At 59.8% G+C, this 90,831-nt stretch carries 72 protein-coding genes, 1 tRNA gene and 9 pseudogenes; 50 read left to right on the forward strand and 32 right to left on the reverse strand.

Going from position 1 to position 90,831, the window contains the following annotated elements:
* Window positions 1–456: 456 nt before the first annotated feature.
* On the reverse strand, window positions 457–1,083 hold the full coding sequence (locus tag IVA96_RS18370; RefSeq protein ID WP_247418517.1) for an FMN-binding negative transcriptional regulator: 627 nt from the start codon (window positions 1,081–1,083) through the stop codon (window positions 457–459).
* A gap of 1,399 nt (window positions 1,084–2,482) precedes the next feature.
* On the opposite strand from IVA96_RS18370, the gene IVA96_RS18375 reads away from it, so the two are divergent.
* The gene (locus IVA96_RS18375) at window positions 2,483–3,037 is read left to right on the forward strand and encodes a hypothetical protein (RefSeq protein WP_247333140.1); all 555 of its coding nucleotides are present in this window, start codon (window positions 2,483–2,485) and stop codon (window positions 3,035–3,037) included.
* Between the two features lie 702 nt (window positions 3,038–3,739).
* Window positions 3,740–4,669 (forward strand): TauD/TfdA family dioxygenase, encoded by a 930-nt coding sequence (locus tag IVA96_RS18380; protein ID WP_247333277.1) that lies wholly within the window; start codon window positions 3,740–3,742, stop codon window positions 4,667–4,669.
* Window positions 4,670–5,449: 780 nt separating this feature from the next.
* On the opposite strand, the gene IVA96_RS18385 is transcribed toward IVA96_RS18380, so the two are convergent.
* Both IVA96_RS18385 and IVA96_RS18390 read right to left on the reverse strand, forming a co-directional pair.
* Complete coding sequence (locus IVA96_RS18385) at window positions 5,450–7,003, reverse strand: carbohydrate porin (protein WP_247418518.1); 1,554 nt, start codon at window positions 7,001–7,003, stop codon at window positions 5,450–5,452.
* A 249-nt stretch (window positions 7,004–7,252) separates the two neighbouring features.
* Window positions 7,253–7,396, reverse strand: coding sequence for a hypothetical protein (locus IVA96_RS18390; RefSeq protein ID WP_247333138.1), 144 nt, complete (start codon window positions 7,394–7,396; stop codon window positions 7,253–7,255).
* Between the two features lie 975 nt (window positions 7,397–8,371).
* Between IVA96_RS18390 and IVA96_RS18395 the strand changes: the two genes are divergently transcribed.
* Window positions 8,372–9,805, forward strand: coding sequence for an IS4 family transposase (locus IVA96_RS18395; RefSeq protein WP_247418519.1), 1,434 nt, complete (start codon window positions 8,372–8,374; stop codon window positions 9,803–9,805).
* A gap of 391 nt (window positions 9,806–10,196) precedes the next feature.
* Here the strand turns inward: IVA96_RS18395 and hemN are convergent, their stop codons facing one another.
* The 3 genes from hemN to IVA96_RS18410 form a co-directional block, all read right to left on the reverse strand.
* On the reverse strand, window positions 10,197–11,531 hold the full coding sequence (hemN, locus tag IVA96_RS18400) for an oxygen-independent coproporphyrinogen III oxidase (protein ID WP_247418520.1): 1,335 nt from the start codon (window positions 11,529–11,531) through the stop codon (window positions 10,197–10,199).
* A gap of 336 nt (window positions 11,532–11,867) precedes the next feature.
* Window positions 11,868–12,164 (reverse strand): hypothetical protein, encoded by a 297-nt coding sequence (locus IVA96_RS18405; RefSeq protein WP_247418521.1) that lies wholly within the window; start codon window positions 12,162–12,164, stop codon window positions 11,868–11,870.
* A gap of 505 nt (window positions 12,165–12,669) precedes the next feature.
* Window positions 12,670–12,996, reverse strand: coding sequence for a GcrA family cell cycle regulator (locus IVA96_RS18410; RefSeq protein WP_247418522.1), 327 nt, complete (start codon window positions 12,994–12,996; stop codon window positions 12,670–12,672).
* Between the two features lie 560 nt (window positions 12,997–13,556).
* Here IVA96_RS18410 and IVA96_RS18415 point away from each other — a divergent pair.
* Window positions 13,557–14,795 carry a cytochrome P450 gene (locus IVA96_RS18415; RefSeq protein WP_247418523.1) on the forward strand — a complete coding sequence of 413 codons (1,239 nt, stop codon included), beginning with the start codon at window positions 13,557–13,559 and terminating at the stop codon, window positions 14,793–14,795.
* Window positions 14,796–15,395: 600 nt separating this feature from the next.
* A complete protein-coding gene (locus IVA96_RS18420) occupies window positions 15,396–15,866 on the forward strand; it encodes an EAL domain-containing protein (protein WP_247418524.1) in 471 nt (156 codons plus the stop codon).
* A 456-nt stretch (window positions 15,867–16,322) separates the two neighbouring features.
* Here the strand turns inward: IVA96_RS18420 and IVA96_RS18425 are convergent, their stop codons facing one another.
* From IVA96_RS18425 to fixL, 4 genes are all read right to left on the reverse strand, one after another.
* Window positions 16,323–17,021 (reverse strand): helix-turn-helix domain-containing protein, encoded by a 699-nt coding sequence (locus tag IVA96_RS18425; protein ID WP_247302468.1) that lies wholly within the window; start codon window positions 17,019–17,021, stop codon window positions 16,323–16,325.
* 103 nt (window positions 17,022–17,124) lie between these two features.
* Window positions 17,125–17,544 (reverse strand): response regulator, encoded by a 420-nt coding sequence (locus tag IVA96_RS18430; protein ID WP_247278990.1) that lies wholly within the window; start codon window positions 17,542–17,544, stop codon window positions 17,125–17,127.
* A 44-nt stretch (window positions 17,545–17,588) separates the two neighbouring features.
* On the reverse strand, window positions 17,589–18,206 hold the full coding sequence (gene fixJ / locus IVA96_RS18435) for a response regulator FixJ (RefSeq protein WP_247342243.1): 618 nt from the start codon (window positions 18,204–18,206) through the stop codon (window positions 17,589–17,591).
* Window positions 18,207–18,209: 3 nt separating this feature from the next.
* A complete protein-coding gene (fixL, locus tag IVA96_RS18440) occupies window positions 18,210–19,727 on the reverse strand; it encodes a sensor protein FixL (RefSeq protein ID WP_247418525.1) in 1,518 nt (505 codons plus the stop codon).
* A 188-nt stretch (window positions 19,728–19,915) separates the two neighbouring features.
* Here fixL and IVA96_RS18445 point away from each other — a divergent pair, with 188 nt between their 5' ends.
* From IVA96_RS18445 to ccoS, 11 genes are all read left to right on the forward strand, one after another.
* Complete coding sequence (locus IVA96_RS18445; RefSeq protein WP_247278987.1) at window positions 19,916–20,260, forward strand: hypothetical protein; 345 nt, start codon at window positions 19,916–19,918, stop codon at window positions 20,258–20,260.
* A 48-nt stretch (window positions 20,261–20,308) separates the two neighbouring features.
* Window positions 20,309–20,821 carry a universal stress protein gene (locus IVA96_RS18450; RefSeq protein WP_247418526.1) on the forward strand — a complete coding sequence of 171 codons (513 nt, stop codon included), beginning with the start codon at window positions 20,309–20,311 and terminating at the stop codon, window positions 20,819–20,821.
* Entirely contained in the window at window positions 20,782–21,207 is a 426-nt protein-coding gene (locus IVA96_RS18455) for a CBS domain-containing protein (protein WP_247418527.1), read from the forward strand. The genes IVA96_RS18450 and IVA96_RS18455 overlap by 40 nt, the downstream gene beginning before the upstream one ends.
* Window positions 21,208–21,402: 195 nt before the next feature.
* Window positions 21,403–23,052: a cytochrome-c oxidase, cbb3-type subunit I gene (ccoN, locus tag IVA96_RS18460; RefSeq protein ID WP_247418528.1), complete on the forward strand. Its 1,650-nt coding sequence runs from the start codon at window positions 21,403–21,405 to the stop codon at window positions 23,050–23,052.
* Window positions 23,053–23,062: 10 nt separating this feature from the next.
* Window positions 23,063–23,797, forward strand: a complete 735-nt coding sequence (ccoO, locus tag IVA96_RS18465; RefSeq protein WP_247418529.1) for a cytochrome-c oxidase, cbb3-type subunit II — start codon at window positions 23,063–23,065, stop codon at window positions 23,795–23,797.
* Window positions 23,798–23,810: 13 nt separating this feature from the next.
* Complete coding sequence (locus IVA96_RS18470; RefSeq protein WP_247278982.1) at window positions 23,811–23,975, forward strand: cbb3-type cytochrome c oxidase subunit 3; 165 nt, start codon at window positions 23,811–23,813, stop codon at window positions 23,973–23,975.
* Between the two features lie 6 nt (window positions 23,976–23,981).
* Complete coding sequence (ccoP, locus tag IVA96_RS18475; RefSeq protein WP_247418530.1) at window positions 23,982–24,857, forward strand: cytochrome-c oxidase, cbb3-type subunit III; 876 nt, start codon at window positions 23,982–23,984, stop codon at window positions 24,855–24,857.
* A 109-nt stretch (window positions 24,858–24,966) separates the two neighbouring features.
* Window positions 24,967–26,433, forward strand: a complete 1,467-nt coding sequence (gene ccoG / locus IVA96_RS18480) for a cytochrome c oxidase accessory protein CcoG (RefSeq protein ID WP_247418531.1) — start codon at window positions 24,967–24,969, stop codon at window positions 26,431–26,433.
* A gap of 15 nt (window positions 26,434–26,448) precedes the next feature.
* Window positions 26,449–26,934 carry a FixH family protein gene (locus IVA96_RS18485; protein WP_247418532.1) on the forward strand — a complete coding sequence of 162 codons (486 nt, stop codon included), beginning with the start codon at window positions 26,449–26,451 and terminating at the stop codon, window positions 26,932–26,934.
* An 11-nt stretch (window positions 26,935–26,945) separates the two neighbouring features.
* The gene (locus IVA96_RS18490) at window positions 26,946–29,153 is read left to right on the forward strand and encodes a cation-translocating P-type ATPase (RefSeq protein ID WP_247418533.1); all 2,208 of its coding nucleotides are present in this window, start codon (window positions 26,946–26,948) and stop codon (window positions 29,151–29,153) included.
* The gene (gene ccoS / locus IVA96_RS18495; RefSeq protein WP_247279006.1) at window positions 29,138–29,305 is read left to right on the forward strand and encodes a cbb3-type cytochrome oxidase assembly protein CcoS; all 168 of its coding nucleotides are present in this window, start codon (window positions 29,138–29,140) and stop codon (window positions 29,303–29,305) included. The genes IVA96_RS18490 and ccoS overlap by 16 nt, the downstream gene beginning before the upstream one ends.
* Window positions 29,306–29,486: 181 nt before the next feature.
* Here the strand turns inward: ccoS and IVA96_RS18500 are convergent.
* Window positions 29,487–29,879 (reverse strand): annotated as a pseudogene (locus IVA96_RS18500) (helix-turn-helix domain-containing protein); the annotation flags it as partial.
* A gap of 1,053 nt (window positions 29,880–30,932) precedes the next feature.
* On the opposite strand from IVA96_RS18500, the pseudogene IVA96_RS18505 reads away from it, so the two are divergent.
* Window positions 30,933–31,136: pseudogene (locus IVA96_RS18505) on the forward strand (plasmid stabilization protein); the annotation flags it as partial.
* Window positions 31,133–31,270, forward strand: a pseudogene (locus IVA96_RS18510) (PIN domain-containing protein); the annotation flags it as partial. The pseudogenes IVA96_RS18505 and IVA96_RS18510, both read left to right, overlap by 4 nt.
* A gap of 364 nt (window positions 31,271–31,634) precedes the next feature.
* On the opposite strand, the gene IVA96_RS18515 reads toward IVA96_RS18510, so the two are convergent.
* Window positions 31,635–33,215 (reverse strand): Fic family protein, encoded by a 1,581-nt coding sequence (locus tag IVA96_RS18515; protein ID WP_247278977.1) that lies wholly within the window; start codon window positions 33,213–33,215, stop codon window positions 31,635–31,637.
* A gap of 1,602 nt (window positions 33,216–34,817) precedes the next feature.
* Here IVA96_RS18515 and IVA96_RS18520 point away from each other — a divergent pair.
* The gene (locus IVA96_RS18520) at window positions 34,818–35,042 is read left to right on the forward strand and encodes a hypothetical protein (protein WP_247355804.1); all 225 of its coding nucleotides are present in this window, start codon (window positions 34,818–34,820) and stop codon (window positions 35,040–35,042) included.
* Between the two features lie 165 nt (window positions 35,043–35,207).
* On the opposite strand, the gene IVA96_RS18525 is transcribed toward IVA96_RS18520, so the two are convergent.
* From IVA96_RS18525 to IVA96_RS18535, 3 genes are all read right to left on the reverse strand, one after another.
* The gene (locus IVA96_RS18525; protein WP_247418534.1) at window positions 35,208–35,786 is read right to left on the reverse strand and encodes an aminodeoxychorismate/anthranilate synthase component II; all 579 of its coding nucleotides are present in this window, start codon (window positions 35,784–35,786) and stop codon (window positions 35,208–35,210) included.
* On the reverse strand, window positions 35,783–37,177 hold the full coding sequence (gene pabB, locus IVA96_RS18530; RefSeq protein WP_247418535.1) for an aminodeoxychorismate synthase component I: 1,395 nt from the start codon (window positions 37,175–37,177) through the stop codon (window positions 35,783–35,785). The genes IVA96_RS18525 and pabB overlap by 4 nt, the downstream gene beginning before the upstream one ends.
* 96 nt (window positions 37,178–37,273) lie before the next feature.
* Complete coding sequence (locus IVA96_RS18535) at window positions 37,274–37,600, reverse strand: Dabb family protein (RefSeq protein ID WP_247302589.1); 327 nt, start codon at window positions 37,598–37,600, stop codon at window positions 37,274–37,276.
* 908 nt (window positions 37,601–38,508) lie between these two features.
* On the opposite strand from IVA96_RS18535, the gene IVA96_RS18540 reads away from it, so the two are divergent.
* The 4 genes from IVA96_RS18540 (at window position 38,509) to IVA96_RS18555 (ending at window position 43,969) form a co-directional block, all read left to right on the forward strand.
* Window positions 38,509–38,703 (forward strand): DUF3551 domain-containing protein, encoded by a 195-nt coding sequence (locus IVA96_RS18540; RefSeq protein ID WP_247418536.1) that lies wholly within the window; start codon window positions 38,509–38,511, stop codon window positions 38,701–38,703.
* A 1,283-nt stretch (window positions 38,704–39,986) separates the two neighbouring features.
* Window positions 39,987–40,859 (forward strand): 3-methyl-2-oxobutanoate hydroxymethyltransferase, encoded by an 873-nt coding sequence (gene panB, locus IVA96_RS18545; RefSeq protein ID WP_247302516.1) that lies wholly within the window; start codon window positions 39,987–39,989, stop codon window positions 40,857–40,859.
* A 14-nt stretch (window positions 40,860–40,873) separates the two neighbouring features.
* Window positions 40,874–41,725, forward strand: coding sequence for a pantoate--beta-alanine ligase (gene panC, locus IVA96_RS18550; RefSeq protein ID WP_247333104.1), 852 nt, complete (start codon window positions 40,874–40,876; stop codon window positions 41,723–41,725).
* Window positions 41,726–42,832: 1,107 nt separating this feature from the next.
* Window positions 42,833–43,969: an MFS transporter gene (locus IVA96_RS18555; protein ID WP_247302590.1), complete on the forward strand. Its 1,137-nt coding sequence runs from the start codon at window positions 42,833–42,835 to the stop codon at window positions 43,967–43,969.
* A gap of 811 nt (window positions 43,970–44,780) precedes the next feature.
* On the opposite strand, the gene IVA96_RS18560 is transcribed toward IVA96_RS18555, so the two are convergent.
* Window positions 44,781–45,614: an effector protein NopP gene (locus tag IVA96_RS18560; protein WP_275974762.1), complete on the reverse strand. Its 834-nt coding sequence runs from the start codon at window positions 45,612–45,614 to the stop codon at window positions 44,781–44,783.
* Window positions 45,615–46,644: 1,030 nt separating this feature from the next.
* Here IVA96_RS18560 and IVA96_RS18565 point away from each other — a divergent pair.
* A pseudogene (locus tag IVA96_RS18565) lies at window positions 46,645–46,891 on the forward strand (hypothetical protein); the annotation flags it as partial.
* A gap of 495 nt (window positions 46,892–47,386) precedes the next feature.
* Window positions 47,387–47,626, forward strand: coding sequence for a hypothetical protein (locus IVA96_RS18570; protein WP_247418538.1), 240 nt, complete (start codon window positions 47,387–47,389; stop codon window positions 47,624–47,626).
* Between the two features lie 267 nt (window positions 47,627–47,893).
* Here IVA96_RS18570 and IVA96_RS18575 read toward each other — a convergent pair.
* A pseudogene (locus IVA96_RS18575) lies at window positions 47,894–48,186 on the reverse strand (transposase); the annotation flags it as partial.
* Window positions 48,187–48,434: 248 nt separating this feature from the next.
* Window positions 48,435–50,345: an HrpF/NolX family T3SS translocon protein gene (locus IVA96_RS18580; protein ID WP_247418540.1), complete on the reverse strand. Its 1,911-nt coding sequence runs from the start codon at window positions 50,343–50,345 to the stop codon at window positions 48,435–48,437.
* Between the two features lie 628 nt (window positions 50,346–50,973).
* Here IVA96_RS18580 and IVA96_RS18585 point away from each other — a divergent pair.
* The 6 genes from IVA96_RS18585 (at window position 50,974) to sctV (ending at window position 55,672) form a co-directional block, all read left to right on the forward strand.
* Window positions 50,974–51,159, forward strand: coding sequence for a hypothetical protein (locus tag IVA96_RS18585; protein WP_247275818.1), 186 nt, complete (start codon window positions 50,974–50,976; stop codon window positions 51,157–51,159).
* A gap of 67 nt (window positions 51,160–51,226) precedes the next feature.
* Window positions 51,227–51,505 (forward strand): hypothetical protein, encoded by a 279-nt coding sequence (locus IVA96_RS18590; RefSeq protein WP_247418545.1) that lies wholly within the window; start codon window positions 51,227–51,229, stop codon window positions 51,503–51,505.
* 126 nt (window positions 51,506–51,631) lie between these two features.
* Window positions 51,632–52,522 carry a hypothetical protein gene (locus tag IVA96_RS18595; protein ID WP_247275816.1) on the forward strand — a complete coding sequence of 297 codons (891 nt, stop codon included), beginning with the start codon at window positions 51,632–51,634 and terminating at the stop codon, window positions 52,520–52,522.
* A 36-nt stretch (window positions 52,523–52,558) separates the two neighbouring features.
* On the forward strand, window positions 52,559–53,095 hold the full coding sequence (locus IVA96_RS18600; protein ID WP_247418546.1) for a hypothetical protein: 537 nt from the start codon (window positions 52,559–52,561) through the stop codon (window positions 53,093–53,095).
* Between the two features lie 2 nt (window positions 53,096–53,097).
* Entirely contained in the window at window positions 53,098–53,541 is a 444-nt protein-coding gene (locus IVA96_RS18605) for a histidine kinase (RefSeq protein ID WP_247333091.1), read from the forward strand.
* Complete coding sequence (gene sctV, locus IVA96_RS18610) at window positions 53,522–55,672, forward strand: type III secretion system export apparatus subunit SctV (RefSeq protein WP_247418548.1); 2,151 nt, start codon at window positions 53,522–53,524, stop codon at window positions 55,670–55,672. The genes IVA96_RS18605 and sctV overlap by 20 nt, the downstream gene beginning before the upstream one ends.
* Window positions 55,673–56,977: 1,305 nt before the next feature.
* Here sctV and IVA96_RS18615 read toward each other — a convergent pair.
* Window positions 56,978–59,419, reverse strand: a complete 2,442-nt coding sequence (locus IVA96_RS18615) for an NEL-type E3 ubiquitin ligase domain-containing protein (RefSeq protein WP_247418550.1) — start codon at window positions 59,417–59,419, stop codon at window positions 56,978–56,980.
* Between the two features lie 160 nt (window positions 59,420–59,579).
* On the opposite strand from IVA96_RS18615, the gene IVA96_RS18620 reads away from it, so the two are divergent.
* On the forward strand, window positions 59,580–59,936 hold the full coding sequence (locus IVA96_RS18620; protein WP_247418552.1) for a transposase: 357 nt from the start codon (window positions 59,580–59,582) through the stop codon (window positions 59,934–59,936).
* 467 nt (window positions 59,937–60,403) lie between these two features.
* Here IVA96_RS18620 and IVA96_RS18625 read toward each other — a convergent pair.
* The 4 genes and pseudogenes from IVA96_RS18625 to IVA96_RS18640 form a co-directional block, all read right to left on the reverse strand.
* Window positions 60,404–61,146 (reverse strand): annotated as a pseudogene (locus tag IVA96_RS18625) (ATP-binding protein).
* 745 nt (window positions 61,147–61,891) lie between these two features.
* Window positions 61,892–62,098: pseudogene (locus IVA96_RS18630) on the reverse strand (transposase); the annotation flags it as partial.
* 44 nt (window positions 62,099–62,142) lie between these two features.
* A pseudogene (locus IVA96_RS18635) lies at window positions 62,143–62,428 on the reverse strand (transposase); the annotation flags it as partial.
* Window positions 62,429–62,684: 256 nt separating this feature from the next.
* Entirely contained in the window at window positions 62,685–63,380 is a 696-nt protein-coding gene (locus IVA96_RS18640) for a nodulation protein NolW (protein ID WP_247418557.1), read from the reverse strand.
* Window positions 63,381–63,565: 185 nt separating this feature from the next.
* Between IVA96_RS18640 and IVA96_RS18645 the strand changes: the two genes are divergently transcribed.
* From IVA96_RS18645 to IVA96_RS18695, 11 genes are all read left to right on the forward strand, one after another.
* Window positions 63,566–64,045 carry a nodulation protein NolB gene (locus tag IVA96_RS18645; RefSeq protein WP_247418558.1) on the forward strand — a complete coding sequence of 160 codons (480 nt, stop codon included), beginning with the start codon at window positions 63,566–63,568 and terminating at the stop codon, window positions 64,043–64,045.
* Between the two features lie 9 nt (window positions 64,046–64,054).
* Window positions 64,055–64,921: a type III secretion inner membrane ring lipoprotein SctJ gene (gene sctJ, locus IVA96_RS18650; protein WP_247418568.1), complete on the forward strand. Its 867-nt coding sequence runs from the start codon at window positions 64,055–64,057 to the stop codon at window positions 64,919–64,921.
* 13 nt (window positions 64,922–64,934) lie between these two features.
* Complete coding sequence (locus IVA96_RS18655; RefSeq protein WP_247418570.1) at window positions 64,935–65,567, forward strand: nodulation protein NolU; 633 nt, start codon at window positions 64,935–64,937, stop codon at window positions 65,565–65,567.
* A complete protein-coding gene (sctL, locus tag IVA96_RS18660) occupies window positions 65,564–66,184 on the forward strand; it encodes a type III secretion system stator protein SctL (protein WP_247275807.1) in 621 nt (206 codons plus the stop codon). Before IVA96_RS18655 ends, sctL begins: the two co-directional genes overlap by 4 nt.
* An 89-nt stretch (window positions 66,185–66,273) precedes the next feature.
* Window positions 66,274–67,542, forward strand: coding sequence for a type III secretion system ATPase SctN (gene sctN / locus IVA96_RS18665; RefSeq protein ID WP_346275314.1), 1,269 nt, complete (start codon window positions 66,274–66,276; stop codon window positions 67,540–67,542).
* The gene (locus IVA96_RS18670) at window positions 67,518–68,051 is read left to right on the forward strand and encodes a hypothetical protein (protein WP_247418572.1); all 534 of its coding nucleotides are present in this window, start codon (window positions 67,518–67,520) and stop codon (window positions 68,049–68,051) included. Before sctN ends, IVA96_RS18670 begins: the two co-directional genes overlap by 25 nt.
* A gap of 233 nt (window positions 68,052–68,284) precedes the next feature.
* A complete protein-coding gene (gene sctQ, locus IVA96_RS18675; protein WP_346015572.1) occupies window positions 68,285–69,163 on the forward strand; it encodes a type III secretion system cytoplasmic ring protein SctQ in 879 nt (292 codons plus the stop codon).
* The gene (gene sctR / locus IVA96_RS18680; RefSeq protein ID WP_247418578.1) at window positions 69,156–69,821 is read left to right on the forward strand and encodes a type III secretion system export apparatus subunit SctR; all 666 of its coding nucleotides are present in this window, start codon (window positions 69,156–69,158) and stop codon (window positions 69,819–69,821) included. The genes sctQ and sctR overlap by 8 nt, the downstream gene beginning before the upstream one ends.
* Before the next feature lie 2 nt (window positions 69,822–69,823).
* Entirely contained in the window at window positions 69,824–70,099 is a 276-nt protein-coding gene (locus IVA96_RS18685) for an EscS/YscS/HrcS family type III secretion system export apparatus protein (RefSeq protein ID WP_247275802.1), read from the forward strand.
* A gap of 12 nt (window positions 70,100–70,111) precedes the next feature.
* Window positions 70,112–70,933 (forward strand): type III secretion system export apparatus subunit SctT, encoded by an 822-nt coding sequence (gene sctT / locus IVA96_RS18690; RefSeq protein ID WP_247418580.1) that lies wholly within the window; start codon window positions 70,112–70,114, stop codon window positions 70,931–70,933.
* Window positions 70,930–71,967, forward strand: coding sequence for an EscU/YscU/HrcU family type III secretion system export apparatus switch protein (locus tag IVA96_RS18695; protein WP_247418587.1), 1,038 nt, complete (start codon window positions 70,930–70,932; stop codon window positions 71,965–71,967). Before sctT ends, IVA96_RS18695 begins: the two co-directional genes overlap by 4 nt.
* A gap of 43 nt (window positions 71,968–72,010) precedes the next feature.
* Here IVA96_RS18695 and IVA96_RS18700 read toward each other — a convergent pair whose 3' ends face one another.
* From IVA96_RS18700 to IVA96_RS18710, 3 genes are read right to left on the reverse strand one after another with little or no spacing between them, the layout of a single operon-like run.
* A complete protein-coding gene (locus tag IVA96_RS18700; protein WP_247418588.1) occupies window positions 72,011–72,673 on the reverse strand; it encodes a CpaD family pilus assembly lipoprotein in 663 nt (220 codons plus the stop codon).
* A gap of 10 nt (window positions 72,674–72,683) precedes the next feature.
* Window positions 72,684–74,105: a type II and III secretion system protein family protein gene (locus tag IVA96_RS18705; protein WP_247275824.1), complete on the reverse strand. Its 1,422-nt coding sequence runs from the start codon at window positions 74,103–74,105 to the stop codon at window positions 72,684–72,686.
* A 28-nt stretch (window positions 74,106–74,133) separates the two neighbouring features.
* A complete protein-coding gene (locus IVA96_RS18710; protein ID WP_247302568.1) occupies window positions 74,134–74,868 on the reverse strand; it encodes a response regulator transcription factor in 735 nt (244 codons plus the stop codon).
* A gap of 407 nt (window positions 74,869–75,275) precedes the next feature.
* Between IVA96_RS18710 and IVA96_RS18715 the strand changes: the two genes are divergently transcribed.
* The 4 genes and pseudogenes from IVA96_RS18715 to IVA96_RS18730 all read left to right on the forward strand — a co-directional run bounded on the left by IVA96_RS18715 (window position 75,276) and on the right by IVA96_RS18730 (window position 82,019).
* Window positions 75,276–75,659 (forward strand): hypothetical protein, encoded by a 384-nt coding sequence (locus IVA96_RS18715; RefSeq protein ID WP_247275797.1) that lies wholly within the window; start codon window positions 75,276–75,278, stop codon window positions 75,657–75,659.
* A 2,299-nt stretch (window positions 75,660–77,958) separates the two neighbouring features.
* Window positions 77,959–80,343, forward strand: coding sequence for a hypothetical protein (locus IVA96_RS18720; RefSeq protein WP_346275313.1), 2,385 nt, complete (start codon window positions 77,959–77,961; stop codon window positions 80,341–80,343).
* A gap of 721 nt (window positions 80,344–81,064) precedes the next feature.
* Window positions 81,065–81,734, forward strand: a pseudogene (locus tag IVA96_RS18725) (DDE-type integrase/transposase/recombinase); the annotation flags it as partial.
* Window positions 81,735–81,854: 120 nt separating this feature from the next.
* Entirely contained in the window at window positions 81,855–82,019 is a 165-nt protein-coding gene (locus IVA96_RS18730) for a hypothetical protein (protein WP_247418597.1), read from the forward strand.
* A 918-nt stretch (window positions 82,020–82,937) separates the two neighbouring features.
* On the opposite strand, the gene IVA96_RS35825 is transcribed toward IVA96_RS18730, so the two are convergent.
* From IVA96_RS35825 to IVA96_RS18755, 5 genes are all read right to left on the reverse strand, one after another.
* Window positions 82,938–83,228, reverse strand: coding sequence for a putative addiction module antidote protein (locus IVA96_RS35825; RefSeq protein WP_247458913.1), 291 nt, complete (start codon window positions 83,226–83,228; stop codon window positions 82,938–82,940).
* Window positions 83,229–83,290: 62 nt separating this feature from the next.
* Window positions 83,291–84,055, reverse strand: coding sequence for an outer membrane beta-barrel protein (locus IVA96_RS18740; protein WP_247275794.1), 765 nt, complete (start codon window positions 84,053–84,055; stop codon window positions 83,291–83,293).
* A gap of 1,407 nt (window positions 84,056–85,462) precedes the next feature.
* A tRNA-Val gene (locus IVA96_RS18745) sits at window positions 85,463–85,537 on the reverse strand.
* Window positions 85,538–85,694: 157 nt separating this feature from the next.
* Window positions 85,695–86,993, reverse strand: a complete 1,299-nt coding sequence (locus IVA96_RS18750; RefSeq protein WP_247418590.1) for a hypothetical protein — start codon at window positions 86,991–86,993, stop codon at window positions 85,695–85,697.
* Window positions 86,994–87,111: 118 nt separating this feature from the next.
* The gene (locus IVA96_RS18755; RefSeq protein WP_247275792.1) at window positions 87,112–87,717 is read right to left on the reverse strand and encodes a DUF1134 domain-containing protein; all 606 of its coding nucleotides are present in this window, start codon (window positions 87,715–87,717) and stop codon (window positions 87,112–87,114) included.
* Between the two features lie 139 nt (window positions 87,718–87,856).
* On the opposite strand from IVA96_RS18755, the gene IVA96_RS18760 reads away from it, so the two are divergent.
* Complete coding sequence (locus IVA96_RS18760; RefSeq protein WP_247418591.1) at window positions 87,857–88,351, forward strand: YHS domain-containing (seleno)protein; 495 nt, start codon at window positions 87,857–87,859, stop codon at window positions 88,349–88,351.
* Between the two features lie 7 nt (window positions 88,352–88,358).
* On the opposite strand, the gene IVA96_RS18765 is transcribed toward IVA96_RS18760, so the two are convergent.
* Window positions 88,359–89,183 carry a 3'(2'),5'-bisphosphate nucleotidase CysQ gene (locus IVA96_RS18765; RefSeq protein WP_247418592.1) on the reverse strand — a complete coding sequence of 275 codons (825 nt, stop codon included), beginning with the start codon at window positions 89,181–89,183 and terminating at the stop codon, window positions 88,359–88,361.
* Window positions 89,184–89,386: 203 nt separating this feature from the next.
* On the opposite strand from IVA96_RS18765, the gene IVA96_RS18770 reads away from it, so the two are divergent.
* A complete protein-coding gene (locus IVA96_RS18770; RefSeq protein WP_247418593.1) occupies window positions 89,387–90,040 on the forward strand; it encodes a histidine phosphotransferase family protein in 654 nt (217 codons plus the stop codon).
* Between the two features lie 199 nt (window positions 90,041–90,239).
* The coding region (locus IVA96_RS18775) for an Hpt domain-containing protein (RefSeq protein WP_247418595.1) at window positions 90,240–90,831 on the forward strand (592 nt) is incomplete at its 3' end.

Here is a 90,831-nt window from a genome sequence, read left to right on the forward strand (position 1 = left end):
TCGATCTTGAACTCGCGACTGAACTTCCGTCTCTTCATCGCCCACCTCCGGCTTCATGAAACACCTAATCCTGGTGTCCATCAAACCGGCAGCAGCTCAATCAGATTCAAGACGCTTTGACTGCTTCCTGCAAGTCTCTTGAGACTTGCAGGGCGTCAATCCGATCTCAATGCAGAGCATTCCTGTCATGCGCCGCCGAAGCAGGCCCCGGATTACAACCGGTGTACCGCTCTTCTTCTCCGGAGTTGGCTTGGGGCCTCGCGCCGCTGCTGCCGCTCGCAATAGCTGACGCGCAAGCGATGGCGTCGTGTATGGTTTTTCTGTGCTCTGTAAAAGCGCCTGAGGCGAGCAGGAACCGACCGCCGCCGGCGCATCGCTGCGCAGAAGGAGAGCAGTCGAGGATATGGAGAAAATCCAGGTGATACCGCGTCGTTCACAATACGTCGTGCGAGTTCGTCATCCTTTCGCAATGAGGTGAGCCACACGACGGTCGTCGTCACGGTCGCTCTTCGATAACCCTTCGATGACGCCGGCGCGATCCGCCGCGTTGCGGTTCTGGCTCATCTTCCGCGTGCCATCGAGCCGTGTAATTTGCAATCGCAGACCGACAATCCCCTTAAGCTCCGTTTTGATGAAATCGGCAGGGGCGTCAGAAACCGCCCAGCGATCTTTGCCCGAGCGCTCATGCACATCGGTCAGCCGCGTGACCACCGTTCGCAGCCGATCGGCATCATCGAAGAATTCGACCGGCCCGTACGCATGCACAGCGACATAGTTCCACGTCGGTACGGCCTCGCCTCTCTCGTGCTTGGTCACGTACCAGGAGGGGCTGACATAGGCCTCCGCTCCAGCGAAAATGGCCATCGCCTCGCCAGTCGGTGTCAGCTTCCACTGCGGATTCGCACGCGCCACGTGGGCGTAAATCGTGCCCATGGAGCCTTCGCGCTCGTCGAGTACTACGGGCAGCATCGTTCCAACAAGCCCTTCGTGAGTAGCGGTGATCAGTGTCGCCGAGCGTGCCTGGCGCATCGTCCGATGAACGTCGGTGATATCGACAACTTGGAAGGAGGGCGGCGTGTACATCGACGAAGCTCCCCGGCAGCCCGAGGGAAAGCCGGGCGACTCATGATTCGGACTGGGGTACACCTCATGCTGGATCATAAAAACGATCAGTTTTGGTGGGTGGTTTCATTCCTCCGCGCGCGCTAGGCCCTGGGGGCAGCAAACCTATGATGCGTCAAAGGTGCAGGTGCACATCGGAGGGTGCGTTTGCACGCTGGTCAGCCGTTGCCTTCTATGCGCCCGCTTGCAGACGAATTCGGCTCTTCGTGCCGATGACTGCAGCACATGAGCAGCTTCACCTTAGGGCTGTGAGTGGGGACGACCAGAATTGCGGCTGAGCCCTGCCGCATCAGCTCGAAGCGCCGCGAGTCGCAGGTTGGCGGTGACTGGCTGTGCTAGATCCGCCCCTGGCACTGGACAGACAATCAAAAACAAGGAAATCGTAGCCATTCCGGCGGCGTGATGATTGCCGGTCATGAAATCGATAGGAGGCGTCCGTCCGTGTGATGTGTCTGGCACGCGACATACGGGGCCAATCTGGCCCATCTATATCGCAGAAGAAGGGGCCTGACATCCGACGTGCAATCCAGGAAGACGAGGATCCCAGCCGCGCCGCCTATCTGTTTCCCGCGGATGCGAATTATCATGCATCACGCGTTCTGGTGCTGGTCGAAAATGCCGAAGAGCTCAAGCGCCTCCCGCCGGTCCAGCAAAACGTCAAGAGCGACGGCCCATCCTCCCAGGCCAGACGTGTTGCGCGCTACAGTATTCCGCTGACGGGGCCTCGAAGCATCGACCGCTGCTTTCATCGGCCGTGATTGGCTCTATGGCTACCCAGATCCATCACAGCTGGCGCGCAGCCTGCGGCTGCACACTTCGGCTGTTGCGTAGCATGGTTCCGATCTTCCGATCCTGCCTTATTGAGGACGATCTGATCGCGTTAACGCCGCATGCTGATGGCCTATTCCAGTTCAGCATTTCAGTTCGAGAGTTCAAGTCCTCGTGCGGATTTTCCGGGTAAGAGAGAGCATATGCCTATGAAGGACACGATGAGCACATCAAGCGGTCGTTGCGCGTGCTCGGTGGACTTGCTGTCGTCGTCGGCGTCTCTTCCGTGCTCGGATCGAACAATGTGCGATCGGAAGCCCTCAAGGGCTTTGGCTCTGCAGCGACGGGCGGCCTTGGAGGCGAGGTAGTTCAGGTCAGATCAACCAAAGCTCTGAAGTATGTGTCGTTCGTACAGCTACGGGCACTGCAATGACAATAGTCCGCGCGAGATCCAGGTAGCCGGAAAGGTACGGAAGGGAAAGGCGAGGGGCAGGGTTGCCAATACGGCCGTGCTTGTTCGGCACCTTACAAGAGTGAGTCCCTTCTCCTTATAGACGGCAACGATGCGCATTGCGATGGCAAGGAGAAGACATTGGTCGGCTTCGACAGGGCCGGCAAGCGCCCGCTGGAGATTGGCTCAAACAAGACGGTGATCGGCGTTGGCCTGAGCGCTACAATCAAAGGGAAGGGGCTACGCCTAAATGGGGTCAGCAACGTCGTTATTCGCAACCTGACCATCAGTGATATCAATCAAGGCGTGATATTTGCCGGCGATGCTATTGCAATTGCACGAGCCGACCTGGTTAGGATCGATCACAACCGATTTCACAATATCGGGCGGCAGATGATTGCCGGCGGTTTTGGCCCTACGACGAATATTACGATTCCTGGAACGACTTCGATGGCAGCGATACCTATTCCTCCTATTGTAACGGGGAGCACCATTGGAATCTCCTGTTTCTTGGTGTCCCGCAGACGATCACCATCGCAAATAACTATTTCCATGAGATCTCAGGGCGGGCGCCGCACATTGACGGAGCGCAGGCTATTATTCATCTCCTTAGCAATTACTTCCGCAACACGAATGCGCAACAGAGCGGCGGATTCTTCCATGCAGTGGATGCTGGACCATCTGTGCAAGTACTGATCGAGGGCAACTACTTTGACAACATTGAAACACCTATCAAGACTGGTAGTGGACATATCTTTGGCTTGTTGAGCAAACCGAGCCGGACCGTGCAGAACATCTGCCTCGCCGTGCTCGGGCGTCTGTGCATCGAGAACATCGCGATCCCAGTGCCGCGGATCAATGGCTTTCGCCTCAGCCGTAGTTCATCGTTTGGAGCTCTTCCAAGGTCATCTATTCCTCTTCCATTTCCAGCCGATGATGTTTCGGCAGTGATCACGGCCAGGGCAGGTCCCGGACACCTTGAGAGCCGGTGACGGCCCGTTCGCAGAGGCGGCTCGAGACTGGCCGACTTCCGCAAACTGTTGAGCGGAGGGCGCATACTGGACGAGAACAGCACGCACAGCTGGCTGCCCGACGTTGCACGAGGACCGTATGGCCTTTCTCTTCGGGTGCCGAGCGGTACATTTCTTGTCGATTATGTGCCCTATGCCTTTCGCCGCCAACCCGGGTGGCGTTGGCAAGAGGGTGGAGGTGGCATCGAGTTCCTGGCAAACTGTTTGACTCGAATCCGATCCTGTACCTGACGGACGTTCACAGCTCCGTTTTCCGACTGGCATGGTGCTTGCTCGAGAGTACCCGTAGCGCGAGGCTCGCCTTCGAAACCGAGTCACACGCGCCCTTGTCCGCTTGAAGAATCTGCAAAGCTTGGAAAAATTCGCAATGAAACAAACGGCTTCGACCGAGAGTGTCATTCCACTGACCGACGTCGTCAAGCGCGCACCGCGCATCGGTGTTGAAATCAGAAATATCACGCTCTCGGGTGATTTACCGAGCCAAACTATCGCTGGGATCAACAGCTTGCTGCTCGAACACAAGGTGATCTTCTTCCGTGATCAGGGGCATCTTGATGACGCGGAGCAGGAGCGCTTTGCTGCTTGTTTGGGAAGGCTGGTGCCGCATCCGACACTCGGTACGATCAATGGAACGACCTCGATCATCGAGCTTGATTCCGCGCGCGGAGGTAGCCGGGCTGATGTATGGCACGCCGATGGAACCTTTCTCGCGGCGTATCCTAGACTTGCGGTGCTGCGAGCCATTGTGGTCCCATCGTCCGGTGGCGATACGATTTGGTCAAACGCTGTGGCCGCCTATCTGGATCTGCCGCGGCCGCTCCAACGGCTTGCCGACGAACTCTGGACCGTTCACAGCAACGCCTTCGACTACGCCGGGACCTGCCGTGTTCGCGAAATCGACCAGAAGCATTTTGATGAGGTCTTTACCAAAACGATCTATGAGACGGAGCACCCGGTGGTCCGTGTACATCCCGAGACCAGCGAGCGCGCGCTGGTGCTCGGCGATCTGGTGCAAAGGTTTATTGATATCCCAAAACGCGACGGTCAGAAGCTGTTTGATCTATTCCAGTCTCATATCACGGCACCCGAAAACACCGTACGTTGGAGCTGGAAAGAAGGCGATGTCGCGATCTGGGATAACCGCGCAACGCAGCATTATGCGGTCAACGATTACGGTGACCAGCATCGCGTCGTTCATCGTGCCACAATCGATGGTGACGCGCCCGTCAGCGTCGACGGTCGATGCAGTGTAACGCGCCTCAAGACGACGAAGCACCCGTCCACGAAGGTTGCCTAGCAAGGCTCGGCAAATTCACCGATAATGCACTGCTCTTATCGCATGTTCGCGCGAATAGATGTTTGAGAAGAGAAGGAACCCAGCAGAACGCCACGCGCAATTGGATGGGAGGGCTAACGCGCCGCAGACTCGGGAGGCGACCTCCTTGCTGGAGTAAGATGCTAAAGCTCGTCTCGACCGGCGAAAATGAGTCAGCATTCGAGTGGCGGCAAGTCATCCGGCCGCGTCCGGTCGATTTGCCGCCGAAGGGGGGCACGTGTCCGCCGACCTCGCGCATCGCCTTTCGGCCAGCGCCACGACCGTCGGACAGATATAGCGATTGCCGTAGTTGGGTAGCTTTGGCACCTGTGTCGCGGTTCCGCTTACCACACCTCTTCGGCGTGAACTAAGCTCCGAGGGCACGATTTCGGCTTGTCATGGCAGAGTACGAGCTCGGACGCGAGTCTGACGAACTGCACCAGCAATCATCCAAAAGCAATGTCGCTGCCGCAAGCTCAGCACTCAATTGAACAAATGAGCATCGAAGATCATTCCGCGGCCGGAGGGTATAGCTCTTGCGCAAGTACGATGTCGGCCTATCGCTCGTAGACCGAAGCAGCAGGCTCTAACCTACCATTCCCAACAGCATGCTACGTTGGATATCACGGCTCAATCTACGGGGTACCCGGCTTCGCGTCAGGAGCACAGCGGATACCAAAATCGCCGTGATGGGTGGCCCACACCGTTGAAAAGGGCGAGTGGGGATATCGACTACATGACGGTCCGCGCAGTCCTGAGAGCCTAGAAGAATACCGACGTAGATACCAATATATTCAGGGCGTGTCCTGTTTGCGGCGTGTAGGTAATGCTTGTCGGGTGATTGATGTACGTCAGTCCTACGGTTGTATATATCCCGGGCGCCAGATGCGCCGTATACAGTCCCGAAATTGCTGTGCTGTCCCGGTGCGCCAGCTGCTCTTTCGCCAATGCAGCGTCCACCGCGAAATGGCTCCAGATGGTGTTGTTGACAACAAGACTCATCTGATCAGTGGGCCGGCTGTCAAACAGGCCCTTCGCATACAGGCGAAGCTCGTAGTACTGACTAGCCCTATTTAGGTCAGGCGGAGCGTACATCGCAGAGAACCCGCCATAGATTCCGCGAGATGCCGAGCCATGGACGGCAGACTGCCAGAATTGCCTATCCGCAGCTACATAGTAGACGCTGTTCGCCTTGGCTGTCGGTTGCGTCGGATGCTGTAGGTCCGTGTAGCTGCTGTTGTTAAAGCCCGCGCCAGCCCGCAGCCAAGTCTCGGGTACCCCGGGAGCAGGCTTGTTCTTATAGCAAACTTCATCAAGTAAAAGAATGCCCGCGTCGCGCGTGCTCCAGTTCAAGCCAGTGGGATTTTCGCTTACATGCGTATATTGACCGGCTGGACTAAGCGAGCGCTGGATTGAGAGCTTGTTATATAAGCGATCGTCAAAATTGTACTTCAGATTAAAAGCCGGCGTTGGCGCCCAATTGTTGCTCATGCCTGCTTGGAACAGCATCTTCGACGAGGGTCCAAAAACTTTTTCTCCGGCACCCGCAAACTCATGTTGGTTCCTGAGGTAACCCACTTTGAGTTCGATCTTCCTTTCGAAGAACGTTTGATAGTAGGAAACTGCATTAATTCCCAGTCGGTCTGGCCCGGCGCTCTTCCATGTCCAATATTGATGCTCGGCTCCCACGACGATCTGACCGTCGGGAATTCCAAACCGAGCGAGGTCATAGGTCACGATCATAGAGTTGACCGTACTAAATGTCGGATTCTGGCCGACATATTGTTGATTGGCGATGGTGCCTCTGGTCGCATTACCGAGTTGATTGTTGACAAACGTGTTTAGGGTCCAGCCGGCGAATCCAATCCCGAGATCCGAAAGCTCGGATCTGACAGAAGCTGTATCCTGATCTATGGTGTCCGCAGGACCAGGCCCAGTGAACGCCGCACCTTTTTCGCGGAGCTTCTCGAATTTTGCGAATGGGTCAATCTGCTTTTGACTTCTGCTCTTGCCGGTGACCTCCGCACTGTCGCGCGTTGTGGTAGACCTAGCTGCTTTTGGCAGCGAGTTCCCAGAAAGGCGCGCTGCTCCTTTGGGCCGGCCGCTTCGGAAGGTTACAGCCGGATTCGAGATTGTTTGGCTTCTTGCTTCGGCGAGCTCATCGGGGCTGTGACTTCTAGGGCCAGAGATATCACCAGGTTCTGCCTCCGCCGAACTGCAGGCGAGACTAGCTATCAGGGAAAGGAGAATACGCCCTCTTGACTTCGCACTTGGTCGAGAGATGAAAGCAACTTCGCCAGCCGAGTATGTCCGCATGGATACTGGCGCTATACCGCAACAATGCATCGTGATTTCCACGTCCGTCGATTTGAATAAGGTGCACGTCCATCTGACGGTCTAGACCGGTTCGGGATCCTAGTGCTCAAGGCGGACTAGGTGACGCTTGAGGCCAGGCGGCATCTCTATGCCAACGAGACCCGCTCAGCCTTCCGCGCTATCACCACTGCTGGCGCAGCTTGGCCAACGTGGTGGTACCCAGCGCGACGCAACCCAGCCGCTCGATCGCTAATCGAGTGCAAGCATCTGCTGCACCGTGTCGAGACGGGGTGTGGCCTGCTCGATGTGACGTTCGCTGGCAAGAGATTGGCGGCCAGCGCCGGAGCCCAGGGATTCTCGCGACAAATCCGCTGCCACGAGGATGTTCTTCAACAGAGAGCCGCGCTAGCTGAGCTCGCATAAGAACACGCCGGACCCTAGAAACGCCCGCAGCTCGGTCCATGGGATGAAGCACAGGCGGGCAGAAGGGGCTAACATCTTTTGACGCCCGTAAGCTCGCTGAGGCCGGCACGAGGCCTTGATTGGCTCTCATGGGAAGATGGAGAGCGCGATTGGAGGCGTTTTGATAGCTGCGGGACCAGACAGAACATCCATCAGCTCGATTGGAGTTACCGGATCTATATCGCATCGCGACTTCGTCCTTGATGTGGCCCGAGCGAGTTTCACCGGCACTGACTGGCATGTGTCCGTCATCTCCATCAATTGCTAGGTTTGGTAGGTTGACCGGGCGCGGGACGTCGGCCTCGCTGTGCGAATCTGTCGTGCCGCTCGGCGCGAGACCGTCCCGGCGTCAGGGACGAACTCCGGTATGGCAGCATCGAGGGGTGCCATTCGGGAAGGTCGCTTCGATTGCGGTTGCGCGAGGCTCTTACGGGAAACTTGTTTCGATCCCGCGGGATCCGGTTCTAACTGTGGTGCTCGATTATCGTTGGCGCCGTGTCGCGCCGGCGCCGGTCCTTTTGTGCTCTTTGGTCTAGCTCATCGCGTCGACCAGCTGCTGCTCTGGATTGCACGCAGCGATCCGTAGCGATTCCGGTCGAGCGGCGACCATGCACATCAATAGGATCCGTCGTGCATCACCACGAAGCGCTCCTCTTTGCTGGGAGTTCGTATCCAGCGTAGACCGCAGGCTGATTGCGGTATCCCGGGCTGCCAGCGCTTGAGGAGGTCGAAACATCCTCGTACATCCGGACGAGCTCGATCAGGTTTTCGATACCGAAGTCGCTGACTTTCAATTACCCACATTTGACGCCGGATTTGAACGCCGCGCCGCAGGCGAAATCTTGAATCGGAAGAATCTGTTGTGATTCGTTGTTGAGCACCTGATTCGGAGGCGTGGGGTGCTCGATGGGCTTGGTGAAGGAACGCGCGGAGGCGCGTGCTCAGCGATTGACGACCGGTATTGAGACGTGGGTTGATCGGGAAGCTGCGGGATGCGAGTTTAAGGATGAGCGGCTTGGCCGCCGGTTCTGCAAACTGCTCGCCCAAATCGGGAGCGACATGGGACAAAGCATCCCGCTGGTTTGTCAGGACTGGGCCAACACGAAGGCCGCCTATCGCTTCTTCTCCAACGCACGGGTCAACGAGGCGGATATTCTTTGCGGTCATTTCGAGGCGACGCGCGGGCGCGTAACGGCGACGAAGGGACCGATCCTCGTTCTCCATGACACGACGGAATTCAGCTTCAAGCGCGAGAAGCCGGATTTGATTGGCTTTACGCGCAAGACGGCAGGGCGCACACAGTGCGGCATCCTGATGCATTCGAGCCTCGCCGTGACGACCGAGGGGCTTCCGCTCGGACTGGCGGCAATTAAGTTTTGGACGCGCAAGAAGTTCAAGGGGACGACGGCGCTGAAGCGGAAGATCAATCCGACGCGTGTTCCGATCGAGCAGAAGGAGAGTATCCGCTGGCTGGAGAATTTACGGCAATCGACCGACCTTCTCGCTACCCCTGGACGATGCGTTCATATTGGTGATCGCGAGAGCGATATCTATGAGCTGTTTTGCCTGGCCGAGGAGGTTGGAACACACTTCTTGGTACGAACCTGTGTTGATCGGCTTGCCGGGGACGGCAATCATACAATTGCCGACGAAATGGACGAGGTTACGGTCAAAGGCCTACATCGGATCAAGGTCAAGGACGACAAAGGCGATCCGGATGAAGCGCTTCTCGAAATTCGTTTCCGCAAGCTTCGAATTCTGCCGCCGATCGGTAAGCAGAAGAAATATCCCGCACTCACTCTGACCGTGATCCATGCTCAAGAGCGGGGAACGCCGAAGCGGCGAAAGAAAATCGAGTGGAAGCTCCTCACCGATCTCTCGGTCCAATCGCGCAAGGACGCCGTCGAGAAGATCGAATGGTACGCGTTGAGGTGGAAGATCGAAGTCTTCCATAAGGTCCTCAAATCAGGCTGCAAGGCCGAGGACTCGAAATTGCGAACCGCTGAGCGTCTGGTCAATCTGATCGCTGTTTTTTGCATTGTAAGTTGGCGCGTCTTCTGGATGACGATGCTCAATCGTTCCTCGCCGAATGCCCTACCGCAGATGGCGCTGACAGATCCCGAACTCAGGCTTCTCGATCATTTGGTGAAAGACAGGGGTGGCGATCGCCCTCGACGAAGCACGCTCTCGCACTATGTCGTCAAGATCGCGCGGCTCGGAGGATATTTGGCCCGAGCCAACGATCCGCCTCCAGGAAATACCGTGATCTGGCGCGGACTATCGCGGCTGACTGACATCGAACTGGGAGCCGCGATCGAGGCAAAGATTATGGGTAATTGAAAGAGTCGCTGAACGCCTACATCTCATCTTCTCCGACGCGGTAGACCCAAATGAAGCGATCGCCATTTTGTTGGCGACGTCCCGCAGCCAGTCGTCGTCCTGGTCGAGGTCCGCGGCCACACGGGCAATGGTGGTGATGTGATGAACTTTGTCGGTCACGCCGCTTGAGCGGACTGCGTTGCAGTCGGGGGCGTCCAATTCCCGGCAGCAACTCGCCTAGCTGACTTCGCGGCTAGGGCCGGGCCGGCTCTCGTCGCACAGCTGCGCACGGCGTCCTTTACGAATTTGGCGCTGTACGTGAGTGCACCAGGTGAGCGAAACTCGTTACCCGGGCTTCTGGGCGCGTAACGGAAGGTAATGCATTCATACGATCAGCGCTCCTTGGCTGGCCTTAACAGAGCGGCGCGCCGAGATAAGCATCGAATGCGGCGGCCACAGCGCGAGTTAGAAAACGATGCTCCTGCCTCACGCGGATGAATCCCTTGTCCACCTCCACGATCCCATCCTCGGCGAGCATTGCCAAGCGTTCGGGTGAACCGAGGAACGGGACCGGGTCAAATCCATGAGCAATGCAAATTGCCGGCACGTCGACCTCGAAATCGCACATCAGCCGCTCGATGATTGCGGCCCGGACGCGGTCTTCGAGGCTGAGACAGTAGCCCTTTGACGTCGCCAGACGGCCGGCTTTGATTTGGCCGCTGTAAGAACCCGCTGCAACTTCATTCTGGACGTAACCATCGCCAACTCGGCCGATGGCCGACGGGCCGAAACCGATGACTTTATGGCAGGTGTCGGCCGAGTAACCCAGTGAGTTCCGCCGCAGGCGACCGGCTTTCTGCGCCAGCGCGAGCTCATCGTCCGGCAAGGCGAAATGGTCAAGTCCGATTTGGCGGTAGCCCGCAGCAATCAGTGTATTGGCCATTGCCGCGGCCTGTTCTGCACGGGCAGGGCTGTCTGGCAGCGCTGCCTCGTCGATCAGGCGCTGATTCTTCTTAAAGGAAGGAACGTGCGCGTAGCCGAATACCGCAAGCCGGTCTGGTCGCATGGCCACCGCCGTAGTCGCGGTCTGAACGCAGGACTGCACCGTCTGATTTGGCAGACCGTAGATGAGGTCGAAGTTGATGCGCATTACTCCATGCTGCCGCAGCATTTCGACAGCGCGCTCTGTTTGTGCCTCACTCTGAACGCGGTTAATGGCCTTTTGAACAATTGGATCGAAGCTCTGGACGCCCAGGCTCGCGCGGTTCACGCCGGCAGCCGCTAACGCTTCGGATGTGGCGAGCGTGAACGTGCGCGGGTCGATCTCAACAGCGATGGCGGCCGTTTTCGAAACCGCAAAGCGGCGGCGCAGAAGTTCCATCAGTGCCCCGAACTGCGCGGGCTCGATGAGGGTCGGCGTTCCACCGCCGAAGTGCACGTCGCTCACAGGCAGCCGTTGCGGCACCTGCGCCGCGACCAACTCGATCTCCTTACGAAGAACCGCCAAATATTCTCGGATGGGTGAATCCCGGCGAGTGATGCTTCGAGCGAAGCCGCAATACCAGCAAATCGATCGACAGAACGGAACGTGGAAATAGAGCGACACGGACTCATTAACCGGCAGGCGCTGCAGCCATTTCTCAGAGGCTTCGGCGCCGACCACCGTGGAGAACTGGGCTACAGTTGGATAGATGGTGTACCAAGGAAGGCGAGCATCGCAATACTTTTCCAGGACCGAGGTCTGCAACGATTGTTATCCTATGTTTACGAAGTTTGTGGTCGCAAGCGGAGTCTTTTGCATTCCTTTTTGCCGACAGTAGTCCGGAATATCGCTAGACAATTGGAAGCTTGCGTGACGGCCGATCCGCTGACGAAACGCGGTGTGGGATAGCAAGCCGTTCCTCTCGAAGACAGAGAACAACTGCTGCAGGCGAGATACTCGAATCAACACGGCCACGGCGAGGCCCCAGATTCAACTCCGCTTCGCTAATCTCCGACCTTCGCCAACGAGACATCCACCGGGGCCGTTGACGCTGCTAGAGCTCGAACTGCTCCACGAACTGACTCGTGCGAGGTCCATCGATCAAAATTGATACGTCGCCTCGCAATGTTCATCAACTGACAAGGTTTGGTAGTTGACTTCTGCCTGGCGTATTCCCCATTTACCCAGGGATCCTGCGCCGGCTCGGGACATCCCGGTACGTAGTCGAACTTCACCAATGCGAGGATCGTCGGTGTCGCGCGGCGCCACGGCTGTTGGCGTGAGTGTGTTCTCGCAGTTGGTATGGAAAAAGTAATGAGCCGGGTAGGCGAGCGAGAAGTGATCGATGCAATTGAACAGCCGTTTCAGACTTGCCACCGGTTTTGCACAGATCGTCAAGGCACCTATGGTGGGTGGTGGTCGTCTTCGTGTGTCTGGGCACTGCAGGAGTCTATTTTGACCGACGTCAGACAATATCTCGAGAGCTCGGCGGTCCGTGAAGTTGCTCCAAGGCTGAGCTTGTCACCGATGCCGGGGCGGTACCTGTCGGAGGTTCCATCGGGACAGGCTCACGGTCAAGCGGCTTCACCCGAGCTCGTGTACTTCGTCGGGCACGGCGTGTGCAGAAACTTCCAAACACGGCGCAAACCAGGACGTCGGGCGCTTCCCCGAAGACGCATAACCGAAAACAGGCTCAAGAACCAGAACGCATTCTTCTTCTAATTCAGTGCATCCAGCCTCTTGAGATTGGATGACTTGACCTACGATCGAGCCTCCGCCGCGAACATTCTACTCGACGCCACTGTTCGTCCCATAGCCACAAAGCGCGCAAACCAACAAGCAAATCGTCCGGATGGACCAAGTACGGCGCATAGCCCGGGAGATCGCGGCGCGCCTGATAGTTCTACGCGGTATTCCTGACTGCCTCAGCTAGCATCGCGTAAAGCTGCCGCTTGCTCATTTCCTGAGGCTGGCTATCTAGCGCCTTTTGCGACAGCTTCGTTCCGACGCAATCGCGACCAGCCGCCATCGCCGTCGGCCCTCGCTTCGGGGCGGGTCTAATCTTGGGTTTTGCTGTTGGTGGCTTGTGACCTCGAGTGAGGCCCAACCGAGCTAGCCTGCCGCAAACTGCGTTGCGACTGCACTCGAGATGACGCGCGATCTGCGCGGCACTCTGTCCCGCGGCCCAGAGCTTTTCCAGCTGTGCCAATTCTCTTTTATTCCAGCGCATGGACGCTACTTTAGTGCCAGTTGTGACGTCAGGTTAGTTTACTCTTCGTCCGGCTCGCGCACGATCGCCGGTTTGGTCTCCTGTTCATTCATTCTACGAAAGCCCGCATCGCGAGTGAAGGAAAAACGAGTGTCCTTGGCAAACCGCGCTCTCTTCTTAGTCCCTACCGTGATTAGGGTCCCATCTGCTCGCGCAATATAAGTAGTCGAGTGGCAACCGGGCGTGCCGCTGGGTGCCATCGCGGCGAGTGCTTGCGTCCTGATGTTGACTACCACAAAAGCGAGTTCGCGCGCCTCCCCAATCTTGATAGGGGAGCTTCGCTCGCCTTTCCACTATCTTTATCGACGGGGGCCGAACCAAGTTCCCAAGTAACTTAGGCCGTAAGATAATTTCAGAGTTCTGACGATTGTGCGAGCTCTCGCGAAGCCCAGCCATGGACATGCGTCACACATTGTTACTGGAGGGCCCAGCTCGTTGTGTTTCGACCGAGCTTCCATGCGAGTGCAAATAGCGCATGAGCCGAGCTTTCAAAATTGCACGCCAATGTCCGCGAGACAATCATGACAGACTTATCGGCAGAGAACGCTTGCGAGGAGGCTGACATCCCGCTGAGCCGCCTTGATGTAAGCGAGCCCAAGCGCTTTGAAGATGATACCGTTTGGCCTTGTTTCGAGCGGCTGCGAAGGGAAGATCCCGTCCATTATTGCGAAGACAGCCCGTACGGTCCATATTGGTCGATAACAAAATACCGCGACATCGTAGCCGTGGATTCAAATCACACAATATTCTCGTCAGAGCGAAGCGTCACAATTGTGGACCCGCCGCAGAAGTATTGGACTCCCAGTTTTATTAAGATGAGTCCTCCTGTCCATGCTCAGCAGCGTAAGACTGTCAGTCCGATCGCAGCATCGGAGAACCTGGCGAAGCTTGAAGGCTTGATCCGCTCGCGGGTTCAGAAGATCTTGGACGGTTTGCCGCGCAATGATACCTTCAACTGGGTCGATAGAGTCTCCATCGAGTTGACGACCCAAATGCTGGCCACGCTGTTCGACTTTCCATTTCAAGATCGACGGCTGCTGACCTACTGGTCGGACGTAGCCGCCTTGAGTCCACAAATGGGCCACCAGATCGACAGCTGGGAAAAGCGAAAGGCGGTGCTGTCCGAGTGCTTGGACTATTTCACACGGCTTTGGAGCGAACGGGCAAAATCCGAGCCGCGCGCTGACCTAATCTCTATGATGGCGCATTCACCGGCGACCCGAAACATGGAGCCATGTGAGTTCCTGGGCAACCTCATTCTGCTGATTGTTGGAGGTAACGATACTACGCGCAACTCAATTACCGGTGGCGTCTTGTTCATGAGTCAAAATCCGTCCCAACTGCGAAAACTCCGCGATGATGCTTCGCTAGTGCCGGGGGCGGTATCCGAGATTATACGATACCAAACGCCTATCGCGCATATGCGCCGGACCGCTGTGGACGATTTCACGATAGGGCACAAGCAAATCAGGCGAGGCGATAAAGTTGTGATGTGGTACATCTCTGGCAACCGAGACGACGACGTTATTGCTAGCCCCAACAGCTTCATCATCGATCGAGAACATGTACGGCAACATCTCTCTTTTGGCTTTGGGATTCATCGTTGCATGGGTAGGCATCTTGCAGAGCTGCAGCTGAAAATCCTGTGGCAGGAGATGCTGAAGCGATCTCTGGAGGTAAAGGTGGTCGGCGAACCGGAGCGAGTTCAATCCAATTTTGTGCACGGTTATTCCGCACTGCCGGTGCAGATTCCAGGTTAGTCTCGGTTGCGAGCGACATTCAACACTGGTCATATCGTGCAGAACCAGTTAGGACCTCGTGGAGACCAGTTGTCTAGGTAAGTTCACCGGGGTTGCCTTGCGGGCTTCTGGGTGTTTTGACGATTGCCGGCAGGGCCACAGCGTCGCTATCCCGCCGAAGACCTTGGCCGGGCGGTTGCGATATTCATCGCGCCACCCCCTGGTACCACCTCCGACGGCCTCGCTTTCTGTGTCCTGGTTGTGCTCCGCCGAGCGGCCCTCTCGCCTTGTTCTGGGCGAAACGCTCGCTCGCGTTCGCCTTGGAGGGATGGTGAGCGGATCGGCTCTCTCCGAGAAGCCCCAAGTGACGGACCGATCCGTAATGGCTTTGTTTCCATGGGCGATCGCCTGCCGGAACTTTCCGCCCCGGTCGCTTGGCTTCAAAAAGCGCGTCCCACCCGACAGTTCTGTCATGCGATATCCCCTCGACATGCCTGAGCGGGCAAGGCCTTTTTGGCGGTAGGCTGATCGCGCTTAAGCGGCGTGAGCGGCGCTCTGAGGCTGTTCGATTGCCCAGATTGACGACCGGGTGCTGATGGAAGCTTGCCGTGAGGCCGCGTCGTGGAACCGACTCTTGAGATCGCCGTCAACGTCTCGGCCGCGCAATTCCGCAGGGAGAACCTCGATGCGCAAGTCCGAAAGGCGCTGGGCGAAAGCGGGCTGTCGCTGGCCGGCCTCGAGCTCGAGATCACCGAAGGCGTGCTGATCGAGGATGTCTTGCGCGCGAAGAAGACGATGCAATCGCTCAAGAGCTTCGGCATCCTGATCGCGCTGGACGACTTCGGGACCGGGTATTCCTCGTTGTCCTACCATCGAGGCCTTCCCTCTCGACTGGATCAAGATCTATCGGGCATTCGTTGGCTCGCTTGGACAGAACGAGCGATCGTTGGCCATCGTTCGCGCTGTCATCGGCTCGCTCAGGGACTTGGCGTGCCGGTGCTTGCTGAAGGGATCGAAACGAAGGTCCAAATGTCGCTCCTTGTCCAGGCGCGCTCTGATGAGATGCAAGGCTACTTGATCGGACCCCCGTAGCGTCTTGCGGCGGAAAGTCGGTCCAAGCCGAGGGTCCCATCTCTCGTCCAGTCGGCCTTGTAGGGGAGATTGCGGCGGGCTCGACAAAGCTGTCTTCAGGATTCGGCATTGAAGGACCCGGACTGAGAACCAGACCAGCGTCACTGGTGCGAGAGCTGCCAGCAGGCCCAGTACCGCGAAAATCAGGATGATCTAGAGGACGTCAACATCCGCGCCGCATTCGCCTGCGCGCACCGTAACGTCAGGCCGGCTGCTAGGCCACAACCTGATGGGAGAGGTCGAACCGGTTTGGTCGTTTTGGGCTTCAACTCCGCCGCAGCAGTTGGCACACGTTTTGGCAACTCTGATCCTCTTGGCCGGAAACGCAGCCCGCGGCTTGATTGCGGCAAGAAAGGCCCGCCGAAATGCGTTCGGCGGGCCAAGTCGGAGAGGAGAAACGCGGCCGGGTGAAAGCGATCAGGCATCGAGATTGTGCAGGCGCTGGCGGTTGCGCAGTACGATCTGGCGGGCGCCGGAGAAGCCGAGTATGCGCTTTGCGTGAAGCTGCGAGAGCGCGCGCGACACGGTCTCGAGCGTGAGGCCGAGATAGTCGCCGATATCGCGCCGACACATCGGCAGTGCCATCATGCCGGCGACGGCGAGGCGGCGATCCATTTCGAGCAGGAAGGTTGCAACACGCTCCATCGCCGTCTTGCGCCCCAGCAGCAACATGTGATCTTCGGCGTGACGCAGCTCGCCCGCCGTCATGACCCAGAGCTTGCGCGCGACCTGTACGTCGGTGCTGGCGGACCTTTCGAGGCTGGCTCGCTCCACGAGGCGTACGCTGGTAGCGATAATCGCTTCGGCCGCAAGGCGATGCGTCTGGCCGGGTTCGAGGCCGAACACGTCACCGGGAAGATGGAACGCGCCGATCTGACGGCGGCCGTCGGAGAGCAGCTTGTAGCTGCGCACCGCGCCGGAGACGACCTGATAGACATATTCGGCGGGCTCATCCCCGCCATAGATCTCCTCGTCCTTGCGATAAGAGAACTCGGTGGCAACGAGGCCGGCATGTCCGGCGATCGCGCCGAATTGTTCGGAAACGGAACGCGCGGGAGCGATCTTACCGCCGATTTGCGTCTTAATCGCCTGGGTCTTGAGCGTCTGGGTCAGCATCTGCGCCATCTCCGTTGTGATGGTGCATTGGTACGCGGGATCGCGCGATCCGGAAATTTCGAGCGATATCTTAAGGAGGTTTACCTACGGAGAATCCCGTAGGTCAGTGGCCGCGCCTGTCCTGGATGGCGTGGCGGATGCATTTCGCCAGGTTTTCATCGAGGAGCGGCTTCAAAATCACGTCCGTGATCCCTGCCGCCGCTGCTTTTACCGAGATATTTCCGTCGGGATAGCCGGTGATCAGGATCACGGGCCTGTCGGCGTCGGATTGGCGCAGCCGCCAGGCCAACTCGATGCCATTGATGTCAGGCATCTTGTAGTCGATCACGTAGCAGTCCGCGCCGGGCGGGGTCGTCGCATTGAGCAGCGCCGGAGCGCTCCTGAAGGTCCGCACGGCAAAGCCCTCGGTTTCCAGCAGGAAGCGCAGGGATCCCAGCACAGCGGCATCGTCGTCGACCACGTAGACGGTGGGCTTTGCCGATGCGCCTGGGGGCCGCTGATGGGGCGAGCCGATCTCGATCATGCCTGCGTGGCTACCACAGGCCCGCACACGTGCCTTGACCTGCCTCAATCCTTCAGCATGCCGGCGCGCATCGCCAGCCGGACCAGTTCCGAGAGGCTGTTGGCCTGCATCTTGGTCATCACATTGGCCCGGTAGACCTCGATCGTGCGCGGGCTGATGTCGTATTCGCGGGCGATCAGCTTATTGGAGAGACCTGCGATCAGCCCCTCCATGATCTGGTGCTCGCGCGGGCTCAACGAGGCCACACGGGCGGCCATATCCTGCGCGATAGCCTCGTTCTTGGCGACCGGTTCGGCCCGGCGGATCGCGGCCTCGATCATGGTGACGAGGCGGTCGTCCTCGAACGGCTTTTCCAGGAAGTCGACCGCACCAAGCTTCATCGCTTCGACTGCGAGCGGCACGTCGCCGTGACCGGTCATGATCACGATCGGGAACGGACTGTGCTGCGCCTTCATGCACTTGAGAAGCTCGATTCCGTCAACGCCCGGCATGCGGATGTCCGAGACTACGCAGCCGAAGGCGAGGCCGGGCAGGGCGCCGAGGAAGCCTTGCGCATTGTCGAATAGGGTGACGCCGAAGCCGCAGGAATCCAGCAGGAAGTTCAGCGAGTCCCGCATCGCCTCGTCGTCGTCGATGACGTAGACATGTCCCTTGGTTGTCATGAATCAGTTCTCGTCGGCTGCCGGGAGGGTGAAGCGGAATGTTGCGCCACCCGATGCGTTGCTCTCGGCCCACATGCGGCCGCCGTGAGCCTCGATGATGGAGCGGCTGATGGACAGTCCCACGCCCATGCCGGTCTCCTTGGTGGTGAAGAAGGTCTGAAACAGGTTTGAAATGACATCGCGCTGGAAGCCGGACCCGCTGTCGGACACCTCCACTTCGATCACATCATCGGCGATGCGGCTGTTGGCAATAACGAGCTCGCGCCGCGGCGACTGCGCCATCGCTTCCAGCGCATTGCGAAACAGATTGACCAGGACTTGCTGGATCTGCACCCGGTCGGCGAGGACGAGATCGGCGTCCGGATCGAGATTGAAGCGGAGCTGCACGTTCTGCTCGCGGGCGCCGGCAAGCCCAAGCGCGCCGGCTTCCTCGATCAGCTTGGACAGGCTCTCGACCCGCTTCTCGGACTCGCCGCGAGACACGAAGTCGCGTAAGCGCCGGATGATCTGGCCGGCGCGCAACGCCTGTTCGGCGGCGCGGTCCAGCGCGCTTTCGATCTTCCGTGTGTTCGGATCGCTGCTGCCGGCGAGCAGCCGTCGCGAGCCCTTCATATAATTGCTGATCGCCGCCAGCGGCTGGTTGAGCTCGTGGGCGAGCGCAGAGGCCATCTCGCCCATCGCGGTCAGCCGCGAGACATGGACGAGCTCGGACTGCAATTCCTGGAGCCGCGCCTGGGTCTGTTGATGCTCGGTGAGGTCGCGGATGAATCCGGTGAAATAAGGCTCGGCGCCCGCCTGCATCTCGCCGATCGCCAGATGCATCGGAAAGGTGGTTCCGTCGCGGCGCTTGCCTGTCACGATACGCCCGATGCCGATGATATGCGGATCTCCGGTGGTGCGGTAGCGCGCGATGTAGCCGTCGTGGCGGGTGCAGTCGGGCTCAGGCATCAGGATGCTGACGTTCTGGCCGATGGCCTCCTGCTCGGGCCAGCCGAACAGGCGCTCGGCCGCCGTGCTGAAGAGCTCGATGATGCCGTGGCCGTCGATGACGATCATTGCATCGGGAATGGTCTGGAGGATCGACTGGAGGTGAGTCTCGCGGGTGCGCAGTGCCTCCTCAACCTGTTTCTCCTCGTTGACGTCGAGAAAGATGCCGCTGAGATGGCGGGCGGCACCGGCGTCGTCCCGGATGAGACCTGCCCGGGCGCGAATCCAGCGCCCCAGGCCTGAGGCATTGGCAACTCTGAAGGATACGTCGAAGCCGCCGCCGTGGTCGACGACATGCTCGATCGCGCTCTCCAGGCGCGCGCGGTCCGCGGGACCGAGGCGCGAGAGAAGGAGTTCATAGCTCGCCGGTTGATTCCGTTCGATGCCGAGCAGCATTCTCGCGGTTTCCGACCACTCCAGGTCGCGCGTCCTGAGATCGAGATCCCAGGTGCCGACGCCAAAGCCTTCGATCCGGACGCCGAAATGCTCGCCGCGAGCGTCCTCTGGCGGATGCGTTACGCGGCTCAGCGACAAGCTATTGCTCCCATTCTCCCGCGGCGGGGTCCCGTGGCGGCAATTTCGCCCAAGGCCGGACCGGAGGCAAGTTCGGATGTCTGATCGGCGGATTTCTCCCAACTGGGCGCCGAAAATTGATCTACCTCATCCTGCCTTGCGTCGGCGCGGCTAGATTTCCACAGCAACGTACTGCCCGGAGGCTCCCGATGACATATCCGACCGTGGTGGTCAGCCTGGCGCTCGATCAGCCCAACGAGGCGCGTCTTCAGGTCGCGGGCGAACTCGCCGAGCGGTTCGAGGCGACCATTGTCGGCGTTGCCGCGGCGCAGTTCGCTCCGCCCCTCTATTTCGCAGATGGCGCCGAGGCCCTAGGGCTGATCGATCGGGAGCAGGCTTCCGTCAGGAACGCCTTGCCGAGCTGGAGGCGCAATCCGCGCCGCGACGAAGGCGCGCGGCGGACACTCGGAATGGCGCAGCGCCCTGGATTTTCTCAGGCGGTTTGTCCTGGCGCAGGTGCGGTGCGCCGACATCGTCGTCAGCGGCGGATATAGCCCGCTTTCTCCGATGCCTTTTCGCTTGCAAGCCTGAAGGATCTGGTAATGCAGGCTGGCCGGCCGCTCCTGATGGTAACCGACGGAGTCAACTGGCTCGATCTGCGTAGCGTGCTCATAGTCTGGAAGGACACGCCCGAGGCACGGCGGGCGGTTGTCGATGCATTGCCGAGGCTGCGCAACGCGAAGGACATAACCATCGTCGAGCTTCCGGAATACGCTGGCGACGGCTCGGCCGCGATGGGGCGCGTCACGGACGTTGCCACATGGCTCGCTCGCCACGGCCTCGCTGCGATCGCGCGCATCCCGGAAGCCGCGAGAAACCAAACCGCCGCCGCGCCATTAGAGAAGATCGCCTATAACATCGGCGCCGGCTTGATCGTCGCCGGCGCCTACGGTCATTCGTGCTTCCGCGAGCTGATCCTCGGCGGCGCCACGCATCATCTGATGACGCAATCGGCCCCGCTTGTTGCTGTCGCACTGACGGCCGGCGAACCCAGACCAATCCAGGAGGACGCGCCGTGTACAAGTCTCTTGAACAGACCGTCGGCGGCTACATGACACGCAACGTACGGACGGCTCAGTGCGATCTCGACCTGCTCGAACTCAGCGAGATGTTCGAGCGCGACGATTTCAACTCCTATCCAGTCGAGGATGACGGGCAGGTGGTCGGCATCGTCACCAAATTCGACATCCTGAAGTGTTTCGCCTTCACGCCGAGCCAGATGCTGCCGCGCTATCCCGACCTGATGAGCCGCAAGATCGGCGACGTCATGACGCCCGAGTTCATCTATGTCAGCCCCGACACAACGCTGACGCGCGTGCTCCAGATCATGGTCGAGCATCGCATCAGGAGCATCATCGTGCTCGACGGCGCAAGGAAGCTGGTCGGCATCATCGCCCGCGAGGACGTCATCGCGGCGCTCAAGGCCACCGCGCGGGACTGATCCCGCGATTTCAAGCTCCGTGGTTTCCGGAGGCAATGCTTCGCGGTGTGCGCCGTGCCGTGCGCAAGCAATTGATACTACTCCCTGATCCGCCTCGGTCTCACATCAATGGAAATCCAGCTAGCTTGATTTCAATCAATTCCCCGCGAGGGTGAATGTGGTTTCTGGCGGCGTGTTCTTTCAGAGAGAATCCGCATGAGCCAGCCCGCCCTCTCCAAATCCATGACGTCAGGTGAAAGCGGCCTGGCTATCGTGTTCGCAGTCACCGCCTTCTTCTGCGTGATCGCCTCGGCCAAGGCGCTCGACGCGCCCTTCGCCTTCCACGCCGCGCTCAGCGCGGCGGCGAGCCTGGCGGCGGTGTTCTGCATCATCAACCGGTACTTCGATCGCCCGGCGGCATTGCCGCCGGCTGAGATCAACGGCCGCCCCAACTACAACATGGGCCCGATCAAGTTTTCCTCCTTCATGGCGATGTTCTGGGGCATCGCGGGCTTCCTCGTCGGCCTGATCATCGCCTCGCAACTGGCCTGGCCGGCGCTGAACTTCGATCTGCCCTGGACCAGCTTCGGCCGTCTGCGTCCTCTGCACACCTCCGCGGTGATCTTCGCCTTCGGCGGCAACGTGCTGATCGCGACGTCCTTCTACGTCGTCCAGAAGAGCTGCCGCGTGCGCTTGGCCGGCGACCTCGCGCCCTGGTTCGTCGTAATCGGCTACAATTTCTTCATCCTGATCGCCGGCACCGGCTATCTGCTCGGCGTCACCCAGTCGAAGGAATATGCCGAGCCGGAATGGTACGCCGATCTCTGGCTGACGATTGTGTGGGTAGCCTATCTGCTCGTCTTCCTTGCCACCATCATCAAGCGCAAGGAACCGCACATCTTCGTCGCAAACTGGTTCTATCTCGCCTTCATCGTGACGATCGCGGTCCTGCATCTCGGCAACAATCCGGCCCTCCCGGTCTCGGTGTTTGGCTCCAAATCCTACGTCGCCTGGGGCGGCCTCCAGGACGCCATGTTCCAGTGGTGGTACGGCCATAACGCGGTCGGCTTCTTCCTGACCGCCGGCTTCCTCGCCATCATGTACTACTTCATCCCGAAGCGCGCCGAGCGGCCGATCTATTCCTATCGGCTGTCGATCATCCACTTCTGGGCGCTGATCTTCCTCTACATCTGGGCAGGTCCCCACCATCTGCACTATACGGCGCTGCCGGACTGGACGCAGACGCTGGGCACGACCTTCTCGATCATGCTGTGGATGCCCTCCTGGGGCGGCATGATCAACGGCCTTATGACGCTGTCGGGCGCCTGGGACAAGCTGCGCACCGACCCTGTGCTGCGCATGCTCGTCGTCTCCGTCGCCTTCTACGGCATGTCGACCTTCGAAGGCCCGATGATGTCGATCAAGGTGGTCAACTCGCTCAGCCACTACACCGACTGGACCATCGGTCACGTGCATTCCGGCGCGCTCGGCTGGGTCGGCTTCGTCTCCTTCGGCGCGCTCTACTGCCTGGTGCCGTGGGTCTGGAATCGCAAGGGGCTCTACAGCCTGAAGCTCGTCAACTGGCACTTCTGGATCGCAACCCTCGGCATCGTTCTCTACATCTCGGCGATGTGGGTGTCCGGCATCCTCCAGGGCCTAATGTGGCGAGCCTACACCTCGCTCGGCTTCCTCGAATATTCCTTCATTGAGACGGTCGAGGCGATGCATCCCTTCTACATCATCCGCGCCGCCGGCGGCGGCCTGTTCCTGATCGGCGCGCTGATCATGGCCTACAATCTCTGGATGACGGTTCGCGTCGGCGAAGCGGAAGTCCAGAGGCCCGTCGCTCTTCAGCCGGCGGAATGAGGAGTTTTCCATGTCGTTCTGGACACGCCATCAAGTCTTCGAAAAGAACTCGATCATCCTGATCGTCGGCATCCTGCTGGTGATCGCGATCGGCGGTCTCGTCGAGATCACGCCGCTGTTCTACCTCAAGAGCACGATCGAGGCGGTCGACGGTGTCAGACCCTATACGCCACTGGAGCTCGCAGGCCGCAACGTCTACGTCCGCGAAGGCTGTTATCTCTGCCACTCGCAGATGATCCGCCCCCTGCGCGACGAGGTCGAGCGCTACGGCCACTTCTCACTCGCCGCCGAGAGCATGTTCGACCACCCGTTCCAGTGGGGCTCCAAGCGCACCGGTCCCGACCTTGCTCGCGTCGGCGCCAAATATTCCGACGACTGGCACGTCACCCATCTGACCAACCCGCGCGCGATCGTGCCGAAGTCAGTGATGCCGGGCTATCCGTTCCTCAGTCAGGCGGAGGTCGATCCCGACATGATCGCCGACCACATGCGTACGCTGAGAACCGTCGGGGTGCCCTACACCGACGATCAGATCGCGAGCGCCGGCGCCGATATGAAGGCCCAGGCCGATCCGGACAATTCCGGCAGCGATGCCTTCAGCAAGCGCTACGACAAGGCCGTCGTGCGCAATTTCGACGGCAAGACCGGCTCGCCGACCGAGATGGACGCGCTAATCGCATATTTGCAGATGCTCGGCACGCTGGTCGACTTCAAGATCTACAACGAGAAAGCCAATTTTCGCTGAGAAGGCATCAACGATGAAAGCCATCCTGACACTCGACAATCTTGCGTCCGGTCTCGTGACCACGATCTGGACGCCGGTCTTCATCGCGATCTTTCTCGCGATCATCGCCTACGCATTTTGGCCTCGCAACAAGCCCGCTTTCGACGAAGCGGCACACCTGCCGTTGCGGGAGGAGTGAGAGATCATGACCGATCATCATAGCGACATCGATTCCGTCACCGGCAGGTCCACGACCGGGCACGAGTGGGACGGCATCAAGGAGCTCAACACGCCGCTGCCGCGCTGGTGGGTAGTCACCTTCTACCTCACCATCGTCTGGGCGATCGGCTACTGGTTCGTCTATCCGGCCTGGCCGCTGATCTCCAGCAATACCACGGGCATGTTCGGATACTCGTCCCGCGCCGACGTCGCAGTCGAGCTCGCCAAGCTCGAGAAGATCCGCGGCGACAAGATGGTGGCGCTCGGCGCGGCCTCACTCGCCGACATCGAAAAGGATCCGGCCTTGCTGGCGCTTGCCCGCGCCAAGGGGAAAACCGTGTTCGGCGATAATTGCGCACCGTGTCACGGCAGCGGCGGCGCCGGCGCGAAAGGCTATCCGAACCTGAACGACGACGACTGGCTGTGGGGCGGCACGCTCGACCAGATCATGCAGACCATCCAGTTCGGCGCGCGTTCCGGTCACGCCAAGGCGCATGAGGGCCAAATGCTCGCCTTCGGCAAGGACGGCGTGCTGAAGGGCGACGAGATCGTCACGGTCGCCAATTACGTGCGGTCGCTATCGGGCTTGTCAACCCGCAAGGGCTACGACGCGGCGAAGGGCGAAAAGATCTTCGCGGAGAATTGCGTCGCCTGCCATGGCGACGGCGGAAAGGGCAACCCCGAGATGGGCGCGCCGAATCTCACCGACAAGATCTGGCTCTATGGCTCGGACGAGGCGAGCCTGATCGAAACCATCAGCCTGGGCCGCGGCGGCGTCATGCCGGCCTGGGAGGGGCGGCTCGATCCGGCCACCATCAAGGCCATGGCGGTCTATGTCCACTCGCTGGGCGGTGGAAAATAGCCCATTGACGGAAGACGGGGGCGAACAAAACGCCCCCGTTTGCGCTGGATCAATGGACGGCGCCGCGTCGGGTCTAGGTTTAATCGCACCTGTCAAAAAGTACCAGGCGATGAACAAGATCGTGAACCCGAACGAACTCACATCGGACGACGATTACGGGCCGCTCTACGCTGCCCGGAAGAAGGTCTATCCCCAGAGCGTCGCCGGCACGTTCCGCCGGATCAAATGGGGCCTGATGGCGTTCTGCCTCGGCTTCTACTACTTGCTGCCCTTCGTGCGCTGGAACCGCGGTTTCGGCGCCCCCAGCCAGGCGGTGCTGATCGATCTGCCCAACAGCCGCTTCTACTTCTTCTTCATCGAGCTGTGGCCGCAGGAGGTCTACTACTTCACGGGCCTGTTGATCGTCGCCGCGGTGGCGTTGTTCCTGATGAACTCGGTCGGCGGCCGCATCTGGTGCGGCTATCTCTGTCCGCAGACGGTCTGGACCGACCTGTTCTACGCTGTCGAGCGCCTGATCCAAGGCGATCGGCGCGAGCGGATGAAGAAGGACAAATCGTCCGATCCGATGAGGCTCGAGCGCATCTTGGAGATCGTGCTCAAGCATTCGATCTGGCTCCTGATTGCCTGGTGGACCGGCGGCGCCTGGGTGCTCTACTTCAACGACGCGCCGACGCTGGTGAAGGAGCTCGTCACCTTTCAGGCGCCGATGATCGCCTACGCCTGGATCGGCATCCTCACCGCGACGACCAATGTGCTCGCCGGATTCATGCGCGAGCAGGTCTGCGTCTATATGTGCCCCTGGCCGCGGATCCAGGCGGCGCTCACCGACGAATGGGCGCTCAACGTCACCTACCGCTACGATCGCGGCGAGAAGCGTACCTCGGTCAAGAAGGCCGCCGAGCTGCGTGCGCTCGGCGAGCAGGTCGGAGATTGCATCGACTGCTACCAGTGCGTCGCGGTTTGCCCCACCGGCATCGACATCCGCAACGGACCGCAGATGGAATGCATCCAGTGCGGGCTCTGCATCGACGCCTGCGACAACGTGATGGCCAAGATCGGCCGGCCGAAGCGGCTGATCGGCTACGACAACGACATCAACATCCATCGCCGCCAGGAAGGCAAGGCGCCGGTCTACCGCATCGTCCGGCCCCGCACGGTCGCCTACAGCGCGATCATCGCGGCCGTCGGCGGCGTCATGATCTACACCCTCGCGACCCGCAGCCTGCTCGATGTCAACGTGCTGCACGACCGCAATCCGGTCGCGGTCAGGCTCAGCGACGGCTCGATCCGCAACGCCTACACGGTCCGGCTGCTGAACAAGAGCGGCTATGACCGCGTCATCGCCATCGACGCCAACGGCCCGGTCAACGCGACCATTCACGTCATCGGCGTCGACTCCGTGACGCCGGACCGGCCGATGATCGTGATCCCCCGCGACTCCACCAGCGAGCTGCGCATGCTCGTGACCGCGCCGGCGCAGAGCAATCCGGAGAAGTCGATTCCCGTCCGCTTCGACGTCACCGATATCGGGCTCGGCGAGGCCGCATCCGCCACCGACAATTTCGTCTCGCCGTAAGTCCAGGAGACACCCATGGCATCCAAGCCGCTCACCGGGACCAAGGTGTTCCTGATGCTGGTCGCCTTCTTCGGCGGCGTGATCGGCGTCAACGTCACCATGATGAAGCTCGCGATCGCGACGCTGCCCGGCACCGACGTCGACAGCCCCTATGCCGCAGGCCTCACTTATGACCGCGAGATCTCGGCGGCGCAGGACCAAGCCGCGCGCAAATGGCAGGTTAACGCTCATATCGAGCGGCGCGCCGATGGCAATGCCGTGCTCCAGGTCGAAGCGCGCGACGCTGCCGGGCAGCCGGTGAGCGGGTTGAGGTTCGGCGGACGCCTGGAGCGGCCGACCGACAAGCGCGCTGATCTCGCCGTCGAGCTCACCGAGGCGGGCATCGGCCTCTATCGCGGCGATGCCGCGTCCGTCGCGCCGGGCCAGTGGGACCTGGTGATCGAGGGTGAGGCGCGGGGGACGCGCGTCTTCCTGTCACGCAACCGCGTGATTCTGAACTGAAGGATTTCGCCATGGGGATCACGCGGGACTTTTCGCACTACGTCCGGACCGCGGGCGAAGGCGTCCAGCACATCGATCTCGCCGTCGACGGCGTTCACTGCGCCGGATGCATGGCCAGGATCGAGCGCGGACTGTCGGCGATTCCCGACGTCACGCTGGCGCGGGTGAACCTCACCGACCGGCGCGTCGCGCTGGAATGGAAGCAGGGCACGCTCGACCCAAGCCGTCTCATCGATCGGCTGGAAGAGCTCGGCTACAAGGCCTACCCTTACGAGACCGAGAGCGCGGAGGCGACTGAAGTTGCCGAATCGCGCTTCCTGCTGCGCTGTCTCGGCGTCGCCGCGTTCGCCACCATGAACGTGATGATGCTGTCGATCCCGGTGTGGTCCGGCAATGTCTCGGACATGTTGCCGGAGCAGCGCGACTTCTTCCACTGGCTGTCGGCGCTGATCGCGCTGCCGGCGGCAGCTTATGCCGGCCAGCCGTTCTTCCGTTCGGCCTGGCGCGCGCTGTCGCACAAGACCACCAACATGGACGTGCCGATCTCGATCGGCGTGTGCCTCGCGCTGGGCATGTCCGTGGTCGAGACCATCCACCACGCCGAGCACGCCTATTTCGACGCGGCGATCATGCTGCTCACGTTTCTTTTGGTCGGCCGCTTCCTCGACCAGAACATGCGGCGGCGGACCCGCGCGGTCGCGGGCAATCTCGCCGCGCTGAAGGCGGAGACCGCGGCGAAGTTCGTCGGCCCCGATGAAATTTCGCAGGTGCCGGTGGCGGCGATTCATCCCGGCGATATCTTGCTGTTGCGGCCCGGCGAGCGCTGCGCGGTCGACGGCACCGTGATCGAGGGGCGCTCCGAGATTGACCAGAGCCTGATCACCGGCGAGACGCTCTATGTCACCGCCGAGCAGGGCACGCCGGTCTATGCGGGATCGATGAACATCTCGGGCACGTTGCGGGTGCGGGTCTCGGCGGCCTCAGAGGCGACGCTGCTCGCGGAGATCACGCGGCTGCTCGACAATGCGCTCCAGGCCCGCTCGCGCTACATGCGGCTCGCCGACCGCGCCTCGCGGCTCTACGCGCCGGTGGTGCATGCAACTGCGCTCTTCACCATCCTCGGCTGGATCATCGCCGGTGCGGGCTGGCATGATGCGATCGTGACAGGCGTTGCTGTCTTGATCATCACCTGTCCCTGCGCGCTCGGCCTTGCGATTCCCACGGTGCAGACTGTCGCTTCCGGCGCCATGTTCAAATCCGGCGTGCTGCTCAGTTCCGGCGACGTCATCGAGCGGCTGGCCGAAGCCGATCATGTCATCTTCGACAAGACCGGCACGCTCACCCTGCCGGATCTAGAGGTGACGAATGCGGCCGACATCCCCGCGGACATGTTCGACCTCGCCGGTCGACTTGCACTGTCGAGCCATCATCCGGTGGCCGCCGCGGTCGCGCAGGCCGCCGTCGCCAAATCGCCGATCGTGGGTGCAATCGAGGAGGCCGGGCAGGGCGTGCGGGTAACGGTCGACGGCGTCGAGATTCGTCTCGGCCGTCCGTCGTTCTGCGGCGCCGATACCTTGGTCGGCGACGGTGCCGATCTAGATCCGGAAGCCTCCAGCGTGGCTTTCTGCAAGGGGGCCGAAAAATTCATCCTTTCGGTGCGTCAGGGCCTCCGCCCGGATGCGCAAGCCGTGATCGCGGCGCTGAAGGCGCGCAACATCGGCGTCGAAATTCTCTCCGGCGATCGCGAGCCGGCGGTGAGGGCGGCGGCCTATTCTCTCGGCGTTCCCGAGTGGCGCGCCGGCGTCACGCCCGCCGACAAGATCGCGCGGATCGAGGAATTGAAGCGGCGCGGCGCCAAGGTGCTGATGGTCGGCGACGGCATGAACGATGCGCCGTCGCTAGCGGCCGCTCATGCCTCGATGTCGCCGATCTCGGCCGCGCATCTCAGCCAGGCGACCGCCGATCTCATCTTCCTCGGCCGGCCGCTGGCGCCGGTCGTCGCGGCCATCGATTCCGCGCGCAAGGCGCTGCGCCTGATGCGGCAAAACCTCTGGCTCGCGATCGCTTATAATGTCCTGGCGGTGCCGATCGCGATCAGCGGCGTCGTGACGCCCCTGATCGCAGCAGCCGCGATGAGCGGCTCGTCGATCCTGGTCATGCTGAATTCGCTGCGGGGGCGTAGCGCGTCGCGGGAGATTGCGCGATGGAAATCCTGGTGATCCTAGTCCCGCTGGCGCTGGCACTCGGAGGTGCAGGCCTCGTCGCCTTCCTCTGGTCGCTTCGGAGCGGTCAGTATGACGACTTCGACGGCGCAGCGTGGCGGGCAATTGCCGACGACGAGCCGCCGCAAGAGGCCCCGGCTAAGCCGTAAAGGGGTAGCCTTCCGCACGAGGTGCGGCGGACTTCCAGTGAATGGGAGAGCATCCCTGTCGTCGTTCATAGAGGGTTGACCAGGTTTGTTATGACGGCAGGTTGTGTCACTGCGTGGGGGGCGTTGTTCCCAATCGAAGGCGGCGCAACTGAACGGACCGGCGGCGTGGCGGGAGTCCGACCTCCATGTCCGGCAAATGCTGGCGATTGCGCAGCACGATCTGGCGCGCTCCGGAGAAGCCGAGAAGGCCTTGGGCGTGAAGCTCTGACAGGGCTCGCGAGACCGTCTCCAGGATGAGGCCGAAATAGTCGCCGATGTCACGGTGGCACTCGGACGGCCATCAGGCCGGCGGCCGCGGTGCGGGATGTCCGTCTCGAGCAGGAAGGTCGCGACCCTCCATGGCGTTCTTGCGGCCGAGCAGCAGCATGTGGTCCTCCGCGTGCTTCAGCTCGCCGGCCGTCAGGACCCAGAGCTTGCGCGCGACCTGAATGTCTGTATTGGCCGCCTTGTCCGGGCTCGCCCGGTTTACCAGGCGCACCGTGGTCTTGAGGATCGCTTCGGCCGCGATGCGGTGGGCCCTCGCCGAAGATCTCCTTGTCCTCGCCCGCTTGCGAATTCGCTGGCCACGAGCGCCGGCTGGCCGACCAGCCGCCGAACGCAGCGGACGGCGAGGGCGCGGAGCGCGTCCTGGAAGGCTGCGCTCCGGAAAGGCGTGGCGGATAGAGCCGGCCTCTCGAGCGCGTAGGAGCGTATCGCGTGAGCGACCAAGTTCAGCGCGTCTTCGACGATTTTTTACGCGAGCCTTCTGCGGCCGGCAGAAATTCCCGGTAGCCCTTGACGGCAAGGAAGCGGCGCATCTCGGCGAACGTTTCGCGCGGTCGCCTGTGCAGATCTCGACTTCCTGGGCAAGATCTTTCGCCCGCTCCCGGTCCCAGGTGCTCGAGAGCATTTCTTTCACGGAAGGGTCGCGAGAGTTTTGTGGCAGTCATCGTCCTCAACCTCCGAATGGTCATGCGTCGTGAACAGCACCACCGCGATGCCGACCACAGCACGGTCGCGGATATCGTCGCGACGGTGGACAGAACGCTCATTGCCCTGAGAGCGCCCGTTAGGCCCTCCTAGACCAATTGATAAACGCCACTGCAAAAAGGATCCTCCAATTCAAAGTAGACCAGCATTCGGGAGGTTCGTACTCCAACTGGTAGATCCAGTCCGGCCCTGACCGCCAGGCAGAGCTCGCCATACACATAATTCGACTAGGCGTCGGGCCGCGATTATGCGAGTCTTGCAGCATTTCGAGGCGTGTCGGACCGGAGGGACCCGATGTGCAGATCGTCTCTTTCGGCGTGGTTGGAATTGGGACGGGTAAAGTCCTGGGACACTCAAAGTGGCATGCGCCAGTGAAAGTACGCTCCACGACTGGACCGTGGGTGAGCGTGTAGTCGTTTGCGAAGCGGCTGGACCGCGTCTGAGCGGCAAGCAAGGAGTCGTTCTCGGGTTCGGTGCTACGCGCAGCAGGCTTCGCGTGTTGCTCGACGGTTCCAGAGGGCCGATCACATTGCATATCACCTTCGTGGACCCGGTCGTGCAGCACGATCGCGCTTGAGAATGGTGCTGCCACAAGGGGGAAGTCCGCGCGGCGCAGCACAATCGCAGCGCGGAAGCGGAAATGCGCGCCATTCTGGAGGCCGCCGTGCGTCCCGAGGGCCGGCTGCGGCTCTGCACCGCCCTTTCGGAGATGAGCCGGAAGATCGGCCTCACCAATGCCGATGTCGAGGCACTTGAACATGGCCGCGACGCGCGTCCCGCTGAGCCGATGCGCTTCGAATGATCCTGCTCGATACCAATGTGGTCTCCGAGGCGATGAAGCCCGAACCGCATCCATCGGTCCGTGATTGGCTCGACGCCCAGGCGGCCGAGACGCTGTTTTTCTCCAGCGTCACCATCGCCGAACTGTTGTTCGGCAGCGCGCGCTGCCGCGCGGGTCGAGAGAAAGAAAGCCCTTGGTCAGCACCTCGACCTTGCAGCCGAGAACGGCCTCCCACCGTCCGTTCTGAGGCTGACAGAGGAATGGCGTGCTGCTGCTGGTCCTGGACATCGGCATGCTGATGCCGCCGAGGATGATGATCGGAATCACGCCGATCGGGATCGGTGCTGGTCAGCTTGATCGCTGATCATCATCATGTGGTAATCCCGATCATGATCGCGCGCGCTCCGAGGTTAGCCCACGGGTGCCGGTTACGTCGGCATCTCGCCGTGCGATGGCTCGCAACTTGCGCGCGCGATTTGGTGACACTGGCTTTTGCCGGGCCCTCGTCCGGCGCGATCCTCAACCGAGGTCCGCCAGTGCTTGGAGTTCTCCCGGAAGGCTCTGCCGGGGCGGAGGCGGTTCACGACGACAACAGTCTGCCAGGAATGCGGCGAAGGGACCGACATCACCTTGTACGCTCGCGCTCTCGAGTGCCCGCATGTATTCGTCGCGTCTGCCGACGGGAATGATTGTCCAAGGCAGTCCTCCCGATGCCATCATGACATTCATGAGGAAGCGGCCCGTTCGGCCATTGCCGTCTGGAAGAGGGTGTATGAAGGTGAATACGAACTGTCCGAGCACAGCTCTCACGCGCGGATCCTTCTCCTCCTTCAGGCAATCAAGAAAAGCCTCCATGGCGTCAGGTACCGATTCCCAAGCGACCGGTGTGTGTCCCGAGTTCCTGATGAAAACGAAGTGAGTTCGATAGCCGGCGAGGTTTTCGGGCTTGATGATGCCGGCTTGAACTGAGGGCTGAAAGAGGGCCCGGTACCAGTCGAGGTGCTCCCGATCGGCGATCTCGGCGGCGTCCTCGCCGTTGAGCACGCGGGCCACCGCGCCACGGACCAGCTGGAACGCATCCCAGTAGCCCTTCGCGGCCATTGCATCCCTTTGTTTGCGATCTCCATCGCTGCCGTTGGGATCCCATTTCCCGGTCTTGACCTTCTCGATCAGTTCCTCCGTGACCGAGTAGCCTTCGATAGAAAGCGAGTGGTACGCGTCCGAGGTGTACCGTTCGTCGATCGCGGCCAGATATCCGTCATGATCGTTGATACGCCGCGGCTCAAGCTTGAAATTTGCTAACACCTTTTCGCGCATCTCCGCCCACATGAGACGGATTCGCGTCATGATTGGTGGCGTGGCCCGGCTTGGAAGCTGCATCGGTACCGGCGCCTTGAATGGATCGGCATCTTCCCTGACATCGTGCCCGCCCGCCGTCATCGCGGTGACGATATCGTCGGCGGCCCGCGTGTTACCCAGCAGTCGGTACGCCCCGGCGATGCGCCCCGCCACGGCCGCATGTCCGCCTTCCAGGAGGACTTTTAGGATTGCACTGGCATTCCTCTGCGAACCGAGCAGGGCGATGACGTCGTTCTTTTGCGTCTGCCAGAAAGCTGGCGCGGCAGCGCAGATCGCCTGCGGCGCCGGAAAGGTCTGAACCCCGGCGGTCTCGACCGGGGTCACCGGCAGTTTGGTCGCCTTGTACAGATAGAGGGAGGTGCCATGGAGGAGGGGCTGGGTTTGGTTATTGGCGGTCGGTGCCGCGATCACGACCTGCTTCGGAACGTTAAGATTTTCTGCAAGTAGCGGGATTGAACTTTCTGCCGAGAGGACCCAGTCACTCTTGAAGCGCTCGTTGCAGTAGGCGCGGCAAAACTCCCAGAACGACGAGTACCAGGACGTGCGGTCGCCCAACCGCTCCTCGGGTCGCGGCATCAGCACCCATCCTTTGATGATCTCCTTCAGGAACCCGGCCTCCACCAGCCGTTCGCGGTGGGTGCGCGAAAGTTCGTCGCTCCGGAAGATTCGTCGCTTTCCGCCGTTGCTGAGGGTCTTCAGCTCGGTGAGGGACTGGGCGAGTTTTTCGTGGAGGGAGGGCATGTTCCAGCCCGCGAGGTTCCGATAATTTGATGTCGTGCGAATACAATAGTATAATGCTGTTCAACGTCAATAGTATTATGGTGAGCACCTCACTAAAACTCCGTTGCGTAATTACAATAATTTATTGCAACGGCGCATTTAGACCGAGAAGCCGAGCTGCGCCTTCCGGTGGAAGGCCGACGATACGCGCTTGTCCGGCTGAGAATGTGGCCGCCGATCGGCAAGAAACCCCGTTATGCCTACGCTCGCCCAGGGCCTCCCAAATATGACCTGAGGATCGAGCTCTCCCAAAGCTTTCATCGACGAGTCGTTTGCCGAAAACCCGACCCTGGAGAGCCCAATTCTCGCTACCTAAATACCTCAAAGTAATAAAATTTGGCCCGCAGATGGCGCCGAACCGGCCGGAAAAGGGGTCTAAGAAAGGATGAGGAGGCCAAAATTGGCCTAAAACGGCATGAAAACGGGTTAAGACCCCCGATTTTCCTGATCAGTTGACAAAGTTACTTATTTGGCAAAAATCATGAAGTTTGGTGATAACAATAGGTTTTTGCAGAAATTCTCGTCCGTTTGGGCCCCCGTTGGCCGAAAACCGAACGTGACCAAACGCAACCGAGCGATATCAACCTCGAACGCGGTGGCTTCGCCGGCCGGCATTCCGCCTCAAATCGAAACGAGGCGCTAGGAAGACAGACTTCCACTCGGTAAACGAGTCCTTGAAATTGACGGGCACGGCCAAACCGACAGGGAGAGGCCGTCGGGAAGATCGGGGATGAAGGAGCATTATAAGGGAGCTCGGACCGGCCCAACCGTCCGTCTGCACGCTGCCCGAAAGGCGGCCAGCTTCAAGTCCAGCCGGGAGGCCGCGGTCAGGTTTGGGTGGCACCAAGGCACCTATCGCGCCCACGAAATCGCGGCTCGCTATTTCAATGCTGAAACTGGCCGCATCTACGCAGATGCATTCGGCGTGCCGCGATCATGGCTGATGGACGGCCGCGGACGTGGTCCGTTGATCGACCCAGTTCGCGCGGCTAGGTTTGAAATCCGCAAATCCGCCGCAACGCAGCCATCCTAGGATGCGGCGGTGACCGTCGTCTTGCCGACGCCGCTATGGGTCCCGGCAACGATATACGCGCTTGACCTGGTCGAAAGAGCGCCCAAAGGAGGTCCTCGCAATCTTTTCACATTGCTATGTGTGCACGCCCCGGTTGCAAATTCAAGGCTTCGAGGCGCTCAACACTCCAGCGGCCTTGGCATTTGGCGTTCAAGAGCCGATGCCGGCTGGGCGACGCTCTTTGCGGGCTATGCGCCTGGGCAGTTAGTGCCACTTCGTACGACACCTCTTCTATTTCTACGACTGTCTACCCTTTGGCGCGTTTGGACCAGCCGCCCCGAAGGATGCTGATCGGAATGAGGCTGCCATAGACGATCAAACCTGCCGCTAGAGCTGCAAATAGCCTCGGCGGACGCTGCCCTCACATGACGAATTCGCAGGGATGGCGATGACGACGGCATGGTCTTTTTCGAGCTGTTGCTTGATCGCGTCGAAGGATCTCGGCCGGACGTAAATGTCGCGGTGCGGCGCCAGCGCGCCAGCGAGCCGCCATGCCGAATGAGCTCTGCGAGCAGGTCGGCCTTGCTCCAGCGTCCGTCGTGCGCGCCCTTGATCCTTTCACGGACGACCTCCCGCAGGTCACGCAGGCAGACGCCGTGTTTGGATTGCGGAACGTGACCGTGGTTCGACAGGAGAGCAGCCAGCCGGACGGCGAGCGGCTGCTCGGTAATGCCCGTCAGGAGCAGGATACGCCGCGCCCGGGATGTCGGCGGTGAGTGACTTTCCCGTCCCAGGAGGTCCCGCTGGTCTTCGACGGTCGCGCCCGGGGGTGGTGAGCCATGGTCGCGCCTGGAACGCAACCAGAACAAAATCGAGGCCCATCGGGCCGGATCCTGACGGCGGCCGCCACGCTATGGCTGCACCAGTCCTCTACGGCCGCCTTAAGAAAGCTCTGCAAGCCGTAGGAAGTTTGCGAACAGCACGTCCCCTTGTGGGGTGAGTATCGACTCCGGATGGAACTGCACGCCATATGTTGGTTGATCGCGATGGGCGAGGGCCATGACCTCCCCATCATCCGAGAGTGCTGTCACCGTGATGTGACGGGCAGATGACGGATCCAATTCGACGATAAGCGAATGGTAGCGCCCCACACAAAGTGGAGACGGTAGTTCTTTGAACAGCCCGCCGCCTTCATGTGTGACATACGAGGGCCGACCGTGCATAGGACGACGTGCGCGCGTTACGCGTGCGCCGAACACGGTCCCAATGCACTGGTGTCCAAGACAAATGCCGAGAATTGGCACCTGACCCGAAAGTTCACGAACGACGGCTGTCGATATTCCAGCCTCAATTGGAGTGCACGGACCGGGGGAGATGACAACCGCGCGGGGCCTGAGGTCAGCAAGTTCGCTCACATCCATCGCGTCGTTCCGGACGACACATGTTGCTGCACCAAGCTTGCGGAAATATCGCGCAATGTTGAAGACGAAAGAGTCGTAGTTGTCGACAATGACAATCAAGATGCACCGGAGTCTTCAGCAATGAATGCGCGAAAAATGCGCTCTGCTTTTGCAAGGCTCTCCTCATATTCGGCGGCCGGATCGGACATTGCCGTTATCCCGGCACCTGCATGGAAGACGGCCTGGCCGTCGTCGATCGTTACGGTGCGAATGGCAATATTTACATCCATATGTCCATTGAAACCTATGTAGCCTATGGCCCCGCAATACACCTCTCGCGCCACACGCTCGATATCCAGGATAATTTCCATCGAGCGTACCTTGGGAGCTCCGGTAACTGAGCCGCCGGGAAAGCAGGCCCTAAGTAGGCCCACGGCATCCTCTCCGTGTGTTAGCTCACCCGTAACGACGGACACGAGATGGTGCACCGAGGCATAGGACTCGAGATTGCATAAGGACGGGACGTGGACTGATTCAGGCGTGCAAACGCGCGAGAGATCATTGCGCAGGAGGTCGACGATCATGGTGTTCTCGGCGCGGTCTTTCTCCGAATCTACCAGCGTCTCAGCGCGACGCCGGTCTTCTTCGCAATCAGCAGAACGCGCCACCGTCCCCTTGATAGGTCGCGTTTCGACCTGTCGCCCGTCAAGCTTTAGGAAACGCTCGGGCGAGCTCGATGCAATGGTGAGCTTGCCATACCGAAGAAGGGCGGCAAAGGGAGCCGGATTCATTTTCCGAAGCTGACAATAGAAGGCTATCGGATCGAACGAGTTCGCCAGGCGAGCGCTGAAGCGCTGCGCAATGTTGACCTGGAAGGCGTCACCCGACAGAATGAGATCAATCACGCGTTGTACCGCCGCGATGTATCCCTGGCGACTGAAGTTTGAATGCCATGAGCCGGCCTGGCCTGGTGTAAAATCAGGAGGGGGGGCTGAGACTGTAACCAGCGCAACAAACTCTTCGGCTCTTCGGCGAGCTCTCTCACGCCGGCGAACTGGATCCTGCTCCGGCCACCCGGTAGAAAGGACCCAGCATCTGTCATGGCGGTGATCGAAGCTTATCACGACGTCGTAAAGATGTAGGAGGGCCTGAGGCAAGCGATGCCCCCCGATGCTCGGCACCGGCAATCGCTCCAGCGTCCTGTTCAGCTCGTATCCGAAAAAGCCGGCGGCGCCGCCCTGGAATGCCGGGAGATCGGCGCGATGCATTTGCGGATACTTGGCTAGCATAGCGCGAAGTGCCGCCCACGGATCGCCCACAATGGACTCTCCGTTGCAAATACCTCTCCCGTCCGCGATTATATAAGTGCTGAAGGGATCGCACGTCACATACGAGTACTGCCCGAGCACCGCGTGTCTCGATGCGCTATCCAGGAACGTGAGGTGCCTCCGATGCGAGAGGCGTCGCATGGCTGTGACGGGCTCAATCCACTGCAGTTCCAATACATGCATTAGTCTGTCGCTCAGCGATACATGGCTGATTGTAATCCCGCCCGGGGAAGGCGAGCCTCACGGCACCCAAAAACCCCTACGTGCCTGCCAGGTTAATTACGCCCGCGGGTAGGGCCTGCCAAATGGCTCCGCATCTGTTGACATGCTGTAATCGGCCGCGAGACGTAGCTCTCGGAGCGGTCTGACCTGCCGGATCGACTCCTGATAAAGCTCGTGCGCTTTATAGGCTTCGAGTTCGACTTCGTCGTCGAATTCACCGTAGACGATCACGTCAATTTCGTTGCCAAGCCGGTCACTCTTGCGGTTGCGAGCGACCTCAAGCCGGCGTGCGTGCGGGATCTTGGCGAGAACGGAAAGGCCGTCGACTATTTTGTCGACATGCGCCTTATCTTTTGCGGTGAAGAATACGATGTGTCGAATCATAGATGACCGTCGGTAATCGCGAACATTGCGGTTTGACTTCGCCCAAAGCGACAGAAGCCTCATCGCAAAGTCTGCAAGGCTCGGGCAGCCGCTCAGATGCCACTGCACGGCAGCTCCCTGCGCGATCGCTCTGGTGGGTGTTTAGCTCGATTCTTCCTCCGCTATTACGCAAGGTAGACAATCTCTGAGACGAATTTCTGCATCGAAGTAAGGAACCGCCTGATCATCAGTCGCTAGGACAACTTTCAGTAGATTGCTTCCGGTCATTAGCTTCGCGCGGATCTCGTGCATGAAACGGTCTCACTTGCAGGATCGCCGCATAAGAACTGCAGCAAAATGCGCTCTTTCGTTGAATACAGGCTGGGTCATAAAACAGAAGGGGGAAGGCCGCCGCCAGCCCCTGGGTTGACATCGACGCGTGACTTCAAGGTTGAATCCGCTCTTCGGCTGATCACCGCAGAGAGATCGATCGTGAAACTCTTTCATCGCGGAACGTGGCGATAGTCTCAGCCATACAGGGCGCCTGGGAGGAGCTTATCGTTTCGGCGCTGCTCGTCGCGAAGCAACGAAGAAAGGTAGTACCTCGTGCACATCTTGCCTGGAGGCGCTTTCAGCGCGCAGCTGCATCGCACCGGAAGGCTGCGCTCCCTTCCGGAAAGTCGCTGAAATGCTGCTCCGCCCTCGCCGAAGTTTTGGCAAAATGGCCGCCCTAGGTGTCGCGGTTCTGATCGAGCACTCTTAGACTGCCTTCACTTGAACCGCGTCGCTTGCGTGCGCGTGAAAGCCCAACGCGCTAGTACTTCGGTGGATGCGATCGCCCAGGGAGGCGCGGCTGCCATTTGCTTGATCAACATCAATAGATGTAATTCGATGGTCTATCCTTAAGCAAAGCCTAGCGGAGGCAAGTCATGCGCAATCTGCTGTTTGTCGCTGCTAGCACTTCCCATGCTAGTTGGCTTTGTCTCGCCTTCGAGTGTACGTCCTGCGACCCGCTTGGCAGGACGCTCATTGTCTGCAAAGACCGTATCTGGGGGTATCCTGGCAACTGCCAGTTCTCGTCATTTTGTCAGTGCATGGCCACTGCATCGGGCACGGACGCCTAGCGGTATCGACCTGACCTACGCATTAGCGCGGCGGGTAGAACGATCGCGCTGACAACCAGTACAAGACGCCACGAAAAGACGCACAAGGGGAATGCGGGGTGTTGTTACGAAAAATCGTATCTTCGACGAATAGTAGTGGTCTTTGAACGTGTGCAGCAGAAGCTGATGACCCCGCAATGGCAGCCGCCGCTTAGATTACCGCACTACTGCGCCTTAACCCCGCTTAGCCCTTTTTGCATCGCATGACTTGGCTGGCCGTGTCAAACCGTCGACTCTTCGATGGCCTGACGCTTGGGCTGCCATGGCTGCTGCGAATTGAGCAGCAAGCGGACGGCAAGCGCACCGGCGCCTCAGGTCAGCGACGCCTCTAAGCGGCTTGCCTGACAAGTCTGTACGCCCGGGTTATCCACACGCCATCGAATTAGCGGGCAGACGCGCGTCTGCATAGCTTTCACGGTCTGCTGCGCTGGAAAGCACTCCCATGCTTGCATCTGACGAAGGCGGGGCGGTCACTCCGAGCTCGTTTGAAGAATTTCATCGCGGAATTACGCCCAGACGCAATTTTCGGCCGACAGGCAGGTGTTCATCGAACCAACCGATCGCGATATGCCGCTACAACAGAGGGTGAGCGCGAGGCCTGTTTCGGGAGCTGGAAAATGCCGAGTATCCTGGAGAAGGGATTGGAGCAGGGCATGGTACGCAATTTCTATCAGCTCCGTATGGGGAAGTATGCCGGAGCGTTGATTCAGCGCAGCAGGTGTGAGCGGCAACAGATCCTCTGGCTGCAGTTGAACTTGATGAGGCTCGGAAACGAACTTGCTCCGTTAGAGTATTGCCTCCGTGGCAAAGCCAGCCAGTCCGACACGCACGAGATGCGGTTAAGACAATGCCGCACGCAAATTGCGTCAGAATGATCCCATCGGCGCGTCCTGACGCCCAGCGTGACGCAAGGCGCTTCCAAATGACAATTTCAATTTGGGGAGTTCTTGCTTGATGGTCGCGCGACCATTGGATTCTTTATGCACGCGCCTGCTACTTTGGAGACGTATGTTTCCGTTTCACGGTTGACAGTTTTCATTCGTCCGCCATAGAAAAAGAGTGGTCCCGCGGGCTCAATGGCTTCGGTTGCAAGAATCGGATTACCGTTCGGCTAGCATATTCGGTGACGCGGGGACTTCGTGAGGGCGATGGCTTCAAAATCGTAGGCGACACAGGTGAGATCAAATCAGTATCGCTTCGAGCTGCGAAATCGACCTGAGGCCATCTGACGGAACGGATCGAAAATGAGCCACGCTTCGGAAGTGTCAGTTGAGCGGATCACGATTCCAATCCTGCAGCGATGGAAGCAGGAGCGGCGGCGTGTCGCCATGACCACCGCCTACGATGCGGTTACGGCAGGCATCGCTGACCCCATCGTCGACATCATTCTTGTCGGCGACAGTGTTGGCAATGTCTGCCTCGGTTTCGACAACACGTTGCCAGTCAGCATGGCGATGATGAACCATCATCTCGAAGCTGTTGCGCGCACAAGGCCCCGTGCCCTGCTCGTGGCCGATATGCCGTTTCTTAGCTTTCACCTCAGTCCGGAGGAGACGATACGCAACGCCGGAGGATTCCTGCAGCGAGGCGCAGATGCAGTGAAACTCGAGGGCGGAGCCAAGCGCGTGGAAATCGTGCGTGCCCTGGTCGATTGCGAAATTCCCGTCATGGGCCATCTCGGCCTCACCCCGCAGAGCGTCAATATCATGGGGGGATTCAAGGTGCAGGGCCGAAAAGCCGATGACGCTTTGCGGCTGCTTGATGACGCTCACCGTCTGCAGGAGGCCGGATGCTTCGCGTTGGTGCTTGAAGGCATTCCGGCCGAGCTAGCCCAGCGAGCGACCGAATCGCTGTCGATACCAACTATTGGAATCGGCGCGGGTCCCGGGTGCTCGGGCCAAGTGCTCGTATTCCATGACGTGCTGGGGCTGACCGAAGGTCATCGGCCCAAATTTGTTCGCGCCTATGCAGATGGTTTTCAGCTGTTGCAGGACGCGCTGTCGCGCTGGGCTACCGATGTCCGCAGTGGAGCGTTCCCGGCGCCGCAAGAGTCCTATCGGCTTCCTGAAAGCCTGGGTAACATCATCGCAAACTGGGCTCCTCCCAACCCAACCTGATGTAAGGTGCTACGATGCAGACGATTACGACGGTCGCTGAGCTTCGTAGTGAGCTCGCGAAGGCTTGCAGCGCGGGCAAACGCGTCGGGCTCGTGCCGACAATGGGCTATTTGCACGATGGCCATCTGGCCCTGGTTAAGGCGAGCCGAGCGCAATGCGACGTCACCGTCGTTAGCATCTTCGTCAATCCGACTCAGTTCGGACCAAACGAGGATCTCAGCAGCTATCCTCGCGATTTCCTGCGCGATGAAAAACTGTGCCGCGATGCCGGTGTTGCGATTGTCTTCGCGCCGGGTGCACAGGAAGTCTACCCGGCTCAATTCGAGACCTTCGTCGAACCGGGCGAATTGGCTAAGCCACTATGCGGGGCTTTCAGGCGTGGGCATTTTCGCGGCGTCGCAACCGTCGTATGCAAGCTGTTCAACATGGTGCATCCGGACGTCGTGTTTTTCGGGCAAAAGGATTTTCAGCAATGCGCGGTCGTGCGTCGCATGGCAACTGATCTCAATCTTCCCATCGAGATCGTCACCGTGCCAACCGTTCGGGAACCGGACGGGCTCGCGATGAGCAGTCGCAATCGGTATCTCAGCGAGGAAGAACGTCGACGAGCCGTTGCCATCAGTCGTGGGCTGTTCGCCGCGGCGGATGAGTTCCGCTCAGGAGTGCGCGAGGTGGACAAGCTGATTGCGATCGCCGAGCGGCATCTTGAGACAGTTGATCGGCTGCAATACCTTGAACTTGTCGATGGTGATACGCTCAAGCGCGCCGCGAGTCCGCTGCGGCTTCCGGCGGCGCTCTGTGCCGCAGCCTACGTCGGTTCGACCCGGCTGATCGACAACGTACTGCTCGCGTTGCCAACTCTGTAGCGCAATTCAGAACCAAATCGATAAACTGTTTTCTTTTTATCCGTTTCGCCCGCGTCGTCGGTGCCTGGGAGTTCCGACGCAGCCGCCCCTCGCGCTTCGCCGCGGCAAGATTTGTCGGCGGGGTAGGGCGAAGTGGTCGAAACTAATGCGCACGTAGCCCGCGTCGACAAGGGCTTCCGCAATCAATTCCGACTGAAAATGACGCACGACTTCTGGGGCAGGGCGTATTCGCCGATCTTGCACTGCTGCTTCTTGAAGTAGGGAATAGGCGCGTAACCGAACACCGGACAGGCGATCCGGACGGAGTTCGATGCATTTGGCGACCGTGTCTAGCACTACAGTCGCAATTTTCGGGGTGGTTCTGACTCTATGGGCGACCATGATTCGGCATTTGATGATTGGTGGAGCGCCGGCCGAAGATACGCGACGCCGTGGGCTTCTTTGTTGGAGTCGTCAATGGCGAGCCGTGAGTCTACCAGGCACATAAGCTGCGTGCCTTCCATGATCAAAGTGTTTATGTCGGCGTCTACACCGCGCTGTCGGTTGCCACAACGTTTTGGCAGGCTACGCAAGCCCAGAGTAACCGGGTTGCAAACCCATCGCCTCGCATTGAGACCGATTGCGATCGGCAGATGGAATTTCATCTTGTTGTCAGCTTTGCGACTGAGCCATATTGATTTGTCGCGGATATGACTACGGGAGGCGAGGCCGCGTTGAAGGGCGCCACGGCGCAGTCTCGAGGCGCACTCGGGTGGTTCGTGCTCCTTCAGTGCGCGACCGCGCTCATCAATCAGCAAGTAACAAGCTTGTTGAGAGCCCCCAACGCTCCATGCCTAGCCGGCACAGTTGCCCGATCGTATCGAGTTCGGATCGAGACGTCACGTGCGTTTTCGCGGTGGCATCGTATTTGCTATCAAAGATGTCGTCGCGGATCGAACTAGAAGAGTGACGATCGACGCGATCCGATATCACGCGCTGAACGTCCGGCATGGCGGATTGCGCCAACAAACGATGTCCTCTCGACCGCCGAACCTGCGCACTCTCTGTCGCTCGGGAGTCCGCCGCTGGTACAGCGCCCGCGGGTCGTCTATCAATAAGGTCCCTGTCATGGCGTCTGCTGGTCAACCATCCTCTCGGTTAGCAACGTGTCTTGCATTCTTCGTTCCCGGGGTCGGCTTCGGGGTCTGGGCCCCGCTCGTACCATTTGCAAAAGACCGGCTGGCGGTCGATGACGGCGTGCTTGGCCTACTACTGCTCTGCCTGGGTGCTGGATCCATCATCGCGATGCTTCTGACCGGTGTTTTGAGCGCCCGCTACGGCGTCAGGCTGATCATTCTTGTGGGTGGGCTTAGTCTCGCGATCGTCCTGCCGTGCCTCACGATAGCTAGCAAGTTGGCGCTCGGCGTCGCGCTATTCGCCTTAGGCGCCTCGATAGGCTCGATTAGCGTGGCCGCGAACATTCATGCGATCGAGGTGGAGCGCACGGCGGAGTGCCCGCTGATGTCCAGCTTCCACGCTCAATTCAGCATCGGGGGACTTGTGGGGTCTGCAGCCATGACCGCTTTTCTCTCGCTGCAGATTGATGCATTTGTTTCGACTGTGGTCTGCTCGGGATTGATAGTGATAGCGATCATGCTGGCGTGGCCGCGATTGGTGCCAACGGCGCAGGCGGACCAGGGACCGTCGTTCGTTCTGCCGCGTTCCATCGTGCTCCTTCTAGCCGCGATTGCGGCGATCGCCTTCCTTATCGAAGGCGCGATGCTCGATTGGGCTGCGTTGTTGGTCGTCGGCGCTGGTCTTGCTCCAAAGACGCAGAGCGGCTTAGCGTATGTACTGTTCTCCATAGCCATGACGGTGGGACGCCTTGCTGGCGACGCCGTCGTCGAACGCGCGGGGGACCGCGCGACACTTATGTTCGGAAGTCTACTGGCCTTGGCCGGTTTCGGAGCTCTGCTGGCCGCACCGGTAGCCGTCATCGCCATGGCCGGCTTGCTGCTCATTGGTCTTGGCCTATCGAATGTCGCCCCGATTCTGTTCCGGCGCGCCGGCACGCAGGAGGCGATGCCCGTTGGTCCGGCGATTGCCGCGATCATGACGGTTGGCTATGCCGGAATTCTCATTGGACCGGCTGGTATGGGGTTACTGGCCAAGTACGTGGGACTGCCGGCCGCATTTGGGGTCCTAGCCGGGCTCATGTGCCTCGTCGTGCTCTTGGCGCCCATCGTGACGGCGAACACACGGTGAATGCGTTTGAAAGGTGACAGAGCGGCACCTGGTGCGCAAGAGAAGCTTCGATCGCGGCTTGTCTCTGATCGAGCAGACGGCAATGAGTTGGCTAGCTGATATCTGCCTGGCGCCGATGATCGGCTACTTTTTGCTGGTCCCAAAGCGGTGCGCTTCTCCGGAAGTGATTCAGGCCCGGCGATTGGTGGTCCGCGCTCTTCCAGAGATCTGCCTTCATGCCTACGATGGGTCGCTTGATGCGCTTGCTGTTCGCCCAATCATTGCTTCATCCCAGGCTTCTATACCTGAGTGAATGCGCGCTTTCGGCTGTTCGCAAGCTCGAGTTTTCAACCCGATTGCGCAAAGCGGATGTTCGCCGAGCAGACGTTGATGCCTAAGGGACTTGGAAACACCGGTGTCTGGTATCTCGCAGCCCATGGACAGGTTTGTGCGGTGGCCTCGGACGGCAGACTTTCGCCCGCTGGAAACCGCAGCAGTTCAAGGCGTAAGGTCGGCGGCAGCGGCGCAGAGCTTAGCGCCAGGATCAGAGCGCATGGCTGCTGTGGCTCAATTCGCTCGACATCTCTCCTGATTTGGTGTCTTCGACTTGGCCGAGACACCTTATCTCCCTCAGATTGGCGCATCAAACGGCGAAATCACTTCGGACCGGCCTGATGGTGAACATTGGTGCCTTGTTACAAAGCACCTCGCGGATCCAGTCGAATTGTCGGTTTCGCTCGGCTGAGGCTTGACCTTTTCCGCAGCTGTCCGTTTGCCTTCGCTCCTTGCTCCACCGCCTGCCCAAACACATGAATGCCAGCGGATCTGGGCATTACATGAAGTCACCATCCTCTTCGGAATCTGCTGCAACCTCAGTATCACTGTCGACCTTGGAGAGATAAAGCTGAGATTTAGTTGCGCGCTGCCATTCACCAAGGCTGTTTTTTGTCCACTGGGCGGACTGAGTGGGGTCAAGTACCATGTCGTCCTCATCCACTTCAACGAAGCCCATTGTCTTTGCGCGGGCCTTCGCTTCTGCATTAGCAGGACGCCAGTTCACCAATGGTCGTTCGCCGTCTTGCCGAAGTTGATGTTCGAGCAGAATATCGCCGGCGTTTGCGACAAGCGGATGAGCAACCTGAAAATCCACAATTGAGGTGACTTCACTTCGTCCAGGGAACTGTTCTCGCCACTTATCGCTTTCGAACTCAGTCATGTTGAATCCGGCCTCCGTTCTTTGGAGGCCGACGCTCACATTTCCTAATTGGTAGCTGTAATATCGGGCGTCTTCTGAATCTCTTCTGATACCGTATTCCTTAGCGACCTCTGCTGTGCGCTTAGCTCTTGCGGATACAAATTCCGAGTACTCGTGTGGATTGTTGGCGATGCGGTTGATTGCGTCGCCATGAAAGGTCCTCACTTCAGTCCTGAACGTAGCTCTGTCGATCTCGACCACAGGAGGTTTCCGAACGAGGGAATAACTCGGTTGCGAAGGTGAGCTGCCAGCAGACTCCTGCAATCGCGTTCTAGCGAACGCATCGGCGAAGCCCTGGCTTTCGGCACCCGCTTCCTCAGCGTTGGCTGCCCGATGATATCTTTCTTCGGCCGGAATATCGGGCCAATTGTTAACTCGACCGTACATGACGACTGCACCTGGATCATACATCTTGCATTGTTTCAGGTCGTTAGACCTTACCCGCTTGATAGACAGCTTAGCTGTCCGTGAGCTGACGCCAGCGCATAAAGGAAAAATCCCGCCACCCCTTTGGGCAGCTCGACCGCGTATCGTCGAGGCGTTGCGCGATGCAGGCTTCCACGTTATCCACCCAGAACGAGGCGCGGAGGTGCCGGACTGGTGCAAGCGGCGCGTCGCAAGGGGAACACGATGCGGGACACTCGGACCCGCCGAGGCGTCGAGCGCGCCGCGAGGAAAGCGACTTCCACCGCCCGAGCGTCTCGTGCGCTGGATGGCTTGCTCGACCTGGTGGCACTCCCAGTCCGAGGCAGCGAACTGCACGCAGTGTCGACCGGATATTCGGGTGGGCGCGTGGCGCGCAACGCGATCGCGAGAGTGACTCCGGATGACGTCACCTGCTACGTGGCACTGCCGTTCGACGAGCGCCTGATCGGCGGTTGGCGTAGGAAGGGGCGCGCCGCGCCCGAACTCATGGAAGCTCCGCCTTCCGAAGCCGAGTCGGAAAGACAGGCAGCCGGAGCTGAGCCATCGACTACATGCCCGCGGCTCGTCTTCCGGTCTCGAGCCAGCTCTGCTGGGATTATTGGCGGACGACGGTCGGGCCGCCGGCGAAGTGGTAGATTGCCTGAGCGCAAACGCAGCTCTTGTGCTCGCCGAAGCGCTCTCGCGGAAGCCGCGCATGCTCGTGGCGATCGCCTTCGCGACCAAGATGGCTCGGACGATTTGGGCCAGGCCAATCGGAAGGTGGATTATCGGGAACCCAGCGCAGGCAGTGACGGCATCATGACGAATGCGGCACGAAAGAGCCTGATGTTGGTGAAGGGTGCGAGCAGGCGACGACCCTAATGGGCGGAACGATCGAACAGATCTGGATCAGGAAAACCAGTTAGAGCCGAAGCGCCGAGGTGCTCGGAGATGAGAATTGGACTTGATCCGCGGATCACCATACCGGCCAGCGGCTTCTGAGGACGCCGTAAAGGAAGGCCTGACAGAAGACCGCATCGTCCACACGCCGAACGGGTCAGAAACTTCTTGCATCACAGGCGGCAACGACAGAAGGCTCTACACGAAGTACCGTCAGCCCGCCAGTGGCCGCCGCCAAGGCGTCGTTTAGTCCGTCAACCGCGTATCGGACCGAGAACAACCCCGCCTACCATCGCAGAAGAAAGGTGGGCGCGGCCGTCGCCGGCCGGACCGGTTGGCCGATGTGTTTTGAGTCAGAAGTGGTGCCAATGCTCGAGGCAGCCCGATATCACCGATGCGCAGTGGCCGCAGCGGCTCCATTCGTTTGGACGGTCGCGAGCCGGCTTTCGGCCCAAAGGACTGATTGCGGAGCTGCGATCCTACGTGCGCCAGCGCGAGCGTCTGATTGGGTACGCGGCCTCCCACGTCAAGCATATGCACAAGGCCTTGACGGAGTTGGCTTCAACTCCACCACGTCTCGCCGACATCACCGGCGCCACCGGCTGCGCCTGATCCGCGCGATCCTTGCCGGCGAGCGCGATCCTGAGGCGCTGGCGTGCTTGCGCCATTTACAGTTGCCACGCTAGTGCGGAGACGATCGTGAAGGCGCTCACCGGAAGCTATCGCGCCGAGCGTCTGTTTGCGCTCGAGCAGGCACTTGCGCTTTAGGACGCCTACCGCGAGAAAGCATCTGTCTGCGACGCCCCGGATCGAAGCCGTGTTGAAGGCGCGTCGGAATCGAACCGATCAGGCGAACGCCCTAGCTTACGAACGTCCGCGTGGCGCTGTTCGCGTTGTTCGGGAAGAGCATCACCACGATCGACGGCGTCGGTCCTTACCTCTCGCTGAAGCTGATCGCTGAATGCGGCGACGACATGTCCCTTGGCCAAGTGCAAAGCATTTTACCTCCTGGCTGGGACTGGCGCCGAAGAACAGGGTCTTCGGCGGCAGAATGCTCTCGTCCCGAAGGCGCGGATCCGGCGGTAGGGCGGCGGCACTTCTGCGCCTTGCTGCCGTGACCGTGGGCCGTACAGACACCGCGCTCGGCGCCTTTGGCGGCTCTCAGCGCGCATCGGCAAGGCCAAGGCCGTGACCGCCACGGCCCGCAAGATCGCAGTTCTGTTCTACAACGCTATGCGATGGAATGGACTATGTCTATCCCGGGCCTCGTCTTACTAGATGCGTTACCGGACGCGAGTGGTCAATAATTTGCATCGGCATGCCAAGGCATTCGGCTTTGTTCCCCAGCCGTTGGAGCCCAAAGTAGGTGCTGCCTATTCTTAGGAATCGTTCTCCAGCGTCAGCTCGCCGATCTTCGCGTGCAGTGACTTTACGTCGACCGCGGCCGCTACCGTCGCGGAGGCCCCGCGCCGAACACGTCAGAAGCCCCCTCAAGCTGAGCTTTCCGGGCCGTCACCTGAGGGGGTAGACGTCGAAGTGCTCGGCCAATTGGCCTGTCGTCCGGTCGGTTGACGGCGGCAAGCGCCACCTTCGCCTTGAAAGCCGGGCTGTGATTCCTGCGCGGTTCGTCTGTTCTTGGTCTCTCCTGTTCGCGGCGATCATCGCCGCTTTCAGGCAGAAACTCCAATTATCGACCTGTTCAAATTGCGGACCCGGCTTCTCAGAAGAGTGGCGCCAGGTGCTTGGGGTGCGCCTCGAGTGCAGCGCGCGTTCTTCCGCCGCCGTTTGCCAAGTGGCGGCTTCGCCCTGACGACCTGGCACATACCGAGTTTCTCGACGCCGTGCTGTCGAGCGGTGCAGAAGGTGCAAGCCTCCGTCCCTGAAAAGGTAGATACGAATCCGCACCTTACCCGCAAAACTGGCCTTTCAGGCCACCGTCTGAGACGACGGCGGCGTAGCGACCTGACTCGGAACGCCTGCGGCTTGCATGGGCTCGGTAAGGCGTGCCTTCAGGTCGTCCAAATGGTCCTCGGCATAGGATTGCACTTTCGAGATCGCCGTATCGAGGCCGAACTGCGCGGTCTGTTCGAGCATCTCCTTTGCGAGGCCCTCGCGCAGCGCGAATTTGACCTCGGGCCCAGCGACAAAGCTAATGGCCTGCCCCGCAAGATTAAGGCCAGCCTCTTTCAGGGCCTGTTTCATATCACCCCCGCTAATGCCCGTATGCAGAAGGCTCAATGCTTGCGACTCGAGCTCGAGCACCATCGATACGCCATCGGCCAACTCGCCCAGTCCCGGAATGACGCCGAGCAGGCCTACTGCCGTGGCCTCCCAGTCGAGCACCTTCGAGCCCACCTTGGCTACGTCATCGACCGCATGCATGAGGACCCCGCCATTCTTCTTCGGAGACGCGACATCGGGTTGGTCGGATACCCCCATCACCATATCTGTGACTGCATTTTGTTCAGCGGCGGTCTTGGGGACATGGGTCTTGATCTGCTGAACGGTATGGTTCGCAGGTGACATGTTGCTATAGAAGTGCCTGAAGTCGTTGTTGCTGATATTACCAGAGTCGACCGTATGCCCGCCGCCTAAGTCGAAGAACTCCTGATGGGTTTTGTAGCCCGTAATCGAATTGTTTAGCAAACGGAACAAGAGCGGGTCCGAGAGCAGTTGCGATGCCGCTTCTCGTATCTTCGGGTCGAGAGTCTTGTCATCCACCATACTCGCCAACTTGTGTCGTGTCAGGTCGCCGTCCCCGAAGAAGGCATTCTGATTCTTGTTGATCGTGTCGAGCGTGTTCAGCTCGCTTTGCGTGGAATTCATCGACGACGAGGCGACTTGCAAGAAGTCTTCCTTGTGGATTTTATCAGTCGCACCACCGCACAACTGCTTCCAGGCGTCCGGGTGATCGAGGAAGTGTTGAGCCGCCGCGATCAGCTGAGGCGGACACTTACCGATGTCGGCGTTGCCGTCGACGATCCGCTTGAAATCGTCAAGGCTCAAACTCTTGGGCAGGTAGTCAGAATACTTGTAAAACTCGCGCAATGCATCATTCAAGGTCATGACCGACGCTTGTCCATTCGAGGTGCCGTCGGATGGAATATAGTTCTGCTCGTAGCTATGCGCTTGCTGCTCCTGGAATGTAGCAACCTGCGAATGGCTGGCGGAAAACTCTGACAGATCCTTGGCCTTGATCTTGCCGCCGCAGCGGCCGTCCCCCTGGGAGCCAATCGCATAGAAGAGCTCTGGATCGCGTCGCAGTCCGTCGATCGCCTCCTTCAGATCCGGGGGCGTCGAGGGATCGCTGGCCTTGGCTGCCAGCGAGTCCCAGCTGAGTGGGCATTGGTCTTTGTGCCGGTTCAACACTGCCACGATCTGCAACTCGGCATTGGTCAGCGTGCCGCCGTCCCACGTGATCCTAGAGCTTGGCACCGGAGTGCTCGGAACGTCAGGCGATGGAGCAGCTGTCGCCGATGCGTCTGCACTAGGGGAGTCGACCGACGAGGAATCGACCGAGGAAGAATCGACCGAGGAAGAAAGAAACGGATCCTTCATCACCGCCTCGATCGCCGCCTTCGCGTGCGCTGACAACTGGTCCAGCGAATCCTGCGGGATCTGTAGCTCTGATTGCAGCACATCCGGCGGCGTGGAGGGAACGTCGGATTTCTCTTCCCGCGAGCAGATGGACACGATTGCCTCGAACATCGAAGGTTCGCCTTGCCGAATCTGGCCGGGGGTCTGCGCGGATGATCCCAAGGCCGACGAAGCCCCCGGAACAAGCCCGAACTGAGCTGGATCTGCACTGGCGGGCAGCGAAACGCTGTTGAGCTGCATTAGGTTCATTCCATTCCATTGCGGTAAATACTTGGCGTCGGCGTCGTAAGATCGAGCTTTCATGTTAAGGGGGCGAGCTTTCGAGAAGCTGACGACTTTTAGACGGAGCAGGACGAGCCAATGTCGGTCGTCTTAACATCCCGGAGAGGCGTCATCGTGCTCATGAAACTCATCTCCGGCTCAGAGCATGTGCAGGCACAAAGCTGCTCTGACGCTTTCGCAAAGCAGGCGCCTGCGGTCGTCAGTCCCGAATGACGATCGCTGTGGAGCCACGAAACAACATCACCACCGATTCCCGCGGTAGCATTTCCAACTGCGCGCGGTTTTGCCTCTGACTTGCCATCACACCATTGCTGATCGAGCAATGTGATGAGGTGCGTCGGGCAGGCGCCGCGATCTGGCGCTCGTCGGCATAATGTAGAGATTGAAAGTGGGGCCGAGAAATTCGCGCGGTGGCAGTCGCGGCATGTACCTGCGAATGCGCGCTCTCAGCTGGGTTGACGTTGACGATAGTGAGGTTGTTCTCATTCTCGTCAGCTTCTCGACAGCTAGTCCCAGTAGCGTAAGCAATGTGAATCGCTCGGTGGTGATGCCACCGTTTTGGCGGAATTGAAGTGAGAGGCACCAGATGGCCGGGGCAATCGAAGGCGTGATCCATACCAATTCTGACAGTGGCAGCTCGCAGTCGGTAACTGATCGTCAGAAGTTCGAATCGGCTTTCGGTTCGGTTCTTGCCAGCGTCGCGATGCAGGCGATGGAGCGAAACATGTCAAATCTTCGCGAAGCTATAGCTGAAACAGAAGAGGATACCTGACGCCGGTTCTTCGACGTCAGTGGAGTGTTGCCATTGATGGCGGCAAAAAAACGGAAGGTGAAGCGATATGACCAAAACAAGTTCTACTAGCTCTTCTACTGGTGGTACCCACGACACCCATGACAGCAAGGCAAATAGCAAGACTGATAGCAAGACTGATAGCAAGTCCGCGAGTTCCGGTAGCTCGGCGGCCGATAACGTTGGTGGGACGGGTACTTTCGAGAAACTGATCGACGAATTGAAGGCGGTTAACCAGCAGGCCATGGTGCAGGACATACGGTTGCGTGCACTGACGACCGAGCTCTCGAGTGAGAGGAAGGCGGCCAGCGAGCGCGTCAACGGATAACGGTCAAAGGCGGGGCGAATCGTCGCTCCGCCTTTCCCGTCATCGGGTGATGTGAGTGGTGCGGCCTAGGAATGAGTCGTGCGACCAATCGCCCTGCCGTGCTCGTCATGGTTCGGAGAATTGTCCGTGAATGAGGCCGCCTCCTTACATTTCGAGGTACTGTCGGGACCTTATGTCGGGCTAAGCGGGAAGGCGGCTGCCGGAACGAGCCTTATCGGTAGCGGCCTCGACGCGGATATGGTTTTCGTCGAACAAGGGCTTGAGCCGCATCACCTACGTATCACCCTCGTTGGCAATTCAATCGAGCTTGAGGCTCTTGCAGCCGTAAGCACCCCAGAGGGCGAAGGGGATATTGCCGCAGGTGAACGTGTTGTTCTTTTTCTTCCCGCCGTCATTCGTGCGGGCGCCATGTCTATTCGCTGGTCGATGCAGAATGCAGTTGAGGCTCGGTCGATCAGCCTCTCGCGCGTTTGGATCTCAGCTCTCGCCCTCGTGCTCCTCAGCTTTCTTGGTGTAGGCGGTCTCTCGACCATTTTCTTCAAAGCCACCGGAAGTGCACCGACCGGCATTGCGCCGCCTGCCGCAGAGCTTGTACCCAAGCTGGGCACGAACCGGCCTGACGATCGGCGAGCTCAGGCTGCAGCCGAAGTGCTGAAACAGGAAATTGATAAGGCGGGCCTGCTCGATATCAGGGTTGGTTCGGGGCCGGGTTTTGTTAGCGCTGAGGGAAAAGTCACGCCTGCAACCGTTGCGAAATGGCAGGAGCTCCAGCAATGGTTCGATGGTCGTACATACGGTGCGGTCACACTGGTGAACGGAGTGATCGTCAAGGAGGAAAAGCAGCCATCCTCAATCGCGATCGAAGCTGTTTCGCGCGGATCCCAGCCCTATCTGCTTGTCGGTGGGCAGAAGTATTTCGTCGGCGCTCTCTTGGCCGAGGGATGGGCGGTCACTCGAATCGAGGATGGGCGTGTGCTGCTAAGCCGCAATGGCCGCGTTGTTGCCGTTCCGTATTAGGCTTTCCTGGCCCGAAGGAAGGATAAGGAGATCGTCATGTCAAAGGTTTCCCGCTACGATGTCGGGCCTGGCGCTGCTTCGCAGACACTCAGCGAGGACCATCATGAACCAGTGATAGGGCCGACCATCCAACCCAATAAAGGTGAGGCGGACGGTGCTCGTGCAAATGGCGAGAAGGAGCGTGCGTCGATCTGGGGCGAGCTGAACACGCCTTCTATGTCGCTGGATGTAGCGATCGAAGCCGCATCGGAGGCCAAAGATATTGATGCAGTCTGGCGTGTCAGTCTCAACGAGATGCGCACTCGCATTTATGAGATCGAGCAGCCCGCTGGGGTGGCATCGCTCTACGGCCGCGATATCGCGCACGATCTACTCTCCTTCGTCACTCCAAGCCTACGTCATCCGGACATGCTGCGGGCAGAGCGGTATAGCATTGTTCTGGAACGTCTCGTCCATAAACTGGCGGCCGCGCCTGCGGATTCGATGGCGGGGGACGGTATCGTCGTCCTACGGCAGGGACTGCACTGGCTAGCGCTGCTCCGCCAGAATCGGAATAGCTTAATCGAAGCCTAACAATGTTCAACTCCGATGGAGCGCAACGGACGACCAACGTTTCCGAATCCGATAACGTCTCACTGAGTTCCGGACAGGAGCGCGATTTGCTCTGTACACTTTCCTATCTTCACCTTGCATGTGGGCAGAGCGCAGAATGCGTGGCTCTCTTGCGACTCATCGTCGGCAACGACTCGCGAGATGTCGATCTATTACGGATTCTCGCCTATGCCCTCATCTTGGAAGGCCTCGGAGGTGAGGCGTTGCAGGTCCTAGATAGACTGAACGCACTTGATGACGAACCCTCGGCGCGTATCTCTTTGATGCTGTTGCGTAGCCACGCCCTGCGGCGGGCCGGCCTCATAGACGAGGCGCTCGCCGCTTTCCAACGCTATGTCTCGTTGCGTGAGAGCACTGGCCTGATCAATCAACGATCGGAAGGTCCCCATGACCAGCGTCCTGCGTAAGATCATTGCGCGCGCGTCGGCCAGCTCCGATTTGATGGTCGCGTTGATGCTGCTTCTGACGGTCGGCATGATGATCATGCCGATCCCGATAGTGGCGATTGATACGCTCGTCGGCTTCAATCTGGGCTTCGCCATATTGCTGCTGATGGTCGCTCTCTATATTAGCACTCCACTTGAGTTCTCGTCCTTGCCAGGCGTCATTCTGATTTCCACGGTATTCCGTCTGGCGCTCACCGTCTCAACGACGCGGCTGATCTTGGCTGAGGGGGATGCGGGCAGCATCATTCGCACGTTCGGTGATTTCGTCATATCGGGAAATATCGTCGTCGGCATTGTCATATTTTTAGTCGTGACCATGGTGCAGTTCATCGTCGTGGCCAAGGGGGCTGAACGCGTGGCCGAGGTGGCGGCGCGGTTCACGCTCGATGCTCTGCCAGGCAAGCAGATGGGAATCGATGCGGAATTGCGCAATGGCCATATCGATCAGAATGAAGCCCGCAGCCGGCGCGCTACATTGGAGAAAGAAAGTCAGCTTTACGGGGCTATGGATGGCGCCATGAAATTCGTGAAGGGCGACGCCATCGCAGGATTGGTGGTTATCTGCGTCAACATGCTGGGCGGGATCACCATCGGCCTGCTCTCCAAGGGAATGTCTTTCCAGGCGGCGCTGCATCAATACACCCTGCTGACCATAGGTGATGCGTTAATCTCACAAATTCCCTCGCTGCTGCTCTCGATTACAGCTGCGACAATCATCACTCGAGTAAATGGGGCTGTAAGGCTCAATCTTGGGACCGACATCGTTAACCAGCTCACAGCAAACTCGCACGCATTGCGGCTGTCTGCCGGCGTCCTCGTTGTAATGGGGGCTATTCCGGGTTTTCCGCTCCCTGTCTTTCTCGTCTTGGCTGCAGTCTTTGCGGCAGCGAGCTTTGCCGACGGTGGGACCCAAAGCGGCAAGAAAAGCGCTGATATCTCTCGCCCGGCTCCCACACAGTCTAACAAGGAAACCGTGCCTGCGGAGGCGCTTCCCATCGCATTGTTCCTTGCGTCAAGTCTGACACGGGCGATCGACAAAGAAGAATTGCAACAGCACATTGCACGCGTTTCGGGACTGATCTCGTCTGATCTCGGCATCACAATTCCGCGCATCCCCATCGAGGTCGACGAGCGCTTGCCAGACTTGCAGTACAGGGTGGATGTCGAGGGCGTGCCCGTCGAGCAGGAGTTAATTGATCCAACGCAGCTCGCACTCCGCGACGATCCGGCCAACATTGAATTGAGTGGCATCCCGTTTCGGCATGACCGGGAGACGGATCAAATCTGGATTGAACAGAGCAATGCACCGGCTCTCAAAGCAGCCGGCATCGGGCACCACCGTCCCATTGAAATCCTGGCCTTGCGCGTCCATTCGGCGTTGACCCGCTATGCACAGTGCTTGGTGGGTATCCAGGAGACGCGCCAGTTGCTGGCTCGCATGGAGACGGAATATTCCGATCTGGTCAAGGAGGTGTTGCGTACGACGCCGATCCCTAAAGTAGCCGACGTCTTGCGGCGCCTCCTGGAGGAGGGTATTCCGATCCGGAACACACGGCTGGTCTTGGAAGCATTAGCCGAATGGAGCGGACGTGAACAAAACGTCGTCTTGCTCACGGAACATGTTCGCTCCGGTCTGAGACGGCAAATCTGCCACCGGTATGCCAACGCACACCGCGTCGTTCCGGTCTTTATCATCGAACGTCAAACCGAGGATATCGTGCGCAGCGCGGTTCGAGAGACTGCCAAAGGACCCTACCTGGTTTTGAGCGACGGGCAAAGCGAGGCGCTGCTCTCAAAAATGCGTCAGATCCATTCGAACGTAGTTCGGGGGCAGATCCGGCCCGTTATCCTTGCTTCGATGGATATACGACGCTTTGTCCGCGGCTTTCTCACCCGTAATGGGATCGATCTTGCTGTTCTATCCTATCAGGACCTTGCCTCGGACTTCACAATCCAGCCTGTTGGATCCATTACACTCGCAGCTGCAAAGGACGACCACGCGCCGTCCGAGGAACTCAGCAACACGTTCCTTGCAGCCGATTCACAGGCGCAGCAGTCAATCCAAGAAGGACCGCATGAATTCACCTCGTAAGGCAGTGCGGTGGCGCTTGGGTTCATTTTGTTTGCTTTCGTGCTCGGCTCTCTTCGCTACTCTGGGGCTCTGCAGTTGCGCTAGCTGGGATAGACCAGCTCTTCAAATGCAAGAGCCGCCGGCGCCAAAGTTGCTCGGCGCCAAAGATATCGATCCAGCTATGCGCGAACGCATTGAGTGCGCGATCGGCCGGACTCCTGACCAGGAGCTTTGCGCGACGCGTTGAAGCAAAAATGCTCGGAAGATCAATGCAGCGGATCGGTGTTGCGTGTCGATGCGAAAGTGCCTCGCATTGAGTGCTCGCCAACGTCTGCCTGGACCTGCGATTTATATGCGCTCAAGACTAAATGCGTTAACTCGACAACGTGGGACGCTTGATGAGCCACAACTGCAATACAAGCAATGGCGACAGCGCAGCGTATTCCGATTGCGCGGACCAAATCACGTTGTCCGCAACGATCGGTGCACGATATCGCGCAATGCAAGCACCCGCCCGCTGCGCTGGCGTGCCGCCCTACAGAAGTGACCCGGCATAGCTAATAGTAGCGGACGTATTGGTTCTGTTGTCTCGATTACCAACTAGGTGAGCAGGGCCTTTTTGGGAACCCCCCGTGGGTGCTAAGTGCGGCAGGGAACTGCTGGGGCATAAGAGAAATGTGATACAGTTTGATTTGCGACGCGCCTCTCTTGCGCTAGCCCCGTTGCGTGCGGCAAGCGTGGTGCTTGGAAAAGGGGTGTCGAAACCCGCTCGTAAGATCCCTGTGTTCGTCTCCTGGCTTGCTCGTGGGCAGGAAGTCTCACGTCACGCTTTATCCGGCATAGCACTCAGCGTGAACTCCAATTGATCGGCTGATTGGGGTTTTCCTGCATACGCCATGGCCGATACCAGGTGTGATGCAGGGATTTGCCGCATCGTTATGCCGCCGAGCGACTCGGCACCCGCTGGGCTCGTCAGGAGGTACAAAGGAAATTCCGAACACCTATGCGATGAGCCAGTCAACCAGTCCTCGTCTCACCCCGGATGGAATAGCCTGATTGCCTGGCGGCAGATTACGTAAACGATGGCGGCAGTCGGTCGATGTTGCGAAAGGTGATGAAGCACCTGCGCCGGTGCCGGGCGCGCCCGCCGCGGCAATCGTTCGAAAAAAGATCGAGCGCCGCCGTGCGGTTAGATCGTGCCGGCCGAGCACTACATTTTCACAGATGGTCCCTCCGCGCCTCCGCGCGGGCGTCTGGAGCCGACCATGACGCGCCGACGCCTGAGTGAAAACAGGATTGACAGCTCCTTGCAACGCGATGGCCGCTTCACAGCTCAAGCGCATGGTCCGCGAGCACCTGACGCGTCAGCGCGCCCTTGATCTCGCGGACGATCTCATCGCGGATCTGCGCTCCGAACTGCCGCTCGGCATCGCTGTTCCCGATTAGCTCATGACCGGCGAGCCGTTGCTGGAGTCGGCTGTCGAACTCCTCCCCCATCGCCTCGAGCAGCCGATGCTGCATCTGTGCATGGGGTTCGGGTGCGATCCGGCTCAGCACCGTCTCCCAGGGTTGCCACCGAGTTGCCAGATAGTCGGCCAACCCCGTCTCCTCCTCGTCGCGCACCCGCATCTCAGCCGTGCTGAGGTCGTACTCAGTGACCCAGGACACGCCGAAGAAGCGCATGTCCGGGGCGATGTGCCGTAACTCAAGCCGCTCGCGCAGCTTGACCTGATAGGCCAGATAGACTTCGATCTCATCGACAAAGCGGAGCGAGTTGACCTTCTCCCTGGCGATCTGCTCGAGCGCGTCCAGGCGGAACAGGACGCGGCCCTGCTGAACGAGATCGTCAAGCCGATTGTCATAGGCGCCATCCTCGACTTCAGCGTTCAAGCGTGCGGTCTGCATGCCGTTCCAGGTTAAAGTGATGCGATCCTCGCAGCTCTCGCTCGCTTCGAAAGCCAGCTGAAAGTACTGCTGGCGCAATTGCGGCCTGGTCGCCGCCTGCCGCAGATCCTCAATCACGGCCTGCCGGAACTGGGGATTGCCAGAATTTACGGTGTCCCGCAGCCTGTCGAGGAAGCGCGCGTATTCCGGCGCACCCGCCTCGTCAGCGAAGTTCTGCCAGGCGGCCAGAACCTCCGGCTCCCCCTCGACCCAGTCGGCCACAGCTTGCGCCAGCGGCCGCTCATGATTCACCGCCGGTTCCCGGCCCATTGAGAAGAAGACCCGAGGGCCGGTATAGCCTCGCGCATTCAGGGCCGTCGCCAGATTCGTCTGCACCCGCTCGGGCAGCGGATTATCCTCCAGATAAACCATACACCCAGAATCTAGCTGCGTTAGCAGGGTCTCCGGCAGGCTGGCTAACCGGTTGTCTCGCACCTCGAGCACCTGAAGCTCGGCCGGGAGGGTCTCGGGCAAGCTGGTCAGCCTGTTGCCGCCGGCATGAAGCCTCTGGAGCTCAGGCGGGAGCGTCTCGGGCAGGCTAGTCAGTCGGTTGTCACGGACGAAGAGCAACTGGAGCTCGGCGGGGAGGCTGTCGGGCAGGCGGGTCAGCCAGTTGCCGTCGGCTTCGAGCTCTTGGAGTTCGGGCGGTAGAGTGTCGGGCAGGCTGGTCAGCCTGTTGCCGCCGACCTCAAGTAACTGAAGTCCGGTCGGAAGGGTCTCCGGCAGGCTGGTCAGCCGGTTACTGCGAACATCGAGCTGCTGGAGCTCGGCCGGCAGGGTTTCAGGCAGGCTGGCCAACCGGTTGCTGGCGACGGCGAGTGTCTGAAGGCCATCCGGAAGTGTTACGGGCAGGCTGGTTAGCTCATTGCTGCCGATGGCGAGTAACTGAAGTGCCGCCGGCAAGGTCTCAGGCAGGCTTGTCATGCGATTGCCGCGGGCGTCGAGCGTCCGGAGTTCGGCCGGTAGGTTGTCGGGTAGGTGCATCAACTCGTTTTCGCTGACGTCGAGCGTCCGGAGATCGGGCGGAAAGGCGGGGGGCAAGGTCGTTAGGCACAGGTATGGTAGCTCCAGCCGTGCATAGACGTCGCCGGCCTCTCCCCAGGCTTTGATTCGTCTTACCGCCTCTTGCCGGTCCTCGTCTTCTGTCTGCTCCTCCTCGCCAGCCCAACTGTTCAGGATTTCATCAAGCTGCGATTGCTGGAGGACGGGGCCTTCAACGTTCGTCGGACCGCCAGCGGCGGGGGAGACCCGCCCGTCGCGCAATGCTTGGACCCACTGCGCCTCTGCCGGGGCTAACCAGTGCCCTTCTTCTGAAGTATTGCCATCGCCGAGCCATGGCCGCGGGTCGAGGAAGGATCCCCCGTGATGTTGCTCCCAAGGAACAGTGGAGGTCGTTGGCCAATCATCATCGGCGTTCGCCCACGAATACTCCTGCTGGTCGACACTATGCGTCGGCAAGTGGACCGCTGAATCCAGGCCGTGCCAAACGTCCGTCGGACTGAAACTGCCGGCTGGCAACTGGCCACCGCGACTTGCGGCCGCAAAAAGCACATGCTGATTGCTCCCCTGTTCAGATTCGGTGGGCGGATTCCACGTCGACCGCGAGATGCCTTCCCCGTGGTCCAACCAGTCCGCATCCCTGTTCGACACATTATAAGGGTCGCCGCGACGATTTGCATTGCGGGGCGGGCGCTCGCGCAGGTGCAACTCGTTTAGGTGCTGCTGAAACCCCGCTTGGTCAACTGGGAGCTGTTGCAGCTCGTCGTAGTCCGTCCGGGCGAAATCCGGAGGCTCGAATTGGCCGAGATTGTGGAACGGATCCATCGGATTCTCCTTTGGCAGATCCAACAGCTAACGCCGGGCCCAGATCGACACCTTCTGCCTAGGAGACTTAGCTTTCGAGAAGCTGACGGTGCGCAGCTACGCGAACCTCCTCCGAATGAGTGGACACCTGTAGTAGGCTCAGAGAGCCAGGACGCGTCGAATGGAAGTACGTCAACGTCGATTGTTTACCGAGGAGTACAAGCGACAGGCGGCTAAGCTTCTGGTGTCGAGTGGCCGATCGATCAGAACCGTTGGCAAGGAACTCGGTCTGCGCGGTTCGGTGTTGCGGCGCTGCGTTGAGAAGCTCCGGCAGGAGCCGGCATCGGCGACGCGGCGCCACAGCACGCAGACGGCGCCGATGTCGGCGGACCAGGCTCCCGAGATCGCCCGTTTGCCGAGGAGAACGAGCGGATGCCCATCGAGCGGACATTCTAAAAGTCGATCGCGATCTTTGCCGGAACGCGGACACGAGCTTCCGCTTCATCGAGGACCATCGCGATACCTGCCCGGCGGCTGATGTGCGCCGCGGTCGAGGTCTCGCGGGCCGGCTATGACGCCTGGCGCGAGCGTCCGGACAGAGCACGCACGACCACCAATGCTGCGCTCTTTACTGACATTCGAGTTCATCAGGACAGCGGCGCGCGGGGACGGCAACCCACGGGTCCATGCCGCGCTGCGGGCACAGGGACTTGGCGCCAGCCGTGGCCGGATCGAATGCCTAATGCATCGGCACGGCATCGGCGCCATCATGGCCCGGCCGCACCGCGTTGCCGACAGCCGTCATGGCCTGCCGATCGCGCCAAACCTCATCGATCGTAACTTTAGGGCCGCAGCAGCGAACCGGATCTGGCTCGCCGACATCACTTACGTTCGATTGCAGATGGCTGCTGTACCTGGCGGAGATCATGGACATCTGTCAACGGCAGCGAACTTTCCGTGAGAATGTCCAGATTTCCCTGGGTGACGGCGATTGTGGTTCCGGGATCAGCCGCTATCGGAATCGTCGTTGGTCCTTCCAGGCGGGCGGCCGCGGCGCTTGGGCTGCGGCGGGTTGGCGAGCGGACGTTTTCCGGGCCGAGAGCGGCGTGCTGGCGGAGCCGATAGCTCGATCCCTCGATTTTGATAACAATTGTGTGGTGAAGCAGTCGATCAAGCAATTGCTGTGGCCGGTTCGAAGTGAGGATCACCGCGCCCTTGTCATAGCGGGCGTTCACCAACTGGAAGACAGATTGCCGCCGCCAGGTACGACCTGGAGGTAACCGATCTCGTCGACGACAAGGAGGGAGGCGCGGGCGAGGAACCGCAGGTGCTCGCGCAAAGTGGTGATGACGATGTCCGCGAGCGTGGCGAACGCGACGCTCTTTCCCGCCTTCACGGCCTCGACCGCGAGTGCCGTCGCGAGATGGCTCTTGCCGGTGTCGCAAGCAGATGAATTCAATTCGGCAAGCTCCAGAATGCGATTGCGATCGAGCGAGGGCTGGAACGCGAAGTCGAAGCCAGCGAGGGTTTTGACGGTGGTCAGGCGAGACATTCTCAGCGCGGTGCTGACACGGCGACTGTCGCGCACCGTCAGCTCCTCGATAAGCGTGATCGAGCGCCTCAATCCAGGTGACCTCACCGTCTTTCAATTCGCCGCAGGTGGTGTCCAGCATTCTGAGCGCACGTGGCATCTTGAGTGCGACTAGGCCTTTCCTGACGTTGTCGGTCGCTGCCGGCTGCGCGTGCATGGTGATGGCCGGCCTTCCGATTGGGGGAGCCGTTTGCAACACCTTGGTAAAACCCCAGCGACCGGCTTGGCATGTGATCGCCGGCCCGATCGACGAGGGCTTCGGATACGCCAGGTCGCGACCTGGACCGGTTGGCCGCCTGTCGATGCTCGGGCGCGACGCGAGGTCGCCGGCGGCCTTCTCCAGAACGGGAAGGACGGCAACGATTGCGCCTTGATCGAGAATGGGATTACATCAGGCAATTGCTGCACCTCGACAATGCGCCGCGTATGGTCGGGTATGCTGTAATAGTTCCCACTGATCCACACGAGCCCGTCGTGGCTGACACGGGTCTCGATCGGCATTGGACTGGGACTCCCGATCGGCATCCAAAAGGGGCTCTGACTCATATGTGGAACGGCCCGGGCTGCAAGATCTTTCTCTGGTTGAACAAGGGACGACGGTGCGGTCATATGTTCGACCTGTAAACGCGGCGCCTGGCCGCTGGCCACGATGATATCCGCGGAAGCAATCGCCCAATCAATTTCTCGCGCTCGAAGCGCAGTGAGTCAGGCGGTCTGATTGCTACCGGGAATGTCGTCATTCGCGGTCCATCCAGATTTGCACCTTGCCTCCTTGGCAGCTTTCTTCTTCCGCCGGAGAGTTCTTAAGATTAGGTTTTCAGCATTGCAGGCGGCGCATGATAGATGCCGCCTCTGACAGCAAGGCCCAGATGGTGCGCGCAAGTTATTGGCGAACGCCACCGCTATGAGCTTGACGGCCGTCTTTGCAGCATGATCCGAATCCAGAGCGGGACTTTCAAGCCTCGCTTGCCAAGCTTGATGATTGAGGTCGCACCAAGGATCAAGAGCGTCCGTAGTTGCCGATTTCCACGCTTTGATACCGCCCCGAACCTTTCTTTCCCGCCGCTCGACTGTGCCCTCGGTGTTAACCCCGTCCAAGCCGCAAAATGTGGTGCAGTCGCAAAACCGCGAGCATTCAAGACTGATGTCCGAACGCCAGCGCCGCTACCAGTGCCTTCTCCGAGCGCTGATAGCGTTGAAGCTCGGTCGAGAACCGCCCCTGACGGTCCTGCGGCACCTTCACCCCGGGTGATCAGCGAGCGGGTATAGTAGCCGGAGCGATAGCCCAGCCGCGCCTCGCCGCGCCCAGCGCCTCCGCCATCGCGGCTTCGATAGCTTCCTGCACCGCACCCTGGATCAGGGGTTTCAGGATCCCTGTCCGACGCAATAAGCTGTTTGACGGCAGAGCCATCCGTCCTAATCTTGGTCACGGTCGTGATGGTCCTTGCTCCGCTATGGGCGGTGATCTTCGCAAATACCGGATTTACTGTGACCGCTTCAGCCGCTCAGGTTTTGCAGAACCTCCCGCACACTACCACCGGACATCCGGATACTGGTGGACAAGGTGCGCAGCGGCAATTCTCGTGTTCTGGAGCCGATTTACGGCACGCACGTCTCGCCGTGCTTGTGCGGCGTCTGACCGGACGATCGGTCCAGGCTCCTTGCACAACCCGCGTAACGGCTGATTGAGCTGTATCATCTTGGGCCCGGCCCTTGCGCAGGCAAGGCACCCTCCTGGCGCGGCATGTCTGAAGAGTACGGGCCTTCAGTTCGCCCATCCCGAACGATCGTCGCGGAGGCGCCGCGATATAACATCAGCACAGATTCCCGGGACGGCATCTCGACGGAGCGAGGTCGCGCCTGCGTCTCCGCCACAAGACCATTGAGCGTCTGATCCACGAGTGCGATGAAGCGTGGTGGACCGGACGCAAGGACTAGGCCATTTCCCGGAGCCGATCTCATGATGTAGCGTTCGTCGGAAATGGCGAGCGCATCGAGGGTTGCCTTGAGCGCGTCGCAGCTGATTGAAGTTAGGACAAGCAGACGAGTTTGCGCTTCCTTTGCGGTAGAGACGTAAAGCACGAGCCCATCGTAATACCATTGAAGATTGTAGAGTTGAGTCAGATGGTCAAGGAACTCGCGCGGTGGCAGGTCCGGCATGTGCCCGCGAATCCGACCCTTCACCTCGGCGCTGATGGTGACTTTAATATTGAGGTTGTTGCCGAATTCCTGCAGCGCGGCAGAAAGCTCCTGATCCAGAACCGTATACCGATAAGGGGTCAAGGGCAGCGACAGGGGAGCGCCGCGCGCGATCTGTGTTCCGCCGGAAACGAAAACGGCGACACACAGAACTCCGTTCAAAACGTGCGGGATTATGGATCGGATGAGCATTCATGGTTCTCGTTGACTTAAACTAACAGGAGTACGTTCGGTACGTGAACGCGAAACGTGATCTTTAGATGGCGATGTGCGGGCGAACTCGTCAGCTTGTCGTCAGCTGGCCTGTCTAGGACATTGAGCCGCTAATCGGCTTGAACGGCTGGTCGTATCACATCTCGATGAGAGCGAGTCTTTCCATGATGATGTCAGGCGCTGCGCCGATCTCTCACAATCTAGAAGGCCTGTCCAAGGCCTGTTCGGCAACAGCGGTCGACGAGCAGGTCCAGTTTCAGCAGAGCCTCTTGCAAGCGACTTCGGTTCCAGACCTTGCGCCTCCAGTAACGGGAGCGGCGCCCGTTCCGCCGATATCCGAGGTATCGCGTGCAACAACACAGGCGAGCCCGCTGGGCGATCGCATCCTCCAGAACCTTTCTGCGATGTATCCGGTCAATGCAGTTCCAAAAGGTGCGGAGACCGGGTCGACGTCGGAGCCCCTATTGCTGCAGCCGGGCAAAGCGGGAGCGGGTGTGCCGGGCGCCCCCAGTGGCGCAGGTGACTTCGAGGCGATGTTGGCGAATCTGAAGGATGTTTCTGACAGCGTCATCCAGGTAACACTCATTTCAAATGGCATCGGTAGCCTCGGTTCATCTCTGAATAAGCTGATATCGGCGGGCTGAGTGGGGCGAATGATTGGTTTAATCGATCGCGAAAGCGGTCAGGCGCGCCCATTCCGCAAGCGGCTTCAACTTCTGGCTCTGCTGCCGTTCCTGCTTGCCCTGGTTGGTTGCAAAGCCGATCTCTACACGAAAGTTCAGGAGCGTGAGGCCAATGAAATGCTTGCGGTCCTCCTCAAGAACGGGGTCGATGCGCTCCGCGTTGCTGCTAAGGACGGGACTATCACGATCCAGGTCGAGCAGACTCAGATTGCTTCCGCAATCGACCTGCTGAATGGCGAAGGGTTGCCGCGCCACGCTTTCAAGAGTCTAGGCGAAGTGTTCAGCGCGGCGGGTCTGATTGCTTCGCCGATCGAGGAGCGCGCCCGTTACGTCTATGCGCTGAGCGAGGAATTATCTCGCACGATCAGTGATATCGATGGTGTCCTCTCGGCGCGCGTCCACGTTGTTCTGCCAAAGAACGACCTGTTGCGACGTGACACCACGCCATCTTCGGCGTCGGTTTTCATCCGGCATGACTCGAGGGCAAATCTCTCAATCTTGCTGCCGCAGATTAAAATGCTCGTCGCCAACAGCATCGAGGGCTTATCCTATGACAAGGTGGCTGTTGTTTTCGTCTCAGTCGAGCGGCCCGCACTAGAGCCGCGACCGGCGGCTGCGGCTGGTTTCGCCCAAGCATCTGGAGTCATTTCGACGCCATTGGTTGCGGTTGGCATGGGTCTCGGCGGGTCTGTATTCGGCGTGCTGTCCTGCGTCTTGCTGAGCGCTCGTGGGCGCCAGCGCAGGCAATCATCTCAGAAAGTTAGCGCTGTTGGTGGGCGCTCGGCTGTCTCTGCTATGGAGATGATTCGCAAAGCGATTAAGCCTAATGCGGCGTAGTGTGGTATCCGACATGACGAGACCGAATCCGTCTGCCGAGCGGCATGATCCGCTGAAACTAGCCTCTGTAGGTATTCGTAAGCTTGCTGCCACGATTCATCCGACCCGCCTTGCCGCGCGGCTTGACGCGAACCTCTCGGCCGCGACTTTGGTGCGACTGCAGAAGAGTCCTAGGCTGCAGGTAAGACTGCAAGCGTTGCTGCTTGAAGATGAAATGGGCTCGAACGGAAGTGACTTCGGGCCAGACCTTCTCCTCGGGCATGATCCGAGCAGGGCTGCCCTGCTCGCCGGCGGCATTTGGCATGCCCGTTCGCTGACAAGGCTGATTTCAAAGCATGATGTCGCCGTTCTGGTCGAGCACGTCGGCACCGAGGTGCAGGCTTTCGGGATTCGACATGCAGCGCATGCGGTTTCGACCAGATTAATTGCTGATCCTCAACAACTCGCGATAGGGATTGAAGACGATGGACATGCCTGCCTCGGCGCTTGGCTCGATGAAGCGTCAACGCTTGATTGCCGCCGCGTGCTTCTACGCCTAGCTGTCGGAACGGCCGCCGACAATCCGGGGACTGAACACCGCGATGCCGCGGGCCAATTGTTTTCACCGGTGTTGGCCCATTTGACGAGGGAGGCCCCAGCGGGATGACAGCCGACGAAACTGCGCCGCCCGTCGCTCCGCACATCCGCCCGCTTGGGCCACTCATAGAGGCGAGGGATCTCGAGATTTGGCAGAGCGCCCTCGAGGCGCGTGCCGTGGCCGAGCGAAATCTGAAGCGCGTTCGCGGCTGGACGCGCAGAGCTTTTCAGAAGGAGCGTGCGCGCGGCCATGCCGAGGGGGTGAGGGCCGGCGCCGAGGAAATGGCACAGCTGGTGGCGCAGGCTGCCTCGGAAGTGGCACGACGAAAGGCCGTTTTGGAGGAGGAACTGTCAGCGCTCGTGATGGACATCGTAACTGATCTACTGGGCGATTTCGATCCCGGCGAGATGTTGGTGAGGACGGTTCGTCACACGATTTCGCACAGATATGGCGGGGCGAAACTGTCCCTTCATGCGTCCCCCATGGATGCTGATGCGCTTACGCGCGAATTTGCTGCCTGTGACGGACGGGAGGACCGGCCGGCGGTCCGAATTATTCCGGACCCGGCGCTGTCAGCGAACGAATGCGTGCTGTGGAGCGAATTTGGCAATATCCATCTCGGACTTGACGCGCAGCTCCGCGCACTGCGTTTGGGCTTTGGTTTAGATCATGAGGCAGACGAATAGTGACGGCGCCGAGACCAGACGATAGCTGTCCTGATGGAGACGGGACTCTGCACGCGGCGCTGGCGCGTCTGCGAACTACGGCAAGCCATGTGGACACGCGTGCCGTACGCGGGCGGATCACGCGGGCGCTCGGCACGTTAATCCATGCAGTTTTGCCGGATGCTCGTATTGGAGAAGTTTGTGTGCTCAAGGATCCGCGCACCGGATGGTCGCTTGAGGCCGAGGTGATCGGTCTGTTGCAGGACGGCGTGTTGCTGACGCCGATCGGTGACCTGCAAGGCATGTCCGGCCGCGCAGAAGTCGTTGCCACTGGCCGAATGCACGAAGTGCCGGTCGGCCCCAATTTGCTTGGCCGGGTGATCGACAGCTTCGGCCGTCCACTCGATGGCAAGGGCCCAGTCAAAGCCATGGAGACGCGCCCGCTGCGCGGCAAAGCGCCAAATCCAATGACGAGGTGCATCATCGCTCGCCCTCTGCCACTTGGTGTTCGCGCCTTGGATGGTCTTCTGACATGCGGCGAGGGCCAGCGCATCGGCATTTATGGAGAGCCTGGTGGCGGCAAGTCGACGTTACTGTCGCAGATCGTAAAAGGCGCGGTCGCTGACGTGACCGTGGTTGCGCTGATAGGCGAGCGTGGACGCGAAGTGCGTGAATTCATCGAGCGGCATCTTGGGGAGACTGCCCTCCGCCGCACGGTCGTCGTCGTTGAGACCTCCGATCGCTCAGCGACGGAGCGGGCGCAATGTGCTTATACGGCAACCGCGCTCGCCGAATATTTTCGCGATCAAGGCCTGCGCGTCGTTCTGATGATGGATTCATTGACGCGATTTAGCCGCGCTATGCGCGAGATCGGGCTTGCTGCCGGTGAGCCACCGACCCGCCGGGGCTTTCCTCCCTCTGTCTTTGCAATGTTGCCAGGTTTGCTGGAGCGCGCTGGTATGAGTGAGCGTGGCTCAATCACGGCCTTCTATACCGTGCTTGTGGAAGGTGACGGCACGGGCGATCCAATCGCCGAGGAAACGCGTGGCATTCTCGATGGTCATATCGTTCTTTCACGCTCTCTCGCGGCGCGGGCGCATTTCCCCGCCATCGATGTACTGTCGAGCCGCAGCCGCGTCATGGATGCCGTCGTATCTGCACCGCATCGCAAGGCAGCATCCCTCTTCCGTGATCTTATCTCCCGTCATGCAGAGGCCGAATTTTTGATCAAGGTTGGTGAATACAAGCAAGGCAGCGATCCGCTGACGGACCGAGCTGTCGCTTCGATCGATGATCTGCGCGAGTTTTTACGCCAAGGTGAAAACGATGCGTCCACTTTTGAGGAAACCGTCACATGGATGTGCCATCTGACCGCATGAGTTGCATACACGTTTCGAGCTTGCGGCAAGTAAAGGATATGCGCGAGCGTAGTGCTCGTAGTGAGTTGTCCAATATGCAAGCCAAGCTTCATATCGCGACCTCGGCCGCGGAGCACGCATGGCAGGAACTTGCAATTGCTGAAAAGCATCATACAGAGGCCCAGGCGGAGGTTTACCAACAGTTGATGTCGGCCGGTACCTTGTCCGTCGTTGAACTCGATCATTGCCAGCTCACCCTTGAGAGGCTCGCGATCGAGATCACCTCGAAACGCCGCACACTTGAGGAGGCGTGTATCGCTCAAAAGCAGGCCGAGACAGCCGCATCCGAGAGGCGTGCGCACTGGGCGAAGCGTTCCGCAGCGACTCATAAATGGCGACAAATCGAGACCGACGTCCGGCGTGCGGCCGATACCCATTCGGAAGTAACAGCCGAGTTAGAGGCCGATGATGAAGTCTTGCTTCGCCATGGGAGGGGTTTGCCCATGCCGGTGGCGGGCGGTTCAATTTGATGACAGCTAGTCCAGTTGGGAAGCAAATGCGCTGCCCTGTACAGCCGCCTCCTGCAACTCGCGCGGACGCATACGCGAAGTACGAGCCAACCCAGCGTTTAACGCAGAGTCTCGTAACGTGGCTCAACAGAAACGTGCGGCCCTCCGCCTCTTTGCGGAGTAACCTTTGCGACAAGCCGCTGTCGGTGCGACTGGAACGACTTGTGTGGCAGGAGGAACCTCCGGCTCTGTCGATGCTCGATTGCGTTTGGGGCCTCGGCGATGATGAGCTCGTGTTGTCGATACCGCATGCGCTTGCCGAGGCCTTGATCTCGACAGTACAGAGTGGCCTAGCTTTACTTTCCGAGCCAAGTCGTTCGCTGGTTCTCGAACTTGCACTTGAACCGTTGCTCGCGCACGTGGAGACTGAGACAGAGCAGCAACTGCGACTCCTTCATGTTGGAAAGGCCGAGAAGAACGGGCCTTATATCGAACTCGACATCATCTACGGTCCGGTCAGGGGCAAAGGTCGCCTATTTCTTTTCTCGCGTCTTGACGGACCGATACCGCCGGCGTTCCGCGCCTTAGGCAAGCTGCTCGGCCAATTGCCGCGACAGTTGTGTGAGGTCCCCGCACAGTTACCCGTTACAGTTGCAGGAGAGGTCGGCTCCCTCCGGGCGTCAGCCTCGCTTCTTCGCAAAACGCGTAAGGGCGACGCTTTGTTGCCGGATGTAATGCCATTCGCCCGCGGTCAGATCATCCTCACTGCGGGCCGGTTATGGACCGCGGCAGATGTCACTGGCAACCACCTGATCCTGCACGGACCGTTTCGCTTGCGGCCGCGCCCTCTGGAGTATGCGCATATGACGACACTACCCGGTTCACAGCAGCCGCCTTCGGAAGCCGATCTCGACGATATTGAGATTTCGCTTGTCTTTGAATGCGGCCGCTGGCCCATCACGCTGGGAGCCTTGAGAAGCATCAGCAAAGGATATGTATTCGAACTTGGCCGGCCGGTCGATGGCCCGGTCGATATCCTTGCAAACGGCGTACGTATCGGGAGTGGCGACATAGTACGTATTGGGGACGAGCTCGGCGTTAGACTGCGTGGCGGGTTAGCGGGCAATGACTAACATTGAACCAGCAATACTGCCGCTTCTTGCGGTCACGGCCGCGCTCGGCTTGTTGGTCTTCGCTGTCGTCACGACCACGGCGTTCGTAAAGGTATCTGTCGTTCTCTTCCTCGTTCGCAATGCGCTTGGGACCCAGTCGATTCCACCGAACATCGTTCTATACGGCGCGGCATTGATGCTCACCGCTTTCACGAGCGCCCCCGTCTTTGAGCAGAGCTACAATCGAGTCGCCGATCTGCAGCTCCGCTATCAAACGCTCGAGGATTGGGTAGCCGCTGCGAAAGAGGGGCAGGAGCCGCTGCGAGCCTATCTCAAGAACTTCACCAATGAAGAACAGCGAGACTTCTTCCTGTCCTCGACCGAACGTGTCTGGCCGGAAGAGATGCGCGGCAGAGCCACAGCCGATGATTTTGTCATTCTCGTCCCATCTTTTCTAATCTCAGAACTCAAGCGTGCCTTCGAAATCGGGTTTTTGCTATACCTTCCGTTTATCACTATCGATCTGATCGTAACGACCATTCTGATGGCCATGGGCATGTCAATGGTGTCTCCGACAGTGATCTCAGTTCCTTTCAAGCTGTTCCTATTCGTGGCGATTGACGGCTGGTCGCGGCTTATGCACGGGCTAGTGCTGAGCTATACAACACCTGGAGGGTGAGCATGGATGAGGCCACTATTCTCCCTTATATGAGCCGATCACTGGTGCTTTTCATGACCTGGGTTCTGCCGCCGCTCATTGCAGCGGCGGTCGCCGAAACCGTCATCGGCATCATCCAGGCGGCAACGCAGATCCAGGATCAGACATTGCCACTGACTGTGAAGCTTTTGGTTATTGTTGGGATTATAGGTTTGTTTGCTCCGGTGCTGAGCGCCCCGCTCATCGAACAAGCCAAGCAGATCTTCACTGATTTTCCCGCGCTCACGACGGGCTACTAGCAGCCGCCCGTCATGTATGATCTGTCAACCACCAACACGCAAAGCCTGATCCAGGCAACCATCGAACTCGTCGTTGCTGCCAGCCTTGGTGCGGCCCGCCCCGTGGGCATTATGCTGGTGCTTCCGGTATTCACGCGTCCGCAGATCGGCGGCCTGATCCGCGGTTGCCTGGCCGTTGCACTCGAACTACCATACTTGGCGCACATCGCCGATGGCCTGAAGGAGCTAGATCCGGACACCCGTCTGCTCAAGATCCCGCTACTCGGTCTTAAGGAGACGTGTGTCGGCCTGCTGATCGGCGCCCTGCTCAGTATTCCCCTCTGGAGTCTTCAGGCCGTCGGCGAGTTCATCGACACGCAACGGGGCATCAGCAGCGTAGTCACTCCCGCCGATCCCGCGACACGCAGTCAGGCTTCGGCGACGGGACTGCTTATCGGTACCACCGCGATCACGATCTTCGTCGTCACGGGGGGGCTGCAAACCATGATCAGCGGGCTTTACGGCAGCTATCTGGTTTGGCCGGCTTATCAGCTTGGACCCACGCTGAGCATGCAAGGGACACTGGAGTTGTGGGGCGTGCTCGACAGCATCATACGTACCGCCGTCCTGGTCTCTGGACCTGTGGTAGCGTTCCTCTTGCTGGCCGACATATCCGCGCTCCTGCTCGGGCGCTTTGCGCCGCAATTCAACCCGCGGGACCTATCGTTGACGATCAAGAATATAGGCTTTGCGATCGTCATGGTCACTTATACGATCTATCTCATCGAATACATGCAATCCGAAATCATACAGTCGAGCCGAGCGCTGGAGAGGCTTGAAAGGAAACTGAAGTGAGCGACACGAGCGAAGAGAAAACGCTCGCCCCCACTGAAAAGAAGCTAAGCGATTCGCGCAAGAAAGGCATGGTTCCGCATAGCACGGATCTAGTCAGGGCCCTCAGCGCTTGCGCCGGTCTCGGCTATCTCTGGATAGAAGCGAGTTCCATCTACGACAAAGGTCGTGAAGCGCTCATGCTGACTGACAAGCTGCTTGATAAGCCGTTCAATATTGCGGTCGATCTTGCGCTCGGCGTCTTGCCCGAACTTGCACTGAGAATTGTTGGCCCGCTTCTTGGGAGTATGGTCACCTGCGCAATTCTGACGACGGTCCTGGCCAATGGTGGATTAGTGTTCTCCTCGGAGCCGATGACGCCGAAATTCGAGAACATTGATCCCATCAACGGACTGAAGCGCATCGCCTCTTTGCGTTCCCTCATCGAGCTTGGCAAGACCTTGTTCAAGGTCTTCTGCCTCGGCGCGATCTTTCTCCTCGTCGTTGTCGGCGCGTGGAAGACACTGGTCTATCTGCCGGTTTGCGGCACGGGCTGCTTCGAGTTCGTGTTCATTCAGGTGAAACTGTTGATCGGGATTGCAAGTGGTGCATTTCTGATCGGCGGATTGGTCGACCTCCTCGTCCAACGCTGGTTGTTTTTGCGCGGCATGCGCATGACTAAGAGCGATATGAAGCGCGAGGACAAGGAGCAGCAAGGCAGTCCGGAGGTGAAACGCGAACACCGACGCCTTCGGCGGGAGCAGGCGAGCGAGTCTCCACTCGGCGTGCGTCGCGCGACATTGATCTTGACTGGGCGCGAGCTGCTGGTCGGGGTACGCTACATCCGTGGCGAAACGGGCGTCCCGGTCCTGGTTTGCCGCGGCGATGGGGAGGCGGCTTCACGGCTCTTTGATGAAGCGAGGCGCCTTCGTCTCAGTATCGTCGATGATCACGTCCTGGTCCGTGAGCTAATCTGCAACGCTAGCCTTGGCAATTCCATTCCTGTCCAGTATTTCGAGGCTGTCGCAAAAGCACTCTTTGCCGCCGGCCAAGTCTAGTTCGTGTTGTGAATGAGGTCGCATCGAACGACTGATGTTCTCGCTATCGAGACGGCTGCACGGTCTGGGTGCCGGCAGACGTGGGATCTGATGGCAGCTTGTTGTTAGCTATACCCAAATTGCTGTTATTGCCGGTCGCGAAGGTTTTGTATGTGGCAACGGGAATGGCCGCACGATTGCCATCACTCGGCACAACGGCCTGATTGTCAATCAAGTCGCGCGGATCGTTGACCATGCCGGCCAAGTTGTTGCGGATCGAGCAGCCAAGCGTCGGATCGAAAGAATTGTCGTTCACTGAAGGGCCGACGATCGCAATCGACGGACAAACGGGAGGGCGCGCCTCGTACGTAATCGCCTCGATTCGGGCGGCAGAGCCATCACGCCTATCGATGAATGGACTGTACAGGCGGATGTTGAGAGCGTCGACGCCCATTGCGCGGGCCTCAGCTGCTATCTGCGCCCCGAGCCGACGTGAGCCGACGATATCAAGATGCAGCGCGTCATACCGACCGCGACCGGTACTTGCTATGAAATAACGCAGACGCTGCCGTTCGGGCCCTCCAAGGGTCTGTAACAGTAAGACGTTCTTCTCCTGTTCAACCAGGATCGCTTGCGCGGTCGGCTCGAGGTAAGTCGGCGCGGTGCTAGCGCAGCCACCTAGACTGGCCGTCAGACCGATGAGGGGGCGCACGAATCGTAATCTCATTGGTCGATCCTCATTCGATGATGTGGCCGGTGCCCCTTGTCGCGCCTGGTACGCTTATCGGGGGAGCACTGCGAACAGGCGAGCGCGTTGCCAATGTGTTCGTCAGACTGCGCGCGAGGTCTGAGGGCGGAGCGATGCGGTCGGTGGGCGCACTCATCTGCTTCGAGTTCGATCTTGGCCGCACGACGTAAGGCGTGACGATGATCACGAGTTCCGTCTCATCCTGTTGAAATGACGATGAGCGAAATAGCGCACCAAGTATCGGAACGTCGCCGAGCCAGGGGAAAGTCGTGATCTCAGTGCTGAAGTTGCGCCGGATAAGCCCACCAATTGCAAAGCTTTGGCCGCTGGCGAGCTCGACAACCGTGTTCGCACGCCGGGTGGAGAGAGCCGGCACGGAGATGCCGTTGATGTTGACAGCACCTTGTGACGATAGTTCGCTGACTTCAGGCTTCACGCGGATATTGATCTGATTGTTACTGAGAACGGTCGGTACAAACTCCAGGCTGACGCCGAAGTGACGGAACTCGACAGAGACCTGCCGATTGTCCTGCAACACCGGAATGGGAAATTCGCCGCCGGCGAGGAAGCTGGCGGATTCGCCTGACATTGCGGTGAGGTTCGGTTCAGCAAGTACGGAAGCGAGGCGCTCGTGAGCCAGTGCATCGAGCATAGCGCTGACGTTCACATGGCCAGTGTTGACTCCTATCTTCGCCGTACCGCCGCCCTGCGGCGCGCCGTATCCACCACCACTGCCACTGACCAAGCCGAGAGTGAAAGGGCCAGCTTGACCGGAAGCGGAGAGGTTGACGCCGAGCTCCTTCATAGCGCTCCGGGAGACCTCCGCCACCCGCACGCTCAGATTCACCTGCAATGACCCCGCCACCTGAATCTTGTTGACGACGAGCGCACCAGACCCAAGAAACTGCTCGGTCACTTTCATCGCTATGTCGACGATCTCCGCATTGGGCGCCGTACCGCTAAGGATGGCCCCGCGCGGGGTGTAGCTTACCTGGATGGGATAGTCGCCGACCTGGGCTTTCAGCGTGGCGCGCAGATCCTCGATCGGCTGCGTGACGACAACACGCAGTTCAGCGAGGGCCTCCCCGCCCTCGTTCAGTGCGAACAAGGTGGTCCGCCCGGATTTTTTGCCGAAAACGAAGATGGTCTTGTTCGAAGGTGCCTGATAGTCCGCGACCGTAGGATCTGCGATAAAGATGCTCGCAGCTGGCGCTGGCAGATGAATCGTCTTACCCAGCGAAGAGGAAAGGGTCAGCGTTCCGCTAATGCCGTCGGCAGCCGTACGCTGCGGCCCACCTCCATCATCCCGCTTGATCTGAGCTACGGCAGCAGCCGGGAATAGCAGGACGATTACGCACAAAAGCTGCGAAAGACAAGGAAGAAAGGTGGACGAAAGGCCGTTGGCGGCGATCGATCTTCGAGTGACGCCGGCATGCTTGTCAAGAATGATGCTCAAGATGGTCTTTTCTTTCAAGTTCGATTGGCTGCGCGGTCGATGCCGCGCATTTCAATTCAAGGACGTAGCCGATCCCGCGCGCGGTTTTGATCCGTAGCGACGCACCGGACTGACTCAAATGACCGCGCAAACGATAGATTCCGACCTCAAGCGCATTGGTGGAGACCTCGTCGTCAAATGCATAGAGGCTATCCTGCAATGACGCGCGAGCCACGGTGCGGCCGGCGCGGCTGAGCAGATGTTCGAGAATGCACACCTCGCGGCGGGCAATCTTCAGCGGTCGACCATTGACCGACGCTTGCCGACCGATCGAATCGAATCGCAGATTGCCAAAGGTAACGATGGGGGCCGTCATTTGCGTTGATCGGCGCAGAGTAGCGCGCATCCGTGCGATGAGTTCATCAGTAGATACGGGCTTGGGCAGGAAGTCGTCCGCACCGCCATTAAATAGCGCTATGCGCCTACCGAGCTCGTTGAAGTTACTCATCATCACGGCAGGCATCGAATGTCCGTCACGTCTCAACTGCTTCAGCCAATCCAAGCCGTCCCCATCCGGTAGAACCAACTCGAGCAAGAGAATGTCATAGCTGGCGCAACAAAAAGCGGCGGCCGCCTCGTCCAGGGTGCACGCTACGTCAACGGCAAAACCGCAATCGGAGAGTGCTTCTTGTACAACGCGCGCTGGGTCTGTCTCATGATCAACGAGTAGCGTTCGCATTCCGCGACCTCCTATTAAGTCACGCCAAGACACCCACCACGTCAGGTTCGAGCATGCGCGGAATTGAACAGTCCGGCCTCCGCGTAAGCGTTGGAATCCGGAATAGACGAAGAGCAGCGGTGCTGGCGAATCGCATACTGGATCGGGATTCCATTGTAAGCTCGACTGGCGTTGTTCACTGTCTCACGTGGCGCGCATGCATCTTGGTGACGTCGAATGTGCTCTCGCCACCGGGACATAGGCGGCAATCAATCAAATGCATCGATAGGCGGGCAGCACCCCGCTCAGCGCCGGAACAATCCCGGTAGTTGTCGCCGACATCCTGAGTTCGAGATGATTGCCGAGAACACATTGATTGGTGAAATCGATGGTTTGGACCGATGCATTCACATGGCGGAGCAGTGACAATGCCGTTCCATGGTCTGGATCTAAATCTCCTCATCACGATCGATGCTCCCGATGGCGAGCGCAGCCGCACGGCCGCAGGTTTGATGGGGAGCAGCGATGATAGGCAATTTGCATCGCGGCCCTCAATTTGCAAAGCCTCACACGCCCGCAGACGTTCCGTGCTTGAGCAACGAACTTCCTCATTCGGCCTGGAAGGTGAGTCTCCTTCGTGCTCCGATCACTGGAGCGACAGTGATGGCCAAGCGCGGCTACGCTCAGCTGGAGAACGCCATAACGAGGCCGTCCTGCCGCGCCTTCCTTTTTCTAACTTTTATAAAATCACCGAGACGCTGTGGAATGAACTGCTCAACGGCCGCACAATCCAAAGACGGGGGGTGACATGAAGTTGGCCGCACCGGGCAAAACCGTGCCTACAATCCGATCGCGGCGTCCATGATCACGTACTCATCGCAGCTTTACCGACAGCAAACCTACCATGTTGCGTGATGCACGGCGCTTTCCCTACCCGGCAGCACATGAAGTGTGAAATCAATTCTTTGGATGGATTGCATTCGCATCCTGGATAGTGACAACACGTCTGAGGTCTGTGTCTCAGTCTCCTAGTCGCACCTGATGCCCTGATGACCGAACGCAATCTGTCGCTGGCAATTCTGGTGGGGCGAGCGATAATTTTGGTGATTTGCATGGCGGCGTCTTCCTGCAAGGCTCACATTGGGCGCCGACTCTTCTGGGCTAGCAAACCCACGTGATGGTCACTCGCCAAGCAATGTCGGTTCTGCTCCATCCGGACGCGGGAAAAAATGTTGTTGTCATTCTACGTCTGATCAGAATGGTGCATCATCTCGGAATCGGTGGGCGACTTGCTCCGGAATTCGCATGGTGCACGACCGCGCGTCAGCAAGTTGTTCCGTCTGAGCCGAAGCGCCCCGATCCTAGAGAGCTTGACGGCCAATAAGTCTTCCGCAGAGTGCTTGGCAGTCGCATCGGAGTGCGGACAGATGCTTTGGTCAGGTTGTGGTCAGCTAGGTTGTATATCCTCCTCGGCAAAGCTTGTCGCGGCACGACTCAATCGCGTGCATTTTGCCGATCGGGAGCGATCTGATGTATGGCAGAATCGGTGGCTCCGTTTTGCGGAAGCGGTTGCCGGCCTGGAGCGAGGTGGGTCGTCGTCGGCGGGCGCGACGCCATACTCCCTGCGTTCCAATCCGCCCATTATCAAGATCGTCGACTGAGAATCTTTCATGCGCAAAGTGAAGAGATTCTTGTCCAGTGAAATCATGCACATCGCCAGTAACCCGCAGGAGTACTCGGATTTTGTTCGGAGAAAGCCGAGCGGGCTGCAACTGTCGGTGGGTGGAGGCTATTCCAGTACTTACGATGATCCGGGTAAGCACGCGCGATTTTTCAGATATCAGGTTGGGTGACGAAACTATAGGGCTTTTAGGAGCCGGAGGCTCGGTCAGGATCAGGGGGAGACCATTTTCGCCAACAGTTCGGGCGTAACGATATCACGTCCGTGGTAGACCTACGCGTTACTTATCCGCTCGCCGAGAACGCGGGCGATATCCTGCTGGAGCATGAACTGCGAATGGACGGCGATCATCCGCTGGTCTTATCACGTCCTGGCGTAGGAGGTATGGAACCCCATCTAGCGGAAATGGGTTTTGTTCGTGGGTCGCAATAACTGGGTGCTTGATCCTCAACAGCATCCAAAAGTGTGGACGAAGAACGAGAACGACCAGTGGCACCGAGTAGACAGGCCTACAAAGTATCTTTCCAAAGTCGAGGATAGCGATAGTCAAGAGAGCTGCGAGACGGATTCGTCTGACGATGATCCGTCGTATTACCTGGAGCGCGCTGTTCGAAGATTGCCTGTGGGACAAGACGATTCGAATGATAAGAGCGGGCTGGGACCGACTGGTATTTCGCTATTGCAGGGGCCGGTTCAGAAGTGAACTTGAAGGAAGCGCTCGCGCCGGATCGTGCTCCTCGCGCGTGACATATGCCCGGTTTCGAACGTCAAGTTTGACTTCCTCGGCTACTGCTTCCGGCCGCGACAGGCAAAGAGCTCTCAAAACGCCTCGGTGTTTTGCAGTTTTCTGCCTCGGCTCAGCGCTTCGGCGCTGAAGTTTATGCGGGCGGCAATCCGGGATTTAACCTCCGAAAACGGACCCATGTGTCAATGGCTGACATCGCTCGGCAGCTCAACCCCCTCCTGCGGGGGATTGTGTATTACGGTCGATTTAGGCGGGCGCCTCTGGGTCAATCCTTCGATACGTCAATCAGACAATCGAGGCTTGGATGATGCGGAAGTTCAAACGCTTTATGGGGTCGCAAGGCCAAGACCGGCCGCGTTCTCGAACGACTATCTCGCGAACGTCCCGGGTTGTTCGCACAATGGAAGATCGGCATACGCGGCTCGTTCGCCTGATGGGAGCCTAGTGACGCGAGAGTCTCACGCTGGGATCCTTGAGAGGCCGGCGGTGAGAGTCCGCCGGCCTACTCGCCAAAGCCGTCTGCCCGGATGTGTGAGGGCAACGCCAAATGGCCGAGCTACTCGACCACGATCCACGGCGGTGTGGGTTTCCTGTGCAACCGGAAAAACGCCCTTCGTCAGCTACTCGTCAGCCAGCCTGTCTATCCAGACAGGCTGCGCATTCTCGACTTGATTGGAGATGGAATATGACGGGCATTGGCCGATCTGGAAGATCGCGCACTGGAGATGCTGGAGCCGGATCGAGCAGTTCACGCTCGCACTCAAGTCTAGCCCCTGGGGAAGGCAGTCAATCGTTCGATTCCGTTGTGGAGCGGATGCGCTCTGGGCCCCAAGATAGAGGGACGCCCTCCGCTAGCACGGCGCGCGGTGCCGACGATGCCCTTGGCGACAGGTCTTCCGGTCCCTCCGTTGGCCCAGATCGAATCCTAGGCGCTGCGGCACGTGCAGCCGCTGCGCCACGTGCAGTCACTGCGCGGCGGCGCGGCTTTACCTCAGTGTCGGAGGGTGGAGACACGGCGCCGGTCGCCAGCCAGCCAACTTCCGGTGTGGCAGTCTCCATTTCCTCGTCAGAGGAAGAAATCAACGCAGCAAGGCGACACATGGACCGCCTGCGTGAGGAACTTGCCGCTTGCGGTAATGCGGGCATGCAAGCCCAGAACTCGGAGGAGGCGCTAGAGCTGGCCGATCGGTTCGTCAAAGCAGGCTCGGCAGTTCTGGAGTACTACGCGAGCCTGCGCCCGGCCGTCGCGCCGATCATTCTGTCCGACGCTGAGGCCCGTCAATGCTGCTCTGCCGTGCTCGATGCGGGGCGTCAAGGCAAGATTGTGGGCAGAGCGATTATCTCCGACTTGCAAGAGCGCAGAAAGAATTCGGCAGACCTGTTCCAGCGGATCAAATCCAACGCTACCCCCGACCAGTTGAGCCGAGTGGCTTCCAGTATGGTGAAGGACCATGTGCCTGTCATCGAGTGGTGGGGAAAGAAGCTGTTACGCTCGGAACGGATGGTGTCCGTCTGCGAGACCACTGCCAAGTTGCCAAGCACGACGCCCGAGATGCGGAAGCCCATCGAGGCCGCACTACGCCTGCATACCGGCTCGGCACTTTATGATGGGTGCTTGTATCTGGAAGCGCGGATTAAGCTCGCGAAGCTTCTGATTGAGTCTCAGGCGAGCACGTTTGAACCAACCGTGAGGGACGCCCTCATGGATGAGAACGGGCGGGTGCGTCTGCTCGGGACCTATATCCAGGATGCTTTTCCGGCATTCAACTCGACGTACAAAGCCGTTCTGAACGAGCACGGAGAGCCACTCGACGCAGAGCACTGCACCGTTCTGGAAGGAGTCATGGAACGGCATTCGGAATTGGCCTCAGGGGTGGAACGCATCGGTGCCACGCTAAGGGATGCTGGAACGGATGCCGGCCTTCTATTGGAACAGTTGGACCAGATCATGGAAGGTGCATGGGTCACCGCGCATCAAGTCACGCGACTATTGGCAGTGCAGCCAAAGACGCAAGTGGAGCCGCCTGCCCAGACTGCGATATCGGAAAAGACCGACTTAGCGGCTGAGAGCCACGCGGCGCGTAGGAAGGGGAAAGGCAAGCGCGCACCGGCCGCAGGCGAGGGGAGTTCGACGGCCGGGCTGCGCGAGCCGCAGCTCGCCAGGCCCGACGCTGCCACGGTTATCGTACTCTCGGATCTGGGTACGAAGAAACTCGCGAGTGCGGAGGAGGCACGCGCGAGGGCGTCATCATCGGCGACCGGGCACCTGGCGATGTGGCAGGCTCCGCCCTCCAGGAACGCACTGACGGGATTACTCAAGCGATTGGACGAGCTGCTGCAGTTCGATCTGCCGGCTCAGCAAAGCGCCGTCTCGCAAGCGCGCCAGATGAAGCCCGAGGACGCCGACCACGTCGTGGATCTCGTCCTTAAGCGCCTGCAGACGCAGGCCACCGAGATTAAGACCTGTGTAGCCGCGCTGGAGGAGCCCCGCCGACGTGGCCTACTCAAGCCTGCGCAATTGACCGAAGTGCACAACAAAATAGTCCGGCTTAAGGCGATGTTGTCCGAGGTTCAGGGACAGGCAAACTCAGTGAACGCGCAAAAGGCGGGGATCACGATCGATTGCATGAAGACCTATGCGTTTCCGTCGCAGAAGTACCTTGAACAGTTGCGGGCGGCCGAAGAACTTGCGTCTGTGTATTCACCCCAAGCCTTGAAGATCGAGCCAGCGACGCTGTTCGAGATCAAGCTGCAGCCCAAGGCGCTGCGCAGTGGTAGGACGCCAAATCCGATGTGGGTGCACATCCATACCAAGCTGCCGGTACGTGCCTCGCAGTTGGCCACGCTGGGCGTCGCCGACTTCGCCGCTTGCCACGTGAAGTCCCATGAACAGCGCGGCTACAATCGGCAATGGCAGAGCGCTCAAGCCGCCACGGGGCACGAGAACGTCGTGATCCACCGCGGCAAGCTCACGCCTGCGTTCTGTAAGTCGTTGTTGAGCATCGCCTCAGGCTACTCCCTTCCCGAGGCGGAGCACGCGTCGATGCAGTTCGCGCGCCTCAGGATGTAGTTACCTGAGTGTCTCGCGCCAGAGCGTCGCTGTGGTGACACCATCAAGCAGACCGCCACCGAGAGGAAATCCTCGATGAACTCGAAGCCGGCGCGGGCTCCTCGAACAGATCGACAACGGGGTCCGACTGAAATTCGATCGCGAGCGTGGAGACCCCGACTTCCTTTCGCTTGAAAAACAGCATCGCGGCGCTTGTCGCCGCGCTTGCGATGGCCGGGTCCGAATAGCCTAAGACCCGGCTATGCTTCAGATCGTGAATGAAGCAGTTTTGCGCATTTGTGTTCGAGATCCCATCGCCGATCGCTTCGGTAAGTGTCTGCGGCGCCGTGCTTAGCGCCCCACAACGATTGGGCTTCCCGGCCCGGAGCACCAAAATGCGGTGTAAAGGGCCAAACGCGTGCGGGCCAGCCGCACCGGGCTCTCGTGCTGGGGTGGACGGCCCTTTCCGCTACTCCGGGGGCAAGATGAGGAGTCGTCGCTGACCTCAAAGAAAGGAGACGCCGCGAAAACAATTGTTCGCATCGGTTTGAATACGTGAAGAGTGTAGTGCTTCAGCTGCATGGCGTTGACAGGACGGAGCAGCCGAGGGTTGAGGGCAGAAGGCACGGTCAAATTAACGAATTGGAGCGGCCGAGCGGGCAGACGAGCGGCATGCCAACCTCCCGGGGTTCTTTCTCGCCGTCATGGTTTCCCACCGGAAGTGATCTGCTATGCCGTTTGGATGTATTTCCCGTTTCCTTAAGCTCGCGCATTGTCGAGGAAATGCTGGCGGCGCGCGGCATTGTCGTGACCTATTAAACCGTGCGCCAGCGGGGAACCAATTCGGCAAGGCGTTCTCCTTTTGGATCCGCCAGCGCGCTCCGCGCGCGGCGACAAATGGCATCTGAACGAAATCGCTATCTCGACGCGGCCGAACAACATTGGCTCTGGCGCGCTGTTGACCAGAAAGGGCTAGTTCTCGAGGTCTTAATCCAGCGCCGAAGAGACTCGCGCGCTGCGCAGCGGCTTATTCAAGAAGGCCTTGAAATTCGGCGCCACGCCGCCGCGCGTCATGATCACGTACCAACCCAAGGGCGAGATGGGCTTTCACACCGATCGACCATCGCCACCACAAAGCTCTCAACCACCGCGCTGAGAATTCTCACCCGCCGACCCCGCGACGCGAGCGGATCATAAAGCGGCTTAAATCGTCCCGTCAGACTCAGCGGTTTCTGTCAGTTCACGATCCGGTCGCAAACCTTTTCCACGTCCCCTATTCCGGAGCCGTCACTGCCGACTTCCGTCGTGCTTCGCGCGAGCCAGCCTTTGCGATTTCCTGCGAGATCTCCGCGATAGGCGCTATCGCCGATTCTCAAACCCTGAGAAGTGCCTTCTTCGGTTCAGTGCCAGATCGCGCATGGGCTATCTCCAAAAATGGAAGCGGCAAGAGGAGAAGAAGTCCAGCGCGGGAGGATCGTGAAGATGGCTCGCCTCACCCCGCCGAGCAGATCGAGCAGAGCTACGACGACACCATGAAGGCGCTGGCCGACTATCTCACGCGCGAGCGCGACGCGGCAACCACCATTGAAATCCAGATCCTTGATCGGGACAGCCTCCGCGACGCCATCACGGAGGTCCTGGTTGACGCGCGCGTGCATCCAAGACCAAGAGCGGACGTCCCGGAGCGCGAATTATGACCGTTTGGATTTACGATCAGGGCGAGGTTCTGAAGGTCTTCGCGACCGAAGAGGTTGCGCAGGCATGGCTCGATGAGAACGATCCCGAGGGCGTCACCTTTGAGCACGAGGTGATAGGCCCGCCAGCGCGAACCTGCACCCGCAGAACAGGCCCGCCAACTGAGGCGGCGTTACTCTCTGTCCATTTCGGAGATTTACGGGCGCCTTAGAGGCTCAGCACCAGCATATACGCGAGGACCGTGGATAGAGCGCCCAATCCAACCATGGTGATTATGAAAACGAGGTCTGGCGCCGTCACGCTGCCCCCCATTTGGTTTCGCAAATCACCTGAATCTTACGCTTTACTCCGGCGGCTGCAAGCCGGGCGACATAAGCCATTCGGTCATGTGAGCGCCAACCTCGTTTTGTCGGGCTCTACGCAGTAAGGCTTCCCGCTGCGGTCCATGCGGGAGCTTCTTGGCTTGCTCGCGTAGGCTTTTCGCTTCTTCGGCAAGTCGTTCTTCCAAGGGCGAAGACTGGCTAAATCGGCGGCGCGCTCCCATGGCCTTCCTCCATGACGTAACCGGCAATTCAAACGCGAAAGTTCCGGGCCGGTTCCTCAAATCAGGCCACTGTGATTTTCAAACTAGGCCACCGTGCTCGGAAACAGGCCAGTACCCGAGGCAGCATGAGAACATTCCGCAAAACGAGAACAACGGGCTTCCATCAGGTGCGGCGGCGTCCGAGCCCCCGCGGATATGTAGGCCGCAGGTGCTACCTTATGACAGCTCCTGCGGCCGGTGCCGCGACGTTCCGCACGATCCGCGCGGCACGCCAAGTTGCTAGCACACAGGCCCGCTAGCGCGAACCGGCGGGGCTTTTGCTCTCCCGAAACGGGCTCGCGTCAGTCGAGATTGAACTTGTTTTGGAGAGCCCTGATCATGTCCTAGACGCTCCCTTGCCGCCAGTGCGTGGAACTAGTTTGATCTGCAAGCCCATGGCGGTGAGCACACTGAGAATTGTTGAAAAATTCGGAAGCCGTTGGTCGCCGAACGCGCGATAGATGCTTGTACGCTGCAGTCCAGTTTTTTTTTGAGAGTTCTGAAATGTTGAATTGTCTGAGTGCCTGCCCGATACTCCGCAAATTGTGTGAGGTTCACCCGAAGCGAGTGCCTCGTTGAGCTCAACGGCGAGCTGCGAAGGGACGTTTGGCCTGAAGGTCTTTGTCATTCGAGCCTTCCAAAGAAGATGGCCGGCTCTAAGAGCCGGCCCCTGTTCTTTTATGAAGCTGCTCAGTACCTCGCGATCGTCGGACCGCCGAACTTGTAGTTCAGGCGGACCAAGCCCATGTCAACGTCTTGGCGGATGCGGTCGCTACCTGCGAAGGCTCCAGCCGGCGTGGTGAAGTCGATCGTGCGATCGCCCAGGAAGATGTGGTTGTACTCGATGCCAACCGACCAGTTCGGAGCAAAGCCATACTCGAGGCCCGCGCCAACGGTGCCACCCCAACGGGTTTCACGCGCCGACGACAAGAGCGCGCCAGTCGGAATATCAAACACATCATACTTGTCGCCGACGACCGCGGCGCCGCCCTTGACGTAGAACAAAACATTGTTCCATGCGTAACCGACCTGCCCGGTAATCAGACCAAAAGAGTCGATGCGAGAGCGATTGCGATCAGTGCCAAACGCCAAGCTCGTGTTGTCGCCTCTGAAGTCAGCCCAGTTGCCTTGGCCTTCGAAACCGAACACCCAATTTGCCGACTGCCAGCGATAGCCAATCTGACCACCGACCGTGCCCCCGACAGCATTGTGGCAACCCTCGCCGACCAGAGCGCCTGGGACACCGAAAATGCCGGCTGCATCCACAAAATCCCAGCACTTGTGGCTTGAACCGCCGCCGCCGTTGATGCCGATGTAAAAGCCGCTCCAGTCGTAAACAGCAGCAATCATCGGAGGCGCCTTCGTATATGGCCGCGCGGCCAGATCCGCCGCACTGGCGGGAGCGACCAGCCCCAGAGTTAGTGTTCCGGCTGCAGCCGCTAAAAGCCTTTTCATGCGAGTGTCTCCCCAGAAATACGAGTTCAATGAATCGGATGCGTTTGGCTCCGTGCCCGATTAAGAGTACGTCGTTCGCCTCTACGTTGCTGTAGCCGGCTTGCAACACTCGCGGTCAAAGACGGGCGGGATTCTTCATAGTTATTAGATAGTTGCGGAAGTAAAATCCCGGTGGCGTGCACATCGGAGGCGGGCGGGCAAAAACGCCCCGCAGCGAATCGGGTTCTTCGTTTCCATGCCCACGACACGCAGTAGCTTGCTCTCCGACCGAGCTACTAGGAATCGATAATCTGCGAGGTACTTAGGATGCCGGTGATCGCGGTATGGCTGACGATCCCCTCGGTAATTTTGTCTCCAATTGGAGACAATCCTCATCCAGTCGAGCGCCCACACGCTTCCCCATCCAGACGGACTGCCGATCCGCCTGAAGCTCGCCACCACGTCCTCGCTCTGTTGAGGATCACATTTTTAAAATCGAAATGGGCACATGGTGTTTCGTGCCTGGTCGCGTCGGCATTGAGCACCTCCGCCAGTGCAGTCCGCCTCGACGAGGACCTTTATGGCCCGGACATTTCTGCGGCGAGCGATCAGCTGGGCCAGTCGCGCCCGGCTTGGCTTCATCTTCTGCTCGAGGCCGCAGACCTTCTGCGAAAGTTGGCCGGCGAGCGATGCCGGCGAGTCGCTGAAGGCTGTGCTTCGCAGATTAAGCCGCAGGCTCGATAGTTGGTCCGAAAACCGCATTCGAGATGTCTGGCACCGGGACCCCCGAGTGAAGATCCGGGCCGATGAGGTCAGCCAGCTGCGTGCGCTCGCAGAACCCAAACGCAAATCAGAGACTGTCCATGATTCTGAAGAGCTTCGAGCTACTACGCGGCGGCCTGCGTCGCCGCTCGGTGAGGTTTTTGAGGGGCGGAAAGTGTATACTTTCAACTTGTCTGCCGTCGCCATCGGTCTTACGGACGACGTCGAACGAAGCCGCTAAGATCGTGAGCGGTAATCCAACGTCAACCGTTATGGCTGCACGATGCGCCATCGCGGATGGGTGACGAGTACCGCGGATACGCACTGGCAAACGAGAACCCGTCAGCCCTATGTGGCTGGCGGGATTTTCTTTAGGCGCGCAGCCGAAGTCCTGCTGCTCGGCAGAGTGATCGCTCACCGCCTGAGAAGCACTAAAGGCAGAGAGAAACAGTGCAGGAACGTCGCAGACAAGAGCGCATCGAGACAAACGAGGTCGCCTACATCGGTTGGGTGGCGAGAACATCGGACGGTCGCACGATGAGCAGCCGAGCCGCTCCGAGGCCGTCGCGCCATCATTGCTCGCTTCGTGCCCTTGTTGTGCCCCAGCTTTTTTGGGGCACATACTCGGAGAACCGCGTCGCTAAGTGGCTGATTCCAAGGCATTAATGGTGGGCGCACAAGGGATCGAACCTTGGACCTCTCCCGTGTGAAGGGAACGCTCTCCCGCTGAGCTATGCGCCCGGGACCATCATGCAGGCGGCCGGACTTGCGGCCGGCCGGCACATTGGAGCCCGCGATTTAGAAGTGCGGGCCGAAGGTGTCAAGTTTCAAGGCGCCGTAGGGCCGGAAAACCTATCGCAAGCCATGCCATTCGCTGGTAGGCCGGGTTTCGGCCCGGTTAGGCGCCCTGCTGGCGGGCGCGGGAGGCGTGGGCCTGGAGGGCGCGGATGCGCTCGGCGAGCGTTCCACCGCCCTCGGGCAGGGTGGCCGTGGCCGCGCCGTTGGTCACAGCATCGTTGGCCGGGCGCGGTGCCGGCTTGGCCGGCTGGCTGGCGTCGGCCGCGAGCAGCGCCTCGATCGGCGAGTTCGGGCCTTCGAGCTGCATCGCCAGCTTGGCGACCTCGGCGGCGATGTCGTTGATGCGCTCGCGCAGCAGCGCGTTCTCCATCCGCTCGGTCGCCCAGGAGCTTTCCGCCTGCTGCTGGATCGCGTTGATGTCGCGCTGGAGTCTGGCGCGCTCGTCACGCGCGCTGCGGAGCTGCTCCTCCAGCGCGGTCTTTTCCGCGCGCAGCGCTTCGAACGGGGCCGACGACTTGCCGCCGCTCAAGGCGGCGATCTCGACGCGCAGCTCCTTGATGATGCGCTCATTGCTCTCGTTGGCCTGGCGCAGCTGGTTGTTCTCATAGTCGCGCTCGGCGAGCAGCTTGCCTTGGGTGGCAAGGCGCCCCTCGAGGTCGGCGACGCGGCTCGACAGCATCTCGGCCTCCTTGACCTGCACGATGAGCTGGCGATCGAGCTCGGTGACACGCTGGCTCAGATTCTCGACGCGGCCCCGGGCATCCGCGAGTTCGCGCGAGGCGGTCTCGGATTCGGTCCGCTCCTGCGCCAGGCGCACTTGCGTCGCGGCAAACTCCTTTTCGGCATCGCCGACGCGGTTCTTCAATTCCTCGATCTGCGCGCGCACGGCGACCAGCTCGACCTGGCGGCTCTCCGCCATCATCGAGCGGTCCGACAATTCAGAGTTGATCTTTGCAAGCTCGGCCTGCTTGTCAGCCAGCGCAATCCCGGCGGCGCGCAGCGCCTCGGTCTTGGCGTTGAACTCCTCCTCAGTGGCGCGAAGCTGCTCCTTCACCGCCCTCTCGCGCGCCTCCAGCGCGAAGATCGTGGCGTTCTTCTCCCCTAACTCGATCTTCATGCGGTTGATGGCGTCGCTCTTCTTGCCGAGTTCGGCGAGCTGGCTCGTGGTCTTGTTCTTGAGCTGCTCGACGCTCATCTCGAGCCGCCGCGCCGACATGGCGAATTCGGCGCGGAGCTGGTCCTTGTCGGCCTGGATCTCGGCCATCGAGAGCGGGGTGGCGGCCTCGAGCCGGCGCGTGGTCAGGCGCACCGCGCGGTTGTGCACCAGCGGCACGATGGCAAGCCCGCACAGCATCGAGAGCAGGAAACCGATCGCCAGGTACATGATCGGTTCGACCATGGGCCAGAACTCCCAGAGCTAAGGAAAAATTTACCAACGACAATGGCATGGCGCGCCGGCAAAAAGCCAGCCCCGCTCTGTCGTTAACCTTGATCCGTACCCAGTTGGGAGAAGAGACCTAGAACGGGTTCCAGGTCGCATTCGGCGTGAATTTGAGATAGCCGATATTGGCTCCGAGCCGCAGGCCGAGGCCGGACCGGATCGGCACCAGCACGATGTTGTTGGCGGTGAGCGCCGTCATGCCGAAGCCGCCGATGATATAGGCCGAGCCGTCGAGGCCGGCGAAGCGCTGGTAGATCGCGTTGGTGGCGGGCAGGTTATAGACGAGCGTCATGGTGCGGGCGCCGTCGCCGCCCCAATCGAAGCCGAGCGAGGGGCCCTGCCAATAGACGCGCAGATCGCCGGCGTTCTTGGTGTAGAGCGTGCCTTCGCCGTAGCGCAGGCCGGCGACGAAAGCGCCGGAACCTTCCTCACCCAGAATGTAGCCGTTCGGCAGACCCCATTGGCTGACCGCTTTCTCGATGATCGAGGCGAGCCCGCGCGAGACGTTGCCGAAGAAGCGGTGGCCCGCAGTCACGAGCTCGTCCGGCCCATAGGTGTTGGGCGTCGGGGCGCGCTGCGGCGGCGGCAGGTTGGGCGGGGGCGCCTGCTGGGCGGAGGCCGGCACGATCCAGCCGATCATCGCGGCGAGCGCGAGCGCAGCAAGGCGTGATGCGAAAGTCATAAAAGAACCCCTGGTATCGAAACCGATCGCTTCCTTAACCTGACGCCAACAGGCACGGCTCTAGGTTACGCCGGATGTCCCCTCGACTCGGATGTTATCCGCAGCAACTATGACGGCACAACGGCAGGAAGATAGCCCTTTGCGCCCCGGAATTGCCTTGATCGGCCGCCGCGTTTGCCTCGTCTGCCTGCTGGCGGGCATTTGGATCATCTGCCCGAGGTTGCCCGCAGAGGCAGCCACCACCGAGCGGATCGTCGTCAACCGCTTCAGCGGCGTCGCCGTCGAGGGCTTCGATCCCGTCGCCTATTTCGTCGATGGCGCGGCTGTGCGAGGGACGGCGCAGTTCGAGGCGAACCTCTGGGGCGCGGTCTGGCGCTTTCGAAACGAGGGCAACCGGGCCTCCTTCCTGTCCCATCCCGAAATCTACGGACCACAATTCGGCGGCTATGATCCGGCCGATATCGCCCGCGGCGTCGTCGTCGCCGGCAATCCCCGCTTCTTCGCGATCGTGGCGCAGCGGCTCTATCTGTTCAGCCGGGAAGCCAATCGCGACGCCTTCGTCACCAACCCGGAGCGCTTTCTCTATGAGGTCGGCAAGCGCTGGCCCGCCCTCCAAGATGAGCTTGGCCAGTAACAAGGGGTCAGGAGCGATCTACCGCCTGCGGGTCGCCCCAGGCAATGAACTCCGGGATGATGAAGCCGCTGTCGCTGCGCTGGCCGAAGCGGAGCTCGCCGCCCTTGCCGTCGGTCACCCTGCCGCCGGCCGCGGTTACCACCGCCGCGCCGGCCCCGACGTCCCATTCCGAGGTCGGTCCGAAGCGGGGATAGATGTCGGCGCTGCCTTCCGCGATCCGGCCGAATTTCACGGCCGAGCCGACTGTCTTTCGAACGGCATCGGGTCTGGCATCGATGAACGCCTCGCTCCTCGGATCGCCGTGCGAGCGGCTCACCGCCGCGATCCAGGGCGCGCCCTGCGCCGGAAACTTGCGGGTGTGAATTGGCTCGGGCGCGCCGATGGTCGTGCCCTCGAAGCTCACGCGCTCGGCGCCGCGGCCGATGACGCCGCGCCAGAGCAGGCCGAGCGCGGGCGCGGAGACGATGCCGAGCAGCGGCACGCCTTCAGTCACCAGGGCGAGGTTGACGGTGAATTCGTCGCGGCCGGCAACGAATTCCTTGGTGCCGTCGAGCGGATCGATCAGGAAGAAGCTGCCCTGAAACGGCGGCGAGGCGAACTGGGTCCGTTCTTCCGACAGGGTCGGCACGTCGGCCGCAAGCTGCGCCAGTCCCTCCGCAATGATGCGGTCGGCGGCAAGGTCGGCCTCGGTGACTGGCGAGCCGTCCTGCTTGCCCTCGACCCGCATCGCCGCACGGTTGACGGCGAGGATCGCTTCGCCTGCCTTCACCACCAGTGCGGTGAGCGGCTCCATCAGGCCGGTTGCGGCCGCGCCGTCGATGATCCGCTTCACCTGGATGCCTCATTCATCGGCAATTTCGTCCTTCTCGACTGATTCGCCCCGATTGATTCGGTTGGGGCTTTATGGCCACTTCTCATCGATCGCAAGCTAGCTGCCGCGGCCATGCGAATGTTAGAACCCGCAGCATCCGTCAAGCATGCGTGATTCGCGGCTCCAGCGCCGTGCATTCCAGGAACCCTCCAGGACCCCATTATATGTCTGACGCCTCGTCGCCCGCGACCGCTACTGCTCCCGATATGCTCGAACTCGCAGCGCTGTTGTGCTCGCGGGTCTGCCACGATCTCATCAGCCCCGTCGGCGCCATCGTCAACGGGCTCGAAGTGCTCGACGACGATCCGAAGCCCGAGGACCGCGAGTTCGCGCTCGACCTCATTCGCAAGAGCGCCAAGACGGCCTCGGCCCGGCTCCAGTTCTGCCGCCTTGCCTTCGGCGCCGCCGGCTCCTCCGGCGCACAGATCGATCTCGGTGATGCCCAGACCATGGCGCGCGGCCATATCGAGGACGGCAAGTGCTCGATCACCTGGAATCTGCCGCGGCTGCTGCTGCCGAAGAATCGCGTCAAGCTCCTGCTCAACATGCTGGTGGTTGCCCAGCACACGATCCCGCGCGGCGGCATGCTGACGGTCGATCCGATCGGCGAGGGCGAGACGATGAGCTTCCGCATCACCGCGACGGGACACAATGCGCGCCTGCCGCAGAACATCTCCGAGCTCCTGAGCGGCGAGCGCGGGCCTGCCGCGGATGCGCATGCGATCCAGCCTTATTATACGCGGCTGTTGGCGCAGGCCTGCGGGCTCACCGTGAAGCTCGCGCCGGAAGGCGAAGCCATCACCGTTACCGCTTCGTAAACGCGCCCTTTCGCGCTCGGAATATTAATCCAAACTTGACGAGGCGCTTCGGCTTGTCCGGAGCGCCTTATCTCTTTGTTGGTTCCGTTCTTTTGCACATACTCAACCAATATTAAACGCTTTGCGGTGAAGCTGGCCCCATTCCGAAATGGCGCATCACGCCTCGTGCGCGCCCTTCCTGTATGAAGGCCTGTTTTTCATGGATGATCTGTTGCGGGAGTTTTTGACGGAGACCAGCGAGAGCTTGGACACCGTTGACAATCAATTGGTGAAGTTCGAGCAGGAGCCGAACAACGCCAAGATCCTGGATAACATCTTCCGCCTGGTCCACACCATCAAGGGCACCTGCGGTTTCCTCGGCCTGCCGCGGCTGGAAGCGCTGGCCCATGCCGGCGAGACCTTGATGGGCAAATTCCGTGACGGCATGCCGGTGACCGGGCAGGCGGTGACGGTGATCCTGTCCTCGATCGACCGCATCAAGGAGATTCTGGCGGGGCTGGAGGCGAGCGAAGCCGAGCCGGAAGGTAACGACCGCGACCTGATCGACAAGCTGGAAGCGATGGTCGAGCAGGGCATGGCGGCCATGGCAGCAGGCGCCAGCGCAGCTCCCGTCGCCGATGCCCCGCCTTTGGTGCCGGAAGCCTCGGCCGCCGCGCCTGCGCCGGCCAAAGCGATGACCACCGGCGCGCTGATCGAGCAGACCCTGGAGCGTCCGTTGCGTCCGGGCGAAGTCTCGCTCGACGAGCTCGAGCGCGCCTTCCGCGAGACCGCAATCGAAGCGCCGGTGCCTG

This window comes from Bradyrhizobium sp. 159 (assembly GCF_023073795.1).
GTDB lineage: Bacteria > Pseudomonadota > Alphaproteobacteria > Rhizobiales > Xanthobacteraceae > Bradyrhizobium.

Coding starts and splice junctions, on each gene's coding strand:
- sctL (WP_247275807.1), top strand. CDS start 65,564: ATGACAGCCGACGAAACTGCGCCGCCCGTCGCTCCGCACATCCGCCCG.
- IVA96_RS18700 (WP_247418588.1), bottom strand. CDS start 72,673: ATGAGATTACGATTCGTGCGCCCCCTCATCGGTCTGACGGCCAGTCTA.
- IVA96_RS18515 (WP_247278977.1), bottom strand. CDS start 33,215: ATGCCCTCCCTCCACGAAAAACTCGCCCAGTCCCTCACCGAGCTGAAG.
- IVA96_RS18730 (WP_247418597.1), top strand. CDS start 81,855: ATGAAGGCGCTGGCCGACTATCTCACGCGCGAGCGCGACGCGGCAACC.
- IVA96_RS18720 (WP_346275313.1), top strand. CDS start 77,959: ATGACGGGCATTGGCCGATCTGGAAGATCGCGCACTGGAGATGCTGGA.
- sctJ (WP_247418568.1), top strand. CDS start 64,055: ATGATTGGTTTAATCGATCGCGAAAGCGGTCAGGCGCGCCCATTCCGC.
- ccoP (WP_247418530.1), top strand. CDS start 23,982: ATGACCGATCATCATAGCGACATCGATTCCGTCACCGGCAGGTCCACG.
- IVA96_RS18410 (WP_247418522.1), bottom strand. CDS start 12,996: ATGCGCTGGAATAAAAGAGAATTGGCACAGCTGGAAAAGCTCTGGGCC.
- IVA96_RS18415 (WP_247418523.1), top strand. CDS start 13,557: ATGACAGACTTATCGGCAGAGAACGCTTGCGAGGAGGCTGACATCCCG.
- IVA96_RS18640 (WP_247418557.1), bottom strand. CDS start 63,380: ATGCTCATCCGATCCATAATCCCGCACGTTTTGAACGGAGTTCTGTGT.
- ccoG (WP_247418531.1), top strand. CDS start 24,967: ATGAACAAGATCGTGAACCCGAACGAACTCACATCGGACGACGATTAC.
- IVA96_RS18385 (WP_247418518.1), bottom strand. CDS start 7,003: ATGCGGACATACTCGGCTGGCGAAGTTGCTTTCATCTCTCGACCAAGT.
- IVA96_RS18615 (WP_247418550.1), bottom strand. CDS start 59,419: ATGGATCCGTTCCACAATCTCGGCCAATTCGAGCCTCCGGATTTCGCC.
- ccoO (WP_247418529.1), top strand. CDS start 23,063: ATGTCGTTCTGGACACGCCATCAAGTCTTCGAAAAGAACTCGATCATC.
- IVA96_RS18585 (WP_247275818.1), top strand. CDS start 50,974: ATGGCCGGGGCAATCGAAGGCGTGATCCATACCAATTCTGACAGTGGC.
- IVA96_RS18425 (WP_247302468.1), bottom strand. CDS start 17,021: ATGCTGACCCAGACGCTCAAGACCCAGGCGATTAAGACGCAAATCGGC.
- IVA96_RS18750 (WP_247418590.1), bottom strand. CDS start 86,993: ATGGTCGAACCGATCATGTACCTGGCGATCGGTTTCCTGCTCTCGATG.
- IVA96_RS18655 (WP_247418570.1), top strand. CDS start 64,935: ATGACGAGACCGAATCCGTCTGCCGAGCGGCATGATCCGCTGAAACTA.
- IVA96_RS18600 (WP_247418546.1), top strand. CDS start 52,559: ATGTCAAAGGTTTCCCGCTACGATGTCGGGCCTGGCGCTGCTTCGCAG.
- ccoS (WP_247279006.1), top strand. CDS start 29,138: ATGGAAATCCTGGTGATCCTAGTCCCGCTGGCGCTGGCACTCGGAGGT.
- IVA96_RS18555 (WP_247302590.1), top strand. CDS start 42,833: ATGGCGTCTGCTGGTCAACCATCCTCTCGGTTAGCAACGTGTCTTGCA.
- IVA96_RS18540 (WP_247418536.1), top strand. CDS start 38,509: ATGCGCAATCTGCTGTTTGTCGCTGCTAGCACTTCCCATGCTAGTTGG.
- IVA96_RS35825 (WP_247458913.1), bottom strand. CDS start 83,228: ATGACAAAGACCTTCAGGCCAAACGTCCCTTCGCAGCTCGCCGTTGAG.
- IVA96_RS18715 (WP_247275797.1), top strand. CDS start 75,276: ATGCCGTTCCATGGTCTGGATCTAAATCTCCTCATCACGATCGATGCT.
- IVA96_RS18645 (WP_247418558.1), top strand. CDS start 63,566: ATGATGATGTCAGGCGCTGCGCCGATCTCTCACAATCTAGAAGGCCTG.
- IVA96_RS18370 (WP_247418517.1), bottom strand. CDS start 1,083: ATGTACACGCCGCCCTCCTTCCAAGTTGTCGATATCACCGACGTTCAT.
- IVA96_RS18490 (WP_247418533.1), top strand. CDS start 26,946: ATGGGGATCACGCGGGACTTTTCGCACTACGTCCGGACCGCGGGCGAA.
- IVA96_RS18685 (WP_247275802.1), top strand. CDS start 69,824: ATGGATGAGGCCACTATTCTCCCTTATATGAGCCGATCACTGGTGCTT.
- IVA96_RS18740 (WP_247275794.1), bottom strand. CDS start 84,055: ATGAAAAGGCTTTTAGCGGCTGCAGCCGGAACACTAACTCTGGGGCTG.
- panB (WP_247302516.1), top strand. CDS start 39,987: ATGAGCCACGCTTCGGAAGTGTCAGTTGAGCGGATCACGATTCCAATC.
- IVA96_RS18620 (WP_247418552.1), top strand. CDS start 59,580: ATGGAAGTACGTCAACGTCGATTGTTTACCGAGGAGTACAAGCGACAG.
- IVA96_RS18770 (WP_247418593.1), top strand. CDS start 89,387: ATGTCTGACGCCTCGTCGCCCGCGACCGCTACTGCTCCCGATATGCTC.
- IVA96_RS18560 (WP_275974762.1), bottom strand. CDS start 45,614: ATGTATGATCCAGGTGCAGTCGTCATGTACGGTCGAGTTAACAATTGG.
- IVA96_RS18535 (WP_247302589.1), bottom strand. CDS start 37,600: ATGATTCGACACATCGTATTCTTCACCGCAAAAGATAAGGCGCATGTC.
- IVA96_RS18470 (WP_247278982.1), top strand. CDS start 23,811: ATGAAAGCCATCCTGACACTCGACAATCTTGCGTCCGGTCTCGTGACC.
- panC (WP_247333104.1), top strand. CDS start 40,874: ATGCAGACGATTACGACGGTCGCTGAGCTTCGTAGTGAGCTCGCGAAG.
- IVA96_RS18710 (WP_247302568.1), bottom strand. CDS start 74,868: ATGCGAACGCTACTCGTTGATCATGAGACAGACCCAGCGCGCGTTGTA.
- IVA96_RS18380 (WP_247333277.1), top strand. CDS start 3,740: ATGAAACAAACGGCTTCGACCGAGAGTGTCATTCCACTGACCGACGTC.
- sctR (WP_247418578.1), top strand. CDS start 69,156: ATGACTAACATTGAACCAGCAATACTGCCGCTTCTTGCGGTCACGGCC.
- ccoN (WP_247418528.1), top strand. CDS start 21,403: ATGAGCCAGCCCGCCCTCTCCAAATCCATGACGTCAGGTGAAAGCGGC.
- IVA96_RS18395 (WP_247418519.1), top strand. CDS start 8,372: ATGGGCTTGGTGAAGGAACGCGCGGAGGCGCGTGCTCAGCGATTGACG.
- IVA96_RS18450 (WP_247418526.1), top strand. CDS start 20,309: ATGCAGGCTGGCCGGCCGCTCCTGATGGTAACCGACGGAGTCAACTGG.
- sctV (WP_247418548.1), top strand. CDS start 53,522: ATGACCAGCGTCCTGCGTAAGATCATTGCGCGCGCGTCGGCCAGCTCC.
- fixJ (WP_247342243.1), bottom strand. CDS start 18,206: ATGACAACCAAGGGACATGTCTACGTCATCGACGACGACGAGGCGATG.
- IVA96_RS18670 (WP_247418572.1), top strand. CDS start 67,518: ATGGATGTGCCATCTGACCGCATGAGTTGCATACACGTTTCGAGCTTG.
- sctT (WP_247418580.1), top strand. CDS start 70,112: ATGTATGATCTGTCAACCACCAACACGCAAAGCCTGATCCAGGCAACC.
- sctQ (WP_346015572.1), top strand. CDS start 68,285: ATGCTCGATTGCGTTTGGGGCCTCGGCGATGATGAGCTCGTGTTGTCG.
- IVA96_RS18590 (WP_247418545.1), top strand. CDS start 51,227: ATGACCAAAACAAGTTCTACTAGCTCTTCTACTGGTGGTACCCACGAC.
- IVA96_RS18445 (WP_247278987.1), top strand. CDS start 19,916: ATGACATATCCGACCGTGGTGGTCAGCCTGGCGCTCGATCAGCCCAAC.
- IVA96_RS18520 (WP_247355804.1), top strand. CDS start 34,818: ATGCCGAATGAGCTCTGCGAGCAGGTCGGCCTTGCTCCAGCGTCCGTC.
- IVA96_RS18485 (WP_247418532.1), top strand. CDS start 26,449: ATGGCATCCAAGCCGCTCACCGGGACCAAGGTGTTCCTGATGCTGGTC.
- IVA96_RS18605 (WP_247333091.1), top strand. CDS start 53,098: ATGTTCAACTCCGATGGAGCGCAACGGACGACCAACGTTTCCGAATCC.
- IVA96_RS18430 (WP_247278990.1), bottom strand. CDS start 17,544: ATGATCGAGATCGGCTCGCCCCATCAGCGGCCCCCAGGCGCATCGGCA.
- IVA96_RS18580 (WP_247418540.1), bottom strand. CDS start 50,345: ATGCAGCTCAACAGCGTTTCGCTGCCCGCCAGTGCAGATCCAGCTCAG.
- IVA96_RS18755 (WP_247275792.1), bottom strand. CDS start 87,717: ATGACTTTCGCATCACGCCTTGCTGCGCTCGCGCTCGCCGCGATGATC.
- pabB (WP_247418535.1), bottom strand. CDS start 37,177: ATGCATGTATTGGAACTGCAGTGGATTGAGCCCGTCACAGCCATGCGA.